The organism is Streptococcus infantis (assembly GCF_000963255.1).
In the GTDB taxonomy this organism is placed as follows: domain Bacteria; phylum Bacillota; class Bacilli; order Lactobacillales; family Streptococcaceae; genus Streptococcus; species Streptococcus nidrosiense.
In genome coordinates this window covers 1-88,262 of the sequence record NZ_JYOV01000021.1, presented here as the reverse complement: position 1 = coordinate 88,262, position 88,262 = coordinate 1, and the positions used below count along the sequence as shown (strand labels likewise).

Sequence of the window (88,262 nt, the reverse complement as noted above, 5' to 3'; positions counted from 1 at the left end):
CCAGAGATTATGTCTTGGGACGAGTATGCCTTTACCAAGGGAAAGATGAGTTTTATCGCACAAGATTTTGATCAGCTCAATATCATTACTGTTCTTGAGGGAAGAACACAAGCTATCATCCGCAATCACTTTCTTCGCTACGATAGAGCAGTCCGATGTCGAGTGAAAATCATTACTATGGATATGTTTAGTCCTTACTATGCCTTAGCTAAACAGCTTTTTCCATGTGCTAAAATCGTTCTAGATCGTTTTCACATTGTTCAACATCTTAGCCGAGCTATGAGTCGGGTTCGTGTCCAAATCATGAATCAATTTGATCGAAAATCTCATAAATACAAGGCCATCAAGCGCTATTGGAAACTCATCCAACAAGATAGTCGTAAACTCAGCGATAAACGATTTTATCGCCCTACTTTTCGCATGCACTTAACGAATAAAGAAATTCTAGACAAGCTTTTGAGCTATTCCGAAGACTTGAAACACCACTATAATCTCTATCAGCTCTTGCTTTTTCACTTTCAGAATAAAGAGCCTGACAAATTTTTCGGACTTATTGAGGAAAATCTAAAGCAGGTTCATCCTCTTTTTCAGACTGTCTTGAAAACCTTCCTCAAGGTTAAAGAAAAGATTGTCAACGCCCTTCAATTACCTTATTCCAACGCCAAATTGGAAGCAACCAATAATCTCATTAAACTCATCAAACGAAATGCTTTTGGTTTTAGGAACTTTGATAACTTTAAGAAACGAATTTTCATCGCTCTGAATATAAAAATGGAGAGGACAATCGTTGTCCTCTCCAGATGTTAGCTTTTTATTCAACCCACTACAGTTGACAAAGAGCCACAATATCAAATAGATTAGAAAGTTTATACGTATTTTTATTTTTTTAATAGAAAAAAGGTTGAGACAAACTTGTCTTCAACCTTTCATGTTAAATTATTACTAATTAAAGTGAGTTAACGTCAACCTTGATACCAACACCTTGAGTAGTTGTGATTGTCAAGCTAGTTACGTAAGTTCCTTTAGCAGTAGCTGGTTTAGCTTTTTGGATTGTTTCGTTGAACGCTTTGAAGTTTTCAACCAACTTGTCAGCTTCAAATGAAACTTTACCGATGATGGCTTGTACGATACCTGCACGGTCTGCACGGTAAGTGATTTTACCACCTTTAGACTCTTCAACTGCTTTAGCAACATCCATTGTTACAGTACCAGTTTTAGGGTTTGGCATCAAGTTACGTGGTCCAAGGACACGTCCAAGACGTCCAACAAGAGCCATCATATCAGGTGTAGCGATAACTACGTCGAAGTCCAACCAACCGTCGTTGATTTTAGCAACAAGGTCGTCTTCACCAACGAAGTCTGCACCAGCAGCTTTAGCTTCTTCAGCTTTTGCACCACGTGCAAATACAAGAACGCGAGCTGTTTTACCAGTACCGTTTGGCAATACCATTGCTCCACGGATTTGTTGGTCAGCTTTTTTAACGTCGATGTTCAAGTTGTAAGCAACTTCTACAGTTGCGTCAAATTTTGCGAAGTTAGTTTCTTTTGCAAGAGCTACAGCTTCTTCTACGCTGTATGCTTTTGTGCTGTCGATCTTCTCAAGAGCAGCACGAAGTTGTTTGCTTTTTTTAGCCATTTTCTATTCTCCTTGTAAGTGGTTCAATCGATTTTCATCTCCCACGTCACTTCTCGAAATGATGAAGTCTTGCGGGTTATATAGGGATGTTATTGATTAGTCAACAACAGTGAATCCCATAGAACGAGCAGTACCTTCGATCATACGCATTGCAGACTCAATGTTTGCAGCGTTCAAATCTGGCATCTTAGTTTCTGCAATTTCTTGTACTTGTGCACGAGTAACTGTAGCAACTTTAGTTTTGTTAGGTGTACCTGATCCTTTTTCAACACCTGCAGCTTTTTTCAAAAGAACAGCAGCTGGTGGTGTTTTTGTAACGAAAGTAAATGATTTGTCTTCGTATACTGAGATAACAACTGGAATGATCATACCAGCTTGGTCAGCAGTACGAGCGTTGAACTCTTTTGTGAATCCCATGATGTTGATACCAGCTTGACCAAGAGCAGGTCCAACCGGTGGAGCTGGTGTAGCTTTACCAGCAGGGATTTGCAATTTTACAAGTTTTTCGACTTTTTTAGCCATTTTTAAATCCTCCTTTGTGGTTTTGGCGGTAATTTAGAGATTTTTACCTCCCACAAGTATGCTTTACACATACCCATCTATTATACACTATTTTTAAAAAAATGCAAGAGAAATTTTTATTTTTGATATTTCTTTCTGTTACAATTTTTTGGTGAAATCAATCTTTAGAATCTTCTATCACGATGGAGTGAATTCATTCAATCAAAGTCAGTACAAAACTCACTCCATTTTCAGTAGTACCACTTTCCACAAATCCAAGAGACTCAAAACATCTTCTAGAGATACGATTGAAAGTATAGATTTCTTGAACTTTCAATTGTTTCCAACCCTTTTGACGAGCTAGATCAATCAAAGCCTTCAAAACTTTGCGTCCAAGTCCCTGATGTTGATAAGTTGGATTGCCGATCACAATAGGAAGATTCTCCTGAGATAAGGTGACATCCCCAATTGGAAGCCACTCTCCCTTTTCTCGAAACTCAATCCAGAACAAATCCCCGTGTCTTTCTAAATAGGAATACATGGCATTTAATTTTTCCGGACTATAAGGTATTCTAATACCGTCTACAAGTTCCACCAAATCCACATCTTGATACCAGGCCAAAGCTGCATCATGATGATCTGCTAAAAAATAGGGAACTAGACGCAAGGAATCATCTATCTGAATGATTTTTGTCATCATTTTCTAATCCTAATACTAGCTCCGTTGCTTGATTAAACCCATCACACCAGTTATACCATTTTGCTTCATACTCATCTTGAGGTAAGATATGATCTTTTAAGTCCAGAACAGAGTATATCTTTCTTTTCTCACAAGCTTGCGCATAGAGATGATATAGTTCATCACCACCATCTTTATCCCACTCAGCAGAAATCGTATTCTGACCTATCAATAAAGCCTGATAAGCCCTGTGATGCCCGTCTGTAATCAACAAATAATCTCCAAATGTAAGAACACTGATTGGATTGATATTGTGCTTTTCTACCGATTGATAAAGCATCTGGATATCTTGTAATTTCTCTTCTGATAAGTATAGTTGACTCGGATGAAGATCTTTTATGTTGACTTCCATTTCTTCCTCCTCAAGAAGGGTTAATGCCTACTTCTGCTTTCCTTTGAAGCGCCATTGAAAACGCAGTTTATCGTAGAAAGGAAACTCCATAAACAAAACTCCTAGGCCTACACAAAGGCTGGCAATCACATCTGACGGGTAGTGAACTCCCAGATAAATTCTTGATACCAATACACTGACGATGTATAGACTTAGCAAGATTTGAACGATTTTTCTCCAGACTGTATTTTTAATCCGTTGGCTCAAAATCACAATCAAAGTTCCAACCATAATCGTTACTGCCAGAGAATGTCCGCTTGGAAAAGAAAAACCTTTTTCTTCTACCAAGTGTAGAATTTCTGGTCGTGGTCTTTGATAGATATTTTTAAAAGTTACGATTAAGATTCCAGTTAAAGCTAGATTCCCCAGCATGAGATAACTTTCCATCTTCCATTGCTTACGATAAAATATAAAAGCTACAATTAAAACCCAGCTAATAATGACTGGGATGTCAATTAAGTGCGTAATTGCCCGAAAAAGAAGCGTTAAGGTCTCAGGTAAATCACCTCTAATGGCAGTCTGAATCGGCTGATCAAAACTGACCAGCATTTCTGGATAAAATTTGACAATATAGCCAATAATCATAAAAAGTAAAAGGGCAAAAGAGCCCTTCATCATAAATGTTTGTTTATCTTTCATAGTATTTTAAAGTTGGTTTCAAAAGGACAAACAACAACCAGAAAGAGACAGCAAAGATAATACCTTCAATCAGATTAAAAGGCAAAACCATAGTCATCAGGTAGTTGCTCAATCCTAAGATTTTCTCAATATCAAAATTAGCAAATTTAGCGTACAAAGGAACAGCATAAACATAGTTTAGAACTAGCATAGCTAGAGTCAAACCAAGCGTACCAGCTAGTGAAGCTAGGACGAAACGCATGGTTGTTCGCTCTTTTTTCCAAATCAAACCAAAAGCAAGTACAAAGACTCCCAAGGCAACAATATTCATCGGTAAACCAATATAGGTACTAACCCCTTGATTGTTCAGAAGGATTTTCAACAAGGACCGAAGGAAAAGCACTCCAAAAGCTGCTGGTAAATCCAAGACTACCAAGCCCACAAGGACCGGTAAAATACTGAACTCAATCCTCAAGAAGGATGCCGCAGGTAGAAGCGGAAAGTCAAAGTACATCAACACAAATGAAAGTGCTGATAGAATTGCAATGGTCGAAAGTCGACGTGTGTTTGTCATAACAGGTTCCTCCAATTTTCTATAAAATCAGAAGAAGTTGGAAAGGATTCCTCTATCTATCCTTTATTTTTATATTCCAAAAGTTCCCCCTCACTCTTTTTAGCAAGCGGTTGCAATTTACCTATAAAAAATCAATTAGAATAGACAAAGCCATTCTTTCGTCTTCTCCCATCCAGACTATACTGTCGGTTGTGGAATCTCACCACATCAGCTTGCGCTCGCGGACTTATTTGGCTAAGATATTTTAGATTTATCTAGGCGTCGTAGTCGAAGATAATACTTAAAGTATATCGAGACAAGACAACGACGAGAAAGCTAAAATAGCTAGTCAAATTTACCGCCGGTCGGGAATTTCACCCTGCCCTGAAGACCCCTTTATGATAACAAAAAAAGCTTGCAAGCGCAAGCATTTTATCTAAGTGTTTATTTCAACTTATCTGTTTCGTAAGTGTGAACCAGTTCGAGACCCGCAAAGTTTTGTTGACGAAGTGCCTCATAAACAATCATACAAACTGTATTTGAAACATTGAGACTACGAACATGCTCATCATTCATGGGAATGCGGAGAGCTTTTTCTGGATGCTCACGCATAAATTCCTCAGGCAAGCCCTTATCTTCTCTCCCAAAAAGAAAATAATGATCTCCTTCTGTCGTGAAATCTGCATCTGAATAGACTTTTTCTGCAAACTTGGAAATCAAGTAGAGCTGACCATCCATTTTTTCCATAAAATCAGCCAAACTATCATAAAAATGAATCTCAAGCTTGTCCCAATAATCTAGACCTGCTCGCTTCATCTTACGGTCATCGATAGGAAAGCCCATCGGTTTAATAATATGAAGGGGCGCATTCGTTGCTGCGCAGGTACGAGCAATATTACCCGTATTTTGTGGAATTTGGGGTTCAAATAATACAATGTGATTTGCCATGCCTTGTTTCCTCTCACTAGTGCAAAAAAATAGCCACACTGCCCGGAGTCTAGCTCAGCAAACAGCGTGGTTAAGGCATCGTTAACTTACCTCACAACAGGTTTGAAGTAAATCAGCGAAACTACTGTTTTAGTATATCACTTTCAGCTTGATTGTCAATAGAAATGACTTGATTTTTTCAATTTTTTTACAAACATATTTACATTAGTTGAAAATGCTTCTGTATTCATTAGAATTAGACGAAAATAGCTTGATTTATATTTTAAATTTTGAACAAGTAAGATTATCAATGAGACAATTTTCCACCCTAATAATGAAAAGAGTCGGTTGCCGAGTGCATTTTATTCTAAAAAAGAGTATGATAGATACATATTGAAAAAGTAGGTTATATAACTATGAAAATTATTCTTGTCGGAGGGGGAAAAGTTGGTTCTGCCCTTTGTCGTTCACTTGTCGCTGACAATCATGATGTTGTCTTAATTGAACAGAACGAAACAGTTCTTAATTACATGACAAGCCGTTTTGATATTATTGGAATTGCAGGTAATGGGGCTGACTTTGCTATGCTAGAAGCTGCCAATGTTCAAGACTGCGATATTTTCATTGCTATGACTCAATATGACGAGGTCAATATGGTCTCTGCTGTCTTAGCTAAAAAGATGGGGGCTAAAGAAACCATCGTCCGTGTCCGCAATCCTGAGTATTCCAACCCTTACTTTAAAGAAAAAAATATTCTCGGATTTTCTCTCATTGTCAATCCAGAACTCCTAGCGGCTCGTGCTATTGCTAACATTATCGACTTCCCAAATGCTCTTTCTGTTGAGCGTTTTGCAGGTGGTTTGGTTAGTTTGATGGAATTTGTTGTCCGTAAGGATAGCAATATCTGTCAGATGTCTATCGCAGACTTCCGGAAAAAGTTTGGCAATGTGATTGTCTGTGCTATTGAGCGCGATCATAAACTGATGATCCCTAGTGGCGACCTTATTTTAGAAGATAAAGACCGTATCTTTGTAACAGGTCATCGTGTAGACATGATGCTTTTTCATAACTATGTCAAATCTCGTGTCGTTAAGAGTTTACTCATTATCGGTGCCGGCAAAATCGCCTACTACCTTGTTGGTATTTTGAAAGATAGCCGTATTGATACCAAGGTCATTGAACTCAATCCAGATCGCGCAGCATTTTTCAGTCAAAAATATCCAAAACTCTATATTGTACAAGGGGATGGGACTGCAAAAGATATTCTCCTGGAAGAAAGTGCACAACACTACGATGCGGTCGCAACCCTTACTGGAGTTGACGAAGAAAACATTATTACATCTATGTTCTTGGATAGTGTGGGTGTTCAGAAAAACATCACTAAGGTCAATCGAACTAGTCTCCTAGAGATTATCCATGCACCTGAGTTTTCTAGTATCATCACACCAAAAACTATCGCTGTTGATACGATTATGCACTTTATCCATGGTCGTGCCAATGCCCAATATTCAGATCTTCAAGCCATGCACCACCTAGCAAATGGACAGGTTGAAACTCTTCAATTCCTTATCAAGGAAGCTAACAAGATGACTGGTAAACCTTTGTCTCAATTGAAACTCAAAAAAGATATTTTAATTGCTGCTATTATCCGCAATGGAAAAACAATCTTCCCAACTGGTGAAGATAGCCTTCAAGTCGGTGATAAGTTAGTTGTCATCACACTACTATCAAATATCACCAAGATCTATGATCTGTTAGAGAGGTAAGCTATGAATAGAAGTATGGTACGATTTCTTCTTGCAAAGCTACTCTTGATCGAGGCTGGTCTACTCTTAGTTCCAGTTAGCATTGCTCTTTATTATCGAGAATCGAGTCAAGTTTTTACAGCTCTTTTCTCTACCATCGGAATCCTTGTTGTTCTAGGTCTTCTGGGAATCATCAGCAAACCTAAAAAACAGCGAATCTATGCAAAAGAAGGGGTCTTAATTGTAGCTCTCTGTTGGATTCTCTGGTCATTCTTTGGTGCCCTTCCCTTTGTCTTTTCAGGGCAAATTCCCAATATGATAGACGCCTTCTTTGAGATTAGTTCTGGCTTCACAACAACGGGAGCAACCATTCTAAATGATGTTTCTGTCTTAAGCCGTTCTCTTCTATTTTGGAGGAGTTTTACCCACCTCATCGGAGGTATGGGGGTGCTAGTTTTTGCCCTAGCTATTATGGACAATGCAAAAAACAGTCACCTAGAAGTTATGAAGGCTGAGGTTCCAGGACCAGTATTTGGCAAGGTTGTATCTAAGCTAAAAAATACAGCTCAAATCCTTTATATCCTCTACCTGGCTATGTTTGCCCTCTTTGTGGTTATTTATTACCTTGCTGGGATGCCACTCTACGATAGTTTTGTTATCGCTATGGGTACTGCTGGTACTGGTGGCTTTACTGTTTATAATGATGGAATTGCCCACTATCACAGTTCTCTCATCACCTATTTGACAAGTATCGGGGTTTTAATGTTTGGTGTCAATTTCAACCTCTACTACTACCTCATGCTTCGTCGTATCAAGGAATTCTTTTTTGATGAAGAACTCCGAGCCTATCTCTTGATTGTAGCCATATCAACTGGCTTAATCACGCTTAACACACTCCACCTCTACAGCGGAGTTTCACAAAGCTTTGAGATGGCCTTCTTCCAAGTATCTAACATCATTACCACTACCGGTTTTGGATATGGAGATATCACGAACTGGCCTTTGTTTTCTCAATACATCTTGCTAATGCTGATGGCAATCGGTGGTTCTGCTGGCTCCACTGCAGGTGGTCTCAAGGTTATTCGCGGAGTCATCCTATCTAAAATTGCTAAAAATCAAGTCTTGTCTACCATATCACCTCACCGTGTGTTAACCCTTCAGGTTAATCAAACGGTTATTGATAAGGATACTCAGCACAAGATTCTGAAGTACTTTGTGGTTTATATCATGATTCTACTCAGTTTGATTTTCATCGTCAGTTTAGATACCAATAATTTAATGGTTGTCACGAGTGCTGTTTTCAGTTGCTTTAACAATATCGGTCCTATTTTAGGAACAACTGCAAGTTTCTCAATTTTTAGTCCATTTTCAAAACTTCTACTATCCTTTGCAATGATTGCAGGACGTCTTGAAATTTATCCAATCATACTACTCTTTATGAAGCGAACCTGGTCTAAACGTTAGAACAATCAACTGTACACCCTATCTCCCCTCTTCAAGAAACCCTTGAAGGGGGATTTTTTAGTTTCAAAAGACAAGACAGCCCTAAAAATCGACAATTGGGAATTTAAGGACTTTTCTCTCCTATCTTTTAGCTATAATAAGAAAAAAATATAGGGGATACTTTATGGAAAAAGTCATAAAATCAATTCGACTACTCTTGTTCTTTGCCTTAATCCAACTGGCACTTTGTAGTTGTATCTTTTGGTCTGGAACCTCTCTGGCCCTCAAACAATCCTGTTTTTATTTTCTACTGGCTTTATTGGGCTTATCTGGGTCTTGTGCCTTTATGCATTATTTATCTAGTCACAACTTAAAAAGAGATAGACTGATTGACAGGAGTCGCTTTATCTTTTTATTTTATAGTATGATGATTGTGGTCAACCTCTGCGGGGTTGGGCTGGTTCTATCAGAAACTATCGTTACTGTCAACTTACTTCAAAAAGAAGCCGTGGAACTCATCCTACCCTCCTTCTTTTTTCTCTTTGGAGTTGATCTCGTTACCTTTCTCCCCTTGAAAAAATGGAGAAGGTTACAAAAAAATTCCAGTAGCAAGGAAGTGAGATTTTCCTTCATCATAATTTCTATTTTAATCTTCCTACGTAATCCAATCACCATTTTATCGATTGCTTTTTATATTGGCCTTGGTGCTCTATTTCTCAGTTTTTTATTCCCAAAAAATTTGAGACAGGAGGTATCATTCTACGGTCATTTGATTCGGGATATTCTATTTGTCGTCTGTACTTTCCTCTTATGGTAACAAATAGAATCCTCTCAGCAATTGTGTTATAATTAGATAAAAATTTTAGGAGACATATCAATGAACTTTTTTAAAGATTTTCGTAAACGACTCGCGTGGTTTGGGATTTTGTTAGTAGCCATCGTTCTCTCTCAAATCCCGATGCAAACTCTAGCTCTGTTAGCAATAAGTCAGATTGATCCTATATGGTCATCACTTATCGTAGCTCTTATTTCGATTCTTGTGCTTGCTATCTTTTTATACGGAGCCCATAAGAGCAAGTTACTAGTATTTAAGCCTAAACTCTTAACGATTAATGATCTTCCTCGTATTGTTTTGAGTTATTTGACAATCTTTGTTGGAAATCTTGTAGGTGGCATCTGGTTACAACTCATAAAACAAACAACAACTTCTAATCAGCAAGTAATCAACAACCTTATTTCTGAAAGCTCTCTGATTAGCAGTTTCTTCCTCATCGTTTTAATCGCACCTATTTGTGAAGAAATCATCTGTCGCGGGATTATTCCTACCAAACTCTTCCAAGGCTACGAAAAGTTTGGCTATGTTATTGGTTGGTTGATCTTCCTCCTTGCGCACAGACCTTCTAATCTCCCTTCCTTCTTGATTTATGGCTGGATGTCAGCCGTCCTCACTTGGACTGCTTATCGTACCAGACGTTTGGAAATGTCTATCTCAGTCCATATGCTACTTAATAGTATCAGCTTCATCTTACTTGCACTCTTTACATTTTTTATGAAAAATTTCGGTATCTAATACCCAACTATTCTTCCCTTAGGCTAGATCAATCGTCCTAGTCTAAGGGATTTTTTTGTTTCAACAAACTTTTCACCTCAGAAAATCCACCTTTTTCTACAATCTCAAAATTTTTTAAAAAAATTTTAAAAATATTTTTATGCATAAATTTTATAGAATATAAATATAAGTTAACTTAACATGTATATTTGTGAATATTCTTATAAAAAAATGTAAGAAATCCTATAAAATAGCCATTTTCAAGCCTTTTTGGCCTTATCATATCCCTTGTAATGCATATTAATTTGTGATACTATTAACTTGTAAGCGATACCAATATAGTTTGGTACACACGAGAAAAAAGGAGGAAACACATGTCTTCACATCCAATTCATGTTTTCTCAGAAATTGGAAAACTGAAAAAAGTTATGTTGCACCGTCCGGGTCAAGAATTAGAAAACTTGATGCCAGATCACCTTGAGAGGTTGCTCTTTGATGACATCCCATTTTTAGCAGATGCCCAAAGTGAACACGACGCCTTTGCTCAAGCACTCCGTGACGAGGGAATCGAAGTGCTCTATCTTGAACAATTGGCTGCTGAATCATTAACTTCTCCTGAAATACGTGACCAGTTCATAGAAGAATATCTCAATGAAGCAAATATTCGTGGTCGACAAACTAAAAATGCCATCCGAAAACTGCTTCATGATATTGACGACAATCTTGAACTGATCAAGAAAACAATGGCAGGTGTTCAAAAAGTTGAATTGCCTGACATCCCTGAAGAAGGCAAAGGATTAACTGACTTGGTTGAATCTGACTATCCGTTTGCCATCGATCCAATGCCAAACCTTTACTTCACCCGCGACCCATTTGCGACTATCGGGAATGCAGTATCACTCAATCACATGTACGCCGATACACGCAATCGCGAAACACTTTATGGTAAGTATATCTTCAAGCATCACCCAATCTATGGTGGTAAGGTAGAGCTCATCTATAACCGTGAAGAAACTACTCGGATTGAAGGTGGAGATGAACTTGTTCTTTCAAAAGATGTCCTAGCAGTTGGAATCTCTCAACGGACCGATGCCGCTTCTATCGAAAAACTTTTGGTTAATATCTTCAAAAAGAATGTTGGCTTCAAGAAAGTTTTGGCTTTTGAATTTTCAAACAGCCGTAAGTTCATGCACTTGGATACTGTCTTCACCATGGTAGACTATGATAAATTTACAATCCACCCAGAAATCCAAGGCAATCTTCACGTCTATTCTGTCACTTACGAAAATGAAAAACTCAATATTGTTGAAGAAAAAGGAGATTTGGCAGAGCTCCTTGCTCAAAACCTTGGTTTAGAAAAAGTTACACTCATTCCTTGTGGTGATGGTAATATTGTTGCAGCTGCTCGTGAACAATGGAATGATGGCTCTAACACACTCGCTATTGCACCAGGTGTCGTAGTCGTTTATGAACGCAACACTGTGACCAATAAGAAACTTGAAGAATATGGACTTCGTTTAATTAAGATTCGTGGACGGGAATTGGTACGTGGACGTGGTGGACCTCGTTGTATGTCAATGCCGTTTGAACGCGAAGACATTTAGATTCTTCCTATTTCTGCCTAGCATCTGCTAGCAGAATCATGCTTGTTAGAAAAGGATATATAGAATGATACATTCAGTATTTCAAGGAAGAAGTTTTCTAGCTGAAAAAGATTTTACCCGTGCAGAGCTCGAATATTTGATTGGACTTTCAGCTCACTTGAAGGATCTTAAAAAACGAAACATCGAACACCGCTATCTAGCTGGTAAAAATATTGCTCTTTTGTTCGAAAAAACTTCTACCCGTACACGCGCAGCCTTCACAACTGCTGCAATCGATCTTGGTGCACATCCAGAATACCTGGGGGCAAACGATATTCAACTAGGTAAAAAAGAAACTACTGAAGATACCGCAAAAGTTTTAGGACGTATGTTTGATGGTATTGAATTCCGTGGTTTTAGTCAGGATATGGTTGAAGAATTAGCTGAATTCTCTGGTGTTCCTGTTTGGAACGGCTTGACGGATAAATGGCACCCAACTCAAATGCTTGCAGACTATTTGACAGTACTAGAAAATTTCGGACATCTTGAAGGTTTGACTTTGGTTTACTGTGGTGACGGTCGTAATAATGTTGCCAATAGCCTTCTAGTAACAGGAGCGATCCTTGGTGTGAACGTTCATGTCTTTTCACCAAAAGAACTCTTCCCAGATCAAGCAGTTGTTGCACTGGCTGAGGAATATGCCAAAGAAAGTGGGGCTCACATTCTCATCACAGAAGATGCTGATGAAGCTGTAAAAGGGGCTGATGTCCTTTACACTGATGTTTGGGTATCTATGGGCGAAGAAGATAAGTTTGCAGAACGCGTCGCTTTGCTAAAACCTTACCAAGTCAATATGGATCTTGTTAAGAAAGCAGGCAATGAAAACTTAATCTTCCTCCACTGTTTACCAGCCTTTCATGATACGAACACTATCTATGGCAGACAAGTAGCTGAGAAATTTGGCGTAAAAGAAATGGAAGTAACTGATGAGGTCTTCCATAGCAAGTATGCTCGTCAATTTGATCAAGCAGAAAATCGTATGCACACCATTAAAGCCGTTATGGCCGCTACACTAGGAAATCTCTATATTCCTAAAGTGTGATGCCAACTATAACAAACAGCTTAGGGGCTGAGACTAGTGTTTTAGTCCAGTCCCTTTTTGTAGAAGTTACGAGCTCTGAGTTGAAATTCCCCAATAGTCACCATTCAAGCAAAAACCTCATAACAAGTAACTGCCTTCCAGTTATCCGCATTTCGAAATTCCAACTCAACTCGTCCCTACAAAGTCTTTCTTATCAACTTCCAAATCCAAGCTTTTAACCAAAATTGGTTTTTGTTCATCCAAAAGAAAGGAGCGCTCATGTCTCATCGTAAAATCGTTGTCGCTCTTGGAGGAAATGCCATTCTGTCCACAGATCCATCTGCTCAAGCTCAAGAAGCTGCTCTGGCAGAAACAGCACGTCATCTGGTGAAACTCATCCAAAATGGCGATGAATTGATTATCACCCATGGCAATGGACCGCAAGTTGGTAACCTACTCCTCCAACACCTAGCAGCGAATTCCGAAAAAAATCCCGCCTTTCCTCTCGATTCACTTGTTGCTATGACAGAGGGTAGCATCGGTTTTTGGCTCCAGAATGCTCTAGAAAATGCTTTACAGGATATTCATCTTGATAAAACTGTCGTTTCTGTTGTCACACAGGTTGTCGTAGACAAGGATGACCCTGCCTTTCTCAATCCAACCAAACCAATCGGTCCATTCTACTCAGAAGAAGAGGCTAAAGCGGAAAGCGAAAAAACTGGGGCTAACTTTAAAGAAGATGCAGGTCGTGGTTGGCGTAAGGTAGTGGCTTCTCCAAAACCCATTTACATCAAAGAAATCGACAGTATACGCGCACTCTTAGATAAGGGACAAATTGTCATCGCAGCAGGCGGTGGAGGTATTCCTATCGCCAAAAATGAAAACGGTTACTTTTCAGGAGTGGAAGCTGTCATCGATAAGGACTTTGCATCGCAATGCTTGGCAGAGCTAGTCGAAGCAGATCTCTTCATCATTTTAACTGGTGTCGATTATGCCTATATCAACTATAACAAACCAAATCAGGAAAAATTGGAACGGGTAACTGTAAGCCAACTCCAAGAATACATCCAAGAGGGGCAATTTGCTCCTGGTAGTATGCTGCCAAAAATCCAAGCTGCCATTGATTTTGTGACCAATCGTCCAGCAGGAAAAGCAGTTATCACTTCTCTTATCAATCTAGGAGCCTTGATTGAATCTGAAAGTGGAACAATCATTGTGAAAGAATAATAGTTTAGTCATACCTTTCAAGAAAGTTTAGTCAGCACTCTTGCCACATCATTCGTTTTTATACTGTGTGACATAGTTTAGGAGGAAAAACAAATGAGTGAAAATAAAAAAAGGTTTCAAATGCCCTCATCATACACTGTTTTGATTATCATCATTGCCATTATGGCATTTTTAACCTGGATCATTCCAGCAGGTAAGTATGATACCAATGAAGCAGGTAACCTCATCGCAGGTACCTATCAAACTGTTGACTCAAATCCTCAAGGGATTTACGATATCCTTATGGCACCAATTCGTGCCATGCTCGGTCACAAACCAACCAGCGCAGCTATCGACGTTGCCTTCTTTATCCTTATGGTCGGAGGTTTCCTTGGTGTCGTAAACGCTACTGGTACACTCGATGTAGGGATTGCCTCCATCGTTAAAAAATACAAGGGTCGCGAAAAAATGTTGATTCTCATCCTCATGCCCCTCTTCGCACTTGGAGGAACTACCTATGGTATGGGAGAAGAAACCATGGCCTTCTATCCCCTTCTTATTCCTGTAATGATGGCAGTTGGTTTTGACAGTATCACTGCCGTAGCCATCATCTTACTAGGTTCTCAAGTTGGTTGTTTGGCATCTACATTGAATCCATTTGCTACTGTTATCGCCTCTGATACTGCGGGAATTTCTTCTATGGATGGGGTTATTCTCCGTGTTATCTTCTGGTTCGTAATGACAGGTATCAGCACTTACTTTGTCTATCGTTATGCAGAAAAGATTCAAAAAGATCCTACTAAATCACTCGTTTACGCTCAACGCGAAGAAGATATCAAACACTTTAATGTTTCAGATAACGATGATGCACCATCTACCTTGAGCAAGAAACAAAAACATGTCCTCGCTTTATTTGTATTAACCTTTATAATTATGATTGCAAGTTTCATCCCTTGGGTTGATTTGCATGTTACTGTATTTGAAGACTTCAAGAATTGGTTAATCGGCCTTCCTGTAATTGGAGGAGTTATCGGTTCAGATGCTCTACCATTTGGTAGCTGGTACTTCCCAGAAGGCGCTATGCTCTTTGCCGTTATGGGGATTTTGATCGGTGTTGTCTATGGTCTCAAAGAAAGCAAGATTGTCTCAACCTTCCTAACTGGTGCTGCAGATTTGCTTTCAGTAGCCTTGATTTGTGCGGTTGCTCGTGGTATCCAAGTTATCATGAACGATGGTATGATTACTGCAACCATCCTACACTGGGGTGAAGTTGGCCTTCAAGGTCTTTCTCCTCAAATCTTCATCGTATTGACCTATATCTTCTACCTACCTATGTCCTTCCTCATTCCTTCTTCATCTGGTCTTGCTAGTGCAACTATGGGTATCATGGCTCCTCTTGGAGAGTTCGTCAATGTTAAAGCAAGCCTTATCGTCACTGCCTACCAATCTGCATCTGGTGTCCTTAACCTTGTAACTCCTACTTCAGGTATTGTTATGGGTGCTCTTGCTCTTGGTCGTGTCAGCCTTGGAACTTGGTGGAAATTTGTTGGAAAACTCGTCATCGTCATTGTCGTTGCAAGTATTCTACTTCTTATCTTAGGTACCTTAGTGCCATTCTTATAGAAACAAAGGGAGATACGGATGAAATCCTATATTACAGAATCAATCAAAGAGGATTTTCTTCAAAGTTTGAAAACCATCATCTCCTATCCATCTGTTCTCAAGGAAGGTGAAAATGGTACTCCTTTTGGTCAAGCCATCCAAGATGTCCTGAAAAAAATGCTGGACTTGTGTCAAGATCTTGGTTTTAAAACCTATCTGGATCCTCAAGGATATTATGGGTATGCAGAAGTTGGTGAAGGTGATCTCCTTGCCATCCTCTGCCACCTAGATGTAGTTCCTGCAGGCGATTTGAAAGACTGGGAAACTCCTCCATTTGAAGCAAGTATCAGAGATGGGCGAATTTATGGTCGGGGTGCGCAGGACGATAAAGGACCTTCTCTTGCAGCCCTTTACGCAGTTAAGAGCTTGCTTGACCAAGGAATTCCATTCAAAAAAAGGGTTCGTTTCATATTTGGTACTGATGAGGAAACCCTTTGGCGTTGTATGGCAAGATATAATACCATTGAGGAACAGGCCGGCATGGGATTTGCTCCTGACTCCTCATTCCCATTAACCTATGCAGAAAAAGGACTTCTTCAGGTCAAACTTCATGGACCTGGATCAGAACAACTCGTCTTAGAGGTAGGTGGAGCCTTTAATGTCGTTCCTGATAAGGCAACTTATCAAGGACCACTTATGGAACAGATCCAGGCAGGCCTAATAGTTGCTGGCTACGATTACCAACAAAATGACCAGAGCCTTACTGTTCTAGGTGTGTCTAAGCACGCCAAGGATGCTAGTCAAGGGATTAATGCAGTCATTCGACTAGCCACTGTCCTTGATTCCATTCAATCCCATCCTGCACTGACATTTCTTGCCAAAGAAGTTGGTCAAGATGGTCAAGGAAAAGGAATCTTTGGTGATATCAGCGACCAGCCTTCTGGACATTTATCCTTTAATGTGGCCGCCTTAACCATTACTCCCGAAAGTTCTGAGATTCGAATTGATATCCGAATCCCAGTCCTTGCAGACAAGGATGCCCTTGTTCATCAGCTGATAGAGTGTGCAAAAACTTACCAACTTAGCTACCAAGAATTTGACTACCTAGCACCACTTTATGTGGCAAGAGATAGCCTGCTCGTCACTACTCTCATGCAGGTTTATAAAGAAAAAACTGGCGATAACAGCCCCGCTCTATCATCTGGCGGTGCAACCTTTGCACGTACCATGCCAAACTGTGTCGCTTTTGGCGCCCTCTTCCCAGGAAGAGAGCAAACAGAACACCAAGCAAATGAATATGCTATCTTAGATGATCTCTATCATGCTATGGATATCTATGCTGAAGCTGTTTACCGATTAGCGACCTAAAAGACCTCCTAAACTCCGTCCCACATTGGGGCGGAGTTTTAGGAAAATTTTGAATAGCAAGCTACAAGAAAAGCCAAGAAAAATATCTTCTTGGCTTTTTTACAATAAATTTAAGGTAAGTGACCATCTAAGGTACTCATTTTCCGCTACAACACGCAATTAGTATGGCAATAGCAGGCAGCTAGACTACTTTCTAACTGTTACCAATTGTTAGATTACGACACAGAGCATTACGACACGAAGTTTGGCAAATCGATTGTATTTACCAAACGCAGTTAGTAAGGCAGTTAGCTCGTGGGTTTTGCCTAGTGAAGCGTTTAGGTAAACCGCCATAGCGGTTGCCGTTTATTAGATTACGACACAGAGCATTACGACACAAAGAGGAGAAAACGATTATTTTTCGTCGATGAGTTAGTGAGGCAGTCAGGCCACTTTCTACCCATCACGACGTAAAGTTTTACGAATCGATAAAATTCGTAAAACTTTACTAGTGGAGCGCCTAGCCAAGTTCTATAGAAACTTGGCGTTAGTTACTTAGATTGTTATACAACTACATAAATTTACTGAACTACGACACGGAGTTTGTAAATCGATTTTATTTGCCAAACGCAGTTAGTAAGGCAGTTAGCTAGACCGCAAAATAGCGACTAGCGTCCAACAATTAGGAACTTTAGTTCCAATTGTTGGTACTGAGTTACATCTTCTCTTCTAACTCTACATCCGGATACTTGTCCGCAAACCAGCGGAGGGCAAAGTCGTTTTCAAAGAGGAAGACAGGTTGGTCAAAGCGGTCTTTAGCCAAGATGTTTCGACTTGAAGACATACGCTCATCCAAATCCTCTGGTTTAATCCAGCGAACGGTCTTTTTACCCATTGGGCTCATAACGACTTCTGCATTGTACTCATTTTCCATACGGTGTTTGAAGACTTCAAACTGCAATTGACCAACGGCACCCAACATATATTCACCTGTTTGGTAGCTGGTATAAAGCTGAATAGCTCCTTCTTGAACCAATTGCTCAATTCCCTTGTGGAAGGATTTTTGCTTCATAACGTTCTTAGCAGAAACTTTCATGAAGATTTCAGGGGTAAAGGTTGGCAGTGGTTCAAATTCAAATTTGTTTTTCCCAACTGTCAAAGTATCTCCCACCTGATAAGTACCAGTATCGTAAACTCCGATAATATCCCCTGCTACGGCATTAGTGACATTCTCACGACTCTCCGCCATAAACTGAGTAACATTTGATAGTTTAGCACTCTTACCAGTACGAGGAAGATTAACACTCATACCACGCTCAAATTCACCAGAGACAATACGGACAAAGGCAATACGGTCACGGTGACGAGGGTCCATGTTGGCTTGGATTTTAAAGACAAATCCTGAGAAATCCTTGTCGTAAGGATCCACAATTTCGCCATCTGTTTTCTTGTGACCGTGTGGTTCTGGAGCAAACTTGAGGAAGGTTTCAAGGAAGGTCTGTACTCCAAAGTTAGTAAGAGCTGAACCGAAGAATACTGGAGTTAATTCACCCGCAAGGATGGCTTCTTCTGAGAATTCATTTCCAGCTTCTTGCAAGAGTTCGATATCATCCTTGACTTGCTCGTAGAATGGGTTGCTAGCAAATAGCTTGTCCCCATCTTCCAGACTAGCAAAGCGTTCATCCCCTTTGTAAAGTTCCAAGCGTTTATTGTAAAGGTCATAGAGTCCCTCAAAAGCTTTCCCCATCCCAATCGGCCAGTTCATCGGATAGCTAGCAATGCCCAAGACTTCTTCCAATTCTTGCAAGAGGTCTAGTGGCTCTCGGCCATCACGGTCAAGCTTGTTCATAAAAGTGAAGACTGGAATACCACGATGTTTGACAACCTCAAACAATTTCTTGGTCTGGGCCTCGATACCCTTGGCAGAGTCCACAACCATGACAGCCGCATCCACCGCCATCAAGGTACGGTAAGTATCTTCTGAGAAGTCCTCGTGCCCTGGTGTATCTAGGATATTGACACGTTTGCCATCGTAGTCAAACTGCATGACAGATGAGGTTACCGAAATCCCACGTTGTTTCTCGATATCCATCCAGTCAGACTTAGCAAAGTTTCCTGTCTTCTTCCCTTTTACAGTACCTGCCTCACGAATCTCTCCCCCAAAGTAAAGCAATTGCTCAGTGATAGTCGTTTTACCAGCGTCCGGGTGGGAGATGATGGCAAAGGTACGACGTTTTTTGATTTCTTCTTGAATACTCATAACTTCTCTTTCTTTTTACTTTTTTTGAATTATTTGAATTTCTAATCGCTCTTTGTTACATTGGACCCTAAAATTCCTTTCAACACTCCATTATATCGGATTTTAGAGAGTTTTTCAATCGCCTACACAAGAAAAAGCAGGTCTCTATAATAGACTTGCTTTTAAATAATGGATGTTGTAATTTATATTTTGTGATTGGTCGACTCAAATTCTATATCTTCTTTTAGCTTACAATCTAAATCATGAAAGAGTTGATTCTAGTGCCATTTTCTTTTGCCAGCGTTTCTTAAACAAGATATCAAAGAGCACCAAGGCTGAAGATAGAATGATTGAAACCAACAGATATTTTATCCAAATAGGAGCATCTGGGATAAAAGGCGTGGTATTCAAAAGCCCATAGTTTCCACCTGTCACTTGATTGACTCCAACTAGAAAAAGATTAAGAACAAAAGTGTAGACGATGATTCGATACTTTTTAAGCAGGGTCTTATCGTAGTGGTTCATGAGATAGACAAGTGAATTTACCAGGAGAGCATAATGTCCAATCAAGAATGAAAAACTGGTAATATGCGGAAAGTCATAGGGATCAAAAACCGGATAACCCAAGGCAAATACTGCTCCACTAGCTCCCATAAGGGCAAAATACTGCTTGGTTTTCCATCTGTCTGGTAGGAAGATAACTGCGAACATGGCTAAACGACAATGGTAAAGAGGCAGACTATTTGAAAATGGAATGCCAAAACCAATATACCAAGTGTAAAGAGCTAGCAGTTGCGCTATTTGAATCCACTTAAATAATCGAACAAATTTGGGATTTTTGTAGTAAGTAAGAGATCCATAGATAGGCAGTGCAAGAAGGCCTATCATGACACCGTACCAAAAAATCGGAATAGGCGGTGGTGTGGTTTGGGTTCTTGTAATAAAATGATGCATAAGATCTCCTTAATTTATTAGCTGACGATTCTTCAGTTTATATTTAACAAATTGATTTATGAGAATGAGGATTCCTGTCATCAGACTGGTTACTATCAAATAATTAACCAAGGCGCCATGATCCCCAATCACAAGGGGATTACTCATAAAGCCATAATTCCCTCCTGTCAAGAGGTTGGCTAGAAAAATTATAGCATTAACTCCAAGAGTCATCTGACATATTTTCCAAGCATCCCCTTTTTCAACTTTATAATATCTAATAAGATAAATCAAGCAGTTAGCCAAGAGGGCCCAATGTCCGAAAACATTGTTGACCGACGAAACATGAGGGAAAGGAAACGGGTAAAAAACTGGATAAACTAAAGCCATAATAGAACCAAATACTCCAACCAAGGCAAAGTATTGTTTGAAAAAGGTCTTATTAGGGGCAAAAAGAATCATCCACATAGCCATGCGACTATGGTAAAAAGGGAGAGCCTCAGACAAGGGCAGGCGTGCCGAAATATACCAAGCGTTGATAATCAGCAGTTGAATCAATTGACCCCAATACCAAAAATCTCGATAAGGTTTAGAGGAGGCATAGCGAATTGATAGAGCAGCTATGACTAGCAAAGAAGTCGGTAACAAAATGTACCATGTCCCCAAGTCTGGAGAAACTGTTTTTTTACTGGTAAAAAGTAAATCCCAAAGTGTCATGTTTCACCCCTAATGTGTTTTCATTTGATCAATCATCCAACTCGTTTTCCAACTTAAAACGACTCTTAGTCTTTCCTCTAATTTCAACCATTATATCGAATTAAAATCCTTTTTTCAATTTCTGCTTCTTTTCAACTTGACTTACCTTATTTATAGGAAAATATGGTAAAATAGAACAGATAAATAATCATCATTTCACGAAAGGATGCAAGATGAAAATTACGCAAGAAGAGGTAACACACGTTGCCAATCTTTCAAAATTAAAATTCTCAGAAGAAGAAACTGCTGAGTTTGCGACAACCTTGTCTAAGATTGTTGATATGGTCGAATTGCTCGGCGAAGTCGACACTACTGGTGTTGAACCAACGACTACCATGGCAGATCGCAAGACCGTTCTTCGCCCAGACGTAGCCGAAGAAGGAACTGACCGTGATCGCTTATTTAAAAATGTACCTGAAAAAGACAATTACTATATCAAGGTCCCAGCTATCCTGGACGATGGAGGAGATGCCTAATGACTTTTAACAATAAAACGATTGAAGAGTTGCACAACCTCCTTGTTTCTAAGGAAATTTCAGCAACAGAACTTACCCAAGCGACACTTGACGATATCAAGGCGCGTGAAGAAGCTATCAATGCCTTTGTCACTATCGCTGAAGATCAAGCTCTTGCTCAAGCTAAAGCTATTGACGAAACTGGAATTGACGCTGACAATGTCCTTTCAGGAATTCCGCTAGCAGTTAAGGATAATATCTCTACAGACGGCATCCTCACAACTGCAGCCTCAAAAATGCTTTATAACTACGAGCCAATCTTTGATGCGACAGCTGTTGCCAATGCAAAATCTAAGGGCATGATCGTTGTTGGGAAAACCAACATGGACGAGTTTGCCATGGGTGGTTCTGGTGAAACATCTTACTACGGTGCAACTAAAAATGCCTGGGACCACAGCAAGGTTCCCGGTGGATCATCTAGTGGTTCCGCAGCTTCTGTAGCTTCAGGACAAGTCCGTTTGTCTCTTGGTTCTGATACAGGTGGATCTATCCGCCAACCGGCTGCCTTCAACGGAATTGTCGGTCTCAAACCAACCTACGGAACAGTTTCACGTTTTGGTCTGATTGCCTTTGGTAGTTCATTAGACCAGATTGGACCTTTCGCTCCAACTGTTAAGGAAAATGCGCTCTTGCTCAATGCTATTGCCAGCCAAGATGCTAAAGACTCTACTTCTGCTCCTGTCCGCATTGCCGACTTTACTTCAAAAATCGGACAAGACATCAAGGGCATGAAAATTGCTTTGCCTAAGGAATACCTTGGTGAAGGGATTGACCCAGAAGTTAAAGAAACTATCCTCAACGCCGCTAAGCACTTTGAAAAACTTGGTGCAGTTGTAGAAGAAGTCAGCCTTCCACACTCTAAATACGGGGTTGCAGTTTACTACATCATCGCTTCATCTGAAGCTTCTTCAAACTTGCAACGTTTTGACGGTATCCGCTATGGTTTCCGTGCTGAAGACGCTAAGAACTTGGACGAGATTTACGTTAACACTCGTAGCCAAGGATTCGGTGACGAAGTGAAACGTCGTATCATGCTTGGTACTTTCAGTCTTTCATCAGGTTACTACGATGCCTACTACAAGAAAGCTGGTCAAGTTCGTACCCTCATCATCCAAGATTTTGAAAAAGTCTTTGCAGATTACGACCTCATCCTCGGTCCAACAGCTCCAAGCGTAGCCTTTGACTTGGATTCGCTCAACCACGATCCAGTTGCTATGTACTTGGCGGATCTCTTGACCATCCCAGTCAACTTGGCTGGTCTACCAGGAATTTCAATTCCTGCAGGATTTGCTCAAGGACTACCTGTTGGTCTACAATTAATTGGTCCAAAATACTCTGAAGAGACCATTTACCAAGCTGCTGCTGCTTTTGAAGCAACAACAGACTACCACAAACAACAACCCGTGATTTTTGGAGGTGACAACTAATGAACTTTGAAACAGTCATTGGACTTGAAGTCCACGTAGAGCTCAACACCAATTCAAAAATCTTCTCACCTACTTCTGCCCACTTCGGAAATGACCAAAATGCCAATACAAACGTGATTGACTGGTCTTTCCCAGGCGTACTGCCAGTTCTCAATAAGGGTGTTGTCGATGCTGGTATCAAAGCAGCTCTTGCCCTCAACATGGACATCCACAAGAAGATGCACTTTGACCGTAAGAACTACTTCTATCCAGATAATCCTAAAGCCTATCAAATTTCTCAATTTGATGAGCCAATCGGTTATAACGGCTGGATTGAAGTGGAGCTAGAAGACGGTACAACTAAGAAAATCGGTATTGAGCGTGCCCACTTGGAAGAAGATGCTGGTAAAAATACTCACGGAACAGATGGTTTCTCTTATGTCGACCTTAATCGTCAAGGGGTGCCATTGATTGAGATTGTATCTGAAGCAGACATGCGTTCCCCTGAAGAAGCTTATGCATATCTTACAGCCCTCAAGGAAGTTATCCAATACGCTGGTATCTCTGACGTTAAGATGGAAGAAGGTTCTATGCGTGTGGATGCCAACATCTCCCTTCGTCCTTATGGTCAAGAGAAATTTGGTACCAAAACTGAGTTGAAAAACCTCAACTCCTTCTCAAACGTGCGTAAGGGTCTTGAATACGAAGTGCAACGTCAGGCTGAAATCCTTCGTTCAGGTGGTCAAATCCGCCAAGAAACACGTCGTTACGATGAAGCTACTAAAGCAACTATCCTCATGCGTGTCAAGGAAGGTGCTGCAGACTACCGCTACTTCCCAGAACCAGACCTACCACTCTTTGAAATCTCAGATGAATGGATCGAAGAGATGCGTACTGAATTGCCAGAGTTTCCAAAAGAACGCCGTGCTCGCTACGTATCTCAACTTGGTCTATCAGACTACGATGCTAGCCAGTTGACTGCAAACAAAGTCACTTCTGATTTCTTTGAAAAAGCTGTCGCCCTCGGTGGTGATGCTAAACAAGTTTCTAACTGGCTCCAAGGTGAAGTCGCTCAATTCTTGAACGCAGAAGGCAAGACACTGGAACAAATCCAATTGACACCAGAAAACTTGGTTGAAATGATTGCCATCATCGAAGACGGTACTATCTCTTCTAAGATTGCAAAGAAAGTCTTTGTTCACCTAGCTAAAAATGGTGGTGGAGCACGTGAATACGTGGAAAAAGCTGGTTTAGTTCAAATCTCAGATCCTGATGTTTTGATTCCAATTATTCATCAAGTCTTTGCGGATAACGAAGCCGCTGTTGCCGACTTCAAATCAGGAAAACGTAACGCTGACAAGGCCTTCACAGGATTCCTCATGAAAGCAACCAAGGGTCAAGCTAACCCACAAGTCGCTCTTAAACTACTTGCCCAAGAATTGGCTAAGTTGAAAGAGAACGAGTAAATATACTTTTGTTAATAGCCTTTTCTACTAAAAAATAGAATAAGGAGAATAAATGAACAAATTTTTACGAGTACTATTTATTTTAGTTATTGTCGCCATGTTGGGTGCTTCTATTCTACAAATCTTTCTTCCATCATATATGGGAGAGCATTCTGGTTACGGTATTTCTGCAGGATGGCAAAGAGAAATTGGAATTTGGAATCTAGCTGTCTTAATTATTATTCTTGCCGTTAATATTAAGTACGATTGGTTTTACCTGCGAATTGCCCTTCTTGCCCTCATTATTGGTGGTATAGGAATAGGAACAAATCATTTGTTAAATTTTATTGAATATCATTCTCCTGTTAATGCAATTGGTGCTATCGAGAATTATATACTCGTATTTGGTTGGATTATAGGGTGGTTTATTGAAAATAAAACTATAAAACTCCAAAACTCTTTATAGACATAAAATTTAGCAAAAACTATTTTTATACTCACATAGTTAGGAGACATATGAAAAAGTTATATACTCTTCTCGCCACTTGTTTATTGTTGTTATTCTTCACACCATTTAACTCAATTGATGCTGGCGTTGGCCATTCGCGAAGTGGTAGCTCTAGCCGAAGCAGTTCAAGAAGTAGCAGCCGCAGTAGCTCAAGTCGCAGCTCCTCTTATAAAAGTAGCTATCGCTCTGGAAGTAGCTCCTCTAGTTCAGGTGGTTCTTTAGGTACTGGTATGAACATGCTTATCATGTTTGGTGTTGGAGGTTTCTTACTCTACATGTTCATCAAATATCTAAACGACCTGAATTCATCTTCTGGCAAGTCTTACGGTAGTTCAACTGGATATAATCCACCTAGCCATCGTCGAGTAGAACACAACACACTAGCTGTTAGTCGTATCAAATATGGCGATCCAAACTTTGATGCTGATGCCTTCGCTTCATGGGTTAAAGAAGTCTATATTCAGTTGCAGGCAGCCTGGACTAAAAAGGATTGGAATTTGGTTCGCTCTCTCGAAAGTACTAGTCTCTATTCCCAACATAGTACACAACTCGAAGATCATATTCGGGCAAAAACAACCAATGTTTTAGAAAAAGTCTATGTTGAAAATATTCGCATCAAAGATTTCTATGAAAATCCTGATGGAAATGATACTTTAGTGGTTATCCTTTCATCTACACTCAGAGACTATGTTATCGATGATAAGACTCGTAAGGTTATCGAAGGAGACCCTCAACAAGATCTATTTACAGTTTATCAAATGAACTTCATCCGCAAACATGGTAGCCAAACTGAAAACAATGTTCAAGATGAAGCTGTTAGCGACCACTGTCCAAACTGTGGTGCTCCACTTAAAATCTCAGCTATTAGCCAATGTGAATACTGCGGAGCTGAACTCACACGTAGTCCAAATCAATGGGTTCTTGATACCTATGAAGTTGTGGATGAAGACGAACTATATAACTAGGAGGAAATTATGGGATTTATTCGTGCCGCCCTATCTTCAGGGCTTAATAGTTTCAACGATAGCAAATTTAAAGAAGCTATCGTACTTCCAAATAACCTAACAGCCGATGCTTTGGCCATTAAAGGCCAACTTCTTTCAAAAGATCCAGATGGCAAATCTAGACAAAGCAATCAAAACACTGGACTACTAACAGACGGTAGTGTCGTTATTGTTCCTCAAGGCTATGTCGCTATTCTAGTGAACAACGGTACCTTCCTTGGAGACGTCTTAGAAGCTGGTAGCCACGAATGGCGTTCTGGAGACAATGCCTGGCTTCTTGAAAAAGGTGGCCTAAAGGGCACTTGGGAAAATTTCAAAAACCGCTTCTCATTTGGTGGTCAAGTCATTACCCAACAAGAAATCATCTTTATTCGTATGCAACCCGTTGCCGGAAATAAATTCGGTACACAGAATGCTGTAGAATACTTCAGTGAACGTTATCAACAATTACTTAACATCCGCTTCTACGGCTTATTTGATATCAAAGTTGCTGATCCAGTCCTATTCTATGTCAGCTCCATCAGTCAACAAATTGAAGACCATAAAGCCTTTACATTACAAAATGTAGCTCAAGGAACACTTCGACAAAATATCGCACCAAAGATTGCCATTGCAATTGCTAAATTTACCAATGAAAACAAGGTAGATATCTATAGCCTTAATGCCAATCAAGATACTTTCAATGAGCTAGCAAAACAAGAAGTTAATAAGGTATGGGCAGGACTTTATGGAATTGAAACAACCAACATTCTACTTGAAGATTTGAGCTATGATCAAGAAAGCTTAGATATTGTCCGTAAGCTTGATAGCGAGCTTGTCGCTATGAAGTACAATACGATTGAGATTGAAGAACGTCGTGCTCGTAATGAAGCTCTCATCGCTGCTGCTAACAATGAAGGCAATGGCAATGGTATGAACATGATTATGGGAATGAATCTAGGACAAACACTTGGCGGTCAACTCAACCAACAAGCCCAAACTCAAGCTCCTGTTCAAAATAACGGGCAAACTGCAAGCAAGAACTTTTACATCGAGGTAGACGGTAAGTATGTTCTCGTAACCAAAGATGAAGAAGGAAATATCGTACCAGTCAACTAATTCAAGCTCATCTGATATTTGAGAATTATTGCATTTTATGGTACAATAAAGAGTAAACTATTTATTAAAGAGGTAAAAACATGATTGAAGCAAGTAAACTAAAGGCTGGTATGACTTTTGAAACAGCTGAAGGAAAATTGATCCGCGTTTTGGAAGCTAGCCACCACAAACCAGGTAAAGGAAACACTATCATGCGTATGAAATTGCGTGATGTCCGCACTGGTTCAACTTTTGAAACAAGCTACCGCCCAGAAGAAAAATTTGAGCAAGCAATCATCGAAACAGTTCCAGCTCAATACTTGTACAAAATGGACGACACAGCTTACTTCATGAACACAGAAACTTACGACCAATACGAAATTCCTGTTGTGAATGTTGAAAACGAATTGCTTTACATCCTTGAAAACTCAGATGTAAAAATCCAATTCTACGGAACTGAAGTAATCGGTGTGACTGTACCAACTACTGTTGAATTGACAGTTGCTGAAACACAACCATCTATCAAAGGTGCTACTGTTACAGGTTCTGGTAAACCAGCAACAATGGAAACTGGTCTTGTCGTGAACGTTCCAGACTTCATCGAAGCAGGTCAAAAATTGATTATCAACACTGCAGAAGGAACTTACGTTTCTCGCGCCTAATCTCTAGAAACTAGAAAGAGGTCATTCTATGGGAATTGAAGAACAACTTGGCGAAATCGTCATCGCCCCACGTGTACTTGAAAAAATCATTGCTATTGCAACTGCGAAAGTTGAAGGCGTACACTCTTTTTCAAACAAATCAGTATCTGACACCCTTTCAAAACTTTCTCTTGGTCGTGGCGTATATCTAAAAGAAGCAAACGATGAGCTCACAGCTGATATCTACCTCTACCTAGAGTACGGTGTCAAAGTTCCTAAGGTTGCTATGGCTATCCAGAAAGCTGTTAAGGATGCTGTCCGTAACATGGCTGATGTTGAAATCTCTGCTGTCAACATTCACGTTTCAGGTATCGTTCCAGATAAAACACCAAAACCAGAATTGAAAGACTTATTCGACGAGGACTTCCTCAATGACTAGTCCATTATTAGAATCTAGACGTGAACTACGTAAGTGTGCTTTCCAAGCCTTGATGAGTCTTGAATATGGTTCAGATTTAGAAACTGCTTGTATCTTCGCCTACACACATGATCGCGAAGATACAGACGTACAACTTCCTAACTTCCTTGTAGAGCTCGTTTCTGGTGTCCAAGCTAAAAAGGATGATCTGGACAAACAAATCACACAACATTTGAAAACTGGTTGGACCATCGATCGTCTGACTTTGGTAGAAAAGAATTTACTACGCCTAGGAGTTTTTGAAATCACTTCATTTGATACTCCTCAGCTCGTAGCTGTTAACGAAGCTATTGAACTTGCTAAGAGCTTTTCAGATCAAAAGTCAGCCCGTTTCATCAATGGACTCCTCAGTCAATTTGTGACAGAAGAAGATTAAATAATATAGAAAAAGTGTTTGACTCCGATCAAACACTTTTTTCTTTGCCTTCCACTATCTAAAAAAGTGGTAATAGACATAATTATAAACAAAAATCCAGATGGGCTTGGCATAAGCGAGAAAGTTGAAAAAACTATGGCAAAGGATTGTGATTTTTAGATTCTTTGTCCAACGGTAGAGCAGGGCATAGAAGAGACCGCCTAAACTATAAATGATCAAACTGATAGAATCTCGGTGAGTTAGGATCAAATGACTAAGTCCAAAGATAAGAGCAGATAGGATAACATCCAGATAGTACTTGGATTGGGGGAAAAAGGTATTCATAAAGTACCCTCTATGGATCAGTTCCTCCAATATAGGTCCGACGACTACTGTTAAACTAAAACTGAGAACAGTTGATAGAAAAGTTGGTTGCCCATTGGAGTATAGGACCGAAAGAAGGTCATGAAAGATATACTTGTTATCAATAAAGTGATGAAACTGTAACTGAAAAGCATCCACCAATTTACGATCAAAATAAGTAGCCACTAGACCAACTACAAGGTAAAAGAATCTTGACTTCTTAGAACCCCTTTTTTCAAAAATATAGAGCATCTCTTTCTTTTTGAGCCAGTAGATAAATAATAGCAAAAGAGCTATTACTTCAACTGTTAAAAAGATAGAATAGCCATCTATCCCCATCCTAAAAACTTAGTCAGATGCACAATCCCTAACTCTGGTAGATAAACCGATAGAAATAGCAGTAAGATAAAGACTCCCAAATGCCCTAGTTTTTTCATACTCACTCCTTAAAAAAATTAAAATTACCTTGATGGAGGGAAAGAATAACATTCCCCTATTCAGTTTATCAGTTATATACTGACCTAGCACAGCATAAAATCTATAAAAACCTAGTCTATTCTCTGGAGCACTTATAGATTATCATTCCTTATTATATAATATACATCTTTTTTTTACGACTCTCAGTTCCATTTCCTCAACTATCAATTTTTTATCCTGAAATGAATTTTTTGAGAGAAACCAAAAAGCTAGAACCGTTTTTAGTTCTAGCTTTCTTTTTAATACTTTCTAAAGCGTTGATAACGTTCTTCCAAAAGTTCCTCCAACGATAATTGTTTTAATTGTTCAATTTCTGTTTGAAGTTCATTTTTTACACGAGCTAGCAGCTCTTTGGCAGAGAGACCTCTCTCTGAAATAACCTTATCTACGACTTCCATCTCTAAAAGTTCATGGGAAGTGATTTTCATCAACTCAGCTGCTTCCATGGCACGCGTGCCATCTTTCCACAAAATAGAAGCAAAGCCTTCAGGACTGAGAACTGCATAGATAGAGTTTTCTAGCATCCAAACACGGTCAGCTACTGCTAGAGCTAGAGCTCCACCAGAGCCCCCTTCACCAATAATAATGGCGATTATGGGCACTTTTAGGTCGCTCATTTCAAAGAGATTTCGAGCAATGGCTTCACCTTGACCACGTTCTTCTGCGCCTACACCAGGATAGGCACCAGCAGTATTGATAAAGGTTATAATTGGACGACCAAACTTTTCTGCTTGTTTCATCAAACGAAGGGCTTTTCGATAACCTTCAGGATGAGGTTGACCAAAGTTACGGTTAAGATTATCTTGTAAACTTTTACCTTTTTGGATTCCAACAACAGTCACTGCTTGATCTTCCAACCAACCGATACCACCAATAATAGCACCATCATCACGGAAGGAGCGATCCCCATGCAGCTCAATAAAATCATCAAAAATTCCTGTTGCGAAGTCCAAGGCTGTTAGGCGAGTTTGTTCACGAGCTTCTCTAACGATTTTCGCAATATTCATCAACTCTCCCTCCTGTGTAGTCTTACTAATCGAGCAATCGTATCTGGCAATTCTCGCCGTTTAATAATTGCATCCACAAAACCATGTTCCAGTAAAAACTCTGCTTTCTGGAAGTCTTCTGGTAGGTCTTCTCTTACTGTATTTTCAATCACACGGCGTCCAGCAAAACCTACCAAACTTTGAGGTTCCGCCAAGATGATATCCCCTTCCATTGCAAAGGAAGCTGTTACTCCTCCAGTCGTCGGGTCAGTAAGGATTGTCAGATAAAAGAGACCTGCATTGGAATGACGTTTGACTGCGGCAGAGATTTTGGCCATCTGCATCAAGCTCATGATTCCTTCCTGCATTCGTGCTCCACCAGAAGCTGTAAACAATACGACAGGTAATTTTTCAGCGGTCGCATATTCGAACAAGCGAGTGATTTTCTCACCAACAACTGTCCCCATCGATGCCATGATAAAGTTAGAATCCATGATGCCAAGGGCAACCTTCTCTCCCTTAATCAAAGCTGTTCCTGTTACAACAGCCTCATCAAGACCTGTCTTTTCACGCATCAAAGTCAATTTTTTACGATAGCCTAGAAAATTCAAAGGATCCTGGGTCTCAATCCCTTTAAACATTTCCAAAAACGTCCCCATATCAATGGTTAAAGCTAAACGCTCTTGAGCTGAAATACGGAAGGTATAGCCACAGTGAGGGCATATTCGCTCACTCCCCAAGTCCTTTTGGTAAATCGTATATTTGCAACCTGGACATTGGGAGAAGAGCTCATCTGGAACCTCTGGCTTGATCTGAGGTTGATTTACAGTCGAACGATTGGGATTGATTCGAATATATTTATCTTTTTTACTAAATAGAGCCATACATCCCCCTTTTCAGTCTTATACTATTTTTATACTCAATGAAAATCAAAGAGCAAACTAGGAAGCTAGCCGCAGGTTGCTCAAAGCACTGCTTTGAGGTTGTAGATAAGACTGACGAAGTCAGTCACATATATAATCCAAGGCGAAGCTGACGCGGTTTGAAGAGATTTTCGAAGAGTATTACATTATTCTTTTTCTTGATAGTATGGTAAGAAAGTTTCCATCAAGAATGAAGTATCGTAGTCCCCTGCTATCACGCGACGATCTGAAATCAGATCAAGTTGGAAATCAGCATTGGTGACAACCCCTTCAATTTCGAGTTCATAAAGAGCTCGTTGCATTTTCATGAGAGCATCAAAACGATTTTCGCCATGAACAATAATTTTAGCAATCATACTATCATAGTATGGCGGAATGGTATACCCTGGATAAACTGCAGAATCTACACGTAAGCCAACACCACCACTCGGTAGATAAAGATTGGTAATCTTACCTGGACTTGGTGCAAAATTAAAGGCTGGGTTTTCCGCATTGATACGGCACTCAATAGCATGTCCTTTTAGAACAATATCTTCTTGCTTCAAAGTCAATGGTTGACCTGCTGCGATACGGATTTGTTCCTTGACAATATCCACACCAGATACAAATTCGGTTACTGGGTGTTCCACTTGGACACGCGTATTCATCTCCATAAAGTAGAATTTCCCACTTGCTTCATCTAGTAGGAATTCAATGGTACCAGCATTCTCGTAACCAACAGACTCCGCTGCACGAACTGCCGCTGCACCAATTTCATTACGAAGGGTTTTTCCAATAGCAATCGAAGGACTTTCTTCTAAAACCTTTTGGTTATTCCGTTGAAGCGAACAGTCACGCTCACCTAGGTGAACAACATGTCCCATTTGGTCAGCAAGAATCTGTACTTCAATATGGCGAGCAGGATAGATCACACGCTCAAGGTACATAGCTCCATTACCAAAGTTGGCTTTGGCTTCACTAGAGGCTGTTTCAAAGGCTGACACGAGATCTTCTGCTCTTTCAACCTTACGAATCCCTTTACCACCACCTCCAGCTGAAGCTTTCAGCATAACTGGATAACCAATTTTTTCGGCAATAGCCAGAGCCTCTTCTGCAGTATGGACTTCTCCATCTGATCCTGGAATGACAGGCACATTTGCCTTAATCATTTGAGCACGGGCGTTAATTTTATCTCCCATGACATCCATGACACGAGCTGATGGTCCGATAAATTTAATCCCAACTTCTTCACACATGGTTGCAAACTTGGAATTTTCACTTAAAAAACCAAATCCAGGGTGAATAGCTTCAGCTTCAGTCAAGACTGCAGCTGATAGGATGGCATTGATGTTCAGATAAGATTCTGTAGCCTTCCCAGGGCCGATACAGATAGCCTCATCAGCCAAAAGCGTGTGGAGAGCTTCCTTGTCAGCAGTCGAATAGACAGCGACTGTTGCAATTCCTAATTCTCGTGCCGCACGAATAATACGAACAGCGATTTCACCACGATTGGCAATTAAAATCTTACGAAACATGGAAAACCTCCCTAGTTTCCAATAGCAAAGGTCAGAGTACCGCTTGCTGCAAGCTTACCATCTACTTCTGCCTTCGCTTCTACTACGGCGATTGTGCCACGACGTTTGACAAAAGTTGCTGTCATGACAAGCTGATCACCAGGAACAACTTGTTTTTTAAATTTCACTTTGTCCATACCAGCGTAGAAAACCAACTTCCCTTTGTTCTCAGGCTTTGATAATTCCAAAACACCCGCTGTTTGTGCCAAAGCTTCCATGATCAAGACACCTGGCATTACAGGGTAGGCTGGAAAGTGTCCGTTGAAGAAAGGTTCGTTAATCGTTACATTTTTAATGGCAACAATTGTATCTTCACTAACTTCTAAGACACGATCCACTAAGAGCATGGGATAACGGTGAGGCAAAGCTTCTTTAATTCCTTGAATATCAATCATTTGATACGTACCAAGCCTTTCCCGAACTCAACCATTTCTTCATTTTCAACTAGAATTTCTGTTACAACACCATCTTTAGGTGCTGGAATTTCGTTCATGACCTTCATGGCTTCAATGATGACCAAGGTTTGACCTTTTTTAACAGTATCTCCGACTGAAACAAAATTAGGTTTGTCTGGTCCCGCAGCCAAGTAAGCAACTCCGACAAGTGGACTTTCTACTAGATCTCCTTCAGCTACAGATTCAATAACATTTGATTCTGAAACTGCTTCTACAGCTGGTGTTGAAGTTGGATCTTGAGGTGCAGTTGCTGGAACCACAGGTTGAGGTGCTGGACTTGCTTCTACAACAAGTTTTGCTTCATTCTTGCTGAAGAGCAACTCATCCGTTCCATTTTTATAAGAAAATTCTCTCAAGCTCGACTGGTCAAACTGCGCCATCAAGTCTTTGATTTCATTTAAATTCATCTTTACTTATTCTCCCAACGTTTGAAAGCAAGAACTGCATTATGCCCACCAAATCCAAAAGTATTTGAGATAGCATAAGGAATTTCACGTTCCAAGCCTTGTCCATAAATAACGTTTGCTTCGATGTAATCTGACAATTCTGTTGTTCCAGCTGTCATTGGTACATAGTTGTTACGGATTGCTTCAATTGTTGCAATGGCTTCAACTGCACCAGCTGCACCGAGCAAGTGTCCTGTAAATGACTTAGTTGAAGATACAGGTACTTCCTTACCAAGAACAGCTACAATCGCTCCACTTTCTCCCTTTTCATTAGCAGGAGTTGAGGTACCATGAGCATTGACATAGGCTACTTGGTCTGGTGTAATCTCAGCTTCCTCCAAGGCAAGTTTGATAGCTTTAATAGCCCCTTGTCCTTCTGGATGTGGTGAAGTCATATGGTAGGCATCACAAGTGTTACCGTAACCAACAACTTCAGCTAAGATAGTTGCCCCGCGTTTTTCTGCGTGCTCTAAGCTTTCAAGAACCAACATACCTGATCCTTCACCCATGACAAATCCATTACGATCTTTGTCAAATGGAATAGAAGCACGAGTTGGATCTTCTGTTGTTGAAAGAGCTGTTAAGGCTTGGAAACCTGCAATCGCAAATGGAGTAATAGATGATTCTGAACCACCAACCAACATGATATCTTGGAAGCCAAACTTGATAGAACGGAAAGCATCCCCGATAGCATCATTTGATGAAGCACAAGCAGTATTGATAGATTTACAAATCCCATTGGCACCAAAGCGCATAGCAACATTTCCTGCAGCCATGTTTGGCAAAGCTTTTGGAAGTGTCAATGGTTTTACACGTTTTGGTCCCTTATCATGAAGTCGAAGCACTTGATCTTCAATTTCTTTAATTCCACCGATACCTGATGCAACGATGACACCAAAGCGGTCTCTATCAAGAGTCTCTACATCAAGATTAGCATTGTTCACTGCTTCTTGAGCTGCATACAAGGCATACAAAGAATAGTCATCAAAACGATTGGTATCTTTTTTTACAAAGTATTTATCAAACGGAAAATCCTGGATCTCTGCTGCATTATGAACGTCAAAAGCACTGTGATCAAATTTGGTGATTTCACCAATTCCAATCTTTCCATTTTTAAGACTGTTCCAAAATTCTTCTGGTGTGTTCCCAATTGGAGATGTCAATCCATAACCTGTTACTACTACTCGATTTAGTTTCATTTTCATACCTCTATTTTAACTCTTATTGCATGGTTAGTCCACCATCAATTGCAATGACCTGTCCCGTTAGATAATCTTGACTTGCAAGAAAGACTGTCACCTCTGCGACCTGCTCTGCTTGGCCAAATTGTTTCATCGGAATTTGTGCTAACATAGCATCTTTCACCTTATCAGATAGAACCGCAGTCATATCTGATTCAATCATTCCTGGAGCAATAGCATTGACGCGTACATTGCGATTAGCAACCTCACGTGCTACTGATTTAGTAAATCCAATCAAACCAGCTTTGGATGCAGCGTAGTTTGCTTGACCGATATTCCCCATGAGACCAACAACACTAGACATATTAATGATAGCACCTTCGCGAGCTTTTATCATCGGTTTTAAGACTGATTGTGTCATATTGAAAGCCCCTGTCAGGTTGACTTTCAAGACCTTCTCAAAATCTTCTTCTGTCATCTTGAGCATGAGAGTATCTTGAGTAATCCCAGCATTATTCACTAGGACATCAACTGAACCCAGCTCTTCAATGGCTTGGTCTACCATACGTTTTGCGTCCGCAAAATCAGAAACGTCACCAGAAATAGCAAGAACCTTCACCCCGTATGGTTTAAATTCGGCTAGAAGCTCCTCGGAGATTTCACCACGACTATTCAAGACAACATTGGCTCCCAAGCTGGCAAATTTATGAGCAATGGCGAGACCAATTCCTCGACTTGAGCCTGTAATAAAGACATTTTTCTGTTCTAGTTTCATTTTTCTCCTTTCAGAACTTCTACCAGTTTGGTCTAATTTTCTAAGAGTGCTTGTAGACTTGCTTGATTCTCTACATTAGCAAGTTGAGCTGTTTTATCAATCTTTTTGACGAATCCTGACAAGACTTTACCAGGTCCAATCTCGATAAAACGAGTGACACCCGCTTCTTGCATGACTGCAATACTTTCATAAAAACGGACAGGCTCCTTGACTTGACGAGTCAAAAGTTCTGCAATACGTTCTTTTTCCATGACCTTCGCTTCTGTATTACCAACAAGTGGACAAGCAAAGTCAGAAAATTCAACTTCTGTCAGGGCTTGAGCTAATTTTTGACTAGCAGATTCCATTAAAGCTGTATGGAAAGGCCCAGAAACATTGAGCGGAATCAAACGTTTTGCTCCTGCTTCTTGCAAAAGTTCAACTGCACAATCTACTGCAACTACCTCCCCACCAATAACAATTTGACTCGGCGTATTGTAGTTGGCTGGAGTTACAACACCAAATTGAGAAGCGTCTTGACAAGCTTTTTCAATCACTTCAACTGGTGTATTGAGGACAGCCACCATTTTCCCTGATCCTGCTGGTGCTGCTTCTTCCATATAAGCCCCACGTTTGGCAACTAGAGCCACTGCAGCTTCAAAATCCAAGGCACCACTAGCTACAAGGGCAGAATATTCTCCAAGAGACAAACCTGCCACCATATCTGGTTGGTAACCTTTCTCCCTTAAAAGACGGTAAATAGCAACGGACGTAGCTAAAATAGCTGGCTGCGTGTAACGAGTCTGATGTAGCTTTGTTTCATCATTATCAATCAAGTCACGGAGGTCATAGCCTAATACTTGGCTAGCTTGGTCAATTGTTTCCTTGACGATAGCATATTGGTCGTATAGTTCACGTCCCATTCCAAGGTACTGGGCTCCTTGACCTGCAAATAGAAAGGCTGTTTTAGTCATTTCTTGTAACTCCTGCCCAACGAGCAGCTTCTGCTTGAATCTTTTCAGCTGCACCGTAGTAAATATCTTTTAAGATTTCTTCAACAGTTTCTTCTTTCGAAACCAGACCTGCAATCTGGCCGGCCATCACTGAACCGCCATCCACATCCCCATGGACAACAGCTTTAGCTAAGGCTCCTGCACCCATTTGTTCAAAGATTTCTAAATCTGGATTTTCTTGTTTGAAGGCATCTTTTTCAGCTTGCTCGAAATCACGAGTCAATTTGTTTTTAATGGCACGAACTGCGTGTCCAAAATGTTGTGCCGAAATCGTTGTATCAATATCACGAGCTTTTAAAATTTTAGCTTTATAGTTTGGATGGGCATTTGATTCTTTAGCAACTACAAAACGAGTCCCTACTTGCACAGCCTCTGCACCAAGCATAAAGCCAGCAGCAGCCCCTTCACCGTCTGCAATACCGCCAGCAGCGATAACAGGAATAGAAACAGCAGCTGCAACTTGACGAACCAAGGTCATAGTTGTTAATTTACCAATGTGTCCACCTGCTTCCATACCTTCTGCAATAACAGCGTCTGCACCGATTTTTTCCATCCGTTTAGCCAAAGCAACACTAGGAACTACTGGAATAACGGTGATTCCCGCTTCATGGAATCGCTCCATATATTTACTTGGGTTTCCTGCGCCAGTTGTGACTACCTTAACCCCTTCTTCAATGACGAGGTCAACAATATCATCAACAAATGGAGACAGAAGCATAATGTTGACACCAAAAGGTTTGTCTGTTAAAGATTTAATCTTATCGATATTGGCCTTAACCACTTCTTTAGGAGCATTTCCTCCACCGATGATACCTAGACCACCTGCTTTTGAAACAGCTCCAGCAAGGTCACCATCTGCAACCCAGGCCATTCCACCTTGGAAGATAGGATATTTAATATTCAATAATTCTGTAATACGTGTTTTCATAGTGCCTCCATATGTCTTGCTTACGTAATAGTTCGACTACATTATAATTTGACAGTCAAACTATTACCTAAACAAGAGGGAGCGGGTCCCCCCTACTCCTTCTTCATTTATTTTAATTATTTTGTTTGCTCTTCAACGTAAGCAACCAAGTCACCAACTGTTTTCAAGTTGTCTTCAGCTTCGATTTGGATATCAAAAGCATCTTCGATTTCTGAGATCACTTGGAACAAGTCCAATGAATCTGCATCCAAATCATCAAAAGTAGATTCAAGTGTTACTTCTGATGCGTCTTTCCCAAGTTCTTCAACGATAATTTCTTGTACTTTTTCAAATACTGCCATGATAGACTCCTTTAAAATAAATAGTTTTTATAACAATGTGTTCACCACATGATTACCTAAATTGTAACAATAAGCGTGCCCCATGTCAAACCTCCGCCGAAGCCTGACAAGAGAATTTTTTGGCTACCATCTAAACGAATGAGCCCTTCCTCTACACACTCTGAAAGTAGGATCGGAATACTTGCCGCACTGGTATTTCCATACTTGGTCATATTGGCAGGAAGCTTGTCTCGATCTACACCGATCTTTCTAGCCATCTTATCTAGAATGCGAATATTAGCTTGATGAAGCAAGAGATAGTCTAGTTCTTCTGCCGACAGAGGACTCTCTTCTATGGTATTTTTTATAGACTTAGCAACATCTCGAATCGCAAAATCAAAAACTGCTCGGCCATCCATTCTCAAGAAAGCATCGGGTTTTTCTTGATTTGAAAATGGTGAAGTTAAACCAGTCTGTCCAAAGGTCAAACACTCACTACGCGAACCATCGCTATTGAGACTCTCCGCTAGGAAATGTGGCTCTTCGCTTGCTTCTAACAAGATGCCCCCAGCTCCATCTCCAAATAGGACAGCTGTTGAGCGATCCGACCAGTCTAAAGCTTTTGACATGGTTTCACTACCGATAACTAGACCCTTACGATAAACTCCCGAAAAGATAAACTTCTCTGCAGTTGATAGGGCAAAGATAAAGCCACTACAGGCAGCTGTTAAGTCATAGGCAAAAGCCTTGTGAGCGCCGATTTTAGCCTGAACACGAGCGGCTGTTGAAGGCATCATCGAGTCAGGTGTCATCGTAGCTAGAATGATAAAATCCAACTCTTCAGCAGAAATCCCTGACTTCTCTAGGAGTTGTTTTGCAACTGCCGTTGCCAAATCTCCTGTTGATTCTGTCTTAGAAATGCGACGTTCCTTAATCCCAGTTCGACTTGAAATCCATTCATCACTCGTATCCATAACCTGAGCTAAATCCTCATTTGTGATAATCTGCTCTGGTACATAATGAGCAACCTGGCTTATTTTCGCAAAAGCCATTATTTCAAATCCTCCAAAAATTGATAAAGATTGGTCAAACCTTTACTCATGACATCCATTTCCTCTGGGCTCATGCCTTCGATAATTCTTTCGACCATGGCCTTGTGGAAACGTTTATGGAGACGATGTACGAGTCGACCTTTCTTAGTCAAATGCAGATGTACTACACGACGATCCTGATCTGAACGTAAGCGTTCGATGTAACCTTTTCGTTCCAAGTTGTTCAAGCTAGTTGTCACTGTTCCTAGAGTTACCATCAGCTCTTTGGACACTTGACTTGGTGTCACATCTGGAAACTTACCAATCACATCAATCGTGTGCATTTCCTTGATAGAGATGTCCTTGAAACGACTACCTCGCAAACTCACTTCCTCAATCACCAGGACGTTATTAAAAATAGATGTTAAATAGTCATTGATCCGTTGGTAGTCCAATTCTCTTCCCTCCCTTATCAAAAAAGTTTAACTATCAAAACATTTGACAAAAAAAGTATATCAAACTTCAAAAAATTGTGCAAGTATTTTTTTATTTTCCGATAAATTTTGGACGTCGTCTTTCAGAATGTGCACGAACACCTTCTTTGAAATCCTCCGTATAAGATAGGGATTTTTGCAATTCCAGTTCTAGCTGTGCGTATTCGTGCCACTGCTTAAATTCGCTCTCCCAGACTAACTTCTTAACAGCAGCATAGGAGTTAGAAGAACCTCGTCTCAACTTCTTCAATAGTTGCTCTCTTGTCTTTTCTAATTGATCACTAGCACAAAGACGGTAGACAGCTCCAGCTTCCAGTGCTTTTTCTGCTGTGAAAGCTTCACCCGTCATAGCTAATTGCGTTGCCCGAGTCGCACCAAGTGATCGTGTAAGCAAGAATAAACCTCCCGCATCTGGAGCCAAGCCCACACCTACAAAGGCCTGGATGAATTTAGCTTTGTCAGAAGCAATACAGAAATCAACTGCCAAAGCCATATTAGCTGCTGCCCCAGCAACTGCTCCATCCACCTCCATAATAACTGGTTTAGGAATTTGTTTAATCTTATAAGAAATCGTATTTACCAACTCCGCGATTTGGGTGAGGGAGGCAATATCATCCTCATCTACAGCACGTTTCATTTCTACTAGATCCCCCCCAACAGAGAAGACTTTGCCAGCAGCATTGATGAGAATAAACGAAACCGAAGCATCTTTTTCAGCCAATTCCAATGCTTCTAGAATTTCTTGACACATAGGAATATGAAAACCATTTGCCACCTCGGGACGATTCAGAGTTATCATCGCTAAATCGTCTTGAACTTGATAGAGAATATGATTCATAACCACTCCTTTAAATTTACAACGAAGATTAAATTATTTTATTTTCAAATTATATCTTTTTTTGATTTATTAAACAAGAGAAAAATCGACCGAAAGTGTCTCGGCCGATTTTAAAAGCTTAGTTTATTCTCTAAAAATGAAGGAAAACCAGTACTTGCATCATCTTTGAAATCATAAATAACTTCAATCATCCGCCCGCCTTCTCTCTGGTAGAGCTGTTCTTTGTTGAATCCTTTATGGTAGAATTCTCCTGAAACCATGTAAAAAACACGATTTGGATCTTCTAGGTAGGCAAAAAGATTCCCTGTAAAAGGAGCTTCCTTATCCCCGTCCTTGTTGACCAGACTTGCAGCTAAGAGTTTCGTGATTCCTCTAAATTGTCCACTTTCATCTGTTCGACAGTAAAACTTGACTCTAGCTTCATAGTTAGGATTGACTATAACCTTTTCAGAGAGAATTCGATAAGTCCTTGACTTACTATCTGAAAAATCGATAGATAAGATATTTTTAGCCCTCTCAACTGATATCTGACCTTCCTGAGCATACTCAATCGCTAATTCTTCTCCGGTCAAACGACCACTGGGAAGAGGATGAGAAGTTGCTCCGATACTTGTAGGAATCATCACGAAGGTAAGGAATAGTATTAAACAAAACACTCTTTTAATCATCTTTCCCAACTCCTTTATATGTGAAGAGGTTTCCCCCTACACCTTTATTATAAGCTTTCCTGATGAGACGTTCAAACAATTATATAGGACATTTTCCAGATTGAAAAAAGCCCCTCTTTCTGCTATAATCGTATAAAATACTTACTTTAGGAGTTCTTATGAAGGTTGTTAAATTTGGTGGAAGCTCGCTTGCCTCTGCTAGTCAATTAGAAAAAGTTTTAAATATTGTCAAAAGTGACCCAGAACGTCGTTTTGTGGTTGTATCTGCCCCTGGTAAACGCAATTCTGAAGATACTAAGGTGACAGATGCCTTAATTAAATATTACCGCGACTATGTAGCTGGAAACGACATTAGCAAAAGCCAAAATTGGATTATTGATCGCTATGCTGCTATGGTTAGCGAATTAGGTCTTAAACCAGCCGTTTTAGATAAAATTTCAAAAAGCATTCGCTCTCTGGCTACTCTTCCAATTGAAGATAATAAGTTTCTCTATGATACATTTCTAGCAGCTGGAGAAAATAACAATGCCAAATTGATTGCAGCCTACTTTAACCAAAATGGCTTGGAAGCGCGTTATGTTCATCCTAGAGAAGCTGGTATCGTTGTGACAAGCGAACCTGGAAATGCACGTATCATCCCATCAAGTTACGATAAAATCGAGGAATTGACAAATTCAACTGAAGTTCTTGTTATCCCTGGTTTCTTCGGTGTTACGAAAGAAGATCAAATTTGTACCTTCTCACGTGGGGGATCAGATATTACTGGTTCCATCATCGCTGCTGGTGTCAAGGCTGACCTCTATGAAAACTTTACTGATGTAGACGGAATCTTTGCAGCTCACCCTGGTATTATCCATAAGCCACACTCTATCCCTGAATTGACCTACCGTGAAATGCGTGAATTGGCCTATGCTGGATTCTCTGTACTACACGATGAAGCACTTCTACCAGCCTACCGTGGGAAAATTCCTTTGGTTATCAAGAACACCAATAACCCTGACCACCCAGGTACTCGCATTGTGCTACAACATGGCAGCGACAAATTCCCAGTTGTTGGTATTGCTGGAGATTCTGGCTTTGTCAGCATTAATATGTCTAAGTATTTGATGAACCGCGAAATCGGTTTTGGTCGTAAAGTTCTTCAGATTCTTGAGGACCTTAATATTGGTTGGGAACACATGCCAACTGGTATCGATGACCTGTCTATCATCTTACGTTCACGAGAATTAACTCCGATCAAGGAAGAAGAAATCCTTCGTCAATTAGTCCAAAAAGCAGAGGTAGACCACGCTGAAATCGAACACGACCTCTCTATCATTATGATTGTTGGGGAAAAAATGAAGCGTCATATCGGGGTAACTGCTACAGCCACTCGTGCCTTATCTGAGAACAACATCAACATCCAAATGATGTCTCAAGGTTCTAGTGAAGTTTCTATCATGTTTGTTGTCCATAAAGACCAAGAAAAAGCCGCTCTTAAAGCTCTCTACCAAGCATTTTTCGGTGAAAATAAGGAAGACTAAACATGGCACAATCCCTCAACAAGGTCGTCGACTTGCAAACAACTGGAACCTCCTATCTCTCCATTACAGGAAAGGTTGGAAAATTTCTGGTCGGAGATCATGCCCTAGAATTTTACTCAGATCGTAATGTCGAGGACTATATTCAAATCCCATGGTCCAGCATTAATCAGATCGGAGCCAATGTTTCAGGCCGCAAGGTTAGTCGTCATTTTGAAGTCTTTACAGATCAAGGGAAATTTCTCTTCGCCTCAAAAGACTCTGGAAAAATTCTTAAAATAGCTCGTGAAAAACTGGGAAATGACAAGGTAGTCAAACTTCCTACCTTAGTCCAAATCATTGGTCGAAAAATTAAAAATCTATTTGCAAAAAAATAAAAAGTTTAGTATAATCATAGCAACGGATAAGTAGCTTACTTCCTTCTTTCAGAAAGTCTGCGGATGCTGCGAGCAGATAGAAGATTTAATTGAAATTCTACCGTTGTTTTAAATCAAATACAGAATCAAGTGCACACCTGTGAAGTTGGATGGAACCGTGGCCCTGCCACTCCAACGCTTTGTCGGGTGTGCTTTTTTCATAAAGGAGTTTATATGTTAGATATCAAACGTATTCGTACAGACTTTGATGCTGTCGCTGAAAAACTAGCTACACGTGGTGTAGATGCTGCTGTCTTGAACGAGATGAAAGAAATCGATGCCAAACGACGTGACATCTTGGTTAAGGTTGAAACCCTCAAGGCTGAACGTAACACAGTTTCTGCTGAGATTGCCCAAGCTAAACGTAACAAGGAAAATGCAGACGACAAGATTGCAGCTATGCAAACCCTATCTGCTGAGGTCAAAGCTCTTGATGCTGAATTGGCAGAAATCGATGCGAAATTGACTGAATTTACTACTACACTTCCAAATATCCCAGCTGATAGCGTGCCTATCGGTGCAGACGAAGACGATAACGTAGAAGTTCGCCGTTGGGGAACTCCTCGCGAGTTCGACTTTGAACCAAAAGCTCACTGGGATCTAGGTGAAGATCTTGGTATTCTTGACTGGGAACGTGGTGGAAAGGTAACTGGAGCGCGCTTCCTCTTCTATAAAGGACTTGGGGCTCGTTTGGAACGTGCTATCTACAACTTCATGTTGGATGAGCATGGTAAAGAGGGCTATACCGAAGTCATCACGCCTTACATGGTTAACCATGATTCTATGTTCGGTACTGGTCAATATCCAAAATTCAAAGAAGATACATTTGAATTGAAAGATACGAACTACGTCCTCATTCCTACTGCTGAAGTTCCTCTGACCAACTACTACCGTGATGAAATTCTTGATGGAAAAGACTTGCCAATCTACTTTACTGCTATGAGTCCATCATTCCGTTCTGAAGCTGGTTCAGCTGGTCGTGATACTCGTGGTTTGATTCGTTTACACCAATTCCACAAGGTAGAAATGGTGAAATTTGCCAAACCTGAAGAGTCATACGAAGAACTAGAAAAGATGACAGCCAACGCTGAAAACATCCTTCAAAAACTCAACCTTCCATACCGTGTGGTTGCTCTCTCTACTGGAGATATGGGCTTCTCTGCTGCTAAGACTTATGACTTGGAAGTATGGATCCCTGCTCAAAATACCTACCGTGAAATCTCAAGCTGTTCAAATACAGAAGATTTCCAAGCTCGTCGTGCCCAAATCCGTTACCGTGATGAAGCCGATGGTAAGGTTAAACTTCTTCATACTTTGAATGGTTCTGGACTTGCTGTTGGACGTACAGTCGCTGCTATCCTTGAAAACTATCAAAACGAAGATGGTTCTGTTACCATTCCAGAAGTTCTTCGTCCATACATGGGTGGAGTTGAAGTTATCAAACCATAATTAAATAAATGTAAAAAGAGGAGGCTGATACTCAATGAAAATCAAAGAGCAAACTAGGAAGCTAGCCGCAAGCTGTACTTGAGTACGGTAAGGCGACGCTGACGTGGTTTGAATTTGATTTTCGAAGAGTATGAGCTTCCTCTTTTTGAGTAATTCAAAAGAAACAGGTAGAAATCTTTCATTCTACCTGTTTTTATTTATTTATTAGTAACCACCCATCATAGATGGATCCATAGCTGGCGCTGGTGCAGCTGGTTCTGGTTTGTTAGCTACGACTGCTTCTGTTGTTAGAATCAAGCTTGCTACTGAAGCTGCGTTCTGAAGGGCTGAACGGCTAACCTTAACAGGATCGATAATTCCTGCTTCAATCATGTTGACCCATTCACCTGTTGCAGCATTGAAGCCTGTTCCAAGTTCTGCATTTTTCAAACGATCAATAACAATTGAACCTTCATACCCTGCATTATAAGCGATTTGACGAACAGGCTCTTCTAAGGCGCGAAGAACAATATTGCGACCTGTTGCTTCATCGCCTTCTAATTCCAAGGCAGCAACAGCAGAGATAACATTAACAAGGGCAGTACCACCACCTGCAACGATTCCTTCTTCAACAGCTGCGCGAGTCGCATTGAGGGCGTCTTCGATGCGGAGTTTCATTTCTTTCAATTCTGTTTCAGTCGCAGCTCCGACCTTGATAACTGCTACCCCACCTGACAACTTAGCCAAGCGTTCTTGGAGTTTTTCACGGTCAAATTCTGAAGTTGTTGTTTCAATTTGTGATTTGATGACAGCAACACGGTTAGCAATTGCTTCAGGATTACCTGCACCTTCTACAATGACTGTACTATCTTTATCAACAGACACTTTAGCTGCTTGACCAAGCGCTTCGATGGTAGCATCTTTCAATTCAAGACCAAGATCTTCTGTAATGACTGTACCACCTGTCAAAATCGCGATATCTTCCAGCATAGACTTACGACGGTCACCAAATCCAGGCGCCTTAACAGCAACGACGTTGAAGGTTCCACGGATCTTGTTCAAAACAAGAGTTGGAAGAGCTTCACCGTCAACGTCATCAGCAATAATCAAGAGGGGACGACTGCTTTGAAGGATGCTTTCTAGTAGTGGCAAGATTTCTTGGATATTTGAAATCTTCTTATCTGTAATCAAAATGTATGGATTTTCAAGGTCTGCAACCATTTTTTCATTGTCAGTGACCATGTACTGTGATAGATAACCACGGTCAAATTGCATTCCTTCTACAACTTCAAGCTCTGTTTCCATCCCACGTGATTCTTCTATGGTGATGACTCCATCCTTGCCAACTTTTTCCATGGCTTCAGAGATGTACTCACCTACTTTTTCAGAACGAGAGGATACGGCAGCGACTTGTGCAATAGCTTCCTTGCTTGATACTGGAATGGCATTGTTCTTCAAGGCTTCTACAGCAGTTGCAACTGCTGCTTCAATCCCACGACGGATACCGATTGGGTTTGCGCCAGCCGTAACGTTTTTGATTCCTTCACGAACAATTGCTTGTGTCAAGACTGTTGCAGTAGTTGTCCCGTCACCAGCGATGTCATTGGTTTTAGAAGCCACTTCTGACACCAACTTGGCACCCATATTTTCAAAATGGTCTTCTAGTTCGATTTCTTTAGCGATGGTCACACCATCATTGGTAATCAATGGTGAACCAAATGATTTTTCAAGAACAACGTTACGACCTTTAGGTCCCAAGGTTACTTTAACCGTATCAGCTAGGATATCAACACCACGGACCATTGCTGAACGTGCATCAGATGAAAATTTAATTTCTTTTGACATACTTACTTCCTCCTCTTATTCTTCAACGATTGCTAAGATGTTAGCTTCACCCACGATGACATATTTTTCGTCACCATCTTTGACCTCGATACCTGCATGAGCTTCAACCAAAACCTGATCTCCAACTTTTACACTTGGAGCGACTAGTTCACCGCTCAAGGTGCGAACACCTTGTCCAGTAGCAACTACTTTAGCTGTTTTTGTTTTTTCTTGGGCTGATCCTGCAAGGACAAAGCCTCCAACAGTTTGTTCTTTTTCTTCAATTTTCAAGACCACACGGTCTCCTAATGGTTTCAACATCTGCTTTCCTCCATAACATAATCATATCGTTAGCACTCTTTGCAAACGAGTGCTAAACCATAGTTCTATTGTATCACTTAGTCAGAAATAGTCAAGAAAAAAACACCTCAAAATGAATGAGATGTTCCTTAAAGATCACTTTAGAATTATTAACTTTCGATTAAAATCATCGACGACTTTTTGGAGATTGATCCGTCCTCGATAGATACCATATCCAAAAACCACCATTCCCAATATTCCAACCAAGGCAAGTAAAATTCCGAAAATTAAGATTGGGAGGAAGCTTTTATGAAAGAGATAAATCAAGACCATACCTATACTGGCAATGATAAAGAGTAAGCTGAACCAACGGCCAAGATTTTCAATCATATGACGTTGATACTTAATTTCTGTTTCATATCCATTAACAAGTTCTTGTTTTGTAACCATGAGGATCCTCCTGACAAAAATTGAGAATGAAGGGTAAGAGAAGGAGGTTAGTCTACTTCATTCTCAAAATTTTCTACTAGTAAGTATGTGCTTTTCTTGAGCTTAGTAATTAAGATGTGGGTCAAAGATACCTAGAGCAACACCGACCAAAGCGACAACAACTAGAAGCAACATAACTTTGTTTGGTGAAACTTTTTTCTTAGACATTAACCACCAGCAAATAGTGATGAAAGTTGCTGTCAAGAGACCTGGATAAACACCATCAATCTTTTCTTGGATATTTAAGAAGACTTTTCCTTCAGAATTCTCGAATTGAAGAGCTGTTGTAACAGATACCCAAGTTGCTGCTACCGCACCGATAACCATACCGCCGACAACGCTGATTGCTTTACGAAGGGCTTGTCCTTTTGGTCCTACTAGGAATTCAACGGCTTTATCCCCTAATTGATACCCTTTAAAGAAGGCAAAGCGCATACCAAAGTATACTAAGAGGTTCCATACGATGATGTAGAAGATAGCACCAGCGATGTTACCACCTTTAGAGAGACCCAGGGCGATCCCCAAAAGAACTGGAATCAAGGTCCCAACGACCAAAGAGTCACCGATACCAGCGATTGGCCCCATCAAACCGGCACGCATACCATTGATGGTTTCACCATCCACTGCATCTCCGTTTGCACGCGCTTCTTCCAAACCAGCCGTAATCCCTACAACGAGAGAGCCAAGTTGTGGTTCAGTATTGAAGAAGGCAGTATAGGTTTGCATAGCATCTTTTTGTTCTTCTTTTGTATCATACATTTCTTCTACGATTGGAAGCATAGAAGTCAAGTACCCAAAGGTTTGCATGTGTTCTTGAGAGAAACAAGTCAAATGACCATAATACCAATGATGAAATGCTTTTGCTAATGTTTTCTTTGAAATTTTCTTTCTATCAGCCATTTTAAATATCCTCCTCATCATCGTCTACGTAAACAACCCCAGCCGGAGCAGCTTTCATAGATTTAATCACTTCAAGTTCATAGTAGATTACTGCAAAGATCAATGAAACAACCGCACTAGCTACCAAGTTCAAGCCGAGAGATTTAGCCAAGGTAAATCCAACAAAGAATGGAATGAAGTCAGTTGCTTTTGTAACAATTTGTTTCAACAAGATAGCAATACCGACACATGGGAGAAGAGCTCCGACTGTAAAGAGGGCTTTCATCCAGAAACCATCCATAGGCAGGTAAAGTTTCATCAAATCAACCATGTTTTCACCATATTTAGTGATAATCATAGTTGGAAGGAAAGAGAAGAGGAAGTGAGAAATCCAAGGATAAACCCAGTCAACTGCGTAAAGTTTTTTGAAGTTTCCTTCTTCAACGGCTTTCCAACCAATGTGTTGCCAAAGCAAGTTCATTGTAGCTGTACCGTAGAAAAGAACAGTACCGATTGTCCCAACGGCTGCACCGATTGGGGCTGCAGCTGCGGCAATTCCAGCTTCGTCTGTGATGTGATTTGCATGCACAAACAAGATAGCAAGAGGAACACCGATATAAGAGATGGCACGAACATCGGCAGATACGGTTCCACCAGGTGTTACCAAGGCGATATAAACAACTTGAAGGGCAACCCCGACCATAATACCGGTTGTCACATCTCCAAGAATTAAACCTGAAATCAACCCACCGATCAAGGGACGACCGAGTGTATAGTTCCCGATACTGGAACCTCCCATACCAGGCATTGAAGACAAGCTGGCGAAAACAGCAAGCAAGATTGCTTGAATCCATGAAATTGTCATAACAAACGCTCCTTATGTTTGTATATTTATTTACCTAACTAATAAAACTGTTAGGTTTAAAAACCAAATTTAGATTTGAAATCATCCCAGTAACCAATTGAAACATCCGGCAACAATTGGAATTTAACCTTGTAACCTGCTGCCTGAATTGCCTGAAAGGCTTCTGCTTCTTCCTGGGTGATGGATTGGTTATTGCCCAATTTCACTGCACCAGGACGATCATTTGCAGGGCCAACGATGATTTCTTTAACATCTCCTGGGACAAAACCTTGATCCACCAAAATTTCCTTCATATCGATTGGGTTTTTGGTAATCAAGAAGTACCGACTGTCAGATTCCGTTACTTTTGCTGACTTTTCTTTAAAGGCTTCTTTTGTCCATACAAAGGTTTTCTTGTCTGATGCGCCTTTGTAAGCTTGGATCAAAACCTTGTTTGATGCTGCTGCATCGTTTACGGCAATCAAACCATCACATGGTTTTTCTTTTGCCCAGCGTGTGACTGTTTGACCGTGAATCATGCGGTCATCAATCCGTACAAATGTTACTACCATAAGGTACCTCCCTATTAAATATCGTCATCATCTTCTTCAGCACTAGTGGCTGAAACTTCAAAAGGTTGTAGTGCAGATTGTGCTTCTGATAAGATAGTTGCTGACAAATCGTCTCCATCCAACACATCCTTCATCACAACTGCTGTCAGGGCCATGGTCAGGTTCATCCCACCAAGGATCAAAGCTCCATCTAGCTTTCCAGCTTCTTCTAGGACAGTAGCTACCGTGGTTAATGGACTACCACCTACAATGTCTGCCAAGACCAGCACAGAATCATCTGCTGTCAATTCTGAAATGCTCTCTCTAAAATCAACTGCAAATTCATCGACTGATTTTCCTTCTTTGAGTCCAACTGCGATGACCTGATTTATCTTGTCACCAGCAAACATAGCTAGCGATGTTTTTAGTCCTTCTGCCAATCCACCATGACTGACTAAAATGAGATATTTCATTTTGCTACACCTCCTTTATTTGACTCTATTGTAGAATATTTGGAAGCGCTTTTACATTGTCAAATGTCACATGATAAACATGACATTTAGCAACAAAAAAATGACATCTGTCACTTGACACAATGTCATCTTATTTTTCTTTAATCTCCTACCTGAAGACTACTTTCAATTTCCCTCTGAATTTGAGGCAAGCGGTTCTCGACATCTTGATCGCGCAAAGCATTGCCAATCAAGTAATCCAGCTTTTCCAACATTTCTTTAGAGACATTCTTGGGACTACTTTCAACAGCTTGTTCCATGATACGATTCAAGGTCTGATTGGTCAAGGAATCCGTGCCAAAATCATCTACCTGTAGAAGATCTTTACTAGATTGACTTTGGACCACCTGTGGCATAACGGAAATCCCTTGAGATTGAGCAAAGAGGAGTTGTTGAATTTCTGGATCTTCTGTCAACAATTGCATCAATTCCCAAGCTAACTTGGAATGAGGAGTCCGAGCAGACATGGCAAAAGAAGTCGTCGTAACCAAAGTCGCCTTGGTAGTTTTTGACTTAGCAGGCATAGGGATACAGGTCCAGGTAAAGTTTGAATATTTAGAAACGTGGTAAGGATAAGGTTTATAGGTTCTATATTGAGCCAAAGTCATGGGATAAAAAGCGACTTTCCCCTGGTCAAAATCTTTGGAACTCACCTTATAGTTCTTATTCAACTCTTCCAATTTTTGTAAAAAAGTCAAAGACTCTTTGACTTCTGGAGCCGTAAGTTTGAGCATCCCTCCTTGAAAAAGACTACCCCCATTTGCTGCCAAAGCTTCTTTCCAGGTATATTCTGTACTCCCAAACTGATCCAATTGACCATCTCCATTGGTATCTTTGGTTAGTTTTTTACAAATTGTATAGAACTCTTCCAAGCTCCAACCTTCCTTGGGAACCTCAATGCCTTCTTTGTCCAGCAAATCTTTATTGACACACATCAAAATAGGATTACTTTCATAAGGTAAGGCATAGGATTGCCCCTGATAGACACCTGATTCAAATGCAACAGGATAAAATGCAGCTTGGTCTTCTTGATTCATATAGCCATTTAACTTTTCTAGAACGCCACGTGCCGCCAATAAGGACAGATCTTGCTCAGAAACCATAAACACATCCGGCGTCTTTCCTGAAACAATCTTTTCTGAGAGCCAGTCTGAATAATCCGACTGTGGAATCCCATTTTCATATTCCACACGGACATTAGGATGGGACTTTTCAAATTTTTGAATCGCAAGATCCAAAGCATGGGAGCGTTGACTGGTCGGTACATCCCAACTAGATCCTGCATAAACGCCTATATGGAGCACGATCGGTTGTTGTTTCCACCAATAAAAACCAGTACTCAAAGAGAGCACAAAAAGGAGAACGATTCCCCAACAAAGATGCTTTCGGTTTAATTTCATTCCGTATTTCCTTTTGAAAAATCGCGTCTAGTCACTCCTGTTTGAACTGACCAAATTGCTAATTGCGTTCGATCTCTTAGGTTTAATTTCGCCAAAATCGTTGATAAGTAATTGCGCACAGTTCCTTCTGACAAGAAAAGTTTGGCAGCAATTTCTTTGTTTGACTCGCCATAGCCGACTTCTTGAATAATTCGCCATTCTGTCATGCTCAAATCCTTGACGTTGTCCTCATCCACAGCAATAGAGAAATTCGATTTGGCCATTTGAGAGAAGATCTGAAAGACCTTGCTTGCGATATTGGGATTGATCATAGCTCCACCCTGATGCACCACCTTAATAGCCTCATAGAGCTCTTCTGTAGAGGCTCCCTTTAAGAGATATCCTGAAGCACCATACTTGAGTGCACTATAGATAAATTCATCATCGTCAAAAGTTGTTAAAATAATAATTTTGATATCCGGATAGTGTTCTTTTACTTCTTTTGTAGCCAAAACCCCATCCATGCCTGGCATCCGAATATCCATCAGGATCAGATCCGGATGCGTCTGTGGAATACTGGACAAGACATGATTCCCATCTTCCACTGTAGCTACAACTTCGATGTCGGAGTGAGCCGACAAAATAATTTTCAAAGATTCTCGAATCAAGGCTTGGTCATCTGCCACCATTACTTTTATCACCATATCTTATCTCCCCTCTTTATATTTTGGTAAACTGACACGTGTGAAAAATCCATCGCGACTTTCAAATTGAAGCTGGCCTCCTAGAATTGAAATACGCTCCATCATCTGTTTGAGTCCATAACCATATGTTAAGGTTTCAAACCCAACTCCATTATCTTGCAAAGCGATCAAATAATTCTCTTTATCCTCAAAAAAATGGAGTTTTAGTTGGCTGGCGTGACCGTGGCGAACCGCATTGGTCATAGACTCTTGAATCACACGAAAGATCGTATCTTCAATCATGACATCCATATCGACATCTATCCATTCATAGTTTAGATCAACTTGTAGGTTGGAAAGAATTTGATACTCGCGGATGGTCTTTTCTAAAGCATCTTTGAGAGTTCGTCCCTCAAGGGCTCCCGGACGAAGACGATTAAGAGAACCTCTCACATCTTGGATTCCTTCACGGACCACTTCTGATACGTTTTTCACCTGCTCTTTTGCTCGATTTGGATCGATATCGATCAAGACCCCAACAGCATCTAAACCTGCTGAGATGCCTGTTAGTGCGTGCCCCAAAGTATCATGAATCTCACGAGCAATCCGCTTACGCTCCCGATCCTCTGCAATCTTCTCAGACAAGGCCATATAATTGTTCAACTCCGTATTAACCTTGGACACCATAGCCAATTCTTCCTCTACTTCGTGGTTTTCCGCAAGGACGTTCATAATATAAAACAAAAGTGAAATAATGAAGAGTACCATATTCGAGGCATAAAGGGAATTCTTTAAGAAAAAGGCCAGAATGCGGATAGATTCAGGATAAAAATGAATATAGACATCTAAGGACGGAATCGGGAAGAAAAGCGAAAAGACATCTGAATTTGTCACAAGGAGCATCAAGAAGCTCACTAGGATAAAGGCAAACCAATACTTCCGATCTCTCTTGGTATTCAACTCTTTGGAACCATAGAAGATATCCGCAAAAACCAAGAGAATGAGCCCGTTATAAGCTACATTTTGAACCCACATCAGAAGCAGCATCAGGAGAATCTCCAGAATATTCCTCTTATCAAAAATAGACCATCGATTCGTTTGAGGCCGATATCGACTCATCGATATCAAAGCAATCCCAGCAAACAAAACTGCAGACAACCAAAAAGTCGTAGATGGAGCAAAGGGAATACGCTCTAGGCGCTCTAATAATAGAGAAGCTTGGCGTTGAGCTATGATATAGTTGGTTGCTTGAAGATAGATGATACTGTTTAGCATAACAGCGATAAAATTGACGACCATAAGAATGGCCAAACTGTATCGAACACCTCTAAACTTTCTCATTACTGCCACCCATTCACATCAAACTGATCAATGTTTTCCTTTGTCATCATTTCAACTGGAATGCTCACCTCTTTGGTATAGCTCTTCCCTTCAGCAATATCTTGAATGACCTCCATCACGCGGTCTCCCATCTTCAAAGGAGACTGAGCAACGGTTCCCACAACATCATCCGTCGAGTGCAACAAAGATTTCATATCTGGTGAACCATCGATTCCATAAATCGCAATGGGGTAAGTTATTCCTTGCTCCTTAATTGCAGCCAGAGCTCCTATAGCTGAGCGGTCATTTAAGGCAACCAAGGTATCAATTTCAACCCCTGATTGTAAAAAATTCTGGACAGCCGGCATGGCGATTTCCGTTTGCCCCTTGGTTTCTAGTTCCGATACAATCTGATAAGAACTGTGCCCCTCTATAGTGTCTTTAAACCCCTGAATCCGCGTATCTGCTGAAACAGTCCCCTTATGTTCCAAAAGGAGGACTCGAGCACTAGAAGAACGTTTCATCAACTCTTTAGCAATCAATACTCCCGCTTGGTAGTTATCGGATACAATACTTGCATCTGGCTTAAAATTCTTCAGTTGGGTATCGACCGCAATGATTTTAATTCCTTGTTTTCTAGCTTTTTCAAGAGCAGTTAAAATTGACTGGCTATCCCCCTTGACCGGATTGATCACTATCATATCAACTTTTTGAGCACAAAAATCATCAATCTGTTGGCTCTGTCTTTCTTCATCCAATTCTGGATCTCGGACGTAAACAAGAGCTCCTCTTTCATCGGCAATTCGACTAATTTCCGAATGAATACTTTTATAGAACCCATTGTTCATGGTCATATAGGTGACACCAATTTTAGTCTGATCCTTGATGCCACTTGTTTGACAACGGCCGAAAACCCATAAGAGAACACAGACCACTGGAATCAGCAGTAATAGACGCTTTATCAGCCATTTCAACAATTCTATTTTCTCTTTATTTTTCGTCAAATTTCATTCCTTTTCTGAAAATTTTGAATATATATTACTTTATTCTACTACTTTTTCAAAAAAAGTGCTTGATTTTATTGTACAAGTGCATTTATTTGACCTATTTAAGAATTAATTTCCGAACAATACTACAAAAACAATAGAAAAAGCTGGTCTATAGGCGAACCAGCTCTTCTATTTGATTGATATTAAAATGGAAGTTCCTCTTCTTCCAAGACCAAATCTGCTAAGTCTTGTCCAGCATTATTTTCACGCATAGCACGTTGGGCGCGACTTTCTAAGAGTTGGAAACCTGTACAGAGAACTTCTGTTACATAGTTGGTCTGGCCATTCTTCTCAAACTTACGGGTACGAAGTTCCCCATCCACAGAAATGAGACTGCCTTTGCTACCATAACTCGCCAAGGTTTCAGCAAGCTTGCCCCAGACTACAATATTGATGAAGTCTGCTTCACGTTCCCCGTTTTGGTCTTTGTAACGACGATTTACTGCGATAGTTGCTCGTGCAACGGACTTGTCATTGTTGGTTTTGTGCAATTCTGGTGTAGACGTCAAACGTCCGATCATAATAACTTTATTATACATTTTTCATCCTCCTACTTATCTATTCGAAGGAAATCAAAAAAAGTTACAAAATTTGTAACTTTTTTAAATAATGTTAATCTCTGTGAATCATAAATCCAGTTGCTTGTTGATTGGCCATGATGGTCATATCTGTGATTTGTACACGACGAGGTTGGCTGGTCACATAAACCACAGTATCTGCGATATCTTGCGCCTGTAAGGCTTCGAGCCCCTGATAGACCGTCGCCGCCCGTGCCTCATCTCCATGGAAACGGACCTTAGAAAAGTCAGTCTCTACGATTCCTGGCTGAATGGTTGTCACCTTGATATCCGTTGCGATGGTATCAATCCGTAGTCCATCTGAAAATGTTTTGACTGCAGCCTTGGTTGCTGAATAGACTGCTGCACCAGCGTAAGCGTAAATACCTGCGGTTGAACCCATATTAATGATATGGCCTTGATTTGCAGTCACCATAGAAGGCAAGAGACAACGAGTAACAGCCATCAGGCCCTTGACATTGGTATCCAGCATGGTCAGCATATCCAACTCTTCATAGTCCTGATAGGGTGCTAAACCTAAAGCAAGTCCAGCGTTATTGACCAAGATATCAATCCGTCCTACAGTTTCTAGAATTTCTGAACAAACAGTCTTAACCATTGTCATATCGGTCACATCAAGGGGAAAGGTCCAGACTTTTTGATTTGGAAAGACTTCTGCGAACTCAGTTTTGAGAGCTTCAAGTCTTTCTCTTCGACGTCCTGTGAGAACGATATTCTCACCTTTTTCTAGATAGGCGCGCGCAATTGCTTCACCAATACCTGATGTTGCACCTGTGATCACAACATTTTTTGCCATCTTACTTTCTCCTATCTAACTGAACAAATTTAAGCTATCCAGTGTTTAGACGGATCGAATGGAGTTCCAACAACTTGGTCTTCGGACAATTCAATGACACCACGCTTTTGTGGAGCATTTGGTAAGGCAAGTTCACGAGGACTGCACATCATCCCAAAACTCTTTTCCCCACGAAGTTCCCCTGGGAAAATGAGATTCCCTTTTGGCATCATAGCTCCCGGAAGAGCTACAATGGTTTTCAAACCAAGACGCGCATTTGGAGCACCTGCCACGATTTGCACTGTCTTATCATTTCCAACAGCAACTTGACAGATGTTCAAGTGATCACTATCTGGATGTGCCACCATCTCTACAATTTCACCAACGACAAATTTCGGTTCCTTGTCATTGATAATCTCTTCGGTAAAATCTTGAGCTTGCAATTCTTGGTTCAAACGAGCTACTTGGTCGTCTGTCAAGAATACTTGGCCACGTTCCTCAATTTCGAATAAGCTAGAAACTTCAAAAATATTCCAAGCAACAGTTTCACCTGTTTCCTTTAGGAAAACACGCGCCACATTGCCTTTACGTTCAACATCTAGTTTGGCATCGCCACTGTTTTTCACGATGACCATAAGGACATCACCAACATGTTCTTTGTTATATGTAAAAATCATTCTTTCTTTTCTCCTATTTTAATCCTGCTAAAAAGTCGTTAATTTGTGCCTTGGTTTTACGGTCACGATTGACAAAGCGCCCAATCTCCTTGTCCTTATCTAAGACAACAAGACTTGGAATCCCGTAAACATCCCAAAGTTTGGCTAAGTCCATGTACTCATCACGGTCTACTCGTATAAAGGTAAACTCTGGATTTGATTCTTCAATCTCTGGCAAGGCAGGGTAGATATAACGACAATCGCCACACCAATCCGCAACAAAAAGGAAGACCTTCTTACCATCCTGTTCAACTAGATTAGCTAATTCTTCCAAACTATGAGGAATTATCATAAGACTTCCTCCTCATAGATGAGATCTTCATCTTCATAGACAAAGGTATAGTGACGACCATCTTCAAAAATGACACCACCAACGAGACGCTCTAAGCTACTTTCGTAGACTTGGACATAGAGAGTCGCAATTTCACCCATCTCTGAAAAGGAGTCACGCACAATAGCGGTCAACTCTTCCTGCGTTTTCATGAGTTTGTGATCATCGGCTACTTTCTTAGCTCCAAAAACAAGTGCTCCGAGGCCTACTAATGCCAAACCTGTTTTAATGATATTTTTCGTTTTCATGCTAACATTGTAACACAAAAAGATAAGTAGGACAAATCGTGAATGCTATTTTCGTTTGAACTATAGTGCCTCATTTCAAGAAATATTGATTCCTATCTCCTCCTATGGTACAATACCTCAAAGTAATGATTTACTTATCCATAAAATTCTAAGGAGATTCTATATGAACAAATAAAGTTATTTTGACGGTGGATTACTCAGCTTTATCGGGCACTGGATTGTCGCTTTTTTCATCATCAGCTTAACTCTAGGAATTGCCACACCTTGGGCCGTTTGTTTTATGCAAGGTTGGAAAGTCAGACATACTGTCATCGATGGTCAACGTTTATATTTTGATGGAACTGGCACCCAGTTATTTGGAAATTGGATCAAATGGTTCTTACTGACGATTATCACTTTTGGAATCTATTCATTTTGGTTAAAAATAAAAACAGAACAATGGATTACCAAGCATACCCATCATATGTAAAAAGTGCGGTTTATAGACCACACTTTTTTTATAGTTCTTAATAATGTCTCTGACCAAACAAATCCTCTGGCAAGTCATGGAAACCCTTGCCTGCCTTGAAGTTTTCAAATTTGCCTAGCAAGAACTGGTAGGCATCCAAGCGGCTTTCATAGCGAATCATGGCATCTTTAGCACGCTCATCTTGGTCTTCTTCATAGACCTTTTGGCTTTCCTTGAGCGCCATATCATTGATCATAATCTGGGTATTGACCCAAGCTTCAAATTCTTTCATAAATTCTTGTTCGTAACTCATTTTTTCTCCTTATTCTAATCCACGGAAATAGTCTGTATCAATCTCACGGTAAGGCTGGATATCCTGAACATACTCCAAGACTCCTTGAAATTCTCCATTTTCATCGTGTACTGCAGCATAGGTGATATGGACAAACTTACCTCGTGACTCGGACTTGAACCACATCTCGTACTTGTCCTTGACCCCGTCACGAAGACCTTTCATAATGGTCTTTACCTTATCAAGGTACTTGGGTGGGTGACAAAGCTCAACATTTCGCCCGACTTGAGACGGTGTCCGCTTGAAAATCATCTCATCCGCTGGCGTATTGTCATTGTAATACTGGAAAATATCATCCTTATTAACAAAGGTAATTTCCATTGGCAGATGGTTGAGAATAAGATTAGCCTGCTCGACTGAGAGATAGCCATTACCAAAAGCCTGTTGACTATGGCGATCTACTACCGCTTCCTTTTCCTTAGGTGTGAAGGTGATAGTAAACTGACCTTCTGGCGTGTCGATAACCTTCTGAACTTGGCCTTCTACAGTTTCTGGCTGACTTGGCTCTTCTACACTTTTCTTCTCAACAAAGCTTTTACGTTCAGGAACCCATTTCTCATACGGACGGATAATGGCATAGCCATAAGCATCACTTCCCTCAGCAATCTGAATCCAATCATCCTGGGTAAAGGATTCTAGTAGAATCATGAGGAGGATAGATTCTTCCTTGAAAATCATACTCTCAAATTCAGTCGCAAAAGCCTCAAAATCAGCCTTTACAGTGCTAATGGACACTTCTGGTAGGGACTTGGCTGTCGCCAAGGCTTTCTGAAAAAGTTCCCTGATCTGGTCATCCACTCCCCACATGACTTTTGGTGGCGAATCATGCCCATAACGCTCCATAATAGGAAAGAAGAGCTCTTCCTTGCGCTGGTAATGACGGTCAAATTGACCTACAAGTCCCATCTGCCGAACCAAACCCTTACGCATCTCCGCAAGCATTTCCTCGTCTTCCATAGACTCATATGTATCTAATAATCTACGAACACGAATCAAGGCCGCACGGAGGGCTAGATTTTCATCTTTAAAGACACGCACAGGATGACCAGGATGCTCTGTATCTTCAACTTCGACACCCTTAACAGCATTTTTAAAGAGATTGGCATGGACATCACAGAGCTCCATGACATCTTCAAAGGTCACACCTGAGTCCGAGTTCATCAACTCGTGCTCCATAAGGGAAATCTCGATAGCTGATACACCTGTAAAGGTTGCATCAAAGCGTTCCTGAACGGATTCAGGGGAGGCTCCATTATGCAATTCTAATAAAATATCCCGTAGGACATGAATTCGTTCATCTGTCATTAGTCTAATCCAATCACTTCGTAACCATTCGCTTCAAGTGTGCGTACAATCTTATCCATAGGAGTTCCCTCGAGCTTAGACCCCTGTTTGAGCGATACTTTTCGTCCGACTGTATTTCTCATCAAAGGATTTGCAAGAGGTTTAAAACCAAGTTCTACTAGGATATCTAAAACTTCTGGATGCTTGTCCACCACTTCCGCAACAGGAATAGATACATCAATGATATTGTCCATCATAACCTCCATCATATTCTCTAACAGTTTTTTCTCTTTTATTATACCACAAGGGCAAAGATTAAAAAACTAGCAGTAGAAGACTTGCTAGTTTATTTCGTATAACTTCATTATTTCTAATTATATAGACTCTTCCTAGTAAAACCTCAAAGTCTTATCCTTACCATGATCATCAGAGAAATTTGAAAAACCAGTCTATGATCTTTAAAAGAATCTTATAGAACAGTAATTGGAAGGCGAAAGAGACTAAAAACCAGAGAATTTTTATCAGACCAACAATTGGTGTTATAAAAAGAAGAGTAAAGAACCTCCAAAAAGATTTCATTCTTTATCCTCCGGTTTCATCAACCAAGTAGCTGTATCCATAAGCTTATCTACGAGAACTAATTTCGCCAAACTAACTACTGTGTTTTCATCTTTTTTTATGGTTTCTGCAACTTTTAAAGCTTGCCTTGTAAGAAGATAATTACCGTAGGTTTTGGCCAGTACTGTTATGATCCCCATGTCATTCTCCTTCGATGATTTCAACCTCTTTTTGGATAGTGGCAACATCTCTTTGATATTGTGCTTCATCGTAGTTAATCAATTTGGACAATTCTTTTTGCAATCTTTCTCCCATGGGTTTCATGGTCGCAAAAGTTAAGCCACCTGATAGGACTCCACCTAAGATCGGAATAACTTTTCCCATCCCCTTAGCCAATCCTCACTTGGTCAGATTCACTCCAAAGATTTTCAGAACTTTTTCCAAAATTGGATACCAAAGAGTCTTTGTCAAAGACTTTTTGTTTACAATTTTCATCACTTGCTTAGCAACTGTAACACCACCAGAACGAAGTAGAGCGCCCGCACCATTTACTCCCAACATCACTCCCAGATAGAGCAAGAGGGTATTTTTAGCTTCTTCGCTCAGCTCATTTCGCGAAGCCCAGAGATCATCATAGCCGTAAATATAGCCTAGCTCCTGGGCTAGTTTCAATGAAAATGCGTAAAACTGGGCTACATCTGTCGGAATTGTAACCGCCATGGCAATACCTCCAGGTAAACCTGCTAAAACAGATGTCCCACTTGCCAGTAAAACATTATCTTTAATACAGGCATTGGCCACTCGATCTAAGGTTTCCTGAGGTAATAAAGCTGTCGGCCCTTCTTCCAATAATCTAGGAATATCCTTTGAAGCCACTTCCTTAGAGAATTTATCCATTAAAAATTTTGACCGGTTCACTTTGACGACAGGAAGTTTTACTACCTGTTGCAACACTTGCATCGCCACATCTTCTTTAGCCATCTCTATCTCCGTTTTTCATTCGTATCAAGCTTTATCTTATCATATTTATGGAATAAATGATATTTCCAAGATTTATTTTCTTGATTTCTACTCATCTAATCTGATTAGACAATGACTACTTATAGACACACAAAAAAGAGGGTCTCCCCTCTTTCAGCTTAATTTTTATCCAGATTGCGTAGCATCTCGTCAATCTTGTTTCCATATTCGATGGATTCGTCTTTGACGAAAGTTAAGTCTGGAATTTTGTACAATTTCAAATTGCGACCAAGCTCACGTTTGATGGTGCCAGTTGCTTTTTCAAGCCCGACTTGAGCTTTCTGATTATCTGAGGCAAGATTACTCAAAATAGTGTAGTAGACCTTAGCAACAGACAAGTCACCTAGCATCTGAACATCAGTGATAGTCACACCTTGGACACGCGGATCACGGACTTTCTTTTGCAAAATCTCATTGACTTCGCGCTTGATTTCCATGCCCACACGATCCGTACGGAAATGATTTGCCATGCTTTTTCCTTTCTCTCAATTGAACCAAAAGCTAGGCCAGTAGACCTAGCTTTGTCTAGTAGATAGAGGAACTAGAGCCATTTGAATCTAGGAAACAAGCCATAGATAGAACTAAGGGTTCATCAAGGCGTTGTTGACGACGAGTCAAATCGGCTATCGTTTCTCTATTATCTCTTGATTTCTTCCATGATGTAGGCTTCAATCACATCATCCATCTTGATATCATTGTAGCCGTCAATCATGAGACCACCTTCACGGCCGTTTGTAACTTCTTTAACGTCATCTTTATAGTGTTTCAAGCTAGCTAGGGCACCATCGTAAATAACGACACCATCACGGATGACACGGACTTTAGAGTCGCGAGTAACTTTACCGCTGGTAACCATAAATCCACCGATTGTTCCCACTTTAGATACCTTGAAGGTTTCGCGGATGATCGCTTCACCAATAACTTTTTCTTTAAATTCTGGATCAAGCATCCCTTTCATGGCTTCTTCCATCTCTTCGATAACCTTGTAAATGATGCTGTGGAGACGGATTTCTACATCGTCAGCTTCTGCTTGTTGACGAGCTTGTGGTGTAGGACGCACGTTGAAACCAACGATAAAGGCATTTGAAGCTTCGGCAAGAGTCACGTCAGATTCATTGATAGCACCAACTGCTGAGTGAACGATGGTAACTTTGACACCTTCAACATCAATCTTTTGAAGTGATGCAGAGAGAGCTTCAACAGAACCTTGTACGTCTGCCTTGATGATGACGTTAACAGACTTGAGTTCTCCTGCTTTAAGGGTATCAAAGAGGTTTTCAAGGCTAACACGTTGAGTAGCTTGACGTTGCTTCATAAGAGCACGTTTAGCACGTTCTTCACCAGCTGCACGCGCAGATTTTTCATCTTCGTAAACAGCAAAGTGGTCACCTGCCATTGGCGCTTCATTCAAACCTGTGATCGATACTGGTGTTGATGGGCCTGCAACCTTCACACGACGTCCGAGGTCGTTGGTCATAGCACGGACACGTCCAAAAGTATTTCCGACAACGATTGGATCTTGGACATTCAAAGTACCTTGTTGAACAAGAAGGGTTGCGACCGCACCTTTTCCTTTATCCAAACGAGCTTCGATAACAGTACCGATGGCACGAACTGTTGGATCAGCTTTGAGCTCTTGAATTTCAGCCACAAGTAGAACAGTTTCCAAGAGTTCATCGATATTTTGGTTGAACTTGGCTGAGATTTCTACGAACTCAGAATCTCCACCCCAAGCTGTTGACATAACACCATGTTCAGCCAATTCACCGATCACACGTTCTGGGTTGGCACCTGGTTTATCGATTTTGTTGATAGCTACGATGATTGGAACATTAGCCGCTTTTGAGTGGTTGATGGCTTCGATAGTCTGAGGCATTACCCCGTCATCTGCCGCTACGACCAAGATGGTAATATCGGTAACAGAAGCACCACGCGCACGCATAGAAGTAAAGGCCGCGTGTCCTGGTGTATCAAGGAAGGTAATCTTCTTACCATTTTCTTCGATCTGATAAGCACCGATATGCTGAGTGATACCACCAGCTTCTCCCGTAGCAACACGAGAATTACGAAGGGTATCCAAAAGGGTTGTTTTACCATGGTCAACGTGTCCCATGATCGTTACAACTGGTGGACGCTCTACGAGTTCATCTTCATTGAGATAACCCTCTTCAGCAAAGAAACGTTCGATATCAGCATTGTCCACTTCAACCTTTTGTTTAGCTTCAATACCGTAATCTACCATGAGGAGTTCGATTGTTTCACCGTCCAAGGACTGATTTTGTGTCGCCATCACACCCATCATGAAGAGTTTCTTAACAATCTCAGCTGGTTCGCGTTTGATACGTTTTGCGATTTCCGCAACGGTCATACCATCTGTATATTCAAATTCTGTTGGCAATTCATGGAACTTACGCTCTGTAACAGGTTTTGGTGCCTGATTACGGTTGTTTTGCTTATTGCCTTTTTTATTCTTTTTGTTATTGTTCCAGTTACTATTTCTTTGATTTCTCACTTGATTTTGACTACTTCGATTCTTTTGTTGTTTTCTAGGACCATCTTCTTCGTGATCGTAATCATCACGATCTTTGTCTGGTCGGGCTTGTTTCTTACGACGTGTATCCACTACAGGTTCTTTAGCTGCAGGAGCTACTTCAACTACTGGTTGAACTGGCTGCGCTTGTTCAGCTAACTTAGCAGCTTCTTCAAAGATTTCCTCAGGTTCCTTGCGTTTGTTTGCTTGAGCCAAGGCTTCTTTGGCAGCTTGAGACTGCTTGAAGCGTTCCTCACTTGAACGAGCATATTCTGCATTTTGCTCTGCTTTTAGAGCAGCTGCACGGGCTTTAAAGTCAATGCGTGGTCCAGCCTGATTTGGACGTTTGTCCTCTTGCTGGTGTCGGTCATTCCCACGATTTTGCTGACCTTGTTGTTTTTTACCTTGATCATTGAATCGACGGTTGTCACGATTGCCTTGACCTTGTTTACCACCATTACGGTTATCATTTTTTTGACGATTCCCATTTTGTTGATGGTCACGGTTATTGCCCTTATTTTGCTTGCGTCGTTCAGCCTGCTCTTTTGCACGTGCTTCACGCTCAGCCTTAAAGTTTCGACTCTGCGGTTTTGCTGGTGCCACTTTTTCTTCTTTAGGGGCAACAGTTGCTGCTGGTTTTGTCTCTTCCTTAGTGACAACTGGTTTTGGAGCCACAGGTTTCGATTCTACCTTTGGAGCAGGAGCAGGTTTAAAACTTGCTACGATTTTTGAAGCAGCTGCTTCCTCCACACTTGATGAGTGGCTTTTTACATCCAAGCCCAACTCTTTTGCACGCGCTACAACTTCTTTACTTTCTTTTCCAAGTTCTTTTGCGATTTCGTACAATCTTTTCTTAGACAAATCATGTCCTCCTCTTCTATTCCATAAGAGACCTCATTTTCTTTGTAAATCCAGCATCTGTCACAGCCAAAACTTTTCTTGATTTTCCGACTGCTATGCTTAATTCCAGTGTTGAAAACACGGTAATAACTTCTACTTGATAATAATGACTTTTATCCTGAATCTTCTTGGCCAGGTTGGGACCAGCATCATGGGCAAGAAATACCAGTTTTACTTTCTGGTCTTGGATAGCCTTGACGACCATTTCTTCACCCGAGATGATTTTCCCTGCTCTCTGAGCAAGTCCCAAGAGATTGGCAATTTTTTGTTTATTCAAGTCCTAACTCTCTTCTTTTCACTTTGTGATCGACATAGGCAATCAACTCGTCATAAAAGCTCCCTTCAACTTCCATACTAAAGCTACGGTTAAAGACTTTTTTCTTTTTGGCCTCAAGGGCTTCTGCATTGTCTAGCTTGATATAAGCACCACGACCATTAGCCTTGCCTGTCGGGTCGATAAAGACCTGTCCCTCTTTGTTCTTGACAATACGGAGTAAATCGCGCTTATCAATCACTTCATTGGACACAACAGACTTGCGCAAAGGGATTTTTCTAGTTTTCATCCTTCCCTCCTCTAATCAGCTCTTATTCTTCGACCAATTCGTCTGTTTCTACCTGGTCAGCTTGTTCTGCTGCTTCCATGGCTTCAAACTCACTTGCAGACTTGATATCGATACGGTAGCCTGTCAAATGAGCTGCCAAACGAACGTTTTGTCCACGACGACCGATCGCAAGAGAAAGCTTGTTATCAGGAACAACCACCAAGGCACGTTTGCTGTCGTTTTCATCAAAGATAACTTGGTCAACTTCTGCAGGAGCGATTGCGTTGTAGATAAATTCAGCTGGATCGGCTACCCATTCGATAACGTCGATGTTTTCTTCGATTGGAACCATACGGTCGCTCTTAGCATCGTAGCGAGCTGGGTGGAATTTGCTAGTAATTTTCTTGATGTTAGCACCACCACGTCCAACGATTGTTCCGATCGCATCCACGTTAGGATTGTGACTACGAACAGCAACCTTGGTACGGTCACCTGCTTCACGGGCTACACTCATGATTTCAACAGTTCCGTCATAGACTTCTGGAATTTCTTGTTCCATCAAGCGTTTGATCATTTCTGGATGGCTACGGCTTACAAAGACATTCACACCGCGAGGATTGTCTTCAACCTTGTAGACATAAACTTCGATACGATCGTGAGAAGCAAAGACTTCACCAGGGATTTGGTCTTGTTTTGACAATTGAGCTTCGATGCTGCCAAGGTTGACATAGATAAAGCGATTGTCGAAGCGCTCCACTGTACCTGACATGATTTCTTGTTCATGCTCTTTGTATGTGTTGTAGGTGATAGCACGTGTTTGCTTGCGCATTTTTTCCATGATGGTTTGTTTTGCAGACTGGGCTGCTACACGACCAAACTCACCTGGTGCTTCTTCAAATTTAATCTTGTCCCCAAGCTCGTAAGCTGAGTTAATGGCAAGAGCATCTTTTAAGCTGATTTCCAAACGGCTATCAAATACTTCATCAACAACTTCACGAACAGTATAAACTGTAAAGTCACCTGTCTTTTCGTTGAAATCAATGGCTACACTATCAGACTGCCCATAGCGTCTGCGATAGGCTGAACGAAGTGATTCCACCACTGCATCAATGATGTCTTCTTTTTTGATTCCCTTGTCTTCTTCCAAAATGCGGAAGGCCTCTAGCATTTCTTTACTCATCTTCTATTCACTTTTGAATCTTCAAAAGCTTCCTTTCTTTTACTATAATTTTACTGCTAAACGTGCTTTTGATACCAAACTGTATGGGATTTGGACTGTTTTCTTACGAGCCTTGTCCATATACTCCATAGTCAACTCATCCTCTTCAAAGGCTAGCAAGGTTCCTTCAAAGACCTTTTGCTTATCGATGGCTTGGTAAAGTCCAACATGGATGTATTTCCCAACTGCTCCAGCGACTGCTTCCTTGGTTTTCAAAGGACGCTCCAAGCCTGGACTGGTTATTTCTAGGAAATATTGTTCTGGGAAGGGATCTGGCTTGATAGTATCTAGGACAGGACTGATAATCTCTGTCAAGTCCGCTGTGTCGTTCAAGGTAATTCCCTCTGGTTTATCTACAAAAATACTAAGAATCATGTCACTGCCAATCTTTCCGTACTCGATATCCACGAGTTCAAAGGGAGCTTCAATGACAGGTTCTACGACTTCTCTGACTAATTCTACGATAGTTGCGATTGCGTCCACCTCCTCATAAGCAAGAGGCGAAGATATTTCCCCGCCTCACTTTCTCATATTCTTACTTACAGTATAGCACTTTTGACTACTTATGTAAAGCATAAGCACTCAGAAGGCTTGATTTTAAGCTTGTTCTTAAAATTCTGCCTCAACTCGGTAGATAACTTGACCCTTACTTGAGAATTTTTGTTCATATTCTGTCATGACATTTCCTTCAAAGTCACTGGCATGCAAGTCCAACCAAACACCATTAAGTTTCATGCCATATTGAGAAAAGCTCACTAGGCTATATTCAAACAAGCCACGGTTATCTGTCTTGAAATGAATCTCACCGTGTTCAGGCAAGATACGCTTGAAGGTAGCCAAGAAACTCTTATAAGTTAGACGACGCTTTTCATGACGCTTTTTAGGCCACGGATCTGAAAAGTTTAGGTACAAGCGATCAATCTCACCATCTTCAAAGTAGTCGGTCAAATCAGAACCATCAACCCACAACAACTTAATATTGGGTACAGCGACTTCCAAGACCTTGTCCAAGGCATAACTCAAAACAGACTTTTGAATATCAATCCCGATATAGTTGATATTAGGGTTTTGCTTGGCCATACCTGACACAAAGGCCCCCTTACCACTACCAACCTCAACATGGATAGGATTGTCATTTCCAAAGAGGTCTCGCCATTTTCCTTTGGCTTCTAAAGGATTTAAGACAACATACTGAAGATTAGCCTCTAGTAATTCTGTTGCCCCTTTACGATTTCTAACTCTCATCTCTTCTTTCCATACTTGTCACGGAAGATACGCAAGGCATAAATCTCCCGATTGACATTTTCTAGATCTTCATTTGTATAATATTTGGCAATCTGGCTCAAGAAGGATAACTGAGCATACCAAAATAGTTTGCTGATGACTGTTTGGTTGTATTTGTAACCGTAATAAGTCAACCACTCTTTCCACTGATAGTCTGGAATATAGTGACATAGCATATGCGCCACATCAAACATGCGATCCGTTAAACGAACGGAATCCCAATCCACTAAATAAACAAGACCGCTCTCTGTCTCAATCCAATTACTATGTCGTACATCTCCATGAACGATCGTTGCATAATCTTCCCTAAAGTTTGGCAAACTTCCTCGCAAATCCTCTACTACCATTCTTAGATATTGATTGTTCTTCAAGGATTCTGGAGCATCTTTTAACCAAGCCTGAAGCAAGTCAAAAGGTGTTTCTAAAGAATAGCCCAAACGAGTCAATTGCGTCATCAAAGGACGCGAACGATGCAAGCGGCTCAAAATATTGATAATCTGCTTGCGATTCATATCATAAGGGGTCAAAATTTTACCATTCAACCATTCTTGGGCACACATATCACGCCCATCCGATAAACGGCGAGTCCATAATAATTGAGGAGCGATTTGTTCCTTGGCTAAACCAGGTAGGATTGGAGAGGTGTTCATTTTAATAAAGACGCGCTTCCCATCAGGGTAGCTTCCCATATAAGCTTTTCCGCTTTTCCCAGGTATAGGGGTCAGCGTTAGCTCAATATCACCCAAGTCCATTTCTTTCCTCCGTATAAAGTTTCCTTACTATTCTACTAGTTTTTAGCCTATTCGTCAACCAGTCCAGACCTGATTCTCAAATAAAAGCCCTTTATCCAATCTTGTTAAAAGAAAAAGGCAAGCAGAGAGATCTGCCTAGCCTTGGTCATTCAATTTTTTTAGCAGAAAATTGTAAGGAAAAAATCTGTGCTTAATCTGATAATTCAAGCTTTTAACTGGTTCTCATCATGCAAATACCCTATGTAGAAAAGTGAGTAAAAATGGTAAGTTTGCGATGATATTATTAACAATATGAATCGTGTAAGAAGGATAGATAGTCTTTGTATAGCGTGTCAAACCACCAAATATACATCCAACTGCTGTATAAACCAGAAGGTCTAATAGACTAGGAAAACTTGAAAAATGGGGTAAGGCGAACAAAACTGACGGAAATAGAATATCCAGTCCCCATCTTGAATTCTTAAAGAAGGCATGTTGAAGCAGTCCCCTACATACCAATTCTTCCATCAGAGGTCCTAGTACTATTAAGGTTAGGTAAACACCAAACTCCGCAAAATTTGTCTCACTATAGGCAATAAACAAATTCCAACCTTCGTTTGTCCCCTGAACATGTTTAGCTGTCAGATAGTTAAAGCTTATAAGAACGACAGCTGCTAACATCGTCAGAACAGAATAACTCAACCACTTTTTCCTAGGGATACGAAAGAGATAAGCATGGCCCGACCTAACCAAGAACCACATCATCAAACCGATAAAGAGAAGACTGATGATGTTTCGAATCCAGATAAGATTTCCTACCCAAGACGAGAACTCCCAATAATTTCTCCAAAATTGGGTTGTCCAAGACAATCCGAAAAACAAAAATAAATAAGAAAGGACTGCACTTGTTTTGAAAAGAATAGAATATTTTTTCATAGAAACTCCCTCATAGCTTTGCTATCGTAGCTGTCATCAATTATCATTTAATCCTCCAGCATTCAGTCTCGGTAGCTATCACCATGACTTTGATAAGCCAATACATCTACCCTTGTGTACTTTTGTTGCTGTTAAAAACTTTATATTTTTCATCATCTAGGCAGTCAATTCTTTTCAAAATGATAGACCATCATCTTTTTTCTACCCGATCATTTTATAAAACTTGATAGTCTCGATGAAAAGTTGCGGCAGATACCACTCTATGATTTGTGAGGTCAAGATAATCTCCTGGATAGCCAAGGACATACATACTATAACCAGCAAAACCTCCTCCTGCTGTTCCGACTAGACCAATTTTGAGATTGGTTACAAGAGAAGACTGAAGTCCTGCCATTAAAATTCGGACATGATTGTCTAGCCATACTATGTAATTCTTTTGCAAGGCGTCTTCTACCCAACCTGGTTTAGGAGTATCTTTACCAATTTCCCAAACTTCTACTATTTGATTTTTATATTTTGCTTGCATCTTTTTAATCTTTCTTTTAAGATTCTCACAGGGTTTTTATGTTCTTCTTGCCTGGTCTATGTTTTAGCAGACTATAGATCGTAACAGGGGTACTTACCAGTACAAGAACATGTCTCCAGAGTTCTGTTGAAATCATGAGTACTCTTATACAAAGAACAGGAGATAGCAATATTATTACAACTCGGGCAAATAAATCTAACAATTCGACATACTTTTTCATTTGATTCCTCCATTTAGAATCATCAAAATAAGGATGCAAGAATTTTGCATTTTACAGATGATCCTTAGCAGATATTATTTTAAAATCATCCATCTTATTTTGATGATCTATTCCAGACCTATAAAACTTCTATGTTCAAGATTTAAAGTGACTTTTTCTCCATTTTTTATTGAAGTGAACGAAGATATAAACCGAAGCAAAGTATGCTAGTGCATCCATTACATAATACCACTCATTTCCCCTAAGCGGATAAAGACAAGTTTGCATGATTACATACAAGATGACAATCGTAATTATTTTTTTCGCCATAAGAATCACTCCTTTATTTCAGTTTAGCATTGGTATCCTTGTAACTTTTACACACTCAGTATAGTACTGCTTTTTTAGGTTTTGCATTCAAATCTTGAATTGTCATCGATACATCTTAAATTGCAAAAACTTCATTAGCCTCTACTTTTTATAATACTTCAAGCCCCAAATGAGCAGCAGCATGATGATTAAGCAGAGAACAGAAGCAATATAACCAATCAGTTGTTGATAGGATTCTGCCGCCGTCATACCTCTATACAAACCGATAATAGACATAAAACCTGTCAATCCGATGAACATGAGTTGATTGGTTCTCGGATTGACCAACTCATCATCTTCAAACTTTCTCACTCTCATTTCCCTAGTGAGGTAAACAATCACCAAAATAGAAGCTAAGTTAACAACCACTAAAAGCAATTGAAAAACTAAGGAAAATTGCAAAAACTGACGAGAGAGAAATAAATAAGTAGAGATCAGTACAGGCAACTGACCTAGGAACAATCTCGCAAGGAAGATGTTCCGTTTTTTAGCAAGAATAGTTTTCATTTCTTTGCTCCTTTCTTTTTCATTAAAGAAAAATAGATTATAACTGCAATCAGATAGGCTATGGTATAAAATAAATGATACCAATTACTATCCCCAAGAGGAGACATGATTAGATACAAGATGAAAATGACAAGTATTTTTTTCTTCATAAATTTTCCTCCTAAATGTGTGCTTTATTTTAGTTGAGCTATATCCTTTACACTGCTAGTATAGCACTCCTTTCGGCCTTAATTCCCCAAAATCATGAACGGTCGTCAAAACCTCCTAAATTGTAGAAAAAAAAAAAGCAAGCACGGAAAATATGCTTGCCCTAATAAAACCTAACAAATCAAAATGTACTTAACTTTACTTCCCTTTTTTCTGATACATTCTCATGATAGCTAGGACGAGAAAGGCTAGCCAGCTTGCTAAAACTAGAAGAGTGAGGCCTGTATGTAAGATTTCAGGTGTCCTCTCTATTCGGTTGATGAGACGGACTAAGGAAACCACTGCCATCTGAATGAGGAGCAAGGATTCTGCCCTAACCAATGATGTCTGCTGATTTTCAACTGCATGTAAAAAGGCTGGCAGCAAGACACAGGTTGAAACAATTATTATCAGATTAGTTCCTGTACCTTCTCCTTCGTTGACTAGAGAAAATATGAGAAGATTTGATAGGATGATCAGTACAGAACAAGCTATAAAATAAGATTTCTGGTTCATTTATTTTTCCTCGAATATTATAAAAAGTCAGGCTGGATAAGGACAAATCGTAGCAGTGTTTTTCAACCTAAAATGCCTAGGTCCTCTTGTTCACACATTCTCTAATCAGAAGTTGACAGCAAATGAACCGCCAAAACCTGACGAAAGACTTGATCTTGACAGGTGGTATTGAGACTGGCATTGAGATAACTTTCCACAATCTTCATGACAGTATAAAGACCAACACCTCGGTCCTCCCCTTTAGAACTAACTCCAAAAGAGAAGATTTCAGAAACATCTATACCCTCTTCTTTGATGGAGTTTTCAATGATAAAGGTTTCCTGTGCTCCATTTTTTATAAAGGCGATTGAGACACGAGGTTGACTGGCCTCTGCACTAGCTTCAATGGCATTGTCACATAGGATAGACACAATAGTCAGAAAATCAAGCAGACTCATACTCTCGACTTGAATCTCCTCAGGAACTTCGACGTTAAAGACAATATTCTTTTCTCTGGCTTTTAGAAATTTTCCTGCTAGTAGACTTTTAAGGGCACGGTCCCGAATATTCACCAATCTGCCCAGGTCATATTTATTGTCCTGCAATTTTTGGCTAGAATCCTTTAAGACCGAGTCGTAGACCTCTTTTATCTGCTCCATATCCTCCTCTTCAATTCCTAGTCGTAAGCTGGTCAAGAGGTTGGTATAATCATGGCGAAAACTCCGCACTTCCTTATAAAGCTCCTCTATATGCCGACTATAGCGTTCCATATCTCTGTAGCGCAAGTCCTGCTCTTGGTTCAGTTTTTCCTGAAGTTTTTCCTTCAAATAGGTATCCAGCTTCTTGATAATCCCCATAAAAAATAGCAGGTAAAACACTAGGATCAGATGGCGAACAGTCTTTGATTGGATCCCCTGTTCATATTCAAAAAAAGTCAGACTTTCCATGACTAGATAGTAGGCTCCCATTATCCAGTTAATCTTAGTCAAGGACTTTTGAAAACTTTTATCGAGAATATCTTTTTTCAAGCTAGTAAAATCATAGTTCAACCATTTCAAAAAAGCTAAAACTATGAAGCAAACGAATATCATAATCAATAAAAAGACAGGATTGCCATCTCCATCTACAATCCCTTGCCCCAAAAATGGAAGCACAAAATAAGAAACACTTCTGTAAAAGATATCCATCAATACAATTGGAAAGAGACCATAAAAGAAGAGTAGTTTTTTAGGAAGCCCTCTTAACAATAAGAAAGATAAGCCTATGCCGTACAAAGGTTCCATAAAATATGATAAGTATTCACTCACAGCTAAAAATTGAAAAGTCGCAAAAATAGCCCCTAGGAGAAATTTCAGAAGAAAGGACTTAAAAACCCTCTCGAAAGTGATACCAATTCCATCTACCTTAAAGAATATGACAATTTCTAGTCCATTAATAACAAGCGTATACAACAATATCCAAGCAATATTCATAAACTCTCCTAGCTCAGTGTAAGTTATTGATAGTCTCAGACACTTCTCTGACCTTATAACGCGCGATTAGACAGCTTCCACCATTGGGAAAGAAAAGGAGTTTTTCTTTCTTATCCAAACGAACTACATTGGTTGGATTGACAAGAAAAGAGCGATGGCACTGCAAGAGACGGGGTTCCTGCTTGAGAACCTCCTCTAAACTAGCCGTAAATTCTAACCTGTCTGTCTTGGTATAGAGAATAACACGATGGGGTCTTGGGGACGTTTCGAGATAGTAAACCTCTTTAAAAGGATACTGGAATTGGGCAAATTTTGATTTAAAATAAAAGCAATCTTCCGCCAAACTTTTACTATCTTGACTATTGGCATAGAGGAGGGCTGTCTCGATACGAGATTCAAACTCCTCTGCCGATAAGGCCTTATCAATGTAGTCCAAAGCTGACACTTGGTAGCGAAAGGACAGGGGCATAAACTCCGAGTGAGTTGTCACAAAGACGATCAGGGCATAGGGGTCCCGATCCCGAATCTTTCTAGCCACTTCTAGTCCTTTCATCTCTTCATTTCGAATCTCAATGTCCAAAAAGAAAAGCTGATGCGCACCCTTCTCATGCACCTCTGCCAGCAGTTGGTCTGGCTTGCCAAAGACTTCAAAAGAACTGGGAATGATACTCTGTTTTTTCAAAAGTTTTTCAATCGTCTTTTCAATTCTGGCTTGTTGGGAAAAATCATCTTCTAAAACAAATATTCTCATCTTCTTACTCTCCTTGTTTCAACCATTTTTGGCGAATTTCTCTATAACGACGCCTGGAATACTGAACGGCATATCGACCTTCTTCTCCAAGAAAAAGAGTCTTTGATTGGAGTTCCATGGATTTTACTCGTTCAAGGTTGACCAGACAATTTCGATGACATCTTGTTAAGGTTTCCCCATATTGTTTTTCAAGCTTGCTTAAATTTTGAAACAGATCAAAGCTAGCGTCTTCTGTAACAATCTGCACGGTATGGGCTTTACTTGGATGCGTTTGGATGTAGTAGATATCCTTTATGTTTAATTTGAACATTTCTTTCTCTTTTTGGATGATGATATAGTTCATGGATAAAACCTCCTGAAGAGAGGATACCATAAGTCTAGAATCCATTTTTTGCCAAATCCTAAACGGTTCTTAAAAATTCCTAAAGTGTCGAAGTTTTTACAAAATAACTATGATAACCTTACAACTATTTTATCATAAAATCCCGCTATTACCATTCAGGAAATTTCAATGACAATTAAAGATTTGAAAGTAAAAAATGAGTAAAAAGTGATAGGCTAGGATTATAGAAAGACAAAGGCTTAAAACAACTTTAAAACCATCACAAAGGAGGAATTCTCATGACGGAAACAGACCCAATCAAAAGAGCTCAGACACTGATAACTGAGTTAAACAAAGCTTACCAAGTCTGCAAACAGGCAACAGCTGACGATGTCCGCTTTCAGGAGCAACTGGACAATATCCTCTGCTTTCTCTCTAAAGCTGAGACAGTGGATAATCGATTCTTGATTGAGCTGGAAAAATTTTACCAAACTTCCAGTCTTCTCATGGGCCTCAGTGCTCTCAATCCAGACGCTCCTACTCGCGCCGCTTGGAGAGCCTATGACCACTTTCACTTTGACCAAGTCAAAACCAAGTTGAGTCTCTACGGACCAACCATTATCCTGTAGTAACTAAAAAGAAGCTGAGACAGATTGAACTCAACTTCTTTTTTAGTATCATATAAGCAATGTGATACTCAATGAAAATCAAAGAGCAAACTAGGAAGCTAGCCGCAGGTTGCTCAAAGCACTGCTTTGAGGTCGCAGATAAAGCTGACGTGGTTTGAAGAGATTTTCGAAGAGTATAAGTCTCTACGGACCAACCATTATCCTGTAGTAACTAAAAAGAAGCTGAGACAGATTGAACTCAACTTCTTTTTTAGTATCATATAAGCAATGTTATACTCAATGAAAATCAAAGAGCAAACTAGAAAGCTAGCCGCAGGTTGCTCGAAGCATCGCTTTGAGGTTGCAGATGGATGCTGACCTAGTTTGAAGAGATTTTCGAAGAGTATTAGTCCTGCATCTGACGTTTCACCTGATAAGGGAGATACAAGATTTGCAAGACCAGACCAACTCCAAGGAGGGCTAGAAGGGCTAGTTTTTCTTGGAGAGTAATCACACCAACTATCAGTTGAACCAATAAAACAAAACCAGTCAATCCTCGGACAACTGCCTGTAACCCTTTTTCCTTTTGCCCCTTGTCTAGCGGGAAAAGTTGAGTCAAATATTGGTAGTCAAAAGCATGATAGAGGGCCAATAACTGAAAGAGCAAGAGATAGTTAAATAAAACTACTACTGCTGTCGCTATCCAAGCTTGCTCGATAAAGACCAACGCCAGCAAGGATAGGAAGAGGAGGCGAAGACTGAGGGCAAAAAGATCTCCATTTCGCAGATAAGAACGAAGATAGAGGTTCTGCCAGATCTTGCTCGGCACCTTCTGAACTGCTTTTAGGATAAAGTCTAGATAAGCTCGTCGCTTGACGCTGTTTGAAATTCCCTTAACTTGGGTAAAGAGGGCAAAGAAACGGAGTAAAAACTGCTTGCGTTTACTTTCTTGGGCAATCACATAGTCCCAGTCCAGATGATTTGCACTAAAAAACTTGCCAGCTTTTTTCTGAAACAGGAAATATTTCCCGACTCCCAACAGAAGAACATAGACCCCAAAAACTCCTAAGCCTAAGCCCATGGCTAAAAATAAAGGAGCAAAAAAGAGCAAAAAGAGAGTCTGTACACTGACCCAAAAGATAAAGGAGGCCAGACTTTGCTTCTGGATGTGTTCTCTCACTTCTTCTTCAGCTACTAAGAGAAAGAGCTTATCAGGCGCTTCCACATAGGTCGCTATTCCTCCCCAAAGTAAGAGTAAAACAGAGACAATCCCAATTAAACCTAGGATTGGTAAATGATTCTCAGGAAAATGCTGAAGTAGTTGACTATACTGATAGGCTAGAAAACCTACTAAGACCAGTAAAAACAAGACAAAGTGGTCATTGAGCACATAACGCAGATAACCGACACACTCTTTACGAAAAGCCTGCTTTCGCTTTAGAAACAAGTCTTTCATCTGTCCTCCTCTTTGGTCAAAGCCAAATAGATATCATTGAGACTTGCTTGAGGCATGGCAAAAGCTTGTCTCAGCTCTTCAAGATCCCCTTTAGCTCTCACTTGGCCTTTATGAAGAATGACAAAAGAGTCACACATTTTTTCAGCAGAGTCAAGAACGTGGGTACTCATGAGAATAGACTTGCCTTTTTTCTTTTCAAGATCCAAAAGCTGAATCAAGTCCGAAATTGCCAGAGGATCAAGACCAAGGAAAGGTTCATCGACGATAAAGAGACTCGGATCCACGACAAAGGCACAGATAATCATGACCTTCTGTTTCATCCCTTTCGAAAAATGAACAGGGAACCAATCTAATTTCTGATCCAAACGGAACATCTTTAAAAGAGGTTCTACACGTTCAAAAGCTAGGTTTTGCTCAATACCATAGGCCATGACAACCGTCTCGATATGTTCTCTGAGAGTTAATTCTTCGTACAAACTAGGAGTTTCAGGAATGTAACCAATCTGCTGACGATATTCACGAGGATTTGCACCTAAGGTTAGTCCGTCGATGTTTATTTCTCCACTATAAGGTGTCAAAAGTCCAATAATTTCATTGATAGTCGTTGATTTTCCAGCACCATTGAGACCGATTAAACCGACCAGCTGTCCACTCTCGACTGTAAAGGACACATCTTTCAAGACAGGAACATGAACATAGCCACCTGTCAGGTTTTTAATTTCTAACATATTTTCTCCAAATCTGGTATAATGTAGCTATATTATATCAAAATTCAATACAGTAGAGGTAGATTTTATGTCAGATTGCATTTTTTGTAAAATTATCGCTGGGGAGATTCCCGCATCAAAGGTTTACGAAGATGATCAAGTTCTTGCCTTCCTTGATATCTCACAAGTAACACCTGGTCACACCTTGGTCGTACCAAAAGAACACTACCGCAATCTTTTAGAAATGGATGCTGCAAGTGCTAGCCAACTTTTCGCCCAAGTACCAAAGATTGCTCAAAAAGTCATGAAAGCTACCAAAGCTGAAGGTATGAATATCATCGCCAACTGCGAAGAAGTTGCTGGACAAACCGTTTTCCATACCCATGTCCACCTTGTCCCTCGCTATAGTGCAGATGACGACCTCAAAATTGACTTTGTCGCACATGAACCAGACTTCGACAAACTTGCCCAAGTCGCTGAAACGATCAAAAATGCTTAAGGAGTCACTATGAAACTATCAAACTTACTACTTTTTGCAGGTTCTGCAGTCGGTTCATACCTCCTCGTTAAGAACCGCCAAGCTATCACTGAAGAGGTTCTAGATACAACTGATCGTGTTGAAGCCATTAAGGATGACTTGGATATCATCCAAGATAGCCTGCAAATTATCGACCAACAAAAAGAACTCATCAAGGAATATCAAAAAGATTTGACCTATAAGTTTAAAGTCTTGGAAAAAGACGTCCAAACGAGACTTGCTGTACTAAAAGAATTGCAGGAAACTGAAGAAAACTAAGGGAAACTCCAATTTTCCTCATTTCCCCTTTTAATCCATTTTGGGTTATCAGATCTTAGTAGACCAGGGAAGGCATGAAAATGAAACAGTTTTTTAAAGTTTTGACGCGTATCATCCTGATCATTTGTGGTGGCCTCTGCCTTCTTGCAGCCCTAGCATTTCTAATACTGGCCAATCTGTTCAAGGCCTCACCGAGTGACATCCGAGAAGGAAATGAAGCCTTAAAACAAATCTTTATCTACCTTGACCTGCCTCCTGAAAAAGTAGAATCAGATGGACACTATGAATTCGAGGGTGGAGGCTTAGATTTTTATGTGACATTCTCTGATGAAGTTATCAATAGCCACCCCGTCCTAAAAGAAAGTCCTAACCTGACTAAAAATCGACTCAAAGTCTATGTCCTAAACACAGGAGATATTTCCTACCATTCAGTAGAGGACAACTTATTCAATCATGGTTTATTCCAATTTTTAGAGGGGGAGAGCAGGAAGTATTTCCAAGAAATAGGAAAAAAATCAAATCCTTCTTTCTTTATTCTCTCTTGGCAGGATTCGGAAAGCATGAAAAAGGGAATCGCATTCTATGAAAAAGCTTTGACCTTGGTGGATATTCAGGATAATTCGGCAATTAAGCACATTGATACCGTCACCGTGAAACCTGGCAAGGAAGCGGAACTCAAGCAACTCATCCAAGACATGGATGCTGCTGGCTTACTCACTCAAAAATATCAATAACAGACCAGTCGAAAAATGATTTCTCCCATGCTAAAAGTCTAAAGATTGCACAAAAAAAGAGCCCTCGGGCTCTTTTTACTTTTTGCTTTATTCACCTTCAAAGGCATCTTTAATATGGTCAAAGAAGCCTTTTTTCTTTGGATTGACTTTTAAATCACCAGCAGCTGCGAATTCTTTCAAGGCTGCTTTTTGGCGGTCGTTTAAGCCTGTCGGTGTTACGACATTAACTGTAACGTATTGGTCACCAAGGGCACCGCCACGAAGGCTCGGAGCTCCCTTACCACGTAGGCGGAATTTCTTACCAGTCTGAGTTCCCTCTGGAATGACTAATTCTACATCACCATGAACTGTAGGGATGTCTACTGTATCACCAAGTGCTGCTTGAACAAAATTGAGGTTCAAATTATAGAAGATAGTAGTTCCTTCACGTTCAAACTTATCACTAGCTTCAACTGAAACCACCACGTACAAGTCACCATAAGGACCACCATTAAAGCCTGCTTCACCCTGACCAGCTAGGCGGATTTGTTGACCTGTTTCCACACCAGCAGGGATTTTTACGTGTACGCTATGGGCTTGTTTTTCATGACCAGTTCCATGACAGGTTGTACATGGATCTTTGATTTCTTGACCACGGCCATGACAGACATCACAGGTTACTTGGCGACGCATCATACCAAGAGGTGTTTGGGTATCAACATTGATCACACCTGAACCATGACAGCGTCCACAAGTAACTGGACTTGTTCCAGGTTTAGCACCAGACCCATTACAAGTACGACAGCTTGCTTCACGATTGTATTTGACTTCCTTTTCTGTACCAAAAATAGCTTCTTCAAAAGTCAAATGAACGCGATACTGGAGGTCGTCACCTTGACGAGGGGCGTTTGGATTACGTGATGCACCGCCACCACCAAAGAAGCTTGAGAAGATATCTTCAAATCCGCCAAAACCACCTGCTCCATCGAAGCCACCGAAACCGCCTGCACCACCAAAACCACCATTGGCACCAGCAGCACCATATTGGTCATAGGCAGCACGTTTCTGTTCATCGCTCAAAGTTTCATAAGCTTCTTGAACTTCCTTGTACTTGTCCTCAGCTCCAGGATCCTTGTTGATATCTGGATGATATTTTTTAGATAATTTCCGATAGGCCTTCTTGATCTCATCTTGAGACGCATTTTTAGAAACGCCCAAACGGTCATAAAATTCAGTATTGTTCATACAAGATACTAAGAGCGAACAGAAAGCGACTGAAATTTAGGAAACCGACAAGAAATCCTGATTTCTTAGGAGGTTTATCTAATTTCCAAGCTTTCCGCTCGAGTTCAATTCCCCGAACGCTCTTTGTTCCTTTCTATAATTTATAAGTAAATCTTTAGAGGATGTTTTCTATACTTCGCTTCACTTGTTCAAATTCTTGGTCTGGTAGAGTAAATATCAAATCCTCTTCAGCGTGCTCGTTCTGTTCTTTAAAATAGTTATCCGTATTCTCTGCCAACCCTAAACTTAGAATCACTTTCCTTGCAAACTCTTGATGCGCAAAACCAATAGCCGTAATGATTTGTTTATCTTGCACAAGAACTTTTGGTTGGAAATTTTCACGTGGCATAAATTCAAAATAGTCAAAGAAGTTTTGCCAAATGCCACCTGTAAATTTCGTGTCCTTCAACAAGCCTGCTTTCGCCAATAAAAGAGGCGCTGAAGAAATGGCTGCAATGAGGATATCTTGCTCACCAAGGTTCCTCAAGAACGAAATCAATTTCTCATCCTGTAGGGCAGGTCCTATGTTTACCATTCCTGGCAAAATCACACAAGAATACTCTTCTATACGGATCTGATCTAGTGTTTTGGTCGGTTGACAGGGCAAACCATCCTCAGAGACCACCATCGAGTGATCTGAAGCGACATAATCAATCGTGATATCAAAAGACAGAGCTAAAGTACTCGTTAAAGTGGTTATCTCATAAAGAGAAAAATTAGGATAAATGATACAAAGTACTTTTTTCATTCGCAACATCCTCTATTTTACCGAAAAACAGAGGCTGGGTTGCAACCTCTGGATTTCTTCCTATCATTACGACGTTCAAAAACAAAGTCGATTATACTTTGTTTTTGAACTAGTAAGGCGTTTAGGCAAGTCGCCATAGCGATTGCCGTAGAATGACAATCACTTTAGTGATTAGTCATTCTTAACGAGTTATTTCTCCGTAAACTCTCCGTCTACGACGTCATCGCCTGCGTTTCCTGTTGCTTGTGCGCCTTCTGCTCCTGCTTGGGCTTGTTGCGCTGCTGCGGCTTGTTCGTAGAGTTTAACGGCAAGTCCTTGAGCTTTTTCGTTCAATGCTTCAAGTTTTGCTTTCATTTCGTCCAAGTTGTTGTCTTCTTGGGCTTTCTTAAGCTCATCGAGGGCAGCTTGGGCAGCATCACGTTCTGCATCGAAGCCTTTACCTTCAGTTTCCTTGATTGTCTTTTCAGTCGCAAAGATAGCTTGGTCTACTTCGTTACGAAGGTCAACTTCTTCTTTACGTTTCTTATCTGCTTCAGCGTTAGCTTCTGCATCTTTCATCATGCGGTCGATTTCTTCATCTGTCAAACCTGAGTTAGATTGGATAACAATTGTTTGTTCTTTTTGAGTTCCAAGGTCTTTGGCCTTAACAGATACGATACCGTTCTTATCGATGTCAAATGTAACTTCGATTTGTGGGATACCACGAGGTGCAGCTGGGATATCTGTCAATTGGAAGCGTCCAAGAGTCTTGTTATCTGCTGCCATTGGGCGTTCCCCTTGAAGAACGTGGATATCAACGGCTGGTTGGTTATCTGCTGCAGTTGAGAAGACTTGTGATTTAGATGTTGGAATAGTAGTGTTGCGGTCGATGAGTTTTGTAAATACTCCACCCATTGTTTCGATACCAAGTGACAATGGAGTTACGTCAAGAAGAACAACGTCTTTGACGTCACCAGTGATGACACCACCTTGGATAGCAGCACCCATAGCCACAACTTCATCAGGGTTTACTGATTTGTTTGGTTCTTTACCAGTTTCAGCTTTAACGGCTTCTACAACGGCAGGAATACGAGTTGAACCACCGACAAGGATCACTTCGTCGATATCTGACAAGCTCAAACCTGCATCTGAAAGGGCTTGACGAACTGGAACTTTTGTACGTTCTACAAGGTCACGAGTCAAATCGTCAAATTTCGCACGAGTCAATGTCATTTCCAAGTGAAGAGGTCCAGCCTCGCCAGCAGTGATGAATGGCAAGCTGATTTGAGTTGAAGTTACACCAGAAAGGTCTTTCTTCGCTTTTTCAGCTGCATCTTTCAAACGTTGAAGGGCCATCTTGTCTGTTGACAAATCAATGCCGTTTTCTTTCTTGAATTCTGCTACCAAGTGGTCGATGATTTTTTGGTCAAAGTCGTCACCACCGAGTTTATTATCCCCTGCAGTTGCCAATACATCAAAGACACCATCACCGAGTTCAAGGATAGATACGTCGAATGTACCACCACCAAGGTCGAATACCAAGATTTTTTCTTCTTTATCAGTCTTGTCCAAACCATAAGCAAGAGCTGCTGCAGTTGGTTCGTTGACGATACGTTCTACTTCAAGACCAGCGATTTTACCAGCGTCTTTTGTTGCTTGACGTTGAGCATCGTTGAAGTAAGCTGGAACTGTGATAACTGCTTTGGTTACTTTTTCACCAAGGTATTCTTCAGCATAACCTTTCAAGTATTGAAGAATCATAGCTGAGATTTCTTGTGGAGTGTATTCTTTACCATTTGCAGAAACTTTTTCAGAAGTACCCATCTTAGATTTGATAGAGATCACTGTATCTGGGTTTGTGACTGCTTGACGTTTTGCAGCGTCACCAACGATGATTTCACCGTTTTTGAATGATACTACAGATGGAGTTGTGCGGTTTCCTTCTGGGTTTGCGATGATTTTTGATTCAGTTCCTTCAAGAACTGCTACTGCTGAGTTTGTTGTACCTAAGTCAATACCGATAATTTTAGACATATGTTTTTCTCCTTAAATTTTATATTCTTTTTTTCTTTTTGATATTTTCCCTAAAGTGGTGGGGACGTGAGCAACTCCCTTCGGGATTTCATCACTTATTTTTGAGCCTACTGTCTCAAAAATCCCCTGTTTCAGTAGCATGAGCTACTGAAACTTTCACCACGGCGGGAAATATCTGCTTTGCAAGCCTCCGGCTTGCTTCTTATCTTTCTTTCATAGTTTATTGTCGTTTCGGACAAGGTTTCTATTATGTTACGACACGAGGAGTCGAAATCGATATTATTTCGACGACGAGTTAGTAAGGAGGCTAGGCAAACGCCATAGCGATTGCCGTTTTCTGACGAGTTGCTTTAGCTACCGTCAGAATTGCCTAGTTATAAACCACTACCATAGCCGGTCTTAGGATGCGGTCATGGAGTTTGTAACCTTTTTGGAAGACTTGTGCGATGGTATCTGCTGGATGTTCGTCATCTGCTGGGACTGTTTGAATTGCCATATGGTAGTTATGGTCAAATTCACCATCCGCTGGAATTTCTTCAATTCCTTCTTCTTTTAGAGCATGTACCAAACTTTCTTGCACCATTTCCAAGCCCTTCTTCACATCATCTGTCAAACCTTCAACGGCAAGGGCACGCTCTAAGTTATCTAGTGATGGTAAGATTGCTTTTGCCAAATCTTGGCTGCGATAGCGTTGCAAGAGTTGACGTTCTTCATTGGCACGGCGCTGAATATTTTGCATCTCTGCATGAGCTCGAAGATATTTGTTTTCAAATTCTTCGGCACGTTCATTTGCCAAGTCCAGTTCAGACTTCTCAGGAGTTGTTTCTTCAGCTGTTTCCACAACTTCCTCTTCTTTTACTTCTTCATTTTTAATATCTTGGGCCATTTTCGCCTCCTTTAATGATTTCAATCTTAATTCACTTCATAGTGATTACTGCTGAGATAGCGGTAAAAATCCGTCAACTTCATAGTCAAAACTCGATTGACAACATTAAGTTGATTAACCAATTGTTGATAATCCAGATTTACCGGACCTATAATCGCAAGAATTCCAAATCCACGATAGGGAATCAGGAACTTACTGCTAATCACTGCTAAGTCAGCAAGACAAGATTCTTGGCTATCCGCAACTCGGACACTTTGCATCTGATCGCCAATCAGATTCTCTCGAATTTCCAAAGCTACCTTTTGTGGCTGATCAAAAAATTGATAGGCCGCTAAATTAGCGAAATTCAGAAGATTGACTTTGCCAGAAACCACGATATTTTCATTGAACATCTCTTTGAAGATATGCTCAATAAGATCCATAACATTATCCGTTGTTGTAAAGTAACGTTGGATAATTTGCGGAATCTCTGTCCGAATCTTGTAGTGAATATCCAAAACAGTCTGATCCAGGAAACGTTCTTGAATCATGGTTTTGAGGCGATTTAAATCCTCCTGCAAGAAATTTCTCGGAATCAAAAACTGACTGGTAACTGTTCTAGACTCATCAAGCGTAAAAACTGCCAGAGCTGTATGTTGTCCGAGGACAACAATATCAAAAGCTGTCAGCTTCTGCCTACTTGGTTCGACATCCAGTGCTACAACCGTACAACCACTCAAGTCTGACAAGATTTTAGTTGCCTCTTGAAGGATATCCTCAAGCTTGAAGAATTCTTGATCAAAGGCTTTTACAATCTCATAAACTTGATTCTCAGCTAAACGGTCGAAGGACAAGGAGTGTTTTACATAGTATTGAAATCCAGCCACACTCGGCATCCGACCACTGGAAGTATGAGCCTTTTCAAGCAAACCTTGCTTTTCTAGAGCTGCCATATCATTTCGAATGGTAGCACTACTAGAGTTGATAGACTCTTGCAAGGCCTTAGATCCAACAGGTTCGTGCGTTTTGGTAAAGATGTCAATAATCAGATTTAAAATATTCTGCTGACGTTCTGTAACCATCTCGCTACCCCTCTCTGATAGATCTTTTAGCACTCGATACATCCAAGTGCTAACTCATGATTCTATTATACACCCTTAAAAGAGAATGTCAAGACAAAAACTCAAAAAATTAGCACTCTTTTATCAAGAGTGCTAAAAATCGGTCTAAGGACCTAGAAACCAATGTCAATCAACCAGATATTTCCGTCTAAGTCTGTAAAAACTATAGATTAGATAAGAAATCATGAGAGCATAAAGGGCAAAAATAAGGAAGAAAGACTGGGAGAGACTTTCGCGAAACAAGCTCATACAAATAACTAGACCGCCAGAGATAGAAACTGTAGATGTACGAAGTCTAGATTTCACATCAGCCCATCGAAGACGATTGTCCATGAAAGATTGATCATTTGAATCTACATCACAAGTCGCTTTTCGAAAAACAGAATAAGAACACCCCTCCACAAATTCCCAGTCTCTATCCTTAACACTTTGTAACTCCATCTCATTTTTTCTAAGGTAGCTAGTATTCCACACACGGTAAATCACATCATCTGATTGGCATTGTTCAAAATAGAAAAAACCAAAACGATTCGATTTATATTTCCAACCTTTCAAATGCATCTCATGCAAATAATCTTCTACCTTATCCAAATCAAAAATGGTAAACATTCGAAATTGTACTTTGCTATTCATTGTCTGACCTCCAAATTAGAAAACATGCTTGATTTTATTTATCGGATAATTCTTTCCACTTTTGAATCAATCTCCAAAAAATATAAGAAATCTGAATCGCAAAAACGATCAATAAAATACAGTCTATGATAACAATCAAAAACATTCCCCAACCGAAAGAACCTCTTCCACTGAGTAACTTTGAGAAAACCGGTAGTAGCACTGAAAAGAGAAGCAAGACAGGAAGCATCCGCATCATTAAAATGCGCTTGACCATAGCTAACTTCCCGGCCACATCGTTATAAATTTCAAACTCTGCATCTGATTCAATTTGAGAATAAGGTTTTCTAAAATAGGAAAAACCATTAAAGTCTGTAATATGCTCCCAGCTACAATCTTTAAACAGCTGTAAATAGGTGCCTCTCTCTGATTTTTTCATAGGATAAAAGTCCAACTGATAAACCACCTGCTCCGGTTGGCACTTTTCAAATGTATACTTAACCGCAACTACTAAGTTAGAGTAACTTGCTTCCTTAAATTTCCAGCCCTGAGCATGCATTTCCCTGAGATAGAGAGCTTCTCTATCATAATCCGCAATGGTACAAATCCTATAAACTTTCTTTTCCATCAAAGCTCCTCCCGACTGTTTCTATAGAGCCGTTCAATACGTTTCAACTCAATGTCTAAAACTTTTCGGCCCAAGTCTGTTATCTGATAGATTTTTCGTTTTTCCTCTTCTCGGACAAAGGAAATCAAACCATCCTTTTCCATCTTTGACAGGGTTCCATACATGGTCCCAGGACTAATTGAAACCTGTGAATCTGTCATCTCTTTGACCTTTTGTGTAATACCATAACCATGGTTCTCCTTTTGCAGACAGAATAGAATATAAAAACCCGTTTCAGTCATGGGAAGGTAGACACGCCTAATCTTATCTGTTAATTCCATTTAACCAGACCTCCTATTTAGTTCGATATATCGCACTTCGTTATACAAAATATATCACACCTCGATACAAAATGCAAGAAAAAAAGATCGTCCTCACGGACAATCTTTCTGATTTATCATTAGTAAAGATCTAGGTAGTTGTCAATTTCCCATTGCGAAACGAAGGTAGCGTAGCTTGCCCACTCGATACGTTTAGCTTCAAGGAAACTAGTATAGATGTGCTCACCTAGAGCTGCTTTAACCACTTCGTCTTCTGTCAAAGCTTTCAAAGCATTGTGAAGAGTTGATGGAAGGTCAGTAATCCCAGCTTCTTTACGCTCTTCAGCAGTCATGATGTAGATATTTTCTTCGATTGGTGCTGGTGCTTCGATTTTGTTTTCGATACCGTTCAAACCAACTTCTAAAAGAACAGCCATAGCAATATATGGGTTCGCCATTGGGTCCACTGAACGCAACTCCAAACGTGTTCCCATTCCGCGTGATGCTGGTACGCGGACAAGTGGTGAACGGTTACGGCCAGCCCAAGCGATGTAAACAGGGGCTTCGTAGCCTGGAACCAAACGTTTGTATGAGTTAACGGTTGGGTTCATGATAGCAGTATAGTTGTAGGCATGTTTGATCAAACCACCAAGGAAGTAGTAAGCAGTTTCTGACAACTGCATGCCTTTTGGATCATTTGGATCAAAGAAGGCATTGTTTCCTTCAGCATCAAACAAAGACATATTACAGTGCATACCTGAACCAGCGATACCAAATTTTGGTTTAGCCATAAAGGTTGCATAGAGACCATGTTTACGGGCAATTGTTTTTACAACGAGTTTAAAGATTTGAATCTTATCACAAGCACGAAGAACTTCATCGTACTTAAAGTCAATCTCATGTTGACCTACAGCAACTTCGTGGTGACTTGCTTCAACTTCAAATCCCATTTTGGTCAAGACGTTAACGATCTCACGACGAGTGTTATCAGCAAGATCTGTAGGTGCCAAATCAAAGTAACCACCCTTGTCATTTACCTCAAGAGTTGGGTCTCCATTTTCATCAAGCTTAAATAGGAAGAATTCTGGCTCTGGTCCAAGGTTGAAAGATTTGAATCCAACTTCTTCCATATGACGAAGAGCACGTTTGAGGTTTCCACGAGGATCTCCCGCAAATGGTTCCCCTTCTGTTGTATAGACATCACAGATCAATCCTGCGACACTACCGTTCTCATCTCCCCAAGGAAAGACTGTCCAAGTGTCCAAGTCAGGGTATAGGTACATATCAGATTCGTTGATACGAACAAACCCTTCAATAGAAGATCCATCAAACATAGCCTTATTTGACAAGACCTTGTCTAGTTGTTCATCTGTAGCAGGAATTTCGACGTTTTTCATAGTTCCCAAAATATCTGAAAACATGAGACGGATAAAGGTTACATTTTTTTCCTTAACTTCACGACGAATATCTGCAGCTGTGATTGGCATGGTTTTTCTCCTTATATATGACGACTTGCGGTTGCCTAACCGCGACCAAAAGGTGATTGTTGAGAAGCGAAGCGACTTTGCTGAAGAACTTCATTCCGAAGCGCTCTACGCACTTCAGTTTGACTCACTGGTTTTTTAGACTTCGCCTCACGTTCAGCATATTTTTTCTTGATGGCAGCAATGTTAAGACCTTCAGAGATATAATCTTTAATCTCAAGCAATCGATCCATGTCATTCAAAGAATACATACGGCGATTGCCCTCGTTACGATCAGGCTTAATCAATTCCTGGTCTTCATAATAACGAATTTGGCGCGCCGAAAGATCGGTCAGTTTCATAACACTACCAATAGGAAAAACTGCCATATTGCGACGAAATTCTTTTTCCTTCATGTACACTTCCTTCTTTCTGTCTATTATAGTCTAAAAAAATTCAATCGTCAATCAATAATGTTATATCTTGTGACATTATTTTGTTTTTTTCAATAAAATGCTCCGTAAACGATCAATATCGTAATTTACAAGAATTGCTACAAAAACACCCATAAATGTTTCAAAAACTCGGGCAAACACGTACAAAACGGTCTCACCGTTTGGAATTGATAAGGTAATAATCAACATAGCCGCAACTCCACCGATAACACCTGCTTTATTGTTCATAGCAACATTTGTCATAATGGTTAACATGGTGCAAATTGGAACAACAAGGAGGGTTACCCAGAAGGCACCGTGAAAAAGATTATTTAAGAGAAAGAAAATCAGGGCATAAAAACCACCGATACTATTTCCGAGAATACGAGAAGTACCAAAATGAACACTCTTGTCAAAGTCTTCTCTTAAACTAAAAACTGCAGTCAAGGCTCCAATCTGAAGTCCTTTCCAACCAAAAAAACCAAAAATCATGAGAACTAAAAAAACAGCAATCCCTGTCTTGAAAGTTCGCATCCCTAACTTAAACTTGGATTTGTCAAATCTATACTTTTTAAAATAACTCATCATTTCAACTTTCTATTTCCATTTTACCATAAATTTACCTATTTTTGGCTCTTTAATATTTGTAGTGGGTAAATCCCCTATGGATCTTATGGAGCCTATTTTTGTGTAGAAAAAAAGTCCCATATGACCTATAATGAAAAGCGATCAAACAACTCATTAGAAAGAATCCTATGGAACAATTACATTTTATCACAAAACTGCTCGATATCAAAGACCCTAATATCCAGATTCTAGACATCATCAATATGAATACCTACAAAGAAATCATCGCTAAACTGGACTACGACGCCCCATCTTGCCCTGATTGCGGAAGTCAAATGAAGAAATATGACTTTCAAAAACATTCTAAGATTCCTTACCTCGAAACGACTGGTATGCCTACCAGAATTCTTCTGAAAAAGCGTCGATTCAAGTGCTATCATTGCTCGAAAATGATGGTCGCCGAAACCTCTCTCGTCAAGAAGAATCATCAAATTCCTCGTATTATCAACCAAAAGATTGCTCAAAAGTTAATTGAAAAGACTTCTATGACTGATATTGCACATCAGCTATCCATTTCAACTTCAACTGTCATTCGTAAGCTCAATGACTTTCACTTTAAGCATGATTTTTCTTGTCTTCCAGAGATTATGTCTTGGGACGAGTATGCCTTTACCAAGGGAAAGATGAGTTTTATCGCACAAGATTTTGATCAGCTCAATATCATTACTGTTCTTGAGGGAAGAACACAAGCTATCATCCGCAATCAC

Annotated in this window: 102 protein-coding genes, 2 pseudogenes and 1 riboswitch; of the genes and pseudogenes, 28 read left to right on the top strand and 76 right to left on the bottom strand. The window is 40.4% G+C overall.

Translation table 11 applies throughout. From position 1 onward, the window contains the following. Nucleotides 1-807: ISL3 family transposase (locus TZ96_RS08520; RefSeq protein ID WP_045762798.1), on the top strand; the 807-nt coding region annotated here is incomplete at its 5' end. A gap of 139 nt (nt 808-946) precedes the next feature. On the opposite strand, the gene rplA is transcribed toward TZ96_RS08520, so the two are convergent. From rplA to TZ96_RS08485, 7 genes are all read right to left on the bottom strand, one after another. After that, a complete protein-coding gene (rplA, locus tag TZ96_RS08515) occupies nt 947-1,636 on the bottom strand; it encodes a 50S ribosomal protein L1 (protein WP_001085672.1) in 690 nt (229 codons plus the stop codon). Nucleotides 1,637-1,732: 96 nt separating this feature from the next. Next, nucleotides 1,733-2,158, bottom strand: coding sequence for a 50S ribosomal protein L11 (gene rplK / locus TZ96_RS08510; protein ID WP_001085808.1), 426 nt, complete (start codon nt 2,156-2,158; stop codon nt 1,733-1,735). A 193-nt stretch (nt 2,159-2,351) separates the two neighbouring features. Beyond that, nucleotides 2,352-2,834, bottom strand: a complete 483-nt coding sequence (locus TZ96_RS08505; RefSeq protein WP_045763714.1) for a GNAT family N-acetyltransferase — start codon at nt 2,832-2,834, stop codon at nt 2,352-2,354. Next, nucleotides 2,809-3,228, bottom strand: coding sequence for a ParB N-terminal domain-containing protein (locus TZ96_RS08500; protein ID WP_045763709.1), 420 nt, complete (start codon nt 3,226-3,228; stop codon nt 2,809-2,811). The genes TZ96_RS08505 and TZ96_RS08500 overlap by 26 nt, the downstream gene beginning before the upstream one ends. A 27-nt stretch (nt 3,229-3,255) precedes the next feature. Beyond that, the gene (locus TZ96_RS08495) at nt 3,256-3,906 is read right to left on the bottom strand and encodes a phosphatase PAP2 family protein (RefSeq protein ID WP_045763708.1); all 651 of its coding nucleotides are present in this window, start codon (nt 3,904-3,906) and stop codon (nt 3,256-3,258) included. Further along, complete coding sequence (locus TZ96_RS08490) at nt 3,896-4,459, bottom strand: ECF transporter S component (protein WP_045763707.1); 564 nt, start codon at nt 4,457-4,459, stop codon at nt 3,896-3,898. Before TZ96_RS08490 ends, TZ96_RS08495 begins: the two co-directional genes overlap by 11 nt. 156 nt (nt 4,460-4,615) lie before the next feature. After that, nucleotides 4,616-4,834, bottom strand: a riboswitch (FMN riboswitch). Nucleotides 4,835-4,882: 48 nt separating this feature from the next. Then, on the bottom strand, nt 4,883-5,386 hold the full coding sequence (locus TZ96_RS08485; protein WP_045763706.1) for a tRNA (cytidine(34)-2'-O)-methyltransferase: 504 nt from the start codon (nt 5,384-5,386) through the stop codon (nt 4,883-4,885). 395 nt (nt 5,387-5,781) lie between these two features. On the opposite strand from TZ96_RS08485, the gene trkA reads away from it, so the two are divergent. The 9 genes from trkA to TZ96_RS08440 all read left to right on the top strand — a co-directional run bounded on the left by trkA (nt 5,782) and on the right by TZ96_RS08440 (nt 16,942). After that, nucleotides 5,782-7,131, top strand: a complete 1,350-nt coding sequence (gene trkA, locus TZ96_RS08480) for a Trk system potassium transporter TrkA (RefSeq protein WP_045763705.1) — start codon at nt 5,782-5,784, stop codon at nt 7,129-7,131. 3 nt (nt 7,132-7,134) lie between these two features. Further along, on the top strand, nt 7,135-8,574 hold the full coding sequence (locus tag TZ96_RS08475; RefSeq protein ID WP_045763704.1) for a TrkH family potassium uptake protein: 1,440 nt from the start codon (nt 7,135-7,137) through the stop codon (nt 8,572-8,574). Between the two features lie 163 nt (nt 8,575-8,737). Continuing rightward, complete coding sequence (locus TZ96_RS08470; RefSeq protein ID WP_052696573.1) at nt 8,738-9,370, top strand: hypothetical protein; 633 nt, start codon at nt 8,738-8,740, stop codon at nt 9,368-9,370. 60 nt (nt 9,371-9,430) lie between these two features. Continuing rightward, nucleotides 9,431-10,123: a CPBP family intramembrane glutamic endopeptidase gene (locus TZ96_RS08465; protein WP_045763703.1), complete on the top strand. Its 693-nt coding sequence runs from the start codon at nt 9,431-9,433 to the stop codon at nt 10,121-10,123. Between the two features lie 353 nt (nt 10,124-10,476). After that, nucleotides 10,477-11,706 carry an arginine deiminase gene (gene arcA, locus TZ96_RS08460; RefSeq protein ID WP_045763702.1) on the top strand — a complete coding sequence of 410 codons (1,230 nt, stop codon included), beginning with the start codon at nt 10,477-10,479 and terminating at the stop codon, nt 11,704-11,706. Nucleotides 11,707-11,773: 67 nt separating this feature from the next. Further along, nucleotides 11,774-12,787 carry an ornithine carbamoyltransferase gene (gene argF / locus TZ96_RS08455; RefSeq protein ID WP_198921496.1) on the top strand — a complete coding sequence of 338 codons (1,014 nt, stop codon included), beginning with the start codon at nt 11,774-11,776 and terminating at the stop codon, nt 12,785-12,787. A gap of 258 nt (nt 12,788-13,045) precedes the next feature. Further along, a complete protein-coding gene (gene arcC / locus TZ96_RS08450) occupies nt 13,046-13,993 on the top strand; it encodes a carbamate kinase (protein ID WP_045763700.1) in 948 nt (315 codons plus the stop codon). Nucleotides 13,994-14,086: 93 nt separating this feature from the next. Further along, entirely contained in the window at nt 14,087-15,595 is a 1,509-nt protein-coding gene (locus TZ96_RS08445; RefSeq protein WP_045763699.1) for a YfcC family protein, read from the top strand. Nucleotides 15,596-15,613: 18 nt separating this feature from the next. Then, nucleotides 15,614-16,942, top strand: a complete 1,329-nt coding sequence (locus TZ96_RS08440) for a dipeptidase (protein ID WP_045763698.1) — start codon at nt 15,614-15,616, stop codon at nt 16,940-16,942. A gap of 210 nt (nt 16,943-17,152) precedes the next feature. Here TZ96_RS08440 and TZ96_RS11070 read toward each other — a convergent pair whose 3' ends face one another. The 4 genes from TZ96_RS11070 to TZ96_RS08425 all read right to left on the bottom strand — a co-directional run bounded on the left by TZ96_RS11070 (nt 17,153) and on the right by TZ96_RS08425 (nt 20,810). Next, on the bottom strand, nt 17,153-17,275 hold the full coding sequence (locus tag TZ96_RS11070) for a hypothetical protein (protein ID WP_277813591.1): 123 nt from the start codon (nt 17,273-17,275) through the stop codon (nt 17,153-17,155). A gap of 361 nt (nt 17,276-17,636) precedes the next feature. Further along, complete coding sequence (locus tag TZ96_RS08435; protein WP_045763697.1) at nt 17,637-19,181, bottom strand: peptide chain release factor 3; 1,545 nt, start codon at nt 19,179-19,181, stop codon at nt 17,637-17,639. A 240-nt stretch (nt 19,182-19,421) separates the two neighbouring features. Then, nucleotides 19,422-20,114, bottom strand: coding sequence for a TIGR02206 family membrane protein (locus TZ96_RS08430; protein WP_045763696.1), 693 nt, complete (start codon nt 20,112-20,114; stop codon nt 19,422-19,424). Between the two features lie 9 nt (nt 20,115-20,123). Beyond that, nucleotides 20,124-20,810: a TIGR02206 family membrane protein gene (locus TZ96_RS08425; RefSeq protein ID WP_045763695.1), complete on the bottom strand. Its 687-nt coding sequence runs from the start codon at nt 20,808-20,810 to the stop codon at nt 20,124-20,126. A gap of 212 nt (nt 20,811-21,022) precedes the next feature. On the opposite strand from TZ96_RS08425, the gene gatC reads away from it, so the two are divergent. The 9 genes from gatC to nusB all read left to right on the top strand — a co-directional run bounded on the left by gatC (nt 21,023) and on the right by nusB (nt 28,299). Next, a complete protein-coding gene (gene gatC, locus TZ96_RS08420; protein ID WP_004251926.1) occupies nt 21,023-21,325 on the top strand; it encodes an Asp-tRNA(Asn)/Glu-tRNA(Gln) amidotransferase subunit GatC in 303 nt (100 codons plus the stop codon). Next, complete coding sequence (gene gatA, locus TZ96_RS08415) at nt 21,325-22,791, top strand: Asp-tRNA(Asn)/Glu-tRNA(Gln) amidotransferase subunit GatA (RefSeq protein ID WP_045763694.1); 1,467 nt, start codon at nt 21,325-21,327, stop codon at nt 22,789-22,791. Before gatC ends, gatA begins: the two co-directional genes overlap by 1 nt. Next, nucleotides 22,791-24,236 carry an Asp-tRNA(Asn)/Glu-tRNA(Gln) amidotransferase subunit GatB gene (gene gatB / locus TZ96_RS08410; protein WP_045763693.1) on the top strand — a complete coding sequence of 482 codons (1,446 nt, stop codon included), beginning with the start codon at nt 22,791-22,793 and terminating at the stop codon, nt 24,234-24,236. Before gatA ends, gatB begins: the two co-directional genes overlap by 1 nt. 52 nt (nt 24,237-24,288) lie before the next feature. After that, a complete protein-coding gene (locus tag TZ96_RS08405) occupies nt 24,289-24,681 on the top strand; it encodes a hypothetical protein (protein ID WP_045763692.1) in 393 nt (130 codons plus the stop codon). Nucleotides 24,682-24,731: 50 nt separating this feature from the next. Next, complete coding sequence (locus TZ96_RS08400) at nt 24,732-25,688, top strand: zinc-ribbon domain-containing transport protein (protein WP_045763691.1); 957 nt, start codon at nt 24,732-24,734, stop codon at nt 25,686-25,688. Between the two features lie 9 nt (nt 25,689-25,697). Then, nucleotides 25,698-26,825 carry an SPFH domain-containing protein gene (locus TZ96_RS08395; RefSeq protein ID WP_045763690.1) on the top strand — a complete coding sequence of 376 codons (1,128 nt, stop codon included), beginning with the start codon at nt 25,698-25,700 and terminating at the stop codon, nt 26,823-26,825. Nucleotides 26,826-26,905: 80 nt separating this feature from the next. After that, a complete protein-coding gene (gene efp, locus TZ96_RS08390; RefSeq protein ID WP_000568646.1) occupies nt 26,906-27,466 on the top strand; it encodes an elongation factor P in 561 nt (186 codons plus the stop codon). A gap of 28 nt (nt 27,467-27,494) precedes the next feature. Continuing rightward, a complete protein-coding gene (locus tag TZ96_RS08385; RefSeq protein WP_000510582.1) occupies nt 27,495-27,884 on the top strand; it encodes an Asp23/Gls24 family envelope stress response protein in 390 nt (129 codons plus the stop codon). Continuing rightward, the gene (nusB, locus tag TZ96_RS08380) at nt 27,877-28,299 is read left to right on the top strand and encodes a transcription antitermination factor NusB (protein ID WP_045763689.1); all 423 of its coding nucleotides are present in this window, start codon (nt 27,877-27,879) and stop codon (nt 28,297-28,299) included. The genes TZ96_RS08385 and nusB overlap by 8 nt, the downstream gene beginning before the upstream one ends. 54 nt (nt 28,300-28,353) lie before the next feature. Here nusB and TZ96_RS10720 read toward each other — a convergent pair. The 15 genes and pseudogenes from TZ96_RS10720 to TZ96_RS08300 form a co-directional block, all read right to left on the bottom strand. After that, nucleotides 28,354-29,078 (bottom strand): annotated as a pseudogene (locus TZ96_RS10720) (lysostaphin resistance A-like protein). A 279-nt stretch (nt 29,079-29,357) separates the two neighbouring features. Further along, on the bottom strand, nt 29,358-30,125 hold the full coding sequence (locus TZ96_RS08370; RefSeq protein WP_045763688.1) for an acetyl-CoA carboxylase carboxyl transferase subunit alpha: 768 nt from the start codon (nt 30,123-30,125) through the stop codon (nt 29,358-29,360). Continuing rightward, entirely contained in the window at nt 30,125-30,988 is an 864-nt protein-coding gene (gene accD, locus TZ96_RS08365; protein ID WP_045763687.1) for an acetyl-CoA carboxylase, carboxyltransferase subunit beta, read from the bottom strand. Before accD ends, TZ96_RS08370 begins: the two co-directional genes overlap by 1 nt. Nucleotides 30,989-31,173: 185 nt before the next feature. After that, nucleotides 31,174-32,541 carry an acetyl-CoA carboxylase biotin carboxylase subunit gene (accC, locus tag TZ96_RS08355; RefSeq protein WP_045763685.1) on the bottom strand — a complete coding sequence of 456 codons (1,368 nt, stop codon included), beginning with the start codon at nt 32,539-32,541 and terminating at the stop codon, nt 31,174-31,176. Nucleotides 32,542-32,552: 11 nt separating this feature from the next. After that, entirely contained in the window at nt 32,553-32,975 is a 423-nt protein-coding gene (fabZ, locus tag TZ96_RS08350) for a 3-hydroxyacyl-ACP dehydratase FabZ (RefSeq protein WP_006145014.1), read from the bottom strand. Continuing rightward, nucleotides 32,972-33,442, bottom strand: a complete 471-nt coding sequence (gene accB, locus TZ96_RS08345; protein ID WP_045763684.1) for an acetyl-CoA carboxylase biotin carboxyl carrier protein — start codon at nt 33,440-33,442, stop codon at nt 32,972-32,974. The genes fabZ and accB overlap by 4 nt, the downstream gene beginning before the upstream one ends. Before the next feature lie 2 nt (nt 33,443-33,444). Then, a complete protein-coding gene (gene fabF / locus TZ96_RS08340; protein WP_045763683.1) occupies nt 33,445-34,680 on the bottom strand; it encodes a beta-ketoacyl-ACP synthase II in 1,236 nt (411 codons plus the stop codon). 22 nt (nt 34,681-34,702) lie between these two features. Beyond that, the gene (gene fabG / locus TZ96_RS08335; RefSeq protein ID WP_045763682.1) at nt 34,703-35,437 is read right to left on the bottom strand and encodes a 3-oxoacyl-[acyl-carrier-protein] reductase; all 735 of its coding nucleotides are present in this window, start codon (nt 35,435-35,437) and stop codon (nt 34,703-34,705) included. 32 nt (nt 35,438-35,469) lie between these two features. Continuing rightward, nucleotides 35,470-36,390, bottom strand: coding sequence for an ACP S-malonyltransferase (fabD, locus tag TZ96_RS08330; RefSeq protein WP_045763681.1), 921 nt, complete (start codon nt 36,388-36,390; stop codon nt 35,470-35,472). Further along, nucleotides 36,383-37,357, bottom strand: coding sequence for an enoyl-[acyl-carrier-protein] reductase FabK (gene fabK, locus TZ96_RS08325; protein ID WP_045763680.1), 975 nt, complete (start codon nt 37,355-37,357; stop codon nt 36,383-36,385). Before fabK ends, fabD begins: the two co-directional genes overlap by 8 nt. Before the next feature lie 116 nt (nt 37,358-37,473). Beyond that, a complete protein-coding gene (locus tag TZ96_RS08320; protein WP_000257840.1) occupies nt 37,474-37,698 on the bottom strand; it encodes an acyl carrier protein in 225 nt (74 codons plus the stop codon). A 56-nt stretch (nt 37,699-37,754) separates the two neighbouring features. Next, nucleotides 37,755-38,729, bottom strand: a complete 975-nt coding sequence (locus TZ96_RS08315) for a beta-ketoacyl-ACP synthase III (protein WP_045763679.1) — start codon at nt 38,727-38,729, stop codon at nt 37,755-37,757. After that, the gene (gene fabT, locus TZ96_RS08310) at nt 38,729-39,163 is read right to left on the bottom strand and encodes a fatty acid biosynthesis transcriptional regulator FabT (protein ID WP_000386343.1); all 435 of its coding nucleotides are present in this window, start codon (nt 39,161-39,163) and stop codon (nt 38,729-38,731) included. The genes TZ96_RS08315 and fabT overlap by 1 nt, the downstream gene beginning before the upstream one ends. A gap of 91 nt (nt 39,164-39,254) precedes the next feature. Continuing rightward, nucleotides 39,255-40,040, bottom strand: a complete 786-nt coding sequence (locus TZ96_RS08305; RefSeq protein WP_045763678.1) for an enoyl-CoA hydratase — start codon at nt 40,038-40,040, stop codon at nt 39,255-39,257. 110 nt (nt 40,041-40,150) lie between these two features. After that, on the bottom strand, nt 40,151-40,708 hold the full coding sequence (locus TZ96_RS08300) for a hypothetical protein (RefSeq protein WP_045763677.1): 558 nt from the start codon (nt 40,706-40,708) through the stop codon (nt 40,151-40,153). Between the two features lie 158 nt (nt 40,709-40,866). Here TZ96_RS08300 and TZ96_RS08295 point away from each other — a divergent pair, with 158 nt between their 5' ends. From TZ96_RS08295 to serS, 3 genes are all read left to right on the top strand, one after another. Further along, nucleotides 40,867-42,231, top strand: coding sequence for an aspartate kinase (locus tag TZ96_RS08295; RefSeq protein ID WP_045763676.1), 1,365 nt, complete (start codon nt 40,867-40,869; stop codon nt 42,229-42,231). Between the two features lie 2 nt (nt 42,232-42,233). Continuing rightward, on the top strand, nt 42,234-42,605 hold the full coding sequence (locus tag TZ96_RS08290) for a DUF956 family protein (RefSeq protein ID WP_045763675.1): 372 nt from the start codon (nt 42,234-42,236) through the stop codon (nt 42,603-42,605). Nucleotides 42,606-42,818: 213 nt separating this feature from the next. Beyond that, nucleotides 42,819-44,093, top strand: coding sequence for a serine--tRNA ligase (gene serS / locus TZ96_RS08285; RefSeq protein ID WP_045763674.1), 1,275 nt, complete (start codon nt 42,819-42,821; stop codon nt 44,091-44,093). A 204-nt stretch (nt 44,094-44,297) separates the two neighbouring features. Here serS and groL read toward each other — a convergent pair whose 3' ends face one another. The 16 genes from groL to TZ96_RS08205 form a co-directional block, all read right to left on the bottom strand. Continuing rightward, complete coding sequence (groL, locus tag TZ96_RS08280; protein ID WP_045763673.1) at nt 44,298-45,917, bottom strand: chaperonin GroEL; 1,620 nt, start codon at nt 45,915-45,917, stop codon at nt 44,298-44,300. 15 nt (nt 45,918-45,932) lie between these two features. Further along, nucleotides 45,933-46,217: a co-chaperone GroES gene (gene groES / locus TZ96_RS08275; RefSeq protein ID WP_045763672.1), complete on the bottom strand. Its 285-nt coding sequence runs from the start codon at nt 46,215-46,217 to the stop codon at nt 45,933-45,935. Between the two features lie 135 nt (nt 46,218-46,352). Further along, nucleotides 46,353-46,646 carry a hypothetical protein gene (locus tag TZ96_RS08270; RefSeq protein WP_045763671.1) on the bottom strand — a complete coding sequence of 98 codons (294 nt, stop codon included), beginning with the start codon at nt 46,644-46,646 and terminating at the stop codon, nt 46,353-46,355. Between the two features lie 102 nt (nt 46,647-46,748). Beyond that, the gene (locus TZ96_RS08265) at nt 46,749-47,603 is read right to left on the bottom strand and encodes a PTS system mannose/fructose/sorbose family transporter subunit IID (RefSeq protein WP_045763711.1); all 855 of its coding nucleotides are present in this window, start codon (nt 47,601-47,603) and stop codon (nt 46,749-46,751) included. Further along, nucleotides 47,587-48,429, bottom strand: a complete 843-nt coding sequence (locus tag TZ96_RS08260) for a PTS mannose/fructose/sorbose/N-acetylgalactosamine transporter subunit IIC (protein WP_006151610.1) — start codon at nt 48,427-48,429, stop codon at nt 47,587-47,589. Before TZ96_RS08260 ends, TZ96_RS08265 begins: the two co-directional genes overlap by 17 nt. 56 nt (nt 48,430-48,485) lie before the next feature. Further along, entirely contained in the window at nt 48,486-48,980 is a 495-nt protein-coding gene (locus TZ96_RS08255) for a PTS system mannose/fructose/N-acetylgalactosamine-transporter subunit IIB (RefSeq protein ID WP_000261775.1), read from the bottom strand. A 14-nt stretch (nt 48,981-48,994) separates the two neighbouring features. Next, complete coding sequence (locus tag TZ96_RS08250) at nt 48,995-49,432, bottom strand: PTS sugar transporter subunit IIA (RefSeq protein WP_045763670.1); 438 nt, start codon at nt 49,430-49,432, stop codon at nt 48,995-48,997. Nucleotides 49,433-49,572: 140 nt separating this feature from the next. After that, nucleotides 49,573-50,871 (bottom strand): ABC transporter substrate-binding protein, encoded by a 1,299-nt coding sequence (locus tag TZ96_RS08245; RefSeq protein ID WP_045763669.1) that lies wholly within the window; start codon nt 50,869-50,871, stop codon nt 49,573-49,575. Continuing rightward, a complete protein-coding gene (locus TZ96_RS08240; RefSeq protein ID WP_045763710.1) occupies nt 50,868-51,551 on the bottom strand; it encodes a response regulator transcription factor in 684 nt (227 codons plus the stop codon). Before TZ96_RS08240 ends, TZ96_RS08245 begins: the two co-directional genes overlap by 4 nt. Before the next feature lie 6 nt (nt 51,552-51,557). Beyond that, nucleotides 51,558-52,874 carry a sensor histidine kinase gene (locus tag TZ96_RS08235; protein WP_045763668.1) on the bottom strand — a complete coding sequence of 439 codons (1,317 nt, stop codon included), beginning with the start codon at nt 52,872-52,874 and terminating at the stop codon, nt 51,558-51,560. Further along, the gene (locus tag TZ96_RS08230; protein WP_000164670.1) at nt 52,874-53,857 is read right to left on the bottom strand and encodes a substrate-binding domain-containing protein; all 984 of its coding nucleotides are present in this window, start codon (nt 53,855-53,857) and stop codon (nt 52,874-52,876) included. Before TZ96_RS08230 ends, TZ96_RS08235 begins: the two co-directional genes overlap by 1 nt. Before the next feature lie 188 nt (nt 53,858-54,045). Beyond that, nucleotides 54,046-54,441, bottom strand: a complete 396-nt coding sequence (locus TZ96_RS08225; RefSeq protein ID WP_000282453.1) for a single-stranded DNA-binding protein — start codon at nt 54,439-54,441, stop codon at nt 54,046-54,048. Nucleotides 54,442-54,514: 73 nt separating this feature from the next. After that, the gene (locus tag TZ96_RS08220; RefSeq protein WP_045763667.1) at nt 54,515-55,276 is read right to left on the bottom strand and encodes an SDR family NAD(P)-dependent oxidoreductase; all 762 of its coding nucleotides are present in this window, start codon (nt 55,274-55,276) and stop codon (nt 54,515-54,517) included. 29 nt (nt 55,277-55,305) lie between these two features. Beyond that, entirely contained in the window at nt 55,306-55,932 is a 627-nt protein-coding gene (gene ytpR, locus TZ96_RS08215; RefSeq protein WP_045763666.1) for a YtpR family tRNA-binding protein, read from the bottom strand. 13 nt (nt 55,933-55,945) lie between these two features. Continuing rightward, complete coding sequence (locus TZ96_RS08210) at nt 55,946-56,263, bottom strand: thioredoxin family protein (protein ID WP_000586527.1); 318 nt, start codon at nt 56,261-56,263, stop codon at nt 55,946-55,948. Next, on the bottom strand, nt 56,260-56,550 hold the full coding sequence (locus TZ96_RS08205) for a DUF4651 domain-containing protein (RefSeq protein ID WP_045763665.1): 291 nt from the start codon (nt 56,548-56,550) through the stop codon (nt 56,260-56,262). The genes TZ96_RS08210 and TZ96_RS08205 overlap by 4 nt, the downstream gene beginning before the upstream one ends. A gap of 205 nt (nt 56,551-56,755) precedes the next feature. Between TZ96_RS08205 and TZ96_RS08200 the strand changes: the two genes are divergently transcribed. Next, nucleotides 56,756-57,019, top strand: a complete 264-nt coding sequence (locus TZ96_RS08200) for a DUF898 domain-containing protein (RefSeq protein WP_241768504.1) — start codon at nt 56,756-56,758, stop codon at nt 57,017-57,019. A gap of 37 nt (nt 57,020-57,056) precedes the next feature. On the opposite strand, the gene TZ96_RS08195 is transcribed toward TZ96_RS08200, so the two are convergent. The 21 genes and pseudogenes from TZ96_RS08195 to TZ96_RS08080 all read right to left on the bottom strand — a co-directional run bounded on the left by TZ96_RS08195 (nt 57,057) and on the right by TZ96_RS08080 (nt 73,202). Beyond that, nucleotides 57,057-57,311, bottom strand: coding sequence for a DUF1912 family protein (locus tag TZ96_RS08195; protein WP_045763664.1), 255 nt, complete (start codon nt 57,309-57,311; stop codon nt 57,057-57,059). Nucleotides 57,312-57,320: 9 nt separating this feature from the next. Next, the gene (locus TZ96_RS08190; RefSeq protein ID WP_045763663.1) at nt 57,321-58,655 is read right to left on the bottom strand and encodes a DUF438 domain-containing protein; all 1,335 of its coding nucleotides are present in this window, start codon (nt 58,653-58,655) and stop codon (nt 57,321-57,323) included. Beyond that, the gene (locus TZ96_RS08185; protein ID WP_000368732.1) at nt 58,655-58,888 is read right to left on the bottom strand and encodes a DUF1858 domain-containing protein; all 234 of its coding nucleotides are present in this window, start codon (nt 58,886-58,888) and stop codon (nt 58,655-58,657) included. Before TZ96_RS08185 ends, TZ96_RS08190 begins: the two co-directional genes overlap by 1 nt. A gap of 321 nt (nt 58,889-59,209) precedes the next feature. Further along, nucleotides 59,210-59,392, bottom strand: a complete 183-nt coding sequence (locus TZ96_RS08175; RefSeq protein WP_045763661.1) for a hypothetical protein — start codon at nt 59,390-59,392, stop codon at nt 59,210-59,212. 1 nt (nt 59,393) lies between these two features. After that, a pseudogene (locus TZ96_RS08165) lies at nt 59,394-60,173 on the bottom strand (hypothetical protein). 158 nt (nt 60,174-60,331) lie between these two features. Further along, nucleotides 60,332-60,682: a 30S ribosome-binding factor RbfA gene (rbfA, locus tag TZ96_RS08160; protein WP_001273602.1), complete on the bottom strand. Its 351-nt coding sequence runs from the start codon at nt 60,680-60,682 to the stop codon at nt 60,332-60,334. A gap of 167 nt (nt 60,683-60,849) precedes the next feature. Continuing rightward, the gene (gene infB, locus TZ96_RS08155) at nt 60,850-63,603 is read right to left on the bottom strand and encodes a translation initiation factor IF-2 (protein ID WP_045763658.1); all 2,754 of its coding nucleotides are present in this window, start codon (nt 63,601-63,603) and stop codon (nt 60,850-60,852) included. Between the two features lie 16 nt (nt 63,604-63,619). Further along, a complete protein-coding gene (locus tag TZ96_RS08150; RefSeq protein ID WP_001041383.1) occupies nt 63,620-63,919 on the bottom strand; it encodes a YlxQ-related RNA-binding protein in 300 nt (99 codons plus the stop codon). Then, nucleotides 63,912-64,205: an RNase P modulator RnpM gene (gene rnpM, locus TZ96_RS08145; RefSeq protein WP_045763657.1), complete on the bottom strand. Its 294-nt coding sequence runs from the start codon at nt 64,203-64,205 to the stop codon at nt 63,912-63,914. The genes TZ96_RS08150 and rnpM overlap by 8 nt, the downstream gene beginning before the upstream one ends. A gap of 22 nt (nt 64,206-64,227) precedes the next feature. Next, on the bottom strand, nt 64,228-65,364 hold the full coding sequence (nusA, locus tag TZ96_RS08140) for a transcription termination factor NusA (RefSeq protein WP_000032287.1): 1,137 nt from the start codon (nt 65,362-65,364) through the stop codon (nt 64,228-64,230). 42 nt (nt 65,365-65,406) lie between these two features. Beyond that, nucleotides 65,407-65,886 (bottom strand): ribosome maturation factor RimP, encoded by a 480-nt coding sequence (rimP, locus tag TZ96_RS08135; protein ID WP_045763656.1) that lies wholly within the window; start codon nt 65,884-65,886, stop codon nt 65,407-65,409. 126 nt (nt 65,887-66,012) lie between these two features. After that, on the bottom strand, nt 66,013-66,648 hold the full coding sequence (trmB, locus tag TZ96_RS08130; RefSeq protein WP_045763655.1) for a tRNA (guanosine(46)-N7)-methyltransferase TrmB: 636 nt from the start codon (nt 66,646-66,648) through the stop codon (nt 66,013-66,015). Then, a complete protein-coding gene (gene ccrZ, locus TZ96_RS08125) occupies nt 66,645-67,439 on the bottom strand; it encodes a cell cycle regulator CcrZ (protein ID WP_045763654.1) in 795 nt (264 codons plus the stop codon). Before ccrZ ends, trmB begins: the two co-directional genes overlap by 4 nt. Before the next feature lie 225 nt (nt 67,440-67,664). After that, nucleotides 67,665-68,354, bottom strand: coding sequence for a CPBP family intramembrane glutamic endopeptidase (locus TZ96_RS08120; RefSeq protein ID WP_045763653.1), 690 nt, complete (start codon nt 68,352-68,354; stop codon nt 67,665-67,667). A gap of 214 nt (nt 68,355-68,568) precedes the next feature. Continuing rightward, nucleotides 68,569-68,880 (bottom strand): hypothetical protein, encoded by a 312-nt coding sequence (locus tag TZ96_RS08115; RefSeq protein ID WP_045763652.1) that lies wholly within the window; start codon nt 68,878-68,880, stop codon nt 68,569-68,571. A 670-nt stretch (nt 68,881-69,550) separates the two neighbouring features. Further along, nucleotides 69,551-69,955, bottom strand: a complete 405-nt coding sequence (locus TZ96_RS08105; protein ID WP_045763650.1) for a hypothetical protein — start codon at nt 69,953-69,955, stop codon at nt 69,551-69,553. Then, nucleotides 69,952-70,104 (bottom strand): hypothetical protein, encoded by a 153-nt coding sequence (locus tag TZ96_RS10710; RefSeq protein WP_045763649.1) that lies wholly within the window; start codon nt 70,102-70,104, stop codon nt 69,952-69,954. Before TZ96_RS10710 ends, TZ96_RS08105 begins: the two co-directional genes overlap by 4 nt. Before the next feature lie 196 nt (nt 70,105-70,300). Next, nucleotides 70,301-70,657: a hypothetical protein gene (locus tag TZ96_RS08095; RefSeq protein WP_045763648.1), complete on the bottom strand. Its 357-nt coding sequence runs from the start codon at nt 70,655-70,657 to the stop codon at nt 70,301-70,303. Between the two features lie 101 nt (nt 70,658-70,758). Beyond that, entirely contained in the window at nt 70,759-72,108 is a 1,350-nt protein-coding gene (locus TZ96_RS08090; RefSeq protein ID WP_045763647.1) for a sensor histidine kinase, read from the bottom strand. A gap of 13 nt (nt 72,109-72,121) precedes the next feature. After that, on the bottom strand, nt 72,122-72,859 hold the full coding sequence (locus TZ96_RS08085; RefSeq protein WP_045763646.1) for a response regulator transcription factor: 738 nt from the start codon (nt 72,857-72,859) through the stop codon (nt 72,122-72,124). A gap of 4 nt (nt 72,860-72,863) precedes the next feature. After that, nucleotides 72,864-73,202 carry a LytTR family DNA-binding domain-containing protein gene (locus TZ96_RS08080; RefSeq protein WP_045763645.1) on the bottom strand — a complete coding sequence of 113 codons (339 nt, stop codon included), beginning with the start codon at nt 73,200-73,202 and terminating at the stop codon, nt 72,864-72,866. Between the two features lie 278 nt (nt 73,203-73,480). Here TZ96_RS08080 and TZ96_RS08075 point away from each other — a divergent pair, with 278 nt between their 5' ends. Beyond that, nucleotides 73,481-73,810, top strand: a complete 330-nt coding sequence (locus tag TZ96_RS08075) for a hypothetical protein (RefSeq protein WP_045763644.1) — start codon at nt 73,481-73,483, stop codon at nt 73,808-73,810. A gap of 385 nt (nt 73,811-74,195) precedes the next feature. On the opposite strand, the gene TZ96_RS08070 is transcribed toward TZ96_RS08075, so the two are convergent. Both TZ96_RS08070 and TZ96_RS08065 read right to left on the bottom strand, forming a co-directional pair. Continuing rightward, complete coding sequence (locus tag TZ96_RS08070) at nt 74,196-75,245, bottom strand: ABC transporter permease (RefSeq protein WP_045763643.1); 1,050 nt, start codon at nt 75,243-75,245, stop codon at nt 74,196-74,198. Beyond that, nucleotides 75,242-75,973 carry an ABC transporter ATP-binding protein gene (locus TZ96_RS08065; RefSeq protein ID WP_045763642.1) on the bottom strand — a complete coding sequence of 244 codons (732 nt, stop codon included), beginning with the start codon at nt 75,971-75,973 and terminating at the stop codon, nt 75,242-75,244. The genes TZ96_RS08070 and TZ96_RS08065 overlap by 4 nt, the downstream gene beginning before the upstream one ends. 67 nt (nt 75,974-76,040) lie before the next feature. Here TZ96_RS08065 and TZ96_RS08060 point away from each other — a divergent pair, with 67 nt between their 5' ends. From TZ96_RS08060 to TZ96_RS08050, 3 genes are all read left to right on the top strand, one after another. Next, the gene (locus tag TZ96_RS08060; RefSeq protein WP_045763641.1) at nt 76,041-76,451 is read left to right on the top strand and encodes an HIT family protein; all 411 of its coding nucleotides are present in this window, start codon (nt 76,041-76,043) and stop codon (nt 76,449-76,451) included. 9 nt (nt 76,452-76,460) lie between these two features. After that, a complete protein-coding gene (locus tag TZ96_RS08055) occupies nt 76,461-76,748 on the top strand; it encodes a hypothetical protein (protein WP_045763640.1) in 288 nt (95 codons plus the stop codon). 80 nt (nt 76,749-76,828) lie between these two features. Beyond that, entirely contained in the window at nt 76,829-77,482 is a 654-nt protein-coding gene (locus TZ96_RS08050) for a hypothetical protein (RefSeq protein WP_080936313.1), read from the top strand. 87 nt (nt 77,483-77,569) lie between these two features. Here TZ96_RS08050 and dnaJ read toward each other — a convergent pair whose 3' ends face one another. From dnaJ to TZ96_RS07995, 11 genes are all read right to left on the bottom strand, one after another. Continuing rightward, nucleotides 77,570-78,706: a molecular chaperone DnaJ gene (dnaJ, locus tag TZ96_RS08045; RefSeq protein WP_045763638.1), complete on the bottom strand. Its 1,137-nt coding sequence runs from the start codon at nt 78,704-78,706 to the stop codon at nt 77,570-77,572. Nucleotides 78,707-78,860: 154 nt separating this feature from the next. Then, complete coding sequence (locus TZ96_RS08040; protein ID WP_045763637.1) at nt 78,861-79,493, bottom strand: DJ-1/PfpI family protein; 633 nt, start codon at nt 79,491-79,493, stop codon at nt 78,861-78,863. A gap of 189 nt (nt 79,494-79,682) precedes the next feature. After that, complete coding sequence (dnaK, locus tag TZ96_RS08035; protein ID WP_045763636.1) at nt 79,683-81,506, bottom strand: molecular chaperone DnaK; 1,824 nt, start codon at nt 81,504-81,506, stop codon at nt 79,683-79,685. Nucleotides 81,507-81,876: 370 nt separating this feature from the next. Beyond that, nucleotides 81,877-82,392 (bottom strand): nucleotide exchange factor GrpE, encoded by a 516-nt coding sequence (gene grpE / locus TZ96_RS08030; protein WP_045763635.1) that lies wholly within the window; start codon nt 82,390-82,392, stop codon nt 81,877-81,879. Between the two features lie 26 nt (nt 82,393-82,418). Continuing rightward, complete coding sequence (hrcA, locus tag TZ96_RS08025; RefSeq protein ID WP_045763634.1) at nt 82,419-83,453, bottom strand: heat-inducible transcriptional repressor HrcA; 1,035 nt, start codon at nt 83,451-83,453, stop codon at nt 82,419-82,421. A 165-nt stretch (nt 83,454-83,618) separates the two neighbouring features. After that, complete coding sequence (locus TZ96_RS08020; protein WP_045763633.1) at nt 83,619-84,125, bottom strand: DUF2812 domain-containing protein; 507 nt, start codon at nt 84,123-84,125, stop codon at nt 83,619-83,621. A gap of 34 nt (nt 84,126-84,159) precedes the next feature. Then, a complete protein-coding gene (locus tag TZ96_RS08015) occupies nt 84,160-84,732 on the bottom strand; it encodes a DUF2812 domain-containing protein (protein WP_045763632.1) in 573 nt (190 codons plus the stop codon). Continuing rightward, a complete protein-coding gene (locus tag TZ96_RS08010; protein WP_045763631.1) occupies nt 84,732-85,052 on the bottom strand; it encodes a PadR family transcriptional regulator in 321 nt (106 codons plus the stop codon). Before TZ96_RS08010 ends, TZ96_RS08015 begins: the two co-directional genes overlap by 1 nt. Nucleotides 85,053-85,171: 119 nt before the next feature. Beyond that, nucleotides 85,172-86,518, bottom strand: coding sequence for a type I glutamate--ammonia ligase (gene glnA / locus TZ96_RS08005; protein WP_045763630.1), 1,347 nt, complete (start codon nt 86,516-86,518; stop codon nt 85,172-85,174). A gap of 35 nt (nt 86,519-86,553) precedes the next feature. Next, the gene (gene glnR, locus TZ96_RS08000) at nt 86,554-86,910 is read right to left on the bottom strand and encodes a transcriptional repressor GlnR (RefSeq protein WP_000659543.1); all 357 of its coding nucleotides are present in this window, start codon (nt 86,908-86,910) and stop codon (nt 86,554-86,556) included. A 75-nt stretch (nt 86,911-86,985) separates the two neighbouring features. After that, the gene (locus TZ96_RS07995) at nt 86,986-87,513 is read right to left on the bottom strand and encodes an FUSC family protein (RefSeq protein ID WP_025171302.1); all 528 of its coding nucleotides are present in this window, start codon (nt 87,511-87,513) and stop codon (nt 86,986-86,988) included. 170 nt (nt 87,514-87,683) lie between these two features. Here TZ96_RS07995 and TZ96_RS07990 point away from each other — a divergent pair. Next, nucleotides 87,684-88,262, top strand: a 579-nt coding sequence (locus TZ96_RS07990) for an ISL3 family transposase (RefSeq protein WP_045762794.1), incomplete at its 3' end; no start/stop codon positions are given.

Excerpts from the sequence above, each read along its gene's own strand:
- dnaK (WP_045763636.1), bottom strand. The coding sequence starts at position 81,506 with ATGTCTAAAATTATCGGTATTGACTTAGGTACAACAAACTCAGCAGTA.
- serS (WP_045763674.1), top strand. The coding sequence starts at position 42,819 with ATGTTAGATATCAAACGTATTCGTACAGACTTTGATGCTGTCGCTGAA.
- rplK (WP_001085808.1), bottom strand. The coding sequence starts at position 2,158 with ATGGCTAAAAAAGTCGAAAAACTTGTAAAATTGCAAATCCCTGCTGGT.
- TZ96_RS08010 (WP_045763631.1), bottom strand. The coding sequence starts at position 85,052 with ATGGAATTAACAGATAAGATTAGGCGTGTCTACCTTCCCATGACTGAA.
- TZ96_RS08405 (WP_045763692.1), top strand. The coding sequence starts at position 24,289 with ATGAACAAATTTTTACGAGTACTATTTATTTTAGTTATTGTCGCCATG.
- TZ96_RS08425 (WP_045763695.1), bottom strand. The coding sequence starts at position 20,810 with ATGACACTTTGGGATTTACTTTTTACCAGTAAAAAAACAGTTTCTCCA.
- groES (WP_045763672.1), bottom strand. The coding sequence starts at position 46,217 with ATGTTGAAACCATTAGGAGACCGTGTGGTCTTGAAAATTGAAGAAAAA.
- TZ96_RS08095 (WP_045763648.1), bottom strand. The coding sequence starts at position 70,657 with ATGAACCAGAAATCTTATTTTATAGCTTGTTCTGTACTGATCATCCTA.
- TZ96_RS08075 (WP_045763644.1), top strand. The coding sequence starts at position 73,481 with ATGACGGAAACAGACCCAATCAAAAGAGCTCAGACACTGATAACTGAG.
- TZ96_RS08270 (WP_045763671.1), bottom strand. The coding sequence starts at position 46,646 with ATGGTTACAAAACAAGAACTTGTTAATGGATATGAAACAGAAATTAAG.
- TZ96_RS08395 (WP_045763690.1), top strand. The coding sequence starts at position 25,698 with ATGGGATTTATTCGTGCCGCCCTATCTTCAGGGCTTAATAGTTTCAAC.
- TZ96_RS08195 (WP_045763664.1), bottom strand. The coding sequence starts at position 57,311 with ATGAGTTACGAACAAGAATTTATGAAAGAATTTGAAGCTTGGGTCAAT.
- gatA (WP_045763694.1), top strand. The coding sequence starts at position 21,325 with ATGACTTTTAACAATAAAACGATTGAAGAGTTGCACAACCTCCTTGTT.
- TZ96_RS08490 (WP_045763707.1), bottom strand. The coding sequence starts at position 4,459 with ATGACAAACACACGTCGACTTTCGACCATTGCAATTCTATCAGCACTT.
- TZ96_RS08080 (WP_045763645.1), bottom strand. The coding sequence starts at position 73,202 with ATGAACTATATCATCATCCAAAAAGAGAAAGAAATGTTCAAATTAAAC.
- TZ96_RS10710 (WP_045763649.1), bottom strand. The coding sequence starts at position 70,104 with ATGAAGAAAAAAATACTTGTCATTTTCATCTTGTATCTAATCATGTCT.
- TZ96_RS08370 (WP_045763688.1), bottom strand. The coding sequence starts at position 30,125 with ATGAATATTGCGAAAATCGTTAGAGAAGCTCGTGAACAAACTCGCCTA.
- TZ96_RS08300 (WP_045763677.1), bottom strand. The coding sequence starts at position 40,708 with ATGATTAAAAGAGTGTTTTGTTTAATACTATTCCTTACCTTCGTGATG.
- TZ96_RS08265 (WP_045763711.1), bottom strand. The coding sequence starts at position 47,603 with ATGAGGAGGATATTTAAAATGGCTGATAGAAAGAAAATTTCAAAGAAA.
- TZ96_RS08235 (WP_045763668.1), bottom strand. The coding sequence starts at position 52,874 with ATGAGAAAGTTTAGAGGTGTTCGATACAGTTTGGCCATTCTTATGGTC.
- accB (WP_045763684.1), bottom strand. The coding sequence starts at position 33,442 with ATGAATTTAAATGAAATCAAAGACTTGATGGCGCAGTTTGACCAGTCG.
- TZ96_RS08225 (WP_000282453.1), bottom strand. The coding sequence starts at position 54,441 with ATGTATAATAAAGTTATTATGATCGGACGTTTGACGTCTACACCAGAA.
- TZ96_RS08105 (WP_045763650.1), bottom strand. The coding sequence starts at position 69,955 with ATGAAAACTATTCTTGCTAAAAAACGGAACATCTTCCTTGCGAGATTG.
- TZ96_RS07995 (WP_025171302.1), bottom strand. The coding sequence starts at position 87,513 with ATGAGTTATTTTAAAAAGTATAGATTTGACAAATCCAAGTTTAAGTTA.
- ytpR (WP_045763666.1), bottom strand. The coding sequence starts at position 55,932 with ATGATTTTTACATATAACAAAGAACATGTTGGTGATGTCCTTATGGTC.
- TZ96_RS08475 (WP_045763704.1), top strand. The coding sequence starts at position 7,135 with ATGAATAGAAGTATGGTACGATTTCTTCTTGCAAAGCTACTCTTGATC.
- nusB (WP_045763689.1), top strand. The coding sequence starts at position 27,877 with ATGACTAGTCCATTATTAGAATCTAGACGTGAACTACGTAAGTGTGCT.
- grpE (WP_045763635.1), bottom strand. The coding sequence starts at position 82,392 with ATGGCCCAAGATATTAAAAATGAAGAAGTAAAAGAAGAGGAAGTTGTG.
- TZ96_RS08210 (WP_000586527.1), bottom strand. The coding sequence starts at position 56,263 with ATGATAATTCCTCATAGTTTGGAAGAATTAGCTAATCTAGTTGAACAG.
- ccrZ (WP_045763654.1), bottom strand. The coding sequence starts at position 67,439 with ATGGACTTGGGTGATATTGAGCTAACGCTGACCCCTATACCTGGGAAA.
- fabG (WP_045763682.1), bottom strand. The coding sequence starts at position 35,437 with ATGAAACTAGAACAGAAAAATGTCTTTATTACAGGCTCAAGTCGAGGA.
- TZ96_RS08320 (WP_000257840.1), bottom strand. The coding sequence starts at position 37,698 with ATGGCAGTATTTGAAAAAGTACAAGAAATTATCGTTGAAGAACTTGGG.
- TZ96_RS08070 (WP_045763643.1), bottom strand. The coding sequence starts at position 75,245 with ATGAAAGACTTGTTTCTAAAGCGAAAGCAGGCTTTTCGTAAAGAGTGT.
- TZ96_RS08470 (WP_052696573.1), top strand. The coding sequence starts at position 8,738 with ATGGAAAAAGTCATAAAATCAATTCGACTACTCTTGTTCTTTGCCTTA.
- TZ96_RS08385 (WP_000510582.1), top strand. The coding sequence starts at position 27,495 with ATGGGAATTGAAGAACAACTTGGCGAAATCGTCATCGCCCCACGTGTA.
- fabZ (WP_006145014.1), bottom strand. The coding sequence starts at position 32,975 with ATGATTGATATTCAAGGAATTAAAGAAGCTTTGCCTCACCGTTATCCC.
- gatB (WP_045763693.1), top strand. The coding sequence starts at position 22,791 with ATGAACTTTGAAACAGTCATTGGACTTGAAGTCCACGTAGAGCTCAAC.
- glnA (WP_045763630.1), bottom strand. The coding sequence starts at position 86,518 with ATGCCAATCACAGCTGCAGATATTCGTCGTGAAGTTAAGGAAAAAAAT.
- TZ96_RS08040 (WP_045763637.1), bottom strand. The coding sequence starts at position 79,493 with ATGAAAAAAGTACTTTGTATCATTTATCCTAATTTTTCTCTTTATGAG.
- TZ96_RS08505 (WP_045763714.1), bottom strand. The coding sequence starts at position 2,834 with ATGACAAAAATCATTCAGATAGATGATTCCTTGCGTCTAGTTCCCTAT.
- TZ96_RS08190 (WP_045763663.1), bottom strand. The coding sequence starts at position 58,655 with ATGACAGATGAACGAATTCATGTCCTACGGGATATTTTATTAGAATTG.
- TZ96_RS08500 (WP_045763709.1), bottom strand. The coding sequence starts at position 3,228 with ATGGAAGTCAACATAAAAGATCTTCATCCGAGTCAACTATACTTATCA.
- gatC (WP_004251926.1), top strand. The coding sequence starts at position 21,023 with ATGAAAATTACGCAAGAAGAGGTAACACACGTTGCCAATCTTTCAAAA.
- TZ96_RS08060 (WP_045763641.1), top strand. The coding sequence starts at position 76,041 with ATGTCAGATTGCATTTTTTGTAAAATTATCGCTGGGGAGATTCCCGCA.
- TZ96_RS08205 (WP_045763665.1), bottom strand. The coding sequence starts at position 56,550 with ATGAAAACGAAAAATATCATTAAAACAGGTTTGGCATTAGTAGGCCTC.
- trmB (WP_045763655.1), bottom strand. The coding sequence starts at position 66,648 with ATGAGAGTTAGAAATCGTAAAGGGGCAACAGAATTACTAGAGGCTAAT.
- TZ96_RS08175 (WP_045763661.1), bottom strand. The coding sequence starts at position 59,392 with ATGGGGATCATAACAGTACTGGCCAAAACCTACGGTAATTATCTTCTT.
- trkA (WP_045763705.1), top strand. The coding sequence starts at position 5,782 with ATGAAAATTATTCTTGTCGGAGGGGGAAAAGTTGGTTCTGCCCTTTGT.
- TZ96_RS08260 (WP_006151610.1), bottom strand. The coding sequence starts at position 48,429 with ATGACAATTTCATGGATTCAAGCAATCTTGCTTGCTGTTTTCGCCAGC.
- TZ96_RS08185 (WP_000368732.1), bottom strand. The coding sequence starts at position 58,888 with ATGGACAATATCATTGATGTATCTATTCCTGTTGCGGAAGTGGTGGAC.
- rnpM (WP_045763657.1), bottom strand. The coding sequence starts at position 64,205 with ATGAAAACTAGAAAAATCCCTTTGCGCAAGTCTGTTGTGTCCAATGAA.
- TZ96_RS08430 (WP_045763696.1), bottom strand. The coding sequence starts at position 20,114 with ATGCATCATTTTATTACAAGAACCCAAACCACACCACCGCCTATTCCG.
- TZ96_RS08465 (WP_045763703.1), top strand. The coding sequence starts at position 9,431 with ATGAACTTTTTTAAAGATTTTCGTAAACGACTCGCGTGGTTTGGGATT.
- accC (WP_045763685.1), bottom strand. The coding sequence starts at position 32,541 with ATGTTTCGTAAGATTTTAATTGCCAATCGTGGTGAAATCGCTGTTCGT.
- accD (WP_045763687.1), bottom strand. The coding sequence starts at position 30,988 with ATGGCTCTATTTAGTAAAAAAGATAAATATATTCGAATCAATCCCAAT.
- TZ96_RS08295 (WP_045763676.1), top strand. The coding sequence starts at position 40,867 with ATGAAGGTTGTTAAATTTGGTGGAAGCTCGCTTGCCTCTGCTAGTCAA.
- TZ96_RS08085 (WP_045763646.1), bottom strand. The coding sequence starts at position 72,859 with ATGAGAATATTTGTTTTAGAAGATGATTTTTCCCAACAAGCCAGAATT.
- TZ96_RS08245 (WP_045763669.1), bottom strand. The coding sequence starts at position 50,871 with ATGAAATTAAACCGAAAGCATCTTTGTTGGGGAATCGTTCTCCTTTTT.
- TZ96_RS08250 (WP_045763670.1), bottom strand. The coding sequence starts at position 49,432 with ATGAAATATCTCATTTTAGTCAGTCATGGTGGATTGGCAGAAGGACTA.
- TZ96_RS08020 (WP_045763633.1), bottom strand. The coding sequence starts at position 84,125 with ATGAATAGCAAAGTACAATTTCGAATGTTTACCATTTTTGATTTGGAT.
- TZ96_RS08090 (WP_045763647.1), bottom strand. The coding sequence starts at position 72,108 with ATGAATATTGCTTGGATATTGTTGTATACGCTTGTTATTAATGGACTA.
- TZ96_RS08050 (WP_080936313.1), top strand. The coding sequence starts at position 76,829 with ATGAAACAGTTTTTTAAAGTTTTGACGCGTATCATCCTGATCATTTGT.
- dnaJ (WP_045763638.1), bottom strand. The coding sequence starts at position 78,706 with ATGAACAATACTGAATTTTATGACCGTTTGGGCGTTTCTAAAAATGCG.
- TZ96_RS08115 (WP_045763652.1), bottom strand. The coding sequence starts at position 68,880 with ATGCAAGCAAAATATAAAAATCAAATAGTAGAAGTTTGGGAAATTGGT.
- glnR (WP_000659543.1), bottom strand. The coding sequence starts at position 86,910 with ATGAAGGAAAAAGAATTTCGTCGCAATATGGCAGTTTTTCCTATTGGT.
- TZ96_RS08015 (WP_045763632.1), bottom strand. The coding sequence starts at position 84,732 with ATGGAAAAGAAAGTTTATAGGATTTGTACCATTGCGGATTATGATAGA.
- groL (WP_045763673.1), bottom strand. The coding sequence starts at position 45,917 with ATGTCAAAAGAAATTAAATTTTCATCTGATGCACGTTCAGCAATGGTC.
- rplA (WP_001085672.1), bottom strand. The coding sequence starts at position 1,636 with ATGGCTAAAAAAAGCAAACAACTTCGTGCTGCTCTTGAGAAGATCGAC.
- TZ96_RS11070 (WP_277813591.1), bottom strand. The coding sequence starts at position 17,275 with ATGGCGGTTTACCTAAACGCTTCACTAGGCAAAACCCACGAGCTAACT.
- TZ96_RS08495 (WP_045763708.1), bottom strand. The coding sequence starts at position 3,906 with ATGAAAGATAAACAAACATTTATGATGAAGGGCTCTTTTGCCCTTTTA.
- TZ96_RS08400 (WP_045763691.1), top strand. The coding sequence starts at position 24,732 with ATGAAAAAGTTATATACTCTTCTCGCCACTTGTTTATTGTTGTTATTC.
- TZ96_RS08120 (WP_045763653.1), bottom strand. The coding sequence starts at position 68,354 with ATGAAAAAATATTCTATTCTTTTCAAAACAAGTGCAGTCCTTTCTTAT.
- fabD (WP_045763681.1), bottom strand. The coding sequence starts at position 36,390 with ATGACTAAAACAGCCTTTCTATTTGCAGGTCAAGGAGCCCAGTACCTT.
- TZ96_RS08055 (WP_045763640.1), top strand. The coding sequence starts at position 76,461 with ATGAAACTATCAAACTTACTACTTTTTGCAGGTTCTGCAGTCGGTTCA.
- TZ96_RS08440 (WP_045763698.1), top strand. The coding sequence starts at position 15,614 with ATGAAATCCTATATTACAGAATCAATCAAAGAGGATTTTCTTCAAAGT.
- efp (WP_000568646.1), top strand. The coding sequence starts at position 26,906 with ATGATTGAAGCAAGTAAACTAAAGGCTGGTATGACTTTTGAAACAGCT.
- arcC (WP_045763700.1), top strand. The coding sequence starts at position 13,046 with ATGTCTCATCGTAAAATCGTTGTCGCTCTTGGAGGAAATGCCATTCTG.
- TZ96_RS08305 (WP_045763678.1), bottom strand. The coding sequence starts at position 40,040 with ATGAATCATATTCTCTATCAAGTTCAAGACGATTTAGCGATGATAACT.
- TZ96_RS08315 (WP_045763679.1), bottom strand. The coding sequence starts at position 38,729 with ATGGCTTTTGCGAAAATAAGCCAGGTTGCTCATTATGTACCAGAGCAG.
- TZ96_RS08435 (WP_045763697.1), bottom strand. The coding sequence starts at position 19,181 with ATGAGTATTCAAGAAGAAATCAAAAAACGTCGTACCTTTGCCATCATC.
- TZ96_RS08065 (WP_045763642.1), bottom strand. The coding sequence starts at position 75,973 with ATGTTAGAAATTAAAAACCTGACAGGTGGCTATGTTCATGTTCCTGTC.
- nusA (WP_000032287.1), bottom strand. The coding sequence starts at position 65,364 with ATGAGTAAAGAAATGCTAGAGGCCTTCCGCATTTTGGAAGAAGACAAG.
- TZ96_RS08255 (WP_000261775.1), bottom strand. The coding sequence starts at position 48,980 with ATGGTAGTAACATTTGTACGGATTGATGACCGCATGATTCACGGTCAA.
- TZ96_RS08290 (WP_045763675.1), top strand. The coding sequence starts at position 42,234 with ATGGCACAATCCCTCAACAAGGTCGTCGACTTGCAAACAACTGGAACC.
- arcA (WP_045763702.1), top strand. The coding sequence starts at position 10,477 with ATGTCTTCACATCCAATTCATGTTTTCTCAGAAATTGGAAAACTGAAA.
- rbfA (WP_001273602.1), bottom strand. The coding sequence starts at position 60,682 with ATGGCAAATCATTTCCGTACGGATCGTGTGGGCATGGAAATCAAGCGC.
- hrcA (WP_045763634.1), bottom strand. The coding sequence starts at position 83,453 with ATGGTTACAGAACGTCAGCAGAATATTTTAAATCTGATTATTGACATC.
- fabK (WP_045763680.1), bottom strand. The coding sequence starts at position 37,357 with ATGAAAACACGTATTACAGAATTATTGAATATTAAATATCCTATCTTC.
- fabF (WP_045763683.1), bottom strand. The coding sequence starts at position 34,680 with ATGAAACTAAATCGAGTAGTAGTAACAGGTTATGGATTGACATCTCCA.
- TZ96_RS08220 (WP_045763667.1), bottom strand. The coding sequence starts at position 55,276 with ATGGCAAAAAATGTTGTGATCACAGGTGCAACATCAGGTATTGGTGAA.
- TZ96_RS08445 (WP_045763699.1), top strand. The coding sequence starts at position 14,087 with ATGAGTGAAAATAAAAAAAGGTTTCAAATGCCCTCATCATACACTGTT.
- TZ96_RS08485 (WP_045763706.1), bottom strand. The coding sequence starts at position 5,386 with ATGGCAAATCACATTGTATTATTTGAACCCCAAATTCCACAAAATACG.